A 115,343-nucleotide genomic window follows, 5' to 3' on the forward strand; every position below is an offset into this window, starting at 1 on the left:
TGATAAAAAGGGAAACCTCACTTAAAAAAAGCATTAAATCCAGACGGCTCAGGGCCGGATGGGATAACGATTACTTATTCAAGGTCCTGGCAGGATGATTTCCAAATGCGGTTACCCTGAATTGCTTGGCTTTATATATTGACACAGTGAAAAAAAACAGTATATAAACTTAAATTTTAGCATAGTTTGACGTGGACAAAAATATTGGTTTATAATTAATAGGGGAGACCTTCAAAAAGGGACGATTTGCAAAGGTTTTAAAGAGCCGGGGCTTTACTTCCCCGGCTCGTGCTTTTCTGCAAAGAGAAGGAGAGGAGGTTAATTATTTATGGCTGAAAAGGAAACAAAAGAAAAACCGTTGGATAAGATGACGGTAAAGGAACTGAGAGAAATCGCAAAAGAGATGCCGGAAATCACCGGCGTACACGGAATGAATAAAGCTGAATTGCTTGCCGCTGTAAAAAAGGCAAAAGGAATCATAGAGACTCCGAAAAAGAAAAAGGATAGATCCATTAAGGAGCTGAAAAACAAGATTCGAGCTTTTAAGGCGGAGAGAAAAGCGGCGCTTGAGGCAAAAGATAAAAAAATGGCTACCATTTACCGGCGGCGCATTTCCAGGTTGAAGAAGAAGACTCGAAGGGCGGCCTAGAATACATGATCGATCCGAAATCTTTGGCATTTGATATCGACGGTGTCTTTGCCGACACCATGAGGTTGTTTCTTGATATTGCTCACGACGAATATAATATAAACGGTATAAATTATGAAGATATTACCAACTATATTTTGGAAGAATGCATCGATATCGATACCAAAACGATCAATGAAATCATCATACGTATAATGGACGGGGACTATGCAGCAGAACTAAAACCTGTAGATGGTGCCGTGGAAGTTTTGTCCAGGATTGGCAGGAATTACGGCCCGCTACTGTTCGTTACCGCCAGGCCATACATTGGCCCCGTACATGACTGGATATTACAAATGCTGCCTTTCGGGCCGGAATCATTCGAAGTTGTTACCACCGGAAGCTTTGAGGATAAGGCGAAGGTGCTGTTAAACAAAGGTTATTCCTGTTTTGTGGACGACCGGCTTGAAACATGTTTTTTATTGAAGGATGCCGGAATTAATCCTGTTCTTTTTAAACAGCCCTGGAATCGGAAGAGTCATCCTTTCCTCGAGGTTGGGACATGGAGCGAACTGGAATCTATGATTGAGTTTTAGAGGGATGGGTTTTGCAAAACAAACCTTCAACAGAGAGTCTTATCCGCTCATTTATAGAATCCCTTTCCTCTGAAAAGGGATATTCACCGAATACCTGCCGTGCTTACAGACATGACATTAAGGAGTTTATATCCATAATTTCAAGCCATCAGCCGCCGGAGGGCAAGACTGAAAAGGTAACAGGTTATTTTAGGATAGATAAAGTAGATAGCCTTACCATAAGAGGGTATTTGGGGGCTTTACATAAAAGCAACAAGAAGACCACCATAGCGCGCAAACTTTCCGCCATCCGCTCTTTTTTCATCTATCTGGTAAAACATGGGTATCTGACCGACAGTCCGGCAGATTCGATTCTTTCACCCAAACAGGAAAAAGCAATTCCTGCTTATCTGACTGTTGATGACATGTTCAGGCTGCTTGATTCCATTAATGATGACAGCTTGCCGGGGCTGAGGAATCGAGCAATTTTTGAGACCATTTATTCCTGCGGGATCCGCGTTTCGGAACTCGCCGGCCTGAATCTTTTTGATGTTGATACTGATTCACGGGTGATTCGCGTTCTGGGAAAAGGAAACAAACAAAGGATTGTACCTATCGGCCAAAAAGCGATAGATGCGATAAAAGATTACAGAAATAGATTAGAAACTGAATCCGGTATACGCTGTGACAAAAATGGTCCGCTTTTTCTAAATAAGTATTCGGATCGTCTGACCACTCGGTCCATTGCCCGGATCCTTGATAAACTGGTTAGAGAATGCGGCATGCGGACACCTGTGTCCCCCCATGGGCTGCGACACTCTTTTGCGACCCACATGCTTGATGCAGGAGCCGATCTAAGGATAATTCAGGAGCTTTTGGGCCATAAAAGTCTGTCCACTACTCAGAAATACACGCATGTGAGTATAGACAAACTGATGGAAACATATGATAAGGCGCATCCGAGGAAGTAGCAACTAAAAAAGTAAAAGCGGCAAAGGAAGAAGGCAGAAGGGCATGCCTTTTGTTACGGGTTACGGGTTTTTAAAAAAAGAATTATTTTCGATTAATAACCTGCAACACGCAAACCGAAAAAATTGTCGATATAATATTTCTAAGCGCTTAACCAAAAAGAGCCTATTGCGGAGATCAATGCATTATGAAATTTCATGGGACTACAATACTGGCGGTAAGGCACAACGGCAAAGCAGCCGTAGCCGGTGACGGTCAGGTCACCCTGAATAACAACATAATAAAACATCAGGCCAAAAAGGTAAGAAGGATATATAACGATAAGATCATCGTAGGATTTGCCGGTGCCACAGCGGACGCGTTAAACCTTTCTGAACGCCTGGAAGCCAAGCTTGAGAGGTATAACGGCAATTTGACTCGCAGCGCTGTGGAGCTGGCCAGGGACTGGAGAACGGACAAGTATTTAAGGCGTCTTGAAGCCATTATGATTGCCATGGATGAGACCAGGATTTACCTTATCTCAGGAAATGGTGATGTGATTGAACCTGATGAGGGGGTGATCGGAATAGGCTCAGGCGGTATCAGCGCCCAGGCTGCTGCATCGGCTCTAATAAAACATACCGATATGGATGCAAAGAGTATTGTTCAGGAAGCGATGAAAATAGCCGCCTCTATTTGTGTGTTTACCAATACTGATGTAACTATAGAAGAGATGTAACTACCAGGGTTTGGAGTTCAAGGCTTTACGGTTCAATTCTGTCAGCCATCAATAGACATAATTAGACGGATGAAAATGGAATATTTTGAAAATATTGAAGCATGGCAATAGACAGGTGAATCGATAGAAAATAAAACTTAAAAAGGTTAGTAAAAATATGAGTAGTAATCTTAAACCAACAGAAATTGTAAGAGAGCTTGATAAGTATATAATCGGTCAGGACAAGGCAAAACGTTCAGTTGCCATTGCTTTAAGAAATCGTTGGCGCAGGCAACAGGTTCCAAAGGACCTTCGTGATGAGATCGCACCTAAAAATATAATACTTATAGGTCCCACGGGTGTGGGGAAAACGGAGATAGCCAGGCGCCTGTCAAACTTAACGGATTCTCCTTTCAGCAAGGTAGAGGCTTCCAAGTTCACTGAAGTGGGATATGTGGGGCGCGATGTGGAATCAATGATAAGGGATCTTCTTGAACTGACGGTCACCACAGGAAAAGTGAGAGAAGGTGAAGCAGTAAAGGATAAGGCTGCAAAGATTGCCGAAGAAAGGATGCTGGATCTTCTTCTGCCAAAATCAGGGAAACAGGAAACTAAAAAAGACGAAGATATCACTGACACCCAGCTTGAGATCGTACAACCTGAAGTCAGTGGAATATCATCAACAAGGGAAAAGCTTCGTAAAATGCTTCGAGAAGGGAAACTGGACAATCGATATGTTGACCTGGACGTTGAAGAACGGAGTATGCCCATGGTGGAAATCTTTTCCAACGTAGGCATGGAAGAGATGGGCATCAATTTTAAAGATATGTTGGGTGGTATTTTGCCAAAAGGGTCGAAAAGACGGAAAGTCAAAGTTACGGAAGGAATGGAAATCCTGGCTCAGGAGGAATCACAGAATCTCGTAGATATGGACAAGATTGTAAAAAATGCAATTAAAAAAGTTGAGCATACCGGTATTATTTTTCTTGATGAGATAGACAAGATCGCAGGAAGAAACAGCGGGCATGGGCCTGATGTTTCAAGGGAAGGGGTTCAAAGAGATCTTCTTCCAATAGTGGAAGGAAGTACTGTAACCACCAAATATGGACCGGTCAAGACGGATCATATACTTTTTATCGCTTCCGGTGCATTTCATACAGTCAAGCCTTCGGATTTAATTCCGGAACTTCAAGGCCGCTTTCCCATAAGGGTTGAGCTTGATTCTCTTGGATATAAAGAGTTCATCAAGATACTTACCGAACCTAAAAACGCTTTGCTCCTTCAGTATATTGAGCTTTTAAGGACAGAAGGAGTTGACGTTGTATTTGAAGATGATTCAGTTGAAGAGATTGCCAGGATTGCGGAAGAAGTGAATAATATGACCGAAAACATAGGAGCAAGGAGACTCCATACACTCATGGAGTGTCTTCTTGAAGATATTCTTTTTGATGCACCTGACATGGAAGAAAAAAGAAAGGCGATCAACAGGCAATTTGTAGAACAAAAATTAAAGGATATCAAAGATAATGAAGATTTAAGCAGATATATCCTGTAAAATGATTTTTACTGTATTCATCGGGGTGGTGGATTTACGGATTGCAAGTTAGAAAAAAGAAGTCTATCTGATTTTTTAAAGTTGATAAAAACATATTTAAAATGAATCCAAACGTCGCAGACATACTGATAGAAGCCCTTCCCTATATCAGGCGTTTTTCAGGTATGACTATAGTCATTAAATACGGTGGCCACGCCATGGTGGATGAGAAGTTAAAGCAAGATTTCGCCAGGGATGTGACGCTGCTAAAATTCATCGGGCTGAACCCGGTGGTTGTACATGGCGGTGGCCCCCAGATCAGCTCTGTCCTCGAGCAGATGGGGATAAGTACCAGATTTGTTAAAGGGATGCGATTTACCGATGAGCAGACAATGGACGTGGTGGAAATGGTCCTGGGCGGGAAAGTAAACAAGGCGATTGTGGCCCAGATTAACCAGCAGGGAGGTAAGGCTGTTGGGTTGTCAGGCAAAGACGGAAATCTAATCCAGGCAAAAAAGCTTCATATCGTAAACCATAAAGAGGCTGACAAACCGCCTGAGATCATTGACCCCGGACTGGTGGGTGAAGTCACCTATATTGATACGGATATTATTAATACCCTAACCGGTAAGGGTTTTATTCCCATTATCGCACCTGTAGGAACAGGGGCGTTGGGGGAAACCTATAATATCAATGCAGATCATGTGGCCGGAAGGGTTGCGATGGCACTTTCTGCAGGACGCCTGGTTTTTCTTACAGATGTGGATGGAGTACTTGACAGCAAAGGATCTTTGATATCTTCCATAAATGCGCAATCCATAAAAAAAATGATTGATGAAAAAAGTATTTCAGGGGGCATGATACCAAAAATAGAGTACGCACTGCATGCCTTGAAAAGCGGAGTAAAAAAAGTTCCCATCATAAACGGTACCAAACGACATGCCTTATTGCTGGAACTATTTACTGACAAAGGAATTGGTACGGAAGTCATCTTATGAGCAGCGAAATAATAAAAAAAGCAGATAAAAACATTGCAGGAACCTATCAAAGGTTTCCCATCGTAATTGAGAGAGGAAAAGGTTGCAAACTTTGGGACACCGAAGGACGCAGTTATACGGATTTTGTGGCGGGGATTGCGGTTTGCAATCTGGGCCATGCCCATCCGTCAGTTGCCAGAGCACTTTCAGCACAGGCGGATATTTTGTTTCATGTATCGAACCTGTATTATACCCTTCCACAAGTAGAGCTTGCATCCTGGCTGGTTGAAAACAGTTTTGCCGACAGGGTATTTTTTTGCAATAGTGGAGCTGAAGCAAATGAGGCGGCTATTAAATTAGCCAGGAAATATTTCAGTGATAAAGGAGAGGATGGACGGTATCGGATTATCGCCATGGAAAAATCTTTTCATGGCAGGACAATGGCCACCCTTTCAGCAACCGGCCAGGAAAAAATAAGAAAAGGTTTTAATCCTGTTCTCGGGGGGTTTGATTTTGTAGAGTTCAATGATGCAAGGGCACTGGAAAGCAAAATTGATTCATCCACGTGTGCTGTTTTGCTGGAACCTGTTCAGGGCGAAGGCGGGGTTCGCTGTCCTGATGCAGAATACCTCAAGACGGTAAGAAGAATATGCGATGACGCCGGCGTGCTTTTAATTTTTGATGAGATACAAACCGGAATCGGACGTACCGGCAAGCTGTTTGCCCATGAACATTTCGAAGTTGAGCCGGACATCATGACGCTTGCCAAAGCTCTTGCTAACGGGTTACCGATAGGGGCGATGCTTGCAAAAGAAAATATCGCTTCCGCATTCGGCCCAGGGGCTCATGCGACAACGTTCGGTGGCACTCCGGTTATTACCGCAGCATCACTTGAAGTGCTAAAGGTAATTGAAAGAGAAAAGATTGTTGAACATTGCCAAAAAGCAGGTGTTTATTTTAAGGAAAGGCTGTTTTGGCTGAAAGAAAGGCACGAAGTGATTGTGGATGTCAGGGGGATAGGACTTCTGTTGGGAATGAAGCTGAGAACAGATGGAGGAACGATTGTTAAACAATGCATGGAAAATGGTTTTTTGATCAACTGTATTCAGGACAAGATACTGCGGTTTGTTCCTCCCCTTATCATAGAGAATGATGATATAGATGCGCTGGTGGAATGTCTCGATCGAATATTGGATAAATCGAAATAAATTGAAACATAAATTGTACCACAAGATTGATAAAAACATAGGAGCAAAGCCGTGTCTGCTAAAGTAAATAAAGTCGTACTGGCCTATTCCGGAGGGCTTGATACATCTGTTATTTTAAAGTGGTTGATGGAAAAATATGAATGTGAGGTGGTCACTTTTTCCGCTGATATTGGTCAGGAAGATGATTTATCCCACATAGAAGGAAACGCAATAAAAACCGGGGCAACCAAAGTTTATATCGATGATCTTAAAGAAGAGTTTGTCAAAGATTATGTTTTTCCGGCATTTCGGGCAAATGCAATATACGAAGGTCAGTATCTTTTAGGCACCTCTCTTGCCCGGCCTCTTATCGCCAAGCGTCAGATTGAAATTGCGAAAATTGAAGGGGCAGACGCTGTCAGCCACGGGGCAACAGGCAAGGGCAACGATCAGGTGAGATTTGAACTGGGCTATCTTGCTCTGGACCCGCATATTCTAATTATTGCACCCTGGCGGCAGTGGAATCTGAATTCCCGTACCGCACTGATGGATTTTGCCAGGGATCATGGAATAGAAGTACCGACCACCCATAAAAAACCATACAGTACAGACGGAAATCTATTGCACATCAGTTATGAAGGCGGTGTTCTTGAAGATCCCTGGGTAGAACCACCGGATGATATATTTACTCTTTCCGTTTCCCCGAAGGAGGCACCGGATAAAGCTGAAATGATAGAGATCCGCTTTAACCAGGGTGATCCTGTGGCAATAAATGGCGAGGAGCTTTCACCGGCACATCTTTTAAAGCGGCTTAACGTGCTTGGCGGGCGAAACGGTATCGGTAGAATTGATATTGTAGAAAACCGTTTTGTAGGAATGAAATCTCGCGGAGTATATGAAACACCCGGGGGCACTATTTTGCGGATTGCGCATATGAACATGGAAACCATCACCATGGACAGAGAAGTGATGCACCTTCGGGATTCTATGATACCAAAATATTCCGAACTTGTGTATAATGGTTTCTGGTTTTCTCCAGAGATGAAAATACTTCAGGGCATGATTGATCTGACCCAGAAAAATGTCTCCGGTGCTGTTCGTCTTCAATTGTATAAGGGCAACTGCATTGTACTTGGCCGCAAATCAGAAGAATCACTTTACAGTAAGGATTATGCTACTTTTGAAGATGACGATGTTTACAGCCAGAAAGATGCCGAAGGCTTTATCAGGCTTAATGCCCTAAGACTGCGGATTCAGAAAATGATTAATAAATAAAGGCCGGAAGCTGGGATGATATCAAACCAGGAAATTCTAAAGGATATAATACTTCTTTAGCCGCCAATCCCCATCGTTTTACCGTCAAAAAGTTGAGGTTATGCATGTCTGACAAAACCTGGGACGGAAGATTTTCCGATAAGACAGATCCGAGTGTGGAAGCATTTACATCTTCGATTGATATAGATAAACGTCTGTATTTCTGTGATATTGAAGGAAGTATGGCCCACTGCAGAATGCTTGCGGAAAAATCCATTATCACCAAGGAAGAGGCATCGGTATTGATCAAAGGGCTTATTGATATAAGAGAGGAAATAGAAAAAGAAAAATTTACCTTTGACGATAGTATGGAAGATATCCATATGCATATCGAAACCGCCCTTGCCAGCAGAGTCGGAAAGGTCGCATTGAAGCTGCACACGGCAAGGAGCAGAAACGATCAGGTTGCGCTTGATGTCCGCCTATTTTTAAGACAGGAGACTTGCGATATAATAAAGCTCATTGCCAAGCTGTGCCAAGTAATCGTCAATCTTGCAGAAAAAAATATGGATACGATTTTGCCGGGATACACCCACATGCAGCGCGCACAGCCGGTGCTTTTCTCCCATCACCTGATGGCATACTACGAAATGTTTTCCCGAGATGCGCAACGATTGGATGACAGTTTGAAACGTATAAACGTGATGCCTTTGGGAAGTGCCGCCCTGGCAGGTACCACCTATCCCATTGACGGGGAATATACCGCCGAAATTCTTAATTTCCCAAAAGTGTCGGCAAACAGCATGGATGCAGTTTCAGACCGTGATTTTATTATTGAGTTTTTATCATCGGCAAGCATCTGCATGGTGCATTTCAGCCGCCTGTCGGAAGAGTTGATTCTATGGTCCTCATCCGAGTTTGCTTTTACTGAACTTCCCGACTCATTTGCCACAGGCAGCAGTATTATGCCCCAGAAGAAAAATCCAGACGTTCCTGAACTTGTTCGCGGTAAAACAGGCCGTGTTTTTGGAGACCTTATGGCCATGTTATCCATGATGAAATCTTTACCGCTTTCATATAACCGCGACATGCAGGAAGATAAAGCAATATTGTTCGACGCGGTGGATATTTTAAAATCCTGCATACATATTTATACCAAAATGCTCCCTAAAATAAAAATAAACAGCGAAATAATGGGAAAAGCCGCATCCAAAGGCTATTTGAATGCAACAGACCTGGCCGATTATCTCGCTGTCAGAGGCATACCCTTTAGAGAAGCACACGCCTGTGCGGGCCAGGCAGTCAGGTATGCGCTTGACAAGAAAAAGGAGCTTCATGAATTGTCACTAAAAGAGTTGCAATCCTTTTCCCCCGTAGTTGAAGAGGACATCTTTAAATTTCTGGGTACAAGGGAAATGGTTAACCGGAGAAAATCTGCCGGCGGAACAGCCACAGAAAACGTAAAGGCAGCAATAAAAAAAGCAAAAAAGGATTTGAAAAATAAGTTGCAAAGGTGATTAGTTTGAAGAGCCTGATATTCATTTTACTTGCCGTCGTCTTTGTTTTACCCGGATGTGGCAAAAAAGGTCCGCCTGTTCCTCCGCGGCAAAAGGCGATTCCGGCCGTCAATGATTTAACATACGGTATTGATGGTACCACACTTACCCTGACCTGGACGGTCCCCCCTAAAAAAGAGAAAGTAAAAACAGATCCGGATGGGTTCATGGTATACAGATATAAAAGGCCGCTGTCGGATTCTGCCTGTAAAAACTGCCCCAAGCTGTTTGAAAGGGTGTCGGATATTCCGCTAAATATGCAGATTGATAAGCCCGGTTATAAACATAAGAATATGGAATACCGTGAAGAAATCGAGAAAGGATTTTTATATACATATAAAGTAATTTTTTATACTAAAAACGGTGGGTCCAGCACGGATTCAAATTATGTGGAGTTCAGCTTTTAAACTCAAACAGCTTCCTCATTTACAACGGAACCTGCTTATGACAATTATTATAAGAACGACTTTTTTCCTGGAATTACCGGAAAGTCTTTTAGGCAAATTCCTGGGTGAAAAACCTGTCCATAAATTTATGAAAAGTTGAAATTATGCATCATTTTACCTATCGCCAAAATCAGCTGCACTGTGAAGATGTGCCGCTTAAAGAAATAGCTGAAAAGGTGGGAACTCCATTTTATATATACAGCTATGCGACTTTAAAACGACATTTTGTTGCTTTTGACCAGGCATTTGAAGGGGTAAAACGGCTGGTTTGTTACAGTGCAAAAGCAAATTCTAACCATGCCATTTTAACATTGTTAAAAAACCTTGGCAGCGGGCTGGACATTGTTTCCGGCGGTGAGCTGTACCGTGGACTCAAGGCCGGTATTTCACCTGACCGGATTGTCTATTCGGGGGTAGGAAAGCGTATTGACGAGATCGACTATGCCCTTAAGTCCGGTATTTTAATGTTTAACGTTGAATCTCTTGAAGAGCTTGACCTGATCGATAAGCGGGCCGCTAGGTTAAAAAAGAAAGCCCCGGTGGCCATTCGCGTGAATCCCGATGTTGACCCGCAGACCCATCCTTATATTTCAACGGGATTGAAAAAAAACAAGTTCGGGATTGATAGGAAGACTTCAGTGGAAGGATATAAAGCAGCAAAGGCGCTGGAAAATATACAGATAATAGGGATTGACTGTCACATCGGTTCACAGATTACACAGGTTCAACCTTTTAAAGAAGCGTTAAAAAGTTTGAAATCTCTGATTGCTGAGCTGAAAGAGATCGGGATCGAAATAAAATATCTTGATATGGGGGGAGGTCTCGGAATTACATATGATGATGAGTCTCCACCCCATCTTAATGAGTATGCCAAAGCGATTGTTGAATCATTGAAAAAGGACAACCTTAAACTTATTCTTGAGCCTGGCAGGGTGATAGTGGGAAATGCCGGAATTCTGGTTACCAAGGCGTTGTTCAGGAAATCGAGCAGTGTTAAAGAGTTTATTATTGTTGATGCAGGAATGAATGATCTTTTACGCCCAACCCTGTATAATGCATTTCATGCCATTTGGCCGGTGGTAAAAAACGGTGATGAACTGGTAAAAGCTGATATTGTCGGGCCTATTTGTGAAAGCAGTGATTTTCTTGCTGCCGACCGGAAGCTTCCTGATGTAAAAAACGGTGACCTTATAGCGGTGATGAGTGCCGGTGCATACGGATTTGCCATGGCATCAAATTATTGTTCCAGGCTGAAGGTGGCTGAAGTGATGGTAAGGGATAACCGATTTCACGTGGTCACCCAACGGCAGGATTACCAAGATCTGGTCAGAGGAGAGTCGGTGCCACCGTTTATAAGCATATGAAAAAAATCAAATTCTATAAAATGAGCGGCAGTGGCAATGATTTTATCATCATCGACAACCGGGAGCATGTCGTTGAAGAAAAGAATCTATCGAATTTTATTTCAAGTGTATGCCGCAGAAAAATGTCTGTGGGTGCGGACGGAATGATACTGATTGAAAATGCTGACAGTGTTGATTTTAAGTGGCGTTTTTTCAATTCCGACGGAAGCAGGGCTGAAATGTGCGGTAACGGGGCAAGGTGTGCGGCACGGTTTGCCTACTTAAATGAAATTGCCGGGCCCCGGATGTCCTTTGAAACCGATGTGGGGATTATCTCGGCCCAGGTTAAAGATGATCTGGTGAAAGTAAAAATGACGGATGCGCAGGATCTTAAGGTCGATTTAACTGTAAATACGGCCGATGGAGCTATAACAGTCAGCAGTATCAATACCGGTGTGCCCCATGTAGTCATGGCCGTGGATAATATAGATGATGTTGAGGTTGTTGAACTGGGCCGGAAGATCCGGTATCACAAAAAATTTGCTCCTGCTGGAACCAATGTCAATTTTTACTGTCCGGTGGAGAAAGATAAAATATCGATACGAACCTATGAACGAGGGGTGGAAGACGAGACTCTGGCATGCGGCACAGGCGCGGTTGCCAGTGCGCTGGTTTACGCAAATAAAACAAAGGTAAAATCACCCATAGCTGTCAGGACAAAAAGCGGTGGGTGGCTGTTGATTTTTTTTACAGAAGAAAAGGGGGTGTTTGGAAATATTTATCTCCAGGGAGATGCGCGTATCATTTACAGGGGTGAAATGTCAGAAGATGCTATAAACTATGTTCGTGCGGAAATTTTACCAAAGGAAACAAGACATGATGAGAATTGAAAAATCCAACAGGATAAGCAGTCTTCCGCCATACCTGTTCAAAGAAATTGACAGGCAAAAGGAAGAAGTAAAAAAACGCGGCATGGATATTATTGATCTGGGTGTGGGTGATCCGGATATGCCGACTCCGGGACACATTATTGAAGCCTTGAACAAGGCCGCGCAGGATCCGGCAAATCATAAATACCCGTCATATTCCGGTATGGGTGATTTTAATGATGCGGTTGCCCGATGGTATAAGCGAAGATTTAAGGTGACGGTCGATCCCGCCAAGGAAGTTGTGACACTTATCGGCTCAAAAGAGGGGATTGCTCATATTTCCCTTGCCTTTATCAATCCAGGGGACGCAGCCCTGGTGACAAATCCCGGTTATCCCGTGTATGACATTGGTGTTAAGTTTGCAGGCGGGGAGACATATTTCATGGATCTGTTAAAGGAAAATCGTTTTCTGCCGGATCTTGAAGCCGTGCCGGCGGATGTGGTTAAGAAAACAAAAATGATGTTTCTTAATTATCCCAACAACCCCACATCAGCAGTGGCCAACGGGGAGTTTTTCAAACAAGTTGTTTCCTTTGCACAGGCGAATAATATTATTATATGCCACGATGCCGCATACACGGAATTGGCTTTTGACGGATACCGCCCGGAAAGTTTTCTGGAAACAGATGGGGCCGCAGATGTGGGTATAGAATTTCATTCCCTTTCCAAGACATACAACATGACCGGTTGGCGTATCGGATTTGCGGTGGGCAGGGCAGAGGTGATTCAGGCCCTTGGCCAGATTAAAAGCAATATTGATTCCGGTGCTTTTCAGGCAGTGCAATTTGCTGGAATAGCTGCTCTTGAAGAGGATCAAACCTGTGTCCGTGAAATGAACGCAGAATATACCAAGCGTCGTGATATTCTGGTTGATGGGCTGCTGAGCGTGGGACTTTCGGTGGAAAAGCCAAAGGCAACTTTTTATACCTGGATTGAGGTTCCTCGAGGTTACACATCAGCAGAATTTGCCAGTCACCTGTTGCTAAAAGCAGGTATTGTTGCCACGCCGGGCAATGGATTCGGGAAAGCCGGTGAGGGGTATGTTCGAATGACGCTAACGGTCAGCCAGGATAGGCTTAAGGAAGCGGTTGACAGAATCCGTAATATCGGTTTTTAAATGAAAAGGCATGCGGTTTATATTTGTGTGGGTTCCAATATCGGAAATAAACTTGAAAACTGCAAAAAAGGTGTTGACGCACTGATAAGGTCGGGTGCAGTGATGCTCAAAGCCCAGTCTCCCTACTATAAAACCGATCCTGTGGATTATGTGGATCAGGACTGGTTTATTAATTACGCCATAAAGATTGAAACTTCATTAAATCCTTTTAAACTTTTAAGCAGGCTAAAGTCCATTCAGCAACATGCCGGTCGCACCAATGATACCATACGGTTTGGCCCCCGTATTCTTGATATGGATATCATTTTATTTGGCAGTGTGGTTATAAATTCAAAGGATTTGATCGTTCCGCATCCAAGGATGCATACAAGGCGCTTTGTATTAAAGCCTATTTGTGATATAGATGCGGATGTCGTTCATCCTGTTTTTAAAAAAAACATGAAATATCTTCTAGAGCATCTAAATGATGGAGAACAGGGGATAGAAGAGTATAAATGCGATTACTGATCATTATAGGGATTGCATACCTTGCATACCGGGCTTTGAAATCCTGGATGCTGAAAAATGTATCCACAGAGAAAACGGTAACCGGACAAAAAGCTGGTGAAATCGATGATGTAATGGTAAAGGATCCTTTTTGCCAGGTTTATTTTCCTAAAAGAAACGGGGTGCATCTGAAAGTTGATGGCAAAGATCTCTATTTTTGCAGCAGGGAGTGCAGAGACCGGTTTATTGAAATGAGGAAGAAAACATAAGGCAGAAGAAAAGTAAACAATCTACCTTCAGAGGATATGATTTTAAAAATGATACAGATTTTTAGAGAGCATATAATTTTGCCATAAATATATTCCGTTTTAAACGATGAGAAACTCGTATATAAGAGCTCGTAAAGAAAGAACAGACTGACCATATTATAATTGATTTCGTTATTAGAACTATCTTAATAAATTGACCATATTCTCTCAAAGTTCTTTCTTAACGATCTCTAATACACTCGGACAGTTTCCTCATTTAAAACGGAACATATTTATGGCAATTACTATAACCGAAAATATTGTCACAGGAGGTTTTTATAGATGAAATTTTTTATTGATACGGCAAACATAAACGAAATTAAAGAAGCCGCTAAAATGGGAATGGCTGACGGCGTGACCACCAACCCGTCTTTGATTTCTAAAGAAGGGCGTGATTTTGAAGAGGTGATTAAGGAAATTTGTCAAATTGTGGATGGGCCCATAAGCGCTGAAGTCATAAGCACAGATGCCGAGGGTATGGTTAAAGAGGCTCGTCATCTGGCCGGTATCCATAGCAATATAGTAGTAAAAATTCCCATGACCGTGGATGGATTGAAGGCAACACGCACCCTTACCGCCGAGGGAATAAAGACAAACGTTACCCTGGTTTTTTCACCCCTGCAGGCCCTTATGGCGGCTAAAGCCGGGGCGACCTATGTGAGTCCGTTTGTGGGACGTCTTGACGATTTGTCCCATGAGGGGCTGTTGCTAGTGGAACAGATTGTTGAAATATACAGCAACTATGGCTATGATACTGAAATTATTGTGGCCAGCGTGAGAAACCCGCTTCATGTACTTGATGCTGCAATGATGGGGGCGGACATTGCCACCATACCTTTTAATGTGCTTGGCAAGCTGGCTGCGCATCCTTTGACAGATAAAGGACTGAAAAGCTTTCTGGATGACTGGGACAAGATGAAAAAACAATAAGACCCTAAGGAAAAAAATGTTACCCAAAGGCGGTTTAAAAAAAATATTGAGTCATCCGAACAGCTTGACCCTTTTCAGGATTCTGGCTGTGCCGGTCATTGTCATCCTGTTGTTGTTTCCTAACAGATTGCTTACATTTGTCGCCGCCATCATATTCAGTGCAGCGGCAATTACCGATTATCTTGATGGATACCTTGCTCGGCGAAGGGGGCTGGTGACTGACCTTGGAAAGGTCATGGATCCGGTTGCCGACAAGCTTTTGGTTTCCTGTTCGTTTATTATGCTGGCATCACTTCACTGGATACCCGCATGGATCGTGTGTATCATCATCGGCAGGGAAATTGCCGTTACCGGACTAAGAAACATCATCGCTGAAAAGGGGGAGGATATTTCCGCCTCCTGGCTTGGAAAATATAAAACAGGGTTTCAAATCGCAGCCATTATACCGCTGATATTTCATTATCCGTATTTTGGAATTAACTTGAATGCGATTGGCTATTTTTTTTTGATAGGGGCTCTGGTGTTTACCGTATGGTCAGGTGTTGACTATTTTGTAAGATTTAGAAGGCTGCTTAAACTGTAAGGGCTTGGGAAGAAACAAGTTTATATCTGCCGCAACGATGCATCCCGCCCGGCGGAATGGCAAAAATTGGGAATATAATTGATATTCTTACAGTTTTACACCTTACTATACGGGCACCTCAACTGCAAAAATGCGGACTTATTTTCCCCCGAGCCTTACGCTTTTTTATTGACAAAAATTATTAAAGACTCTAAATAAAAATAATTGAGCGGGAATAACTCAGTGGTAGAGTGCGACCTTGCCAAGGTCGAAGTCGCGGGTTCAAATCCCGTTTCCCGCTCCATTTTTTGGCGGCATAGCCAAGTGGTAAGGCAGCGGTCTGCAAAACCGCTATTCACCAGTTCGAATCTGGTTGCCGCCTCCAATTGAAAATGAGAATTGGCGTCCACACGCCATGTTAAACAAGGTTATGTCAGGCAAAGCCATCCCGACCTTATATCGGGGTGGCTTTTGTATTTCTTGGATCTTGAAAGTGATATACTGTTTCTCAAAAATATATTTCGTTTTAAACGATGAAAAGCTCGTATATAAGAAATCGCAAAGAAAAAACTCACTGTCTTTATTATAATTAATTTCGGTATGACAACGGCTACAATAAATTAACCATATTGCATTTAAGTTCTTTCTTAACGATTTCTAATACACTCAGACAGTTTCCTCTTTTAAAACGGAACATATTTTTGAGAAATTACTATAGATAGCAAGGAGGCATCACTGTGTTCATCAAAGTATCTGTTTTGTGCGCCTATTTCCTGATTGTGCTTGGCATCGGTTTTATTGCCCGCACCCGCTGGAAATCATCTCCGGAAACCTACTTTCTGGCGGACAGAAAACTGGGCACCCTCATTCTGCTGGGAACCATGATTGCCACCAATTTTTCCGCCTTCACCGTTTTTGGCACTTCCGGTGCAGGCTATCGGGACGGGTATGCATTTTTTCCTATCATGGGTTTTGGTACGGGGTTTATGGCTCTGACTTTCTGGATAATTGGTCGGAAAATATGGCAGGTCGGTCGGAAATATGGATTGGTCACCCCACCGGAGTTGGTCAAAGAGTTGTATCAAAGCCCTTTTTTGTCCTTTTTATTCGCTCTGGTTATGATCATTTTTACCATTCCTTACCTGGCACTTCAGCCCATGGCCGCCGGTTATGCCCTGGAAGAGCTTTTAGGCCTTCCCTATTTTTATGGATGTATTCTGGTGACCGGTATTATTTTACTGTACACCCTGCGTGGAGGACTGCGGGCGGTGGCATGGACAGATTTGTTTCAAGGTATGGTCCTGTTCCTTTTGCTAATTGCGTCACTGATTATTGTGGCATGGCATCATGGGGGATTTATTGAAGCCAACCAAAAAGTCCTGGCTTCAAATCCGGAACTTTTTTCACGACCCGGTGGGCAGGGAAAATATACGCTGGGAATCTGGTTTAGTTTCATGGTGCTTTGGTTTCTTTGTGACCCCATGTTTCCGCAGCTGTTCCAGCGATTTTTTTCCGCCCGAAATGACCGCAGTATTTCTCGCATTATGATCTTTTATCCGATGGTTTGCAGTGTGGTTTTTTTAATGCCGATTGCTGTGGGAGTTCTCGGGCATCTTTCTTTCCCGGGACTGGTGGGCAAACAGGCTGACCGTATTTTACCTCTGGTGTTGATTTTAATCTCAGGCGATTTTATGGCCGCACTGATTATGGCAGCCGGACTGGCGGCCCTCATGTCCACTATGGATTCTCAACTGTTGACGTTAAGTTCTATTTTTACCAGAGACGTGGTTCCCTTGTTTCAGAAAGCAACTAAAGAAACCAGTGCATCCGGTCGTATCTTAGTGGTTTTGCTGAGCCTGGCCGGTCTCGCACTGGCCTATCGCCCGCCGGCTACCATTCTTCAGATTGCCACCCAAACCTTTACCGGTTTGGCGGTTTTGTTCCCCACGGTGATATTCGGCCTCTATTTTAAAAGAGTCTTTTCCCTTGCTGCCATTTTTTCAATTATCTGCGGCGAAAGTGCGCTGATATGCTTTTATTTCAAACTGTTTACCACCAAAACATTTCTGCCGGTGATATGGGTGATGATCATCACCTTTTTGGTTTACCTTTTTACCCATGTATTCTTGTTGTGGAGGGAAAAAACACTGCAAATTTGCCTGCCCGAATGGCTATATGACAGATATGTTTGGCTCCTGTTGGTAATCTTTCTGCTTGCCATGGACTTCTGGGCATGGGGCAAAGTTGAGCCGGTCTTTTTCGGGATTCCGCTATGGGTCGGGTATTTTGTTGGGCTGTCTGCATTGCAAACAGTTATAATGGGACACCTGATAAACCAAACAAGTGCAAAAAACAGTTAAAAATGATATTCAACAGCGGCAAAAATACCTTTCTGGCTGACAGCCTGTCCCTCAACTTTTGCCAAAATAGAAGGGGTCAGGAAAATTTCAACTCCGGCAAAAGCACCAAAACTATGTTCGTTTTCCAGCTCATCCTCGTATATTAATGAAGTTACAGATGGAGCAAGACCGGTAAGCTGTTCACGCCTGGTCTTTTCATCATATTTTAAAAAAACCCCTCCGAGATAAACGGCATACCTGGGGCGGGAAAAGCCAATTTCCCCCTTAATTGACAAGTCTTTAAATTCAGTCTCTTTATTTTAAAATATTAATAAACTTATCATGTTATTTTCTAATTTTTGAACAGTTTAGTATAATATTTGTTAATTTATCGGTTACAATCTCAAATTGTTCACAAAATCATACAGCCTCATTTACAAAAACATAACTATCTTACCAGAATATTCTTCGTTCATCATCAGCTAAAGCATAACCAAAAGATATTACAATATATTTAATTTTTAATTCTAAGTGGAATGCAACTTGCAATAGTCTAGTTTCACGTTCTCCGAACCATTTGTTTTAACCTATTTTCTAAATAAATATTGCTCCAAAGAGGTAAAGCTATGCGAAAAGAGTGGTACGACTTATCCGTCTGGAAAATCATGCTATTTTTCTGTTTCTTTTTTCTTTCTTTCCAGACCTTTTGTTTTGCGGCCGATGTGACGCTGCGATGGGACGCGAATACCGAGACTGATCTCGCCGGTTATAAACTGTATTATAAAACCGACACACCCGGTTCTCCTTATAATGGCACGGGGGCTGATCAGGGGGCTTCACCGGTAGATATTCCGCTGGGAAGCCTGAGCGATCCAAATAACCCTGAATTCACCATTACCGGGCTGGATGCCAGCCATATTTATTTTCTTGTTCTTACCGCATATGATACCGAAGAAAACGAAAGCGGCTATTCCAATGAGGTATCTACCTTTTATATTTCTTCGCCGCAAAACGGCTTTTCTGTCAACCACGCCGATCATACGTCTTTTAACGTGGCAGGGCGGGGAGCCGGTGGGGCCAATGTAGAAATTTATTCAGGCAGCACACTGGTAGGGTCAACCACAGTAAATGCGGATGGCAGCTGGTCAGCCAATGTAAATTTCACATCCGTAACTGAAGGTGCGGTCAGCTTAAGTGCAAAAATAAATTCGTTGACCTCTAATACCGTGAGTGGAACACTCGATATTTCCGCACCTCAGATCAGTTCAACTCCCACTGTAACTCAGCTGACTGAAAGCACAGCAGTGATTGAATGGACATCAAACGAACCGGGCAACAGTATGGTGCAGTATGGCACCTCCAGCAGTGGTTGGGGAAGCTATGCATTAAGCCAAAATAGTGACAATTTGATGTCAAATCATAGCATCTCCTTAACCGGGCTTTCGGAAAACACCACCTATTTTTTCCGTGTCGGCTCCACCGATGCTTGTGGTAACGGCCCAACTCAAATCCCAAATACCACCAACCCCTCTGACGAGTATACTTTTAGCACCCTTCAGTCATATCCTCCATCAATGGTAGAGTTTCCCGTTATTAATTTTGATAATCATACTATTGCTGTTACCTTCAGCAAGCCAAATATGCAAAATGCAACCGTTGAAGCAAATTACAGCTTTAGTCCTTCCCTTAATTTTATCACACCAGGGGGATCTGATGATATTATCCACACGGGAGGAAGTACATATCGTCTTTCAATGGCCTCAATATCCCGTAACGCGGTGTTTACATTGACGGTGAGCAGCGTTACAGACTCTAATGGAAACCCGGTGACTCCCAGCTCTATCAAAATAAACGATAATGACAATGATGACATGGCTGATGACTGGGAGGTTAATAATGGACTGAGCCCGTACATGGACGACAGCACCCTGGACTTAGACGGCGACGGATATACGAATTACCAGGAGTATCAGTGCGGTACTGATCCTGGTGACGGGGCCTCAATACCTTTTGATATCATTGAGGCGTTGCCACACCATAACTCCGGAATCACAGATTCCTGGCGCGTACCGAACAATTCCTCATTTGCTGTGTTTATAGAATCTGCCAACGGAATAAATATAAATCAAAACAGCATCAACTTTATTATTAACGATGGGAACCAGGTGTATGAGCGGAACTTAAGTTCCAACACCGTCCGTGTGGTCAAACTGTCGGATGATGACGATTCCCAGGTTACCCTACTCTGGGCTGTGTATGACCGTTCGCAGGATAGCCATGCAAATTATGAATTTGATGCCAACGTCAACATTACCATTGACGCCTATGACACTAATGGAAACGTAATGAACCAGGAAAGCTACGATTTTAATGTCGAATCTGAAGCAGAGCATGATGTGGCACACCACCCGAGCAATCTGCCGGACGTCAGTGCAGTTGATTCTGGAGATCCGGCCCTTGGAGGTGTTTATGATACCGGTATCCAGGTAAACAGCGGCGATCTGGAAGGTGCAATGATTGTTTATAACAGCGCCGAACCGGTTCCACCTGCATTTGCACCTGCCAATGAAATTCCAGTCATCGATTTGCCAGGGGTAAACCCGGTTGGAATCCCCATGCATTTCCAGCCGCCCACGGTGTATGATACGCCGGTCAAAGTTTTTATTCCGTGTCCGGGATATACCGATGTTAGCAGCCTCAGTATATATTACTATAATGGCACCAGCAGTGTATTGGCTTGCGACGCTGATGGCAATACCCTTCCGGCAGGTGAAGGCTGGATGGTTCCGGGATCAAGGATGGATCACAACAACGGAAGTCCATCCTGCATAGAAATTCAGGTATATCACTTCTCTGGGATTCAGCCAGGAACATCCTCAGCCTCGGTGACAGACGGTTCGTCAGGCGGCGGTGACAGTGCCGACGGCGGGGGTTGTTTTATCGGTAGTGCCACTTTTGACTCAAGAACCGAAAGACATGTTCAAATCTTAGCTGAATTTAGAGATAAGTATCTTTTAACCAACGGGATAGGCAGGAAAATGGTAAATTTTTACTACCAGAAATCTCCACCGATTGCCGATTATCTGCGCAGGCATCCAGGCCCGAGAAAATTTGCAGAATATGCGCTCATCCCGCTGACCATTTTGGCCTATCTTATGTTGTTTGACCGCACGCTTCTTTTATTGCTGTTTATTACTTTCATGCTCATTACCGTTTTGTACATCGCAAGATGCATTTTTATTCGTCTTGAGCCAATAGGCAGAAGACCCAATGAATTTTTCTTTCGATCAAAGGGATGCCATCAATGGCAATGATGTAACAAAATACACACGCAATTCAAATAGAAAAAAACCACAAGATTGTTGTCATTTCCAAGATGTTCTGGTTTGATAAAGGACAGTATTGTTAGTGCTGTCCTTTCCAGGCCCTTCTCTATTAACGCCCTGACTGTTGGATTGGTAACAAGTTGAATTTACCATAGGAGCCACTGGGTACACAGGGACAACTAGCTAAAAAAAGATACTTTTTTGGTGTTCTCTGCCGTATAAGCGGTTAATAATGACTTTTTACAATACCCACCCGGTAAATTTCACGCACAATTCATTTATAAACGGTTGGAAACATTCTGGCTTTTCACTGGGTCAAATGAATACAACGATTTATTTATGAATTGACAATCACCCTACCTGTGCATATACTTTAGCCTAATACATGTTTTTTTTCTTCACATTCAGTTGAATTTCATTGTTCTATAAATCCGGTTATCAGTTTATATTGATTATTTTTCCAGGAGCTTAACTGTTTTTGTATGTACTCAAAAAAATCAAATCCCGATACCCCAATTAATCGGTTAAAAGAGATATCCACATGGGTCTCTTCGGTACAAGACATTGATCAGCTCCTTGAGCTTATCATAGAAACCGCCACCCGGATGATGGATGCCAAGGCCAGTTCGTTACTGTTGGTTGATAAAAAAACAAACAAGCTTTTTTTTAAGGTGGCCACCGGGGAAAAGAAAGTAGATATCAAGAAATTTGAAATCGGTATGGGGCAGGGAATCGCAGGCTATGTTGCTGAAAAAGGAGAGCCTTTGCTTATACCCGATGTTAGCTCTGACCCGCGTTGGTACAGGGAGATAAGTGATTCAATAGGATTTAAAACACGCTCCATCGCCTGTGTACCGATGAAGATAAAAGGTGAAACCATAGGGGTGGTTGAAATCATTGACAAAATAACCGGAGACCCGATTCAGCATGAGGATTTAAAAACCCTGTCGGTATTTGCCGATCTGGCCGCACTGGCCATAGGTGACGCCCGAAAAATTGCAAACAATAAAAAAGAAATCAAAAGCCTTAAAGAAGAACTCGAGCATAAATATGAAATTATCGGAGAGAGCAATGCGTTAAAGAAGGTCATATTTGATGCCGTAAAGGTGGCAAATTCTAAAGCAAGCGCCCTTATTTTAGGAGAAAGCGGAACCGGCAAGGAATTGCTGGCCCGGTTAATTCATCGTTCAGGCTTAAGGAAAAGTCAGCCCATGATTGTTTTAAATTGTGCGGCTTTGCCGGAAACATTGCTCGAAGATGAGCTTTTCGGGCACGAAAAGGGAGCGTACACCGGTGCTTTGGGAAGAAAAATCGGAAAATTTGAACTGGCAGACGGAGGTACCATATTTCTCGATGAAATTGCAGAGATGAGCCCTGGAATGCAGGCAAAACTTCTTCGAATTCTTCAGGAGGGTGTTTTCTACCGGGTAGGTGGAAACAAATCGATTCCAGTTGATGTGAGAGTGATTTCTGCCACCAATAAAAATATATTGAATGAAATCTCCGAGGGTCGGTTTCGAGAAGATTTATACTACCGCCTGAACGTCGTTGAAATTCAGATGCCGCCATTGCGCGAAAGGATGGATGACATCCCTTTACTGGCCAAGCATTTCTTAAATATTTTCAAGCTGGAAAGAGGACTATCCCATCTTACAATTTCAAAAGGAGCCATGAAATACATGCTCGCTTATGACTGGCCCGGGAATGTCAGAGAATTGAAAAATGCCATAGAACGGGCAGTGGTGATGGGCAACGGTATAGAAATTTTGCAGGAAGATCTCCCCAACTTTGCTTCAAACACAAAATATCCCGGCATGGAGGTGGGATTGACTCTCAAAGAGGCCATAGACAGCTTCAAAAAGGAATTCATAGCTTTAAACCTCAAACATACCAACGGAAACAGAAGTCTTGCTGCACAAACCATGTGTATTCAGAGAACCTACCTGTCTCGCCTGATATCAAAATATGACCTGCATTAAAGCGCAGCCCCATTTTGATGAATTCGTAAAAAGTTATTTGATGTCACTCAGCGGTACGTTGCCTAAAAATAATTTGTTCATCATATCAGGCGATGATAATTTGATTGTTTGAAAGTTGAATTTATTCTGGCCGCATCAATAGAAATATTTATTTTTTGGATATTTATAAGAATGACCATAAAAACGAAATAGGGCATGTATTCCAATAAATATTAAAAATTGAGGAAGATGATTTCACTAAAAGTGGAATAAACCACGGGAACAACACCATAGAGGGGTTTGAAGGACCACGTCGTTGGCAAGAGACGGATAAGCGCAGACTTCTGAAGGAGGCGTTTTGAAACTGTTTCAGCTAGGTAGTATAACAATGATATCGGTTATAATTATTGTCGGATGTTCAGGTTTTGGGAAACTCGCAATTCAGCCAAAGCATGAAGCTAAGACGGCTATGGAGGAACTGATAAGAAATATTGATGATTATGATATTCACTATTTTGGGTATGGCAAAAAATTTGTATCGGGTATCATTTTTGACCCTAAAAGAGACAAAAAAAAGCTGCTGCCGGGTGATAAATGGGTGAAAATTGATAAACAGACGACAATCTCAGATATTGTCAAAAGAATGAAAGGTGGCAGCAATTTTCCGGGATTCATTCCAACCCTTTACAAAATTTTAGCACCTGATGATGCGTTTTATGGGTATCTGTTCACCGGATGGTCTCATATTGTGCTTAAAAAAATCGATAAGGATACTTTGTCTGTATATGGGTTAGATGACCCACCGGAATATCTAGATATAAGGGAAAATATCCTGTTGGATAATAACTTTTTTCTAAAAGTTGGATAAAACCAACTGGCTGAATAGTATGCTGCTTTTAAAAATGATTGTTGAGGTTTTACAGCTCAGGTGCCAAAGACAGTGTTTCATTTAACCTCGGTTGTTTCTGTTCGAGTGTCGTTGTTTTATCACTTACTACTAGAAATATTTTAGCTACTGCTGTACTTTTTTGACTTTTTTATGTTATTGATAAAGAGGGTGATATAAATAACTATAATCTATTCAGCGGGCATGATATCATCGCATACTTACGCTGAAACAGGATACGTTCCGCTCTATAGAATGTGTTGGGACTAATTTCTTTGAGGAGGTTTTCCCATTAAACCGGACCCACCTTATAACGCAGTTCTGGGGCTCAATAAGGCCCCGTTTTCAAATGAAGTTGACCACGCCTTTTTTTATGACTTTACGCCCTTTGTTCAAAGATTAAACGTTTTAAGACGTCTGGTTCAGGGCCGTGACTTTCTCATTCTGGTTATCGGGGAAAAAGGGAGCGGGAAAACCACCATGCTCAATGAGTTTCTTATTTCTGCCAAAGGAAACTGGCACACATGCCGAATCCGTGCGCAAGCGACAACCAATTCCGACAACTCGCCGTCTCTTGATAACCTCAATGCACACAGGGCGTTTATTCTGCCCGATGATGACCCTCCGATTGTTATGTTTGACGATGCGCATGAACTGACCGGGGTTGAATTGCAGTATCTGCTAAAGGATGCACTTGCGCCGGGAGGCAACCGGAAATTAAAGCGCCTGATTCTCTTTGGTGAGCCAACTATCAATGCAACCATGGCCTCTCTTGCTGCACCGTTTGCCAGAGAAACAGTGGTAAATAAGGTCCATGTGTCCCTGTTAAATGAAACCCAAACGCACGATTACCTTTTTCACCGACTCAAGGTTTCAGGACTCACCGGGAAAAATCCTTTTAAATCCGAAGATATCAAGTCTATACATAAGGCTGCAGGTGGACTTCCCGGTCGTATTAATGAAAAAGCGCATGCGTTTCTGTTAAACAGGCTTTCAGGTGAAAAACCCTCTTTCCGATCCAGCCGGCTTGTCGGCATGGTTAAAAAACCTTTTTTCATAATGGCAACTTGTATTGCAGTACTCGTCCTGGGTATGTTTCTTTTTTTCTTCAAAGGGAAAACCTCAAATATTCCCGCTGCAGATATCCTTGAGCCAAAAGCCCAGATTTCAACTAGCGTGAAAAAAACAGCTAAAAAACCTCACGGTCCTCCTGTTACTGACAGCTCTGCTGCTACTTTAAATGGCTCTGGAAAAGTTCGTCATTCGACTGCCAAGCAGGGGTATAAAATGAGCAAAGGCGATCCGATAGTATCGTTAAAAGCCAAAACCCGGGCCGGCAAAGAGAAAATAAAACCGTATGGTATTATTGGGGAAAAGAAAAAAAAAGAAAAGACTGTTGCTGAGAAATCAAAAAATGCCAAGACGATTCATCGTGAAAGTTGGCTCCTTGCTCAGAATTCGTCACATTTTACCATACAGCTTATCGGTTTGCACAATGAAAAATCTATTCATAAATTTATAGCGAAATACAAGCTGTTTAATCAGGCAGCATATTATAAAACGCTTTACCGCAAAAAAGACTGGTACCCTTTGCTTTATGGTGTTTATCCCAGTAGAAAGGAAGCTTCGTCCGCCATTAAAAAATTGCCGCAGGAACTCCGTAAATTATCACCCTGGATTCGTAGTTTTTCATCCATACAACAGATAATAAAAAGCCTTCGAGGGTGACCTCAGGTGGTTAAATATAGTTGCCATGAACAAAAGCCGAAAAATAATTCTCCTGATCGTAAGAGGCATGGGAGTCATTCTGATTGCCTTTCTTATCTTCATTCTTGTTTCACCAATGCTGATCAACCTGGAATCGGCCAAAGAGAAAATTATCTTTCATCTTTCCGCAAAAACGGGAGGCGATCTGCACTATGAAAAGATCGATCTTTATTATTTTCCCCGCCCCCATGCAGTTATTTATCAGCCCCGTTTTTCTATGCCGGGAAATATCTCAGGGACACTGGCAAATTTAAAAGTTTATCCTGCAATTTTTTCTTTATTTACCGGAGATGTAAGAGTTTCCAAGTTACAGCTGATCACCCCAACCTTTGATATTAAGCTTCCCATTAGCCAAAAGAAAAAAAACGCAGTGATCTCTGCTTCGTTTGCCCGGGAAATGTTAACCCGTGCTTTGACATATCCTGCATTAAATCAGTCCAGTTTTTTTATAGAGGTCAAAAGCGGCAGGTTGAATTTATATGATGAAAATAAGGTGGTATTTAATTTTATAAATATTAATGCAAATACAAGGCTCCTGTTAAACAGGCTTACCATTGACCTTGCCTGTCAATCAAACCTGTGGAAAAATATCTCTATGAAGGGGCGGATCGATCCACATCTATTTACCGTCAAAGGACAGGTTGATGTAACACTCTTTAATCCTAAAGTGTTGATTGACTATCTTTTCCCCGATACTGGATTGAAAGTTTCGACTGCAGGAATCAATCTGATTCTTGATTTTAAATCAGACAAACATCATGCGCTGCACGCAAAGGTGAAAAGCCATGAATCCCACCTGGCTGTGCTTCATCAAAATGAGAATGTTGCCATACAAGCCAAAAGCCTTATTTGTAAATTGAATATGGATGAGGAGAAGACAAAAGTCTCTCTTTCCAACCTTGTGCTGGATTACCCGAAACTCAGAGCATCCGGACAGTTTTTATTGAACCGGATGGTAAACCAAACCAGTCTTGATATAGACGTTAAAAAAGCAGATGTCGGGTCAACGCGCAAAGTTGCCCTGGCCCTGGCAGGAACTAACGGTATCACTAAAGACATCTTTGAGGTTGTCAAAGGGGGGAATATTCCCGAAATCACGTTTAAAACCTTTGGGAAATCTCCTGCGGACCTGGGGAAATTAGAAAATATTTTTTTGCGGGGGAGGCTGCGTGACGGCAATATTTTTGTTCCCGCAGCACTCCTTGACCTTAAAGATGTCAATGGCAGCGTGACCCTTTCCAATGGTATTCTGGCGGGGGAAAATATTAAAGTCCGTTTGGGAAATTCGGTGGGGACCAGTGGGATCTTGGAATTGGGATTTGAAAAGAACATCCCGTTTTACGTGGAAACATTCATTCAGGCTGATTTGGCACAGCTGCCTCCAATTCTTAAAAGACTGGTAAAAAACCAACCATTTTTACAGGAACTTTCACAAATAAAGAAGGTGGGTGGAAGTGCCCTGGGAAAAATGGTTTTAGACGGAAATACGGAGTCAGTCGACGTTGGGGTCTATGCTTCTCAAATTAATCTTAAGGCGCGTTACGGGCGTATCCCATATCCGTTGCAAATTGAAGGCAGACGTTTTGCTTATAAAGGAAGGCAAATTTCATTTGATAATTTAAACGCTGCAATTGGAACATCCTCATTTTCTCGACTTTCAGGTGGCATAACCTGGAAAGATGAACCTCAGCTTAAAATTGAATCCCGCTCATCCATACTGAAGATGGGAGAAATTTATCCATGGCTTCTCTCTGGTGAAAACATTGCCGCTGTTTTTAAGGATTTTAAAATTTCACAGGGAATAGCCGCACTTTCCGCTATTAATATAAGCGGTCCGGTTTTAAGGCCCATGAACTGGCACATTAATATGAGAGGCAGTCTGGAAAATATAGTTATAAATTCGCCGCTGTCTCCAGATCCCATATTGGTGACTGACGGAAAATTAGATGTGACGGAAAGCACTATTCCGGGGATCGTCAAAAACAACTTCACCTTAGAATCGTCAAATCTGGGGTGGGGAAACAGCCGTTTTACTGCTGAGGGGAGCATGATTGTTTCCCAGGAAGGGCTCTGGATTTATACAGAACTTTCGGCTGATAAGATCGGGTGGGTCAGAGTGGATCAAATCGTAGAGTATGTAAATAAAAGGAGGGATCCCGGGTATGATGAAAAACACTGGACCCTGCCGGTGGAGGGTGTCTTCAGAATCAAATCAAATGTATTCACCTGTGGAGACTTATCATTTAATCCCACTTATGCTGATATTTTCCTGAAAAATAACAAAGTCTTTATCGATTTTACCAAGGCAAATCTGTGCGGGATTTCAGTCCCAGGATCTATAAAAATATCTTCAGGGAATATGGAGCTTTATTTATACCCTGTTGCCGAAAATCAGCAGTTAGGTCAGACAGTAACGTGTCATTGGGGAAAAAACCAGCTGGTAACCGGTCCTTTTAATCTTTCAGGAAAACTGTTTGCCATATCAGACAGCAAAGAGATCGGCAAAGTTTTAAATGGAAATTTGAAGTTTTCTGCTCAAGACGGGCGTATCTATCGCTATGAAATACTGGCAAAAATACTCGCTCTCTTAAATCTCTCCGAAATTTTTAGGGGAAAGCTTCCGGATGTAATAGAAGAGGGATTTGCCTATGAATCTATTAGGGCTGATGGGAACTTAACGAACGGCAAATTTGTGTTTGAAGAATTTATCATTGACGGTTCTTCAATGGCCGTCGTTTGCAAAGGCTATATCGATCTCGTCCGCGATGAGATGGATCTCATGGTTTTGGTAGCCCCATTTAAAACAGTTGACTTCATCATCAAAAAAATTCCCCTGGTGAACCATATCCTTGGAGGCAAGTTGGTCTCCATTCCATTCAGGGTTAAAGGAAATCCCGCAGATCCTGACATTATACCACTTTCTCCAACAGCGATAGGAGCCGGTATATTCGGGCTTTTAAAAAGAACCTTTGCCCTTCCTGTGGTCATCATGCAGCCTTTATTTACTGACAAGGAATATAAAGACACGGAACCTGCTATGGAGCAAAGAGGTCCTTAAATTTTTTTACCAAGCGATGCTTTAATTCTGCAATTTCTTTTATTTTAAAAATATAACCTATCAGGAAGAAAAGGGCTAAAAACAACGTGCCTGTGAGTGCTAAAACGGACAGGCTGCCTGAAATTGTTCCGGAATCAATGCTTAACAGCACTTTTGATTTAAACCACTCCAGGACCACTCCGATTGCCATGCTGATCACAATAATTTTAACATAGAAAAAATAGACAGCGTGACTTTCTTTATTGCCACTTCTCTTATTCCATAGACCATATAACAATATCACTTGGAAAATGGCCGAAACCGAAACAGCTAGGGCGATTCCTCTGGCACCCATGATATGCATGGAAAAAAAATAAAGGGGCACACTTAACAACACAGCGACCGTTATGAAAACTGCAGGAAAAAGTGTGTTCCCCATGGCATAATAGCCCCTGACGACCACAGTCTGGGCTGAAAAAGCAAAGACACCAATCAAAAAGAAAATCAGCATCGAAGATGTCAGTTCCGTGGCGGCAGCATCGAATTTTCCATGCTGAAACAGGATAAGAATAATTTCATGCCTGAGCACCATCATCAAAACGGAAAAAGGAATGACCAGTGATATAAGTCGCAGGATATTGTTCAGCAGGTTGTTCGATTCAGACATTTTATGTTCTGCAATCAGTTTGGCCATAAATGGATACATGGCCATTCCAATTGCCTGGCCGAAAAAGCCGGCCAGAATCATCATCACCCTGAAACTGAAATTCAAACAGGCCAGGTCTCCTCGAGGCATAAACGATCCAAAAAATTTAAACAGGAATTCCGCTGAAAACATCATGGTCAGGCCGATCATAAGCGGCAGAGTCAACAAAACGTATTTTAACAAATCCGGATGCGTTAAATCAAATATCGGCCTGAGTCTCATCCCGACTTTGCTGGCACCCAGGTATTGGATGGCAAAATTTCCCCAAAATGCACCCACAAGAACTCCCCAGGAAAAACCCTCTATGCCCAACCAGGGGCTTAACAGTATGCCGCCGGCAATGATGCCCATATTATACAAAAGGGGGGCAAGGGCAGGAAGAAAAAATCGTTCTTTGGCAAACTGGACAGCCATGAACAGACCGCCGGCAAAAAAGAAAAATTGAGCAGGCATAATAATCCGTGTCATTCTAATGGCACGGCTTCGCAGCAAGGGTTCATTTATCCCGGGTGCGACGATGGTAATCAATTCAGGTGTAAAAATAAATGCGATAATAATAAGCAGTAATAAAAGGATTCCAAAGCATGTCATAATGACGGAAAAAGCCTCCCAGCCTTTCTCTTCGTCGTTGATTACCAGATAACGAGAAAAAATGGGAATGAAGGTGATGGAAAGAAAACCGCTTGCCACAATATGATTCAGAATATCCGGTATTAAAAAAGCGACCAGATAGGCGTCCACTTCACCAGTGGCTCCACCAATGTGCGCAATTACCATTTCCCGGAAAATTCCGATCACTCGGCTCAGGAAAACCGAAGACATCATGATCAGGGAGGCTAGGGAAACTTTTTTATATAAAGATGTGGAGGTAATAATTTTTTATGCCTGATTATCTTATTTATTCAACCAGTTAACATCTTGACTGCTCAATAATAACAGTATTACCAGAAACTGAACAAGTTAGAAAGTGGTTTATTGATAAAAAATGCTCATTTTTTATTAAAATTGATTTTCTATCTTAGTAAAAAATGTTAAGGGAATATTCTTGTTATTTAGGTTTACTCTGTCAGAGAAGAAAAATGATTCCGATTTTTAAAGAATGGAAAAACCGATACTTTTCTAATCCGCAGGTTGTTATTCTTGGCTTTTTGCTCCTGGTTGGATTCGTATTTATTTTTCTGCTCGGCAATATGCTGATCCCTGTATTTGCAAGTGTGGTGATCGCATATCTGCTGGAAGGAATTGTATCGATGCTTCAACGCTGCAAAATGCCTCGGATGGCTTCGGTGATATCCGTTTTTTTATTATTTATCGCCTTTCTGCTCATTTTAATAGTCGCTTTGCTCCCCATGCTGTCAAGGCAGATCGGACAATTTTTGCAGGAGTTGCCCTCCATGCTCGCCAGGGGACAAAATGCACTGATGCTTCTTCCGGAAAAGTATCCGGATTTGATTTCAGAACCCCAGATAAGACATATTCTAAATCTCATAGGAACAGAACTCACCAGTCTTGGCCAACGCATCCTTTCCATGTCTCTTGCCTCTGTGCGTGGTTTAATCACCATTTTAGTCTACCTTATTCTTGTTCCACTCCTGGTTTTCTTTTTTTTGAAAGACAAGGTAAAAATTCTCAACTGGTTTACCGGTTTCCTTCCCGAAGAACGCGGACTGGCCGTCGAGGTGTGGCGAGAAGCAAATGTTCAGGTGGCAAACTATGTGCGCGGCAAGGTTTGGGAAATTATAATCGTATGGGGGGTCAGTTACATCACCTTTGCTTTTCTTGGATTACGGTTTTCCATGCTTCTTTCGCTATTTATTGGGCTGTCGGTTCTCATTCCCTACATTGGTGCCACAGTCATGTTTCTTCCCGTAACCCTGATCGCTTATTTCCAGTGGAACATAGGCTCTACTTTTGTGTACACTATAATTGCTTATACCATCATTCAGATTTTAGACGGCAACCTGCTGGTTCCCCTGCTTCTTTCCGAAGTCGTCCATATCCATCCTGTCGCAATAATTGTCGCATTGCTTCTGTTCGGTGGCTTATGGGGTATCTGGGGTCTGTTTTTTGCCATTCCATTGGCAACACTGGTACATGCAGTGATTAAAGCCTGGTTTAATAGTGGTCTGGTAGAAAAAAAAGTTGAGGAAGGTATAAAAAACGAAACATAATGTATGATAACATCTTGGCTTTATAACAAAACTTCTGTTATTCAGGCACAAAACTGAAGGACTATTTTGGCCTGTTTTTAACCAGGTTAAATTATTATAATCTATTAAAAGAAAAAATGGAAAATTCACCAAAAATAAAAGTGCTGGGCCTGAATCTGGGGGCATCCACAGTATCCGTGGCCCAGATTGAACAGAATCGGAAAGGCGAAAATCCGCAGATTGTCAAGAGTACAGTTCAACTTCATGATGGAAATCCTAAAGATACTTTGCTTTCGGTTTTAAATCACTATGATCTTGAATCATTTGACAAGATAGTTGCCACCGGTCGCAAGTTTTGCAATTTCGTAAATTTATCAAGCATACCGGAGCCGCAGGCGGTGGAATATGCCTACCAGTTTGTCAAACCGGACGGTATTTCCTGCCCGGGAGTTGTTTCTGCCGGCGGAGAAACCTTCATGGTTTATCAGTTGGACTCTTCGGGTAAAATTTCGAATGTTTTAACCGGCAATAAGTGTGCGTCCGGGACCGGTGAATTTTTTCTTCAGCAATTGCGACGGATGAAGGTCTCCCTTAAAGATGCAGCCCAGTGGGCTGTTGAACAGGAACCGTATCATGTTTCAGGGCGATGCTCTGTTTTCTGCAAGTCCGACTGTACCCATGCCACCAATAAAGGTATCCCCAGATCAAAAGTGACCGCCGGGCTTTGTAAGATGATGGCGGACAAGGTTCTGGAATTGCTTAAAAAAGTTAAGCGGGAAAATATCATGCTTACCGGGGGAACCGCCCTTAATCAGATGATGGTTGAGTATCTGCGCCGCGACATTCCCGGGCTGATCGTTCCGCAACAGGCGCCCTATTTTGAAGCGCTGGGCGCAGCTCTATGGGCTCTGGAAAATGAAACAGCTCCATTTCCAGGATTATCCAATCTTTTTCTGACCGAAGTGGCGACTTTCGATACTCTTGCCCCCCTTGGGGATTTTAAGGGCAAGGTTGAGTTCAAAACCATGGAAACCGGTGAAGTTCGTGCAGGGGATAATTACATACTGGGACTTGACGTCGGTTCTACCACTACCAAGGCGGTTTTATTGAGAACGGATGATCATGCCATCTGTGCATCCGTATATCTGCGCACAAACGGAGATCCGGTAGGTGCCTCCCGTCAATGCTATGCTTCCATTCTCCAACAGGTAGAAAGTAAAACAGATCCAGGTGAAATATCTATCACCGGTCTTGGAGTTACCGGTTCCGGTCGTCAGATAGCCGGTCTCCATGCCCTTACAGATGGTGTGTTAAATGAAATTATTGCCCATGCCAGCGCCGCCATTTATTTTGACCCCGATGTTGACACCCTGTTTGAAATCGGTGGGCAGGACGCCAAATACACCTATATTACCAACAGCGTGCCTTCGGACTACGCCATGAACGAAGCATGCAGCGCAGGAACAGGATCATTTCTGGAAGAATCCGCATTGGAAACCCTCGGGGTAAAAATGGAAGACATTGCCCAAATAGCCTTGGTAGGGAAAAATCCGCCCAATTTCAATGATCAGTGTGCTGCCTTTATCGCTTCTGATATTAAAAACGCTATTCATGAGGGTGTCCGGCATGAAGATATTGTGGCCGGTTTGGTTTACTCAATATGCATGAACTATTCCAACCGGGTGAAAGGTAATCGCCCGGTTGGAGAAAAAGTTTTTATGCAAGGCGGAGTCTGCTATAATAAGGCCGTACCTCTTGCTATGGCAGCTCTGGTGGGCAAACCCATTATTGTGCCTCCCATGCCCGGGCTGATGGGTGCCTTTGGTGTTGCGCTGGAAGTGAAAAAGAGAATTGAAACCAGCCTTATGGAACAACAGAGCTTCGATTTAAAAGCACTTGCCGATCGAGAAGTCATATACAAAAAACCTTTTATCTGCAAAGGAGGAAAACAAAAATGTGACCGGCGATGTGAAATTGCTGTGATCGAGATCGAAGGCAAGAAGTATCCCTTTGGAGGCGCCTGCAACCGGTATTACAATTTGCGGCGGGATGTTAATTACAGCATTGAAAGACTCGATCTGGTAAGAATCAGGCAGCAGCTGATATTTGAAAAATACGCGGGTAAATTTATCCCCCAAAAGGAAACGCCCTGCAGGGGAAAAATTGGAATAAACCGGAGTTTTGTCGTTAACACTTATTATCCCCTCTACTCTACTTTTTTTGCAGAACTGGGTTTTGAAACGGTTGTTCCCGATCATCCCTCACAGGAAGGAATTGATCTAAGAAATGCAGCATTCTGTTACCCCGGTGAGCTTTCCCATGGCTTTTTTTACTCGCTTCTTACCATGAAACACCCGGTTGATTTTATCTTTCTACCCCATTTTAAATCAATTCCGGCTGAAAACGGTAACACCAGCTCCCAGGTCTGTCCTTTTGTTCAGGGAGAAGCTTTTTATCTCCAAACCACATTTTCCAGAGAACTTGAAGAACTGAAGGGGAAAGGAACAAAGATTTTAATGCCCCTTATTGATCTGCAAAATGGTCTGGAAAAAGCGGAAAAACCGCTGCTTGAAACTTCTGCTAAAATGGGCATCGGTCGAAAAACTGCCAAGATCGCCTTTGAAAAAGCACTGATGCAACAGACAAAATGTCTGGCTGAAATGAAGGAGATAGGAAATAAAGCTCTGGCTGAACTTGAAACCGATCCGGAAAAAATGGCAGTGGTGATATTCGGGCGCCCCTATAACGGGTTTGTTGAAGAAGCACATATGGGAATTCCTCGAAAGCTGGCCTCAAGAGGCATTCTTTGCATACCTTTAGACTTTCTTACATTTGAGGATGAAAAAGCAAAGCGACACATGTACTGGGGAATGGGCCAGATTATATTGAAAGCGGCCAGGTTGGTTAAAAGGCATCCCCAGCTTTTCGGAACTTATATCACCAACTTTTCCTGTGGTCCGGATTCGTTTGTTATCGGATATTTCAGAACTATTATGGGCCGAAAGCCTTCTCTGACTCTTGAGCTTGACAGCCATACGGCTGACGCCGGTCTGGAAACCAGGATCGAGGCATTCCTTGATATCATTTGTGCGTACCGACAACTTGAAATGCGCAAACTGATTCCTTTAACAAAACACAATTTTATACCTGCTCGGATTGTGCTCGATAATGGCACAGGAAAAGTAATGACATCTTCCGGTGAAGCACTGGAGATCAAAGATCCTCGTATCACCGTACTTCTTCCTTCCATGGGGAAAATTGCCACAGAGTTATTAACGTCGGTATTTCGCGGTATGGGAATTAATGCCAAAGGGCATGAGCCTTCCGACGAAAAAATTCTCAAGCTTGGCCGCGGCAATACTTCATGTAAAGAATGTCTTCCACTCATTCTTACCACAGGGATTTTTCTTAATTACATCCAGAATAAGCGGAAAAAAGATGAGATCCTTATTTATTTCATGGCCACGGGTTCCGGTCCCTGCCGGTTTGGACAATATTCTGTCTTTATGGAAGATCTGATCCAAAGGCTTGAAATTCCTGATGCCGCTTTGCTTTCGCTTACATCTGAAAACTCCTACATCGGAATGGAAAATGGGTTTGAACGAAAGGGATTCTGGGCGATCATTGTATCTGATGTGATGGAGGACATTCGCTCAATGATACTTGCAAACGCAACGGATATCGATGCGGCAATGCAGACATTCAATAATGAGCTGAATCTGATATCCAACGAACTTGAAAGATGTAATTTTTCGCAACTGGAAAAACAGCTTTTAAAAACAGCAGACATGCTTGGTCGCATCCCTATGAAGCGTCCTCCGTCAGAAGTGCCCGTTATCTCGTTAACAGGTGAGATTTTTGTCAGGAGAGATTCTCTATCTCGCCAATTCTTAACCGAACGACTGGCTGAAAAAGGATTTGCCTCCGTCTGTTCACCGGTAACCGAGTGGGTTCATTACTCCGATTACCTCGTTGGCAAAGAACTGACCGACTATCAAATGACCAAAATGGAAAAGCTCGGATTTTTCATCAGGAAGAAGTTTATGGGCAAAGATGAAAAACGCATCAAGTCTGCGTTGTCCCGATCGGGTCTTGTTCATTCCAAACCGATTGACATCGGGGCAATCATTAAGAATGGGAAGCGATATATATCAGAGAATTTAACCGGTGAAGCCATTCTGACAGTCGGGAGCTCCATATCGGAAATAGCCGTTGATTCCTGTGGTGTCATTGCCATCGGACCGTTTGGCTGTATGCCGAACCGCCTTTCTGAAGCTATTCTCAATGAAACCATGAACCGGGAAGAAAAGCTGAAAACCGATCCAAAAAATCAGCGGCTTCGCTCCGTTCTGGCGGAAACAGGCGCCCTGCCTTTTCTTGCGATTGAAAGTGACGGCTCACCTTTTCCGCAGCTGATAACCGCAAAACTGGAAGCATTCTGTCTACGCGCAGAACGCCTGCATCAAAGAATGCTTAACAATCACTGAGGTCGTCACAGGCGAATTGGACTATATTTTTTTCTTGATACACAGATCCTTTTATTTTATATTCAAAGCATAAAAAACAAACAATCAATATCCTGGAACCTAAGAAAGGAAAGTATGAAATCAAAATGTTTAACGTTTTTAGTCCTTCTTACTCTAAGCCTTTCACTCCTATCTGACGGTTGTATCAGTACGCCAAAACCTGAAAAAAAAAGTGCCCCCCAGTGGTTAAACTCAGTTCCCCTTGATGAAAAATACTTTTATGCGGTGGGAATCTCAGGCCCTACTCGAAATATCAAGGATGCATGGAACCAGGCAATTATGCGCGCCCGTGCAGAGCTTGGCAAAACCATTATTACCCATATAACCAGCCAGGATTATATTATCAGCACAACCGGTGGTGAATATTCATCACAACTTATTGAGGCTCTTTCTGATACGGAACTTAACTTCACTGAGGTGATCGAGCGATGGTACGACCAAAACGGTATCTATGGTCTTCCTGATTTCTACTATGTTCTGGTCAGGCTGGAAAAAAAGAGAGCTGAACAACTGTTAAAAAGCTTAAAATAAACGAGTTTCGTTTTATATATTTTTTGCCCATTTACTTTAAGGAGAAACTATGGATTTTACCCTTTCTACTGAACAGGAGATTTTACGTGAATCGGTTCGCAGCTTTGCAGAAAACGAGATTAAACCGGTGGCTCGGGAACTGGATGAAAAAGAAGAGTTTTCCTACGAGACGATGCAAAAGATGGCAGAACTCGGCCTCTTCGGAATTTTTGTGTCGGAAAAGTACGGCGGTCAGGGTATGGACTACGTTTCATACATCATTGCCGTTGAAGAGATAGCCAGGATTGATGGCTCGCATGCTGCCACTGTGGCTGCGGAAAATTCCCTTGGAATCGGACCCCTTTATTATTTTGGAAATGAAGAACAAAAGAAAAAATACCTTCCTAAACTTTGTAAGGGCGAGACACTTTGGGGTTTTGGCCTCACTGAACCCAATGCAGGCTCGGACGCCTCGAATTCAAAGACCACTGCAGTGTTAGATGGCAATGAGTGGGTGATTAACGGGAGCAAGATCTTCATTACCAATGGTGCGGCAAAAAATACTGCCGGAGCCACCGTCCTGTGCCGTACCGGCACCCGTGACGATGGTCGGCCGGAGCTTTCCTGTATCATTGTGGAGTCAGGGAATCCTGGCTTTACGGCAAAGGAAATGCACGGAAAAATGATGTGGCGGGCTTCCAATACCAGTGAACTATATTTTGAGGATTGTCGTGTACCAAAGGAAAATCTTCTTGGCCCGAGAGGAAATGGATTTCATCAGATGATGCAGACTTTGGATGGTGGCCGTCTGTCCATTGGGGCCATGGGTCTTGGTGGTGCCCAGGGTTGTCTTGATATGGCGCTAAAATACACCAACGAAAGGGAGCAGTTTGGAAGACCCATCGCAAAATTTCAGGTGAACGCATTTAAGATGGCCGATATGGCTATGGAAATCGAATGTGCACGTTTGCTTCTTTATAAGGCATGCTGGCTGCGTGATCACGACATGCCCTTTTCCAAAGAGGCGGCCATGGGAAAGCTTTACTGTTCTGAGGCTATGTATCGATGTGCAAACCATGCGGTCCAACTTCACGGTGGTTATGGCCTCATGAAGGAGTACGATGTGGAAAGATTTTACCGGGATCAGAAACTTCTGGACATCGGCGAAGGGACATCGGAAGTGCAGCGCATAGTTATCGCCAGGCACATCGGGGCTTTATAATGGTGACCGACTATCTGTCGATTAAATTTGAAATAAATATCTTATAAATATACTGTTGAGGAGATTAAATATGGAACAAAATGCCCAAAAACCTCAAATCGTGGTTGACTCTTTTGAAGAACTGACCGGTGAAATTACACCAACCGCAACCAAGGGTGTTGAAGAAATAGGCCAACGGGTCAAAACTTTACGAGAACAAAAAGGGCTTTCTCTTGATGAATTGTCAAAGCTGACCGGCTTTGGCGTCGAGCTGCTTTCCGAAATAGAGGAAGATAAAGTGCAGCCCCAGCTTGGAACGGTTATCAAGCTTTCAAAGGCTCTAGATAGTGCCTTTGGTCGTTTGGTGTCTGGTGTCGGCGATAAACTGTTTTCCATAACCAGAAAAAATGAACAGAAAGTGGTATTAAGATCCACGTCCCATGAAGGTCAAAAGCAGGTCTATACCTATAAAAGTCTTGCTCCGGAAGTCAAAGGTCGTCATATGGAGGCCATGATTGTGCAGCTGGAAGAAAATCCGGACCCGGATACTTCGGTCCATGAAGGCGAGGAATTCATTTATGTTCTAGATGGAGTGGTATCCCTGAAAATCGGGGAAGATTCATTTTCTCTTGAGCCGGGAGACAGTGTGTATTACCTTTCCACCACGCCACATCTGATTTCAGCAAAAAGAGGAAAAGCGACTATTCTGGCTGTGCTTTATGAAGGTTGATCTTTTATGGACCACAAAAGGGGTGGCTTTTGCAAGCCACCCCTGTAATCAGGATAGAAATGTTAATCAATGATGGATCATGGTTAGTGTATCGTGATCTGTTTCGGTTTTTCCTCTTCAGGTTTGGGGATATCAATTTTTAAAACGCCGTCCTTAAAATCAGCTTTGATCTTATCAGGGTTCAGGCCCACCGGCAATGTAAACGCCCGGTTAAATTTCCCAAAAGCTCTTTCCCTTTTGTAATAATTTTCCTCTTTAACCTCATTTTCAAAGGAGCGCTCACCCTTGAGAGTCAAAACTCTGTCCTTTAAATCGATCACGATATCCTTTTTGTCCATGCCTGGCAGTTCAGCTTTTATTATAATGTTGTTGTCATTGTCATAAATATCAACAACCGGGTTCCAGCTGGTCATTGCCAATTCATCATTTTCCCGGGTTGGTGCATAAAAGTCATCATCAAAAAACCGGTTAAAACGGTTTTGAAAAAATGCCATATCTCTTAGTGGTGTCCATCTTACAATATTCATGATATTTTCCTCCTTTTATTGATTTTTTTCCGTATCTGGTCCTAATTGCTTACTGACTCAGACCGATTTACATTTCCTTGAAAATATGTTAAGAATGAATTATTATATGTCAAGAAAAAATATAAATAATTTGTTGCATTACTTAAAATAATAAATAGTATATAGTAATGGAAGCTTAAAATTATGTATTATTTCTTGGAGATGCTCAACGCGCCTATTGATTTATCGAATAAACCCTTGACCGTTTGGTTTCCTGAGCACTCGAACCCTTTCCATAACAAAAGGCGGGAAAAATGAAAAAACATAAAAAAGACAATGAGATCGAAACAATATTCTTGCCGCAGCCCTCTTCTTCGGATTTAAGAGGCAAACAGTCCGTCAGGGCAACCTTCAAATTAACCGAAAAATCGATTCACGCCATAAATGTGGTATCCGTGCATCTGGGCATTAAACAAAAATCTCTTTTTGACCATTTGATTGAGGATAAGCAGTGTTTGAAATTAATTGCCGGTGAAATAAAAGAACAGGTATTTTCCCAACTTAGCCGAATTCAAAAAACATATGTTTTAAGCCGCCGGACCCTATCGTCCCTGGATCAGACAGCCAAAAAGTTCAATGCTCCTCGTGATGCCTTGGTGGAGTATTCCATTCAAAGACTTATTCCGGTAATTGCCGGAGAGAAAGAAAAACATCGAAAACGCAAATTCATTTTAACTGAAATGACCAAGCACCTGGAACATGGGGAAAAAATTTTACAAAAATCAGCAGAATTATTAGGCCAAGACGATCCCGTTTACCGCAAATTCAAATCAGTAATCACTGCCGGAGAAAGCGCTTATAAGCATATAGAATCATTTATTGAGAAGGGTGAAATAATTGAAGAGTTTTAACCGGTGCCTGGTAATAAACGATACACTTCAGCTGTGATCGAGCCATCACCACCACTTCAGGTTGACTCATCCCGCTACCTGCGATTGGGGTTTGCAGAACTTACCCTGCCCTGTCAGCGCTTGCCAACCGGGATGATGTATAAGGGCTCTTCGTGTTGCGGTAAGTTCAATATTTTGCTGACCTTTTCATCGTTAAACGCACCGATCGTTACCACGCCCAGATCCATCGCTGTCGACTGAAGGCAAACGTTGGCAGCCGCATGCCCGATTTCCATGTGAACATATTTTATGCCCCTGTTCCCGTATTTTCGGGTAATTCTTTGATACACCGCGGTGAATACCAGGTCGATGGCGGCATTTTTTACGCAGCTTTGCCCCAGCGCAGCACCGGCAAGCTGTGGTCTTACATCCCTATCTGAGATCATGACCAGTTCATGTTTGTCGGGTTTATACAGATATATGCCAACAGCAAGACCCTGCACATTGCCGACGATCAGATACACTTCGAGGGGATAAAGGGCTCCGGCCGACGGCGAGGTGCGGAAACCCCGGTTCGATGTAATTCCCTGTGCGGCCCACAAGAGTTGCGAGACCTCCTTTAGCGTAAGCGGTTCACCGGAGTAATTCCTGACCGACCGCCTTTTGAGTAGAGCCTCTTCCAGAGAAACATCACTGTTATATTTAGGTTCGGGCAGCTTTATCCTCATTTTTTTCACCCCCGATGCAGGAGTCAGTGGAGCACTGAGCGCAGGTTGGCTGTGGGCGAAGCCAGATAGAAGCACCAGTACCGAGACTCGCATAAAAAGTAGGCCGAATTTTTTACCCATAGTTAACCCATGATGATTATTTTCGGTTTTAGTAGCCACGCTTAACACTTCCTTTTTATACATCATTCAGCATTTTTCCACTTTCTAAAGATACTAAATGGCTGATGTATTCATCACCCGGTTTACCTGGAAGATTTTGTTGCCAGGCTACAGATGGTCGTCAGGTGCTAAAACTTTGGGTATGACCTGAACGGTTTCCGGGTATTTAAGCCCGCTTCCGGTATTGAGCAGCACAACCCTTTCGTTCGGCTGGATCCAACCCGTATCCCTAAGTTTCAATGCCGCAGCAAAGGTGGCCGCTCCTTCGGGGCAGGCAAAAGTACCCTCTCTGGATGCCAGCATATTCTCTGCTTCGATAATTTTCTCATCGAATACGGCGACGGCGCAGCCGTTGGTTTGATATATGGCTTCCAATACCAGAAAGTCTCCTATGGCTTTGGGAACGGTAATACCGAAAGCAAGTGTTTTGGCATTGTGCCAGAATTCGGATTCTGTCTTGCCTTCCTCCCAGGCCTTTATAATGGGCGCACAACCGGTCGATTGTACGGAAACAAGTCTGGGCATTTTGTCACCCACCCATCCCATCTCGTGAAGTTCCTGAAACGCCTTATAAATGCCGATAATACCCACACCGCCGCCAGTGGGATAAATGATGACATCCGGCAGTTTCCAATCAAACTGCTCTGCGATCTCAAGGCCCATGGTTTTTTTCCCTTCAATCCGATAGGGTTCCTTGAGCGTGGAAGCATCATACCAACCGTACTGTTTTATCGCCTTGGAAACGATTTTGCCTGCATCACTGATGAGCCCGTCCACCAGATATAAATCCGCTCCACTGATGGCGCATTCCCCGCGGGGTATGGGTGGTGCGTCTTCAGGCATCACAATAACCGATTTTATTCCCGCGGCAGCAGCGTACACGGCCCATGCAGCACCTGCATTCCCATTGGTCGGCATGGCCAATGTGCCCACACCCAGTTCTTTGGCACGGGAAACACCCACGGCAGCACCTCGTGCTTTAAAAGTTCCGGTGGGAAGAATGCCTTCGTCTTTAAGGTAGAGATTTTCAAGGCCCACTTCAGCTCCCAGTCGATTCAATTTCAATAGCGGCGTCATTCCTTCTCCAAGGTTGACCATATTTTCATGATGTTTGACAGGAAGCAGCTCAAGGTAACGCCAAAGATCCGGTTTCCTCTTGCTCAAATCCTCTTTTTTCAGAACCGTTGATACCTTGCTGAGGTCATATCGTACCAGCAGAGGGGACCCGCAGTCACACACCTGTATGATCTTTTCGCTTACATAGGTGTTATCGCATTTCGGGCATGCCAGATGAGATACATACATTTTCATTCTCCTTTGTTGGTCGACCCATCGATGACTTGGACACTGACACTAACGCTGCTAATCAGCTGCGCGGCTTTTTGCGACGGCTGAATTAACCTTTTTATGATTGCAAATTCCCTATTTTTTTATGGATACGATCAATAATCCTTTGACCGGGTTGCCCGACTGGTTCCTAATGTCGGTTTTGCTTATTTTTATTATTTTTAGTTCATGCCGCTTCAGGATCTCTTGAATATATTTCTGTGAATGTGCATAGCGGCCGCTGGGAAAAAGTTGGTAATTCTTTGTATTATCTTTTAGTTCTTCTACTGAAAATGCAATTTTCCCTCCGCTAACAAGATATGAAGATGCGGATTTAATAATCGCATCCAAATTCCCAAAATATACAAACACATCAGAGCTGTATATGAGGTCAAATTTTGTTGGAAAAGCCCAGTCCTGGAGGATGTCAAAAATCTCGAGTCGGTTGTAAATTTTCTTTTCAAAGGCTTTTTCGAGCATCTTTGCCGATACATCAACACCTATCAGGCTCTTCGCAAAAGGTCGGTATAGCTTAGCAGGCAGACCGGTACCGCATCCAAGGTCCAGAATAGCCATCTTGTCAGTCAAATAGGGATGCACAAGATTAAAGAGGAGTTCAGGAGTTTTATATCCCAGCTTTTCAACCAGGATAGTTTCAAAATTTTCAGCACACTGATCAAAAATACTTCGTACATGTTCCACTGGTGCAGCTTCAGGTGTTTCTTCCCCCCTTATGCTTTGGAGCATGAATTTTGCTATTTCATTATCCGGCTGTAGTTTAAGCACCTTGTTGTAGTGTTCTTCAGCTTCTCTGAACTGTTTGGACCGTTGAAGAAAAATTCCCAGATTCAAATGGGGGGATGCATAATCCGGTTGTATCTCAATGGCCTTTCTATATGAGTTCAAAGCGTTTTCAGCCAGATTAAGCTCATCCTGGGCCACACCAAGGTTATTCCATGCCTCTGCCATCTCAGGGGCAAACCGTACTGCCGACCGAAAGCTTGCAATAGCATCATCCTGTTTCCCGATTTCCCGGTACGCTACTCCCAGATTATTCCATACTATACCAACATCCGGTTGTTGATCTATCATAGACTTGTAAACCACTATGGCTCCTTGATGATCATTCTCCAGTTGTTTCAGCCTTCCCAGGTTATAGCATGATGATAAATCAGGCGGATTGAGATGGGCTGCTTTTTCAAATACTGGTTTTGCCTTCTCAGGTCGGTTCTGGTCCAGAAACAGATTTCCAAGCGCATTTAGCACCCGTCCCCAGTCAGGCCTTTTTTTTAATATTTCCCGGTAGCCTCTTTCTGCTTTAGAAAACTTACCATCCCTATGGGCTGCATAATATTTTTTAAATTTTTTTTCGAGATTGTCTATTCTATTCTTTTCCATATATGAATTCTTTTTTCAGGTAATACCCTCAGTTAAAAACATTTGGTTAAGTGACATCACTCTATCTGCATAACATGTAAAATGATATGATAGGCATAATCGCTTAATTCCTTACAGTGGCTTATGGTGTTTTTTTTTCGATTGTTAAACTGGTTTTTCTGAAACGATCTATTCAGCAGCATACCGGAAGGAATAGCAAAATTTGCTTGATGTCGATTTTCACTTAAATTTAAATACTATATTTATAATCGGTTGACAATAAATATTCGGATTTCTCGTTAAAAAAGGAATTACTCAAAAGCGCCACTCCTTTAAAGAAGCGAAAAGTCCGCTTGATTTTTAGAATGTCGGTTTTTAACTTTAAAAAGGTTTTCGTTGAGACGATATCTATCAAATATTGATATGCTTTTTACGATTTTTGGTGGTGGAAACTTATTTATAATCCGATGATTTCCATTGATTTCCACTTGACAAAAAATGTCTCTCAAGGTAAACAAGCTGACATTTAATTTAAAATTATAAACCCCAGCATGACGGAGTTTCAATGAGCACACTAGATGATCAAACCAAAGAGGTTACTGAAACGTCTTCTCCGGCAAAGGAAGAAAGCAGTGCGGAAAATGCTTCTGGTGGATTTATCATCCTGTTTTTTATCATAGGGCTTATTGCAAGCCTAATTGTCGGATGGATAATCTTTCCCAAACTCCTTTACTCCAAGAAAAATCAGCCCATCGATTTTAACCATGAGATTCACATGGACCTTGTGGAAGACGGTTGCGAAAGCTGCCATTTTTTCCGTGAGGATGGCAGTTATTCCGGTGTTCCGAAGCTTGCACAATGTATGGATTGCCACGAAGAGGTTCAGGGCGAAAGCGAAAATGAAGCTGTATTTGTCGCTGAGTATGTGGAAAAACAAAGGGAGGTTCCGTGGCTGATTTACTCCAAGCAGCCGGACTGCGTATTTTTTTCCCACGTGATACATGTGAAAACAGCAGCATTAGATTGTGTGCAATGTCATGGACATGTGGGTGAATCGACCAACCTGAAACCATATGAAGAGAATCGTATTACCGGTTACAGCCGGGACATATGGGGTAAGAATATGCTGGGTTATAAAAAGAATCCATGGGACAAGATGAAAATGAACGATTGCGCCGATTGCCATAAAGAGATGAATGTTAAACCATCGAGCGTTCAGACTAAGAAGGATGCATGTTTTGTGTGTCATAAATAATGGCTACTAATAAAAGACGATTGACTGAAGTTTAGGGGAAAATCCATGAAAATAGGCAGAAGAAGTTTTTTGTCGTTTGTAATTGGCGGTGCTGCGGGGACAGCCCTTTCACCATTGCCCTGGAAGCTGACGGATGATCTTTCAATATGGACACAGGCATGGCCATGGACACCTGTACCACCGGATGGTGAGGCAAGTTATGTGAATTCCACCTGCAATTTGTGCCCCGGCGGTTGCGGAATCACGGTTCGGAAAATTGACGACCGGGTGGTCAAAATTGAAGGCATGAACGGACATCCGGTAAATGAAGGTGGAATATGTGTCCTGGGTTTGTCAGGTGCGCAGCTTCTTTACGGGCCGATGCGAGTTAGGTCACCACTAAAAAAAGTGAACGGAAGGTTTAGGGAGGTTTCATGGGATTCCGCCATTGCTGAGATTTCCAGCAAACTTGGCGAGTTGAGATCTAAGGGCGCATCTCACAAACTTGCCTGTATTTCAGGAACGGATCGCGGGACAATGTCCGAGCTTTTAAGCCGGTTTCTCACTGTATACGGTTCAGCAAATTTTACCCGCACACCTTCCATTTTAGACTCTTATGAGCTGACCTTGCATATGATGCAGGGCGTGCAGGGCATACCCGGATTTGATGTTGAAAATGCCGACTTTGTGTTAAGTTTTGGCAGCGGTATCATTGAAGGATGGGGGTCACCTGTGCGCATGTTCAAGGCCAACAGCGGCTGGAAAAAGGCAGGCGGCAAGGTGGTTCAGATTGAACCCCGGCTTTCCAATACGGCTGCTAAATCAGATAAATGGATTCCCATTAATCCTGGCACGGAAGGGGCTCTGGCACTGGGACTTGCAAGTGTAATTATTAAAGAAACCCTTTATAATAAAAGTTTTGTGAATAATTTTTCAGCCGGGTTTGATAAATGGAAACGGCGCATCCTTGACGGATACAGCCCTGAAATTGTGACCAAGGTTACCGGAATTGATCAGGCAGTCATTGTATCTCTGGCAAGAGATTTTGCACGCAGCTCAAAACCTTTGGCGATTTGTGGCAGGGGCCAGGGGCGCACACCGGGTAGTGTGAAAGAATTTATGGCCGTCCATGCCTTAAATGCGCTGGTGGGAAATATAAATAAAAAGGGGGGTGTGTGGACCCTTCCCGAACCAAATTATATTAACTGGCCTGAACTGAAAATGGACGCTGTGGCTTCAACGGGCATTCAAAAAGGTCGAACAGATAGCGCCGGGACTGGGAAATACCTCCATGCCAGATACCTGCTTAACCGGTTACCGGAAATCATAAATTCTGTGGATGTGTCTCCTGTTGAAGTGCTGTTTGTTTCAGAATCCAATCCCGGCTATACCATGCCGGACACATCGTCGGTAAAGAAGGCGTTTGAAAAAATACCCTTTGTGGTGAGTTTCTCATCTTATATGGACGAGACCGCCCAAATGGCGGATTTTATCCTTCCGAACCATATGTATCTGGAGCGATACGAGGATGTGCCTGCGGCAGCCGGATTTAATAAGCCGATCATCGGCCTTTCAAGGCCGGTGGTAGACCCCCAGTTTAACACCAAATATACAGGCGATGTCATTATTCAACTTGCAAAGGCCATGGGCGGGTTTATTGCCGATGCATTTCCCTGGGAGAATTATGAAACCTGCCTTAAGGAAACGCTGGGCGACAGGTGGGACACGATGGTTGAAAACGGTTACTGGGTGGATTCCGCCTATACAGCTTCCGGGTGGGAGAAAGGATTTGAAACAGCTTCGACCCGGTTTGAGTTTACCAGTAATGACATAGATTCGCTGTCCCGTTATGCCCCGGTTAAGCCTCAAGGGGATGAGGCCTCCTTTCCCCTTGTACTTATACCGTATGATTCCATGAGACTTGCAGGCGGTTTTATCGGTGATCCGCCTTTTGTGATTAAGACCGTTGAAGATACGATTCTTAAAGGCAAAGATATTTTGGTGGAAATCAACCCGGCTACTGCCGGGAAACTCGGTTTATCCGAAGGACGATATGCAAAATTAACCACTCCGAAAGGAAGTGCGAAAGTAAAAGTGCATCTTTTTGATGGAATTATGCCTGGTCTAGTGGCCATGCCCAGCGGGCTGGGCCATACAGCCTATGATAAATTTCTGGCAGGCAAGGGTATAAATATTAACCAGCTGATGGGTTCGGTGGAAGATTCATCCACCGGTCATGATGCCGTTTGGGGAATTAATGCAAAGCTTGTCAAAGCCTGAAAATCGTCAATCCAAAGAGGTCCCGATGAAACAAGAAAAAGCTAAAAAGTATGGAATGGTCATTGATCTGGACAAATGTACAGGATGTGGCTCCTGCATGGTGGCGTGCATGGCGGAAAACAATGTACCGTTTCGTGAAGATGAATCAGATAAACTTCTTTCCATCGCATGGATGCGTGTTTATAAGTTAACAAACGGTAAACCTTTTCCTGATACTGAAATTTGTTATCTCCCCAGACCGTGCATGCACTGTGAAGGTGAACATGGTCACAGCCCCTGTGTTTCCGTCTGCCCAGCAACCGCAACGGATTACAGCACTGAAACAGGGATTGTCAGCCAGATTTATACCCGCTGTTTCGGTTGCCGGTATTGCATGGCTGCATGTCCGTACCATGTCCGGCTTTTTAACTGGTGGGATCCTGTCTGGCCTGATGGGATGGAAAAATCATTAAGCCCCAATGTTTCCGTTCGTATGCGTGGGGTGGTGGAAAAGTGCAGTTTCTGTTTCCATCGATATCAGCTGGCAATGGATAAGGCGCATTATGAAGGCCGAAAAGAGCTCGAAGAAGATGAATATCAAACCGCTTGTACCCAGGCGTGTCCGGCCGGTGCCATCACCTTCGGTGATTTGAATAATCCGAAGCATGCGGTGACTCAAATGGTTGAACCGGACCATAAAAAAGGCGGAAAACCAAGAAATCCCAAGGCGTTCAGGCTTCTTGAGCGACTGGGGACGAATCCCAAGGTCTATTATCTTTCAAGCCGGGAGTGGGTGAGACGATCCGGAGACAATTATATCAAGAACGAAGCAAAGTAAAACACAACCGTTGTTTGGTGAGTACAGAAAATAAAACATTAACCAAATTTATTCAGGAGCACCGATTTTATGGATTCTGCATTAATCCCAAAGGGAGTTAAACGCTGTCCCCCATGGCAATTTATTTTAGCGATCATCATCGTTGGGGTCGTATTGTTGTGGGGCGTTTTTGCCATGCTGCTTTGCTGGATGAAGGGCCTGAACCAGACCAATATGAATAATGCTTACGGGTTTGCCATATGGATCTGGGCGGATCTTGCGGTTATTGCGCTTGGCGGGGGTGCTTTCTTTACCGGGTTTTTAAGGTATATTGTGGGAAAAGATGAGTTGAAGAATATTATCAACTATGCCGTGCTGATCGGGTTCATCTGCTACAGTTCGGCTCTGTTAATTCTTGCCATCGACATCGGACAGCCTTTGCGGGGATGGTTTATTTTCTGGCATGCCAACGTCCATTCAATGTTGACCGAAGTGGCATTTTGCCTGACCTGTTATTTCGGAGTCCTGTGTATTGAATATCTTCCCCTGGTTCTGGAAAACCGCCAGATCGATAAGGTGCCTTTCTTTCACAATCTGACCCACAACATGCACGAAATTATGGCCGTATTTGCCGCCACCGGTGCATTTCTTTCCTTTTTTCATCAAGGGTCTTTGGGTGGGGTTGCCGGTGTGCTATTTGGACGTCCGTTTGGATTTCGGGAAGGGGTCCTGGTCTGGCCCTGGACGTTTTTCCTGTTCACCTGGTCTGCAGCGGCATGCGGTCCCTGCTTTACCATACTTATTACCAAAATTACCGAGGCTATTACCAAGAAAAAGCTGGTAAAAAATAATGTGATAGAGCTGTTGGCAAAGATCTCCGGCTGGATGCTCCTTACCTACAGCGTGGCAAAGATTGCAGATACCTGGTACTGGGCTGTTGTTACCGCCCCATCCAAGGGCTTTTCTTTAATGGATTTTTACTCCAACAATCCGTTATACGGAATTTGGATACTGATTCTTGAAGTCGGTATTTGCGGAGTGCTGCCTGCGCTTATTCTTATTACGGATAAGGGACGTAAGACTTCTTCTTTACTATGGGTTGCAGTTATTTTGGCTGTGATCGGAGTGAGTCTGAACCGCTGGGTAATGGTTCTGCAGGTGCTTGCTGTGCCGGTCATGCCGTTTGTTGGTTGGAACATGTATTTCCCAAGCTGGCAGGAAGTGGCAACCACACTTTTGCCGGTGGCATACGGAATTATTTTAATCATGATTTCTTATCGTTACCTGCCGATATTTCCGCAGGAAACTGAGCTTAATCCAATTGAACCGCCGCCGGCTGCTCAGGTAAAAGAACCTGAAGCTGAAGAGTCTGCAGGTGCTGAAGAAGAGGCTGCCGGAGCGCCGGAGCCGGAAATACAGCCTGCCCAGGCGTAATATTTTAGGAGGATGAACTATGTTTCCATATATTAGTTTTGAATGGGTATGGGATGCCGGCCATTTAGTGTTTCACGGTGGGCTGTGGTATGCGCTGAACATCATCGGAATTGGCATGACATATTGCATTATTAAGGCTGTCTGGGATACCTATAAAGGAAAAGGTGGTCATAGCCACTAGAATTTAGCAATTGAATACAACAAAAGCGCTTCCTTCATACTATCAAATATGGGGAAGCGTTTTTTTTTTGAATACTCATTTAAAACGGGTATGTTCATTAGAAACAAAATGTCGTTTTTCAATCTTAGCTCGGTTCGACCGGGGGATCGCCTATGGGCCCGTTACCAGACATAACAATCTTATTTAAAAATGAAGGTACGGCAGCTATCTCGCTTCAATTAGATTTGAGCCAGCCCCAGGGGACAGAATCCCACGGCGGCGTTGATCGTCTCTGCCTGTATCGATTTAACTGAGAAGATAGGGGGCGTGTCACATACCGATCTCATTTGTTACGTCCGGTAACGGGCCCATAGGCGATCCTCCGGTCGAACCTTAAGTTTCATGCTTCGTTGAACACAGTTGGACATGAAAATTTATGACAACTGCTATAATGCAAGAATAGACTGTCGCTGACTCGAGCCGGCAAATTGCATGACAACATGAATGCATTCATTCCCATGAGGTTAATATGGATAAAATAATCATAGAGGGCGGTCATTCTCTTAAAGGAGAAGTTGAAATCAGTGGTGCCAAAAATGCGGCACTTCCCATACTCGTGTCTTCGCTGCTTGCAGATGGATGGAACACCTATAGCAATATACCTGATCTGAAAGATATAGAAAGCACCCTGATGCTTCTGGAGAACCTTGGCGCAAAGGTGGAAAGAGAAAAAGATACTGTCAGAATAGATGCAAGCGGTCTTAATAATCCCGAGGCCTCGTACGACCTGGTAAGGAAGATGCGTGCCTCCATCCTGGTGCTGGGTCCGCTGCTTGCACGACTTAAACAGGCCAGGGTGTCTTTACCCGGAGGATGTGCCATCGGCGCAAGGCCAATTAATTTACACTTAAAGGCCTTGGCCCGATTGGGTGCCTCAGTTGAAGTGGAACATGGATACATTAAGGCTGAAGTCGATTCCCTTAAAGGGAATTCAATTTATTTTGATATATCGACGGTAACCGGGACGGAAAACCTTATGATGGCCGCTGTATTGGCAGACGGTGTTACAGTCCTTCGCAATGCCGCACGTGAACCTGAAATTATTGCACTTGCCGATGTTTTAAACAAAATGGGGGCGGATATTATGGGGGCAGGTACATCGGAAATGACCATACAGGGGGTTTCTTCACTTAAGCCTGTATCGGTTTCCATTATTCCGGACCGCATAGAAGCCGGAACATTCATGGTCGCATCGGCTTTAACCGGTGGCGATGTCACACTTACAGGTTGCCGGTATGATCACCTTGAAGCGGTTGTTCATAAATTAAGTCTTACGGGCGCAGAGGTGACTGTTGACGGCAATCACATACGGGTTAAGGGGCCGGATAAAATCAAAAGTGTGGATGTGAAAACCCTTCCATATCCGGGTTTTCCAACAGATATGCAGGCTCAGTTCATGGTACTCATGTCTGTTGCCCAGGGCTTTAGTATTATTTCTGAAACGATTTTTGAGAATCGTTTTATCCATGTAAGCGAACTCAGGCGTATGGGGGCTCAAATACAGGTGTCGGGAAACAGTGCAGTGGTGCAGGGAGTTAAAAAACTATCAGGTGCCCCGGTCATGGCTTCAGATCTTCGCGCCAGCGCTTCATTGATCCTGGCCGGCCTGGTTGCCCAGGGAAAAACAGAAGTGAACCGGGTGTATCACCTGGATCGTGGGTATCAGTCCATTGAAAAAAAATTTGCCCAACTGGGTGCAGCAGTTAAACGGGTTAAGGGATGATTGACAAGGTATACTCCCGTCCGATTATACCTCTTTTAATACCCATGATATCCGGCATCGTTTTGGGAGCCGCCATACCGGGTTACAAGGTGTGGGCATATCTGCTTGTTGCCATAACAGGTGGATTAATATTGGTCAGCATTATTTCAAAGTCGTTGGTTAAAAAAGACTTTGTATTACCCCTCATCTTTTTTTTTGTATTGGGATACCTTTTAATCCAACCCTGGACTTCACCCCGTTTCCCTTCAAATCATATCATTTATTTTACCGATTCAACCAAGTGGAAAATTGTCGGCACCATAAATCAACCTGTGGAAAAAATTAAGCACAGACAAAAATTTATTTTAAAAGCTGAAATCCTTGAGGGGAAAAATAAGAAGCTTTTTGTTACAGGGAAGATCCGCGTGACCGTGGCCGGAGATGAACCGGTGCTTTCTTGGGGAGACAGGATTTGTTTTACCGCAAAAATCAAATCGATCAGGAATTTTAATAATCCCGGAGGGTTTGATTATAAGAGATACATGGCATTTAAAAACGTATTTGGAAGTTCTTATGCCCGGGCAAAAAAGGTCACCGTGATAAGCCAAAGCCGGAACAAAGGGATTCGGCGGACAATAAGCGATGCGCGTTTGCGGATTTCAACCTTTATTGAAACAAAAGGGGGAGGAAATCATAATGGAATTTTAAAAGCACTGTTAGTCGGACAGAGACAGCAAATTCCTCCGGATCTTCGTGATGCATTTAATCGATCCGGAGTTGGGCACATCCTCGCTATTTCGGGGCTTCATATCGGGATTGTCGCAAGTGTGGCTTTTATCTTTTTCTCATGGGTGCTGTCGAATTTTAAGGTGCTACTGTTTAATGCCTGGATAAAAAAAGGGGCGGCCATTTTATCTTTTTTACCGGTACTTGCATATGGCCTTCTTTCCGGGATGGCCCCGTCCACGTCAAGGGCAGTTATCATGGTTGGGGTTTTCCTGATGACATTTTTATTTGAGAAGGAACATGACCTGATGAATACTCTGGCGTTGGCCGCCATGCTGATACTGATTATCCATCCACCCACTGTTTTCTCCATTTCCTTTCAACTTTCTTTTTGTGCTGTACTTTCAATCATATACGGTTTTTCAAAAGTGTATAAATGGCAGGGGCTGCTTTTAGATGGACAAACCAAAAGCCTGTTTACCAGGGCAATGAAAAGGTTGGTTTCATTTTTTCTGGTTTCTTTTTTTGCCATTATGGGTACGCTTCCTCTGGTGATGTTTTATTTTAACCAGGTGTCCTTAATCGGTGTGTTTACCAATTTTCTAATTGTCCCCCTGATTGGTTTTATTGTTGTTCCTGCGGGCTTGTTTTCCGTGTTTCTATATCCTGTCAGTGGCGCACTTGCATCGTGGGGTCTGTATATCAGCGGTGCAGTGCTGTCCAAGGCGGTAAGCCTGGTGAATTTATTTTCCCACCTGCCTTTTGCGTCAGTAAAGACGGTAACCCCATCGTATGTTGAGATATGCTGTTACTATATGATGATGTGGGCGTTGTTAAACTTAAAAACGCCGCGACCTGAAGCATCAGAAATCAAAACAAAAGATTTTACTGAAAAAACTGCCAGGGTTGTTATGGCGGTTGTTTTACTCGTAATGTTGGGAGATATCTGCTACTGGCTGAACCTGAGATTTTTAAACAGAGATCTTAAAGTCACCGTCATAGATGTGGGGCAGGGGAGTTCAAGCCTGATGGAATTACCTGGAGGGTATTGCATTCTTGCAGATGGCGGAGGATTTTATGATAACTCGGTTTTTGATATGGGAGCAAGAGTGATTGCACCGTTTTTATGGCGAAAAAAAATTAAAACCGTTGATACACTTGTTTTATCCCATCCAAACAGTGATCATTTGAACGGACTGATCTATATTGCCCGGCACTTTAAGGTAAAAAATATATGGACCAATGATGAGAAAAGAAACACCGTTGGATACAAGAAATTGATGAAGATTATTAAACAAGAGAACATCAATATGCCTGTGTTCAAAGATATGCCTCGAACCTGTAAAATAAATGATGCAACGATTGAAATTTTATATCCTGAAAGAAATTTTCTCGATAAGGTTAAACAAGATAAGTGGCGCGGATCGAATAATAATTCCCTGGTAATAAAGGCCAGTTTGAGAAATCATTCTTTTCTTATACCGGGTGACATAATGAAGAGAGCGGAAGGAGAACTTGTTGCCCTGGCCGGAGAAAAACTGGCCAGCACCGTATTGATTGCGCCCCACCATGGGAGCCGATCTTCAAGCAGCCGACTGTTTCTTGATCAAGTTGGCCCTGAATACATTATTATATCATCCGGCTGGAAAAACAGGTTTCATTTTCCCCACCCATCTGTGTTAAAAAGATATGCAGAGCTGGGGGCTAAAATATTTCAAACTGCTATCAATGGTGCGGTTACTATGGTAACCGACGGACACTCATTGCATATCAGGCCATATTTAGCAGAAGCTAAATGAGGATGGGGCTTATCCTGTTTACTGCATTCTGCTGTAGTAAGACTTTTAACGACACGATTAGTTACCCATGAGGTTATAAAGATGAAAGAAAGCAAAACATACATGCTTGCCACGGTTATTGTTTTATCAGTTTTATTGATTCTTGCCACGGCTCCTTCCATGGGTGTTGAGAAGGGAAATGAAAGTGAAAGCAAATGTATTGGCTGTCATACCCATTTAAAGAATCTGATGAGATTGTGTTGGAAGATTGAAAAGATGAGGCCAAAGCAGGATGAATCGGCGGAAACATCCGGTGAAGGGTGAGGTGGGGCGCTGGCTCCGTTGGAGCTATATGAAAAGGTTTACGTAAAGCCTTCCTTTTTAGAGACCGAGCACGGGCAGATAGCATGCGAGGAATGCCACGGAGGGGACCCTAAAGATTCCAACTGGCAAACGGCACACAAGGGAATCATAAAAGATCCGACACTTACTGATGCGGACAGGGTTTGTGGCGACTGCCACCAAGAAATCGTTGCTACGGCCAAAAACAGCCTCCATTATACCCTGGCGCCTTTTGGACGGGTGATTAAGGCCAGGGCCAACAAAAAGGAGAAAAAGGTGGTGGAGAAAGTTTGTCAGGCCAAAGAAAAACACTGCCAAAAATGCCATTCAAGTTGCGGACAGTGTCACGTCAGCCGTCCGGATTATACCAAAGGCGGTTTGCTGAACAGACATTATTTTGCAAAAAAGCCGCCCATGGACACTACCTGTGCAAGTTGTCACGGCGGACGTGTACACGGTGAATATACGGGGGCTAACGATGACTATGAGGCAGATGTTCATTATGACCAGGAGGAAATGACATGCATGGACTGCCATAAAGCAGAAGAGATGCATGCCGACGCCGGTAAGGTAAATACCAGACTCGATCTTCCGCAGCGGCCCAGTTGCCTGACGTGTCACCAGGAGGTTGCATCGGAAAAACCAAAGACAGCGTCACACCAGGTGCATAGGGAAAAGGTGGCCTGCCAGGTATGTCATTCTCAGGCATATAAAAATTGCTATGGTTGCCATGTGGGGACAGACAAAAAGGGACTGGCATATTTCAAAAATAAAAAGAGTGAAATGCTTCTGAAAATAGGACTAAATCCGAATAAAACAAAGGACAGGCCTTATAAATATGTGGTATTGCGTCATCCGCCGGTCATTCCAGGGCTGTTCGATTTTTATGTGAAAAACGGGCTGAGCGATTTTGACGCACTTCCCACGTGGAAACTGACTGCCCCGCATAATATTCAGCGTAAAACTCCCCAGAATGAAAAATGCAACAATTGTCATGGGAATGCTTTACTTTTTTTAGGTAAAAATGGTATGAAAAAATGGGAAATAAAGGCCAACTCAGGGGTCATCGTACCTGAAAGAAATATTCCAAAACCGGTAAAGGAGGTGGAGCAATAGCGCTAAAAGATGGTGACAAAAGGACACGGATTTTCACTTAAACTGAATGTCATTGATGGGGAATGTATCAGGTACAGCTGACAAACACATAGAGGGTTAGAAACTATTTTTTTGAATATAAGGAGGTAAAAAATGATAAAGATTAACAGAACACTTATTTTTTCTCTGGCAATGGTATTTGTTATCTCTTCCCTTGCATTTGCAGGATACAGTTACAAGGTCAAGAAGGATCACCTCGGCGGTGATATTACTCCTGCCGAAGCATTTGAAATGGTAAAGAAAAATCCAAAAAACACTTTCTTGGTTGATTGCAGAACCAGGCCTGAATATCAATTTATCGGGCACGCCAAGGGGGCTTATAATGTCCCGCTGCAATTTTTTTCCACCAAAATCGGGAAAAAAGGATATGTAAATGTAAAAAATCCAAATTTCGGCAAAGACCTTCTGTCCCGATTTAATCCAAAAACCGACACACTGATCATCTTTTGCCGGAGCGGAAGCAGAAGCTGTAGTGCATGCAATGAGGCGGTCAAGGCAGGGTTTTCCGAAAAGAAAGTATTTAACATAATGGGTGGTTTTGAAGGTGGAAAGAACAAGAACAAAGACAGCAGCTTTTATGGACAGCGCTGGGCAGGTGGCTGGCGTCTTGAGGGACTTCCCTGGACCTATAAGATGGATAAAAAGCTGATGTATAAATAAAGCTAAACCATTGTATACTAAATCCTCTCCGGCATAAGGAGAGGATTTTTTTATTTAAGACGAGATATTTTAAAGAGAATTGTTATAAACTCGTTATTGTTGACTTCCTTTTTTTAACCGTTTAAATTGCGGATAAAAGAATCCGGCAAACAAAAGGTGGAATCGAAAAATGAAAAGAGTCGCCATTATACGTTGTGAAAAAAACATGGATAGATGTCCTTTAACCAACTGCTTTAAATGCTTAACGGAAAAAAAACAAGGGTTTGCAATTTACCAGGATTGTGTGCCGGCGGGTGTTTTTACCTGCCGGTGTCCAGGTGATAATGCAATTGATTTATGTAAAATTTTAAAGGCCAAAGGGGCTGAGGCCATTCATTTTTGTACCTGTACCTTTGCTGAGAATACGGGCAATGGCTGGGTTTTAGAAAATGGTGGATTTTGTGAAAATATCGATGAAATCATTGATAAAGTAAATAAAGAGACCGGTATTCCATGTGTCAAAGGCACCGCCCATCTTCCCAAGGATTACAGTATCAAATCCTGGAGTTAAGATTGATGGCGTCGTAAAAAGTCCCATCTACTGCATTGCAGTGGTTTTTTAGACACTCGGTATACTGCATGTATTGCTGCCTCATCGCTGGAAAACCACTGGGCCTTGGTTATAGCTTTCTACTTAGCCATCGATGAAGTTTTCTGCAAGCTCATCAAGGTTGCCCTCAGAGAATACTAAAAATTTGAAATAGGAGAAAATAAATGGAATGCAATAAAGAACAGAATCTTATGTCGTGTAACTGCAGCTATGAGCCGTGTTCACGCAAAGGAATCTGCTGTGAATGCATCAGCTATCACCTGAAGATGAGAGAACTTCCGGCCTGCTGTTTTCCCGACGATGCCGAACGGTCCTATGACCGATCTTTCGAACATTTTTCCCGGCTGGTTACGGACAAAAAGGTATAAAATAACTTGAAAATTAAAATTATTACAACCGGCGGAACGATTGACAAGATTTACTTTGATGATAAGAGTGAATTTCAGGTCGGAGATCCTCAAATCGTCGAAGTCTTGCAACAGGCGAATCTCACCCTCGATTACCAAGTCACGCCTCTCATGCGAAAAGACAGCCTGGATATGACGGACGAGGATCGCGAACTGATTTATGAAAAAATCAGATCAGATCCGCATAAGCATTTCATCGTCACCCATGGCACTGATACCATGATTTTGACGGCAAAAACCCTTTGTAATATATCCGATAAAGTCATCGTCCTTACTGGGGCCATGCAGCCGGCAAAGTTCAGGATGACGGATGCCGTGTTTAACATTGCATGTGCCATTACCGCTGTTCAACTGCTACCTGATGGGGTTTATATTGCAATGAATGGAAGGATTTTTAACCCGAAAAAAGCAAGAAAAAATATTAAGCTCAATCAGTTTGAAGTGATATAACCCGGCTTGGTTGTACATAAATATATCCGTTATTTGCACTAAATGAGACATTTTTTAATCCAATAAACAACAAAACTCTATAACAAATTGAAATCATAAAATATTAACAGGTTTTATTATCTGGAACGTTTTTTGCTAAGGTTACCTTCCTAATATTCGGCTCAAAAAAATGAATGCGTCTGAAATACCATTAAAAAAACAGCACAAATTTAGTGATTATATTTACTGGAATCTGGTTTTGTTAGTGCCCATTATTACGGCCTGCATAGCGATGTTCAAAGTCTCGATTGTGCTGTTCGGATGTTATATCGCTTTATTGGTCTTTATCATGATGATTATATATCGATTTTTTTGCAGTCATTGCCCGCATTATATTCATAGTGAAAAGGCTGTTAAGTGTATGTTTTTTTGGGGAGTCACAAAATATTTCAAGGAAAGGCCGGGTCCTCTAAATCTGTTTGAAAAGGGGGTATCGATCATGGCGCCTTTATTTTTAATATTTTTTCCTATCTACTGGATGTGGTTCTACCCTGATTTGCTGGTGATCTATTTATTGTCCTTTTCAGTATTTGGAATGACCATTAAAAGAAATGAATGTGTAAGATGCATTTATTCTGATTGCCCTGCGAATTCCGTATCAGACCGTACTAAAAATCAATCATGATACGTTCAATCCGCACTTTATCCATGGACTGAAAGGGGAAAACAGGATAGTGCGGTTTTTTTCACTTATTTAGTATAGAATATCAAAATGTCAATTAAGGAGGTAAACCAATGAATGTCAGGAAAATAGCACTTGCAGTCATTCTATCAGTTTTTATTTTTCCCGGAATAATTCAGGCGGCAAATACAAGTATCGGGGTTAATATTGGGGAGTCGGAATTAGAGGGATGGGTGGATACCCAGCTTAATCCATACAACACTCCTTTAGTATTAGGTGCAGGGTTTTTATACAGTGATGATGACTACTGGTTCACCAATGCACACATGGCGGTAAAGGATGAGGTTTTTGTACCCGGATTGAGCCTGGGTTTAGGTTTCAGGGGGGTATTAGGCGAAGTAGAAATAAATATCAATCGCAGGGATAGAGATTTTGAAGTCGGCGCTTTTTGTTTGCAGTTTCTTGCGGATTATGACTTTCGCAAAAATACAACCCGTTTGCCAATCAGTATATCCGCAAGTATTTCGGGAGCACCGGAGATACTCTCTTTCCGTGAGACTGAAAGATATGTTGAATTTAGCACCACATTTAATTTTCATATTAATAACTGGGCGACCGCTTTTGCCGGATACCGTAAAATAGATATCGAGTTTGATGAACCGGTAGATGTAGATTGGGATGATGACGGCGTCTATGGTGGAATAAGGCTTTCGTTTTAGTTGTATCTTGCCGTGTGATTGGTGATTTAGTTTATTAACTATTTTTGTTGTATAAAACGCCCTGCTTCAGCGGGGCGTTTTTTTTGCCCATGTTTAAAAAGATCTGTTTCAAGTTTCGCACCCTTTTGTTTAGCCAAAGCCATAGACGGCAAGGGAAAAACATAAATTAGTACAGCGAAATATACTATCGACGTTTCGGAAGGCGGCGCTAATCAATAAATATAGGGTTGATGCTTTATCCTTTACTCAATTCAATAAGTTATACCTTGTCTACGCCTGATCATATTGTATGAGCCACCGGGTGCCGGTTACAATTAAAAGAATATAATTTTGCTTTAAAAATGTTATTTTTACCCCTTAGCGTATTGACAGTGACAGGCATCAGGGGTGCAAAACTTGATTTACAACTTAATGATGGATTAAGCAACTGCCTGAAAATATTATTGACTTATGGAATAAACCGGTTATACAAAATAGGAAATATACTTTTTTTGTTGCCCCTTTGGAGCCCGAAGCAGGGAATAAAACGATGTTTAGAAAAATAGGATACGCGATAACATCCAAACCGGTATTGGCCTTGCTTTACAGGTTGATACGTATTTATAGCTGGACATTTAAACTCAAGATTGTAAACGAAAAAGACTGGATTGAATACCTTGAAAACGGTGGCAAAGTTTTAATTTGTACATGGCATCAGCAGTTTTTCTCCGCTATTCGTTATTTTAAAAAGTATCAAAAATACCATCCCAGCCTGATGATAAGCAGAAGCAAAGATGGAGAAATTATTGCCGGAGTTGCCCAAAGAACCGGTTGGTATCCTGTTAGGGGTTCTTCTTCAAAGGGTGGCAGCGAAGCACTGCATGATATGATAAGCAGATTGAAAAAGTTCGGACTTGCAGCCCATATCGTTGATGGGCCAAGAGGGCCTGCAGGAAAAGTAAAACCAGGAGCAATTCGCCTTGCTCATGGAACGGGTGCGGTGGTTGTTCCTTTTTATGCTTCTGCCAACAGAGCTTGGTATTTGAACAGTTGGGATAAATTTTTTCTTCCCAAGCCTTTTGCAAAAGTGACCCTTTGTTTTGGAGAAATGCTTAAATTTGATCCATCGGAAAATAGTGACAATTTTGAGAAGCAAAGACTTCACCTTGAAAAAATCATGCGTTCTGAATTAAGAGCGTAATGTCAAACAGTTAGGTATCTTCGTAGCAAAAATTCATAACCATTGACCCATAAAGGCCGAAGGGCGAAATGATATGACCGGACAGATCACCATATCAATATGGATATTTCTATTACTGATTGCAATTACAATTTTGGCGATTCTGGACAGAGTGCTAATTCCCAGCACTCGCTGGTTTTTACGACGGCGGGTCAATCGTGTAATAGATGAAATAAGCAAGCGCCTTGAAATAGATATCAAGCCCTTCCAGCTGACCAAAAGACGGGTTTTAATCGATCGTCTGATTTACGACCCCATGGTGATTGAAGCCATACAAATAAAAGCACAGGAACAAGGTATACCTCGTGAAGTTATACAGGCTAAAGTAATGAGGTATGCAAAGGAGATCGTACCGTCGTTTAACGCATACCTGTACTTTCGAATCGGCTACTGGCTGGCAAAAAAAATTGCGCACCTGCTTTACCATGTCCATATAGGGCTTATCGATAATGAACAATTTGCCAATATTGATCCGGATTCAACCGTTGTGTTTGTGATGAATCATCGCAGCAATATGGATTATATACTGGTGGCATTTCTGGCTGCTGAGAAAACGACACTTTCCTATGCAGTGGGGGAGTGGGCAAAGGTCTGGCCGTTGCAAGCCTTGATCAGGTCTATGGGTGCGTTTTTTGTTCGCCGAAAATCCGGCAACCGCTTGTATCGCCTGGTATTGGAGCGGTATATCCATATGGCCACTAAAGAAGGGGTTTGCCAGGCGGTTTTTCTCGAAGGCGGGCTGAGTCGTGACGGGCGACTGCGACCGGCAAAGCTCGGTTTTATTGACTATATGCTGCGAAGCTTTCAACCCGGAACCGATCGTGATATCATTTTCATTCCTGTTGGGATTAACTACGACAGAACCCTTGAGGACAGGAGTCTGTTGCGCATGCTAAATCCCGATGCCCAGAAACGCAGCAGATGGTTTATCATAAAAACAACTTTTCGCTTTGTCTGGCGGAGCATTGTTTTTATTTCCCTCAGCAGGTGGCAGCGTTTTGGATACGCCAGCGTGAACTTCAGTAAACGTATTTCAGCGCGGGAATATTGTCGTATCAATGATATCGATTTCAGCAAAATGAAACGGAAAGAACGTTTTTTGGAAGTTGAAAAAATATCCGGGCACATCATGACTTCCGTTAAAAACGTTATACCGGTGGTACCGGTGGCTTTGGTAGCGGCAGTGTTTGTCAAATTCCCCGATAAGTTATTAAGTGCATTTGATGTGGAAGCACAGGCAAATCGTATCATTGATGGAATGCAAGCCAAAAACGCGCCGGTTTTCCTTTCCACCACCAGCCGGGTTCAAACCATAGTGACTGCGTTAAACATGTTGAGAATAAGACATGTTATTATGGAAACTGACGGATTGTATAAGGCTGATCCCGACATGCTGGACATTTTATCATACTATGCAAATTCAATTGATCATTATTTATAATATGGATAAAAATGTCATATTGTTTAATGGCCGACATCGTTGTTCTCCTTCACCTTATTTTTATCTTATTTGTATTGATGGGGGGAATCCTGGCAATTTGGTGGCGCAAGGTCGTTTGGGTCCATATCCCGGCCGCCGGTTGGGGCGTACTCATAGAATTTGCCGGATGGATCTGTCCATTGACACCACTGGAAAACTGGTTTCGGCTAAAAGGAGGAGAGGCAGGCTATCCGGGAGGGTTTGTTGAGAAATATATCATACCTGTGATTTACCCTGCAGGACTTACAAGAGAGATACAGATCATCTTAGGTATTTTCGTGATCACGGTCAATCTGGTCATATACTGGAAGGTTTTTAGTAAGCCTTTTTTAAAAAAGTAATTAACGGGTAATATTTTAAGCGGTTTGAGATCACGGCATTTCAAAAAGAGAAGATATGGTTAAGGTGCTGGTAAGCGCATGTCTGGTTGGAGAGCGCGTCAGATATGACGGTGCGAGTGTGCCTGGCAAAAGCAAAATAATAAATAAATGGAAGGATGATGGCCTGATCGTGCCTATTTGTCCTGAAGTTGCAGGGAATCTTCCTGTGCCCAGACCACCGGCTGAAATTATTAAAGGGACAGGAACGGATGTCTTAATAAATGCCAGCCAGGTGTTTAATATCAATGGTCAAGATATAACAGAAAATTTTATTAAGGGAGCAAGGGAAGCATTAAAGATTGTAAAGAAGATGAAAATAAAGCTGGCCGTTATGAAGGACGGAAGCCCTTCGTGCGGAAAAACCCGCATCTATGACGGAAGTTTTTCAGGATCGCAAAGACCGGGTCCGGGTGTGACAACCGCATTGCTGGAGAAAAATGATATCGTCGTGTTCAGCGAGAATGAGATAAAAAAAGCTGCAACTTATCTTAAGAAGTTAATGTATTAAAAGCCACATTTGATTGCTTGGGGCTTACAAGAACTGCTAAAAAATGCCTCCTATACCCCTATCTATTTTTCCTTCCAAACCGGTGTTCGCTTATTGAGGAAAGCATCTATGCCTTCTTTGGCATCTTCGGTAATACAGAGAGACGCAAACATTTCATTGGAATATTGCAGCGCTTTGTCGAACTCCATATCTGCGGTCTGGTAAAACGCCTGTTTTCCCATCTGCAGTGCCAGGGGACTTTTTTGAACCAGTTTGTTTGCCAAAGACATGGTTGCTTGTTCAAGTTGGTTTGCAGGTACCACTTTATTAACCAGGCCCCATTTTTCTGCATCATCTGAATCTATCAGGTCTCCGGTAAGGAGCATTTCAAGGGCCCGTTTCCTGCCAAGAGATCTGGAAAGCGGAACGGCCGGCCCCATGCAAAACAGTCCAACGTTAATTGCGGTGGTTCCAATTTTTGTCCCTTCGGCAATCACAGCAAGATCGCTGGCTGCGATCACACCGGCGCCATTGGCGACTGCAAATCCATGGGCAGATGCAATGACGGGTTTTTTCATGCTGGAAATAGTAGAGGCCATTTGTTCCATAAGTCCCACCCAATACTTGTATTCCCCATGGGATTTTCCAAAAAATTCAGATACATCAATGCCTGCACAAAAAGCCTTGCCCGCACCTTTAATGATAACGACTCTGATATTTTTATCGTTATCAAGCTGGATTAACGCCTGATTCAACTCATTAGCCATTTCAGAACTGAATGTGTTTAGTTCATCCGGACGATTGAAAGTGATGATTCCGATGTATTTTTCCTGGTTGACAAGAATGGTATGGTACGACATCTATTACCTCCTTATAGAGCCTTAAAATTAAACCAGTTGTGAAAATATAAGTGAAGCGCCAAATAAGATCTTTGATTTTCGTTTGGCTCCAGCAGACCCGTTTGGGAAATAAGGGTCTGTCTGGAAATTAGAAGTAATACAAATATATAGTATAGCTGTGACAGGCTAGTTGCAAGCATAATTTGGTATTTATATTAATTTCTTGACAAGGTAACAGATCGTATTTATTTTACGTGTTCTGAGCATATTCTCATAAAGGAGTTTTTAAATGGCCCGTCCTCAGAAAAGCCGGATGGTGGCTTATAATCCTGATATCAGCTATTTCAAGCCCAGAGGCATACCCATGGTCGATCTTTCCGAGGTTCAGATCACCATAGACGAATACGAAGCGCTGCGGCTTTCAGATCTAATGGACATGCCTTATGAAGAGGCGGCCAATAACATGGGAGTGTCAAGGGCCACCTTTGGCAGGATCGTTCGAAGAGCAAGGAAAACAGTGGCAGATGCCTTGATTAATGGAAAAGCGATTCGTATTCAAGGCGGAAAGTACCGAATCATAGATGAAACTAGAATTTTCATATGCAAACACTGCAATAACAAATGGGAAGAACCACGGGGAACAGGAAGACCTGAAAATTGTCCCTTGTGCAATCATAAGGATTTTTACCGTATTATAAAGAAAAAATAGCATGTAATTTATATTAAATGTTTTCTATAGGAGGTTAAAGAAATGAGAATAGCGGTTACATCAACAGGCAAAGACCTGGATGCAAATATGGATCCTCGTTTTGGAAGGGCGGCGTATTTTATTATTGTTAATTCTGAAACAATGAAGTATGAGACGGTTGAAAACAGCCAGAACCTCAATCTTCCGCAGGGCGCCGGGATACAGGCTGGTAAAACAATAATCGACAATAAGGCCGATGTGCTCGTTACCGGCAATTGCGGCCCAAAGGCGTTTAAGGTACTGCAAAGCGCCGGTGTAAAAATTTTTACCGGTGCACAGGGAAGTGTTTCCGATGCTGTTTTGCAATATAAAAACGGGGAGTTAGAGGCTACAGGGGAAGCCAATGTTGAAGGACACTGGGTATAGTTATATTTGCCCATGGGTTTGAGACCCAAAAGCTCACGGTTAGAAATTAAAGGGGCTCATTTTTCAACAACATGGGCCGTAATGTTTCAAAATATTAATCCCTATATTTCAACGCGATTCAATCGCTAAACATAAATAGCCGTCAGGCAATAATAAATCAGGAGATAATTATAATGACAGAAATTCATGATAGTGTAGATGCTGCAACCAAGCAGAAAAATGCGCAGGCAGCCCAGGATGCTGCGGTAAACGATTCATTAAAAAAAATTAAAAATAAATTCATTGTGCTGAGCGGGAAAGGAGGTGTAGGCAAGACAAGCACTTCGGTAAACCTCGCCATCGCGCTTTCCAAAAAGGGGAAAAAAGTCGGCATTATGGATGTTGATTTGCATGGCCCTGATGTACCCAGGATGCTGGGACTGCAAGGTATGCTGGATCTTAATCAGAACCGGAAGTTAAATCCGATGAGTTACTCGGAAAATTTAAAGGCGGTGTCCATTGAATCTCTTACCGCCAGCAAAGACGATGCCATCATCTGGCGCGGTCCGATTAAGTATTCTGCAATCAAACAGTTTATCGGTGATGTGGAGTGGGGCGAACTTGATTTTTTAATTATTGATTCACCCCCGGGAACAGGTGATGAACCATTGACAATCGCCCAGACAATTAAAGATGCCAGAGCAATTATTGTTACCACCCCACAGGAAGTTTCCTTGGCCGACGTCAGAAAATCGATTAATTTCTGTAAAACAGTTAAAATGGAGATTTTTGGTTTAATAGAGAATATGAGCGGTTTTGAGTGCCCACACTGCGGCAAAACAATAAACCTGTACGGGTCAGGCGGCGGAGAGAACACCGCCCAGGCGATGGGTGTACAGTTTCTCGGTAGAATTCCATTTGACCCGCATGTGGTACAGTGCGGGGATTCCGGCACCTCTATTCTGGATACACATAAAGACTCCATGGTAACCAAAGCGTTTGAAAAGGTGGCTACAAAAATGTCCGAACTGGTGTAATATGACATTTTTTAGGTGAAGGTAATCGTTTGGTTTCCAAGGTAGGGTACAGATTTTCATAAATGAACACGGATTTTCCAAATTCTTGTTCTATTGTTGACATTTTAAAAATGAAAATTAATATATCCATGTAATCCGTGTTCATCCGTGTCCCTTTATTGAAAACGACAAAGTATAAAAAAATTTTTGGAGGAAATTTATAATGAAATTTGCAATACCATTGGCTGAAGGAAAATTGACGGCTCATTTTGGGCATTGTCAGGAGTTTGCACTTGTTGAAGTTGAACAAAACGAAGTAAAAAATAAAGAAATTCTTGTGCCCCCGCCACATGAACCCGGAGTGCTTCCGAAATGGCTCCATGATATGGGTGCAAATGTGATTATTGCGGGAGGAATGGGTGCCATGGCGGTCAACCTGTTTAACCAGAATGGGATAGAAGTGGTCACCGGAGCGCCGTCGTTAGAACCCGAAGTTCTGGTAAAGAGCTATCTGGAAAATAATCTCGAAACCGGTGATAATGCCTGCGATCATTAATTAAAAAAAAATGGCTAAAATGGAAAAAGTTGCCATAGTCGGTTGTGGTGCTTATATGGAAAGTGATTACGGTTGTGCAGGAGAATAAAACCGGGGTAAAGTTAGTTTCAGGTACACACGATTATGTGTAACAGCTGAGTTTGACAGATTCGTAGAAAGCTAGAAAACACCCTCTCCTCTAGTGGGAGAGGGTCGGTGCAAAAGGAAAGGGAAAGTATTATTTTTAAGGAGTTTAGAGACCTTTGAAAAATGATAATTTTTGTTCGAGTTTAAGGAAGGTGAAAATTTCAACCACAGGAATATATTGAATATTTCGAGAATTGAAATTTGAACCTGACGCAGAAATCGGACAAAAAGTGCCTTTTTGCAAAGGTCTCGTTTATTAATCTCAGCAGGCACCTATTCTGTAGGCTTTTTGCCCAACTCTTTTATTCGTTTATGGATGGCATCCAATGAGGTTTTGATATAATCTGCTTGGGTCTTTAGCATGCTCATTTCATCTTCCGCTGTCATTTGATAAAATGTGCCGCCAACAGGTGGATAAAACCCAAAGCCTCTGCCATATCCCGGGCCTACACCCATTCCCTGGCCGGCTCCGCCCCTGAAGCCGCGTCTTAAACCCATACCTCTGCCATAACCCCTTCCAAATTGCAGGTTGAATCCGGCATTTGCCGGATTGCAAACACCTCTTGCGCCACCGGTCATCGGACCGGCGCCCATTGGTCCACTTCCGTCAAATCCTGGCATGATAAGTTCCTCCTTTTTTAGCGTGATTGTAAGGGGATGGTTTCATCAAAAGCTACAAACTGTTTTTATGAAACCATCCATTTTGTGTGTTAGATTTATCAAATATTATCGGTTGCCACGGCCCCGGCCGATACCTCCGCCACGACCCTGACCTCTGCCGACACCTCTGCCTTGGCCTTGGCCTCTGCCGCCGCCCCGTCCTGATCCCATGCCTCCCTGACCTCCCTGGGAAGGATTATTCCGGGTGCCTTTGCCGCATTTTCCTAAGCCTCTTCCAGTTTTAGGCCCCTGACCATCCGGTCCTGTTGCGTCACCTCTTGGCATATGATTCACCTCCTTAACACTATTTATTTTCAAAACCTTCTGCCGCCTCTTCGCCGCTGACGTCGGTGCATCCCTCGAAATTTGTATGTTCCACCACTTACCTTTAAGGCTTTTCCAGTCACCAGAGCTTCTCCAACCGTACTTCGCGCTTTTGCTAAAATCCTGCCATACGTTTGACGTGATACTTTCATCATGCTGGCAGCAGCTTCCTGATCAAGATGCTCAAAATCGGTCAGTCTGATCGCTTCCAGTTCTTCTACAGAGAGAAAAACTTCACCTGTTACCGGCACTCCCTGAGGTATAAAAGCGATGATGGTGGGATATCCGGAAACAAATCTCGGTTTTATCGGTCTGGGCATAAAGAAAACCTCATATTATGATCATTTGACCATAATATAAATACTGTAAAACATTTTGTCAAGGACTATTATGGGCATAGGCTCAAATAAAATTGTTTGATATTTTGTCTGAAGAATCTATAGCGGTTGTTTGAGACTTGGGGGTGAATAAGCAGTTGTATTAATACTCAGTTAGTTGAGGGATTGGGGAATTTTTCATCAATGCCTTTTTTGTGAACCATTTGCGCTTTAATGATTGTTAGAGGCTCATCCGGGGAAGCGACCCTATGCCGGTACAAGCCTTAACCAATGAGTATAGCGCTTTGTACACGCCCCCTATCTTTTACGTTAAACCGATACAGGCAGTGATGATCATTGCCGCCGTGAAAATCTGTTTGATGGGGCTGGTTCAAATCCTATCTCAGCGAGATAGCTGCCGTACGTCAGTTTCTCGGTAATATTGTTAAGGCTTGTACCGGCATAGGGTCGCTTCCCCGGATGAGCTGAGTAGAGATGGAAAAACGGCCCGAACCCTCAGTTAGTTATGGGAAAAGGAGGGATCTTCCTGGATTTGATAAAAAAACCCTCGATTTTGTTTCACCACTTTGATTTTTTTGTCTGCCTCAAGTACATCAAGATATTTATTCACCTCATTCATATGCATACCCAGCAATTCGGTGAGATCCTGCAAGGTACAGGGGCGTCTTGCAATGGTTTCCAGAATGGCTGATTCGGCGTCTTTTCGATAGGAGAGAAGTTCTTTCCGTTTGGGTGGTTTGGCGATTATTTCGGCATAATCAAGGTGCCAGAAATCAATAATGCTTTTAAGCTCGTTGCTGGTGGCTGAGCGAATATTCTGGACGGTTCCCGGCCTGTCCAATGTATTGAGTTGCACCCGGTCCGGTTTTATTTTTTCTATCGCGTCTTTAAGTGCAGTTAATTCCTCCTTTGTATTATTAATGCTGGGGACGATGAAAATTTCCAGCCAGATTTGTCCGGAATATTCTTTTCTAAATTGGATCAAGCCCTCGATAACGGTATCGATATTAAGCTTTGGATTGGGCCGAACGATTTTGGCAAAAGATATTTCACTAGCCGCGTCTAAAGAAGGTATGACCACGGTGGCATCTTTGATATCGTCACGGACATTTTTCTGGAAAAGGAGTGTGCCGTTGGTAAGCACAGCCACAGGAATATTAAAAGCCTGTGTTTTGATGAAACGAATCACATCCCCAATGGCCGAATTTAAGGTGGGCTCACCAGAACCTGAGAATGTGATATAGTCCGGCTTCGGATGGTGAGACAAAAAATGAGAAAGTTCTTTCTTGATCTCTTCGAAGGGCACATATTCTCTACGATTTAAAGTAAGGTGAGTGGTTCGTCCGCATTCACAGTAGATACAGTTTAAGGTACATGTTTTCATGGGAACCAGATCGAGTCCCAATGATATTCCCAATCGTCTTGAAGGTACCGGACCGAATAGATGGTTGTACATAGATACGTCCTTTTTTATCGGTTAACAATTTTAATCATGGCGAGGTTATTGCTAAGCTTTTTTGAGTTTTTCGATGAACTGCATTTTTTGGTTTTTAGCTTTTATTCTTTAAGGGAATTTTATGCCTAATAAATCATATGTCAAGATTAATAGTAACTAGTTGCTTTAGGTGTTCACAGCTTGGTGTTTGAAGCAGCCTAACTGCATAAAAAATGATATTTCATTTTAAATGGCAGTTATCTTTTACCCATTGGATGAAAGCGATCAGTTTGAGTATTGGCAATAAAGTGTGATATGTCAATATATTATGAGCACTGAACGCTAAATTTTGTACCTTTGGACTATTCCATTCAGTTTTTTCTTGCTAATTTATCCTTACCAATATATATTTACACCGTTTACTCCATTTACACCAATTTCACCATTTTCACCATTTACACCATTTACACCATTTATACTAATTATATCGTTATGGCCAGGCGACAAAGGAGAAATATGAATAAAGAAAACGATGAGATATTTAGTATTCCACAGGCGGCAAAACGCTGCGCCATAAGCAGATGGACGCTGATGAAGTGCGTGACTTCCGGTGAACTGAAGGCATCGCGCACACCCGGCGGACATTACAGAATTCTAAAAGGAGATCTGGAAGATTTTATTATTAAAAAGAAGATGTATCCTTTGGTACACAACCATTCTTCCCATAAAAAGATCCTAATTGTAGACGATGATCCCCAGATTCAGAAATTTCTTACCGTAATGCTTTCAGCTAAAAGATACGAAACAGAAACGGCATCCAGTGGTTTTGAAGCCGGGGCCAAGGTGGTAAAATTTAATCCAGGCCTGATTGTCCTTGATTTGTTTATGCCGGAGATGAGCGGGTTTGAGGTCTGCAGACAGATAAAGAAAGATCCGGAAACCTCACATATAAAAATACTGGCCCTAACTGGCCATGACAGCAAACAAAACAGGGACCGCATAATAGAAGCCGGGGCAGATGGCTATATGGTAAAACCGGTGGAAAAAGCAGACCTGTTTCGGTATGTCGAAGAGCTTTTGAATTTTTAGGACTCGCTTAAAGATATCTTCAAAAAGGAAAATAAATTTTAATGAAACCGCTTGAGACGAAACCCGGTTACTTTCAGAAATTTCGAAATTCAACCCTGAACAGGATGGCTCCAGGAGTTGTAATAGAGAAAGAAAACCTGATTTACTGGCGGGTGCGTATCCTGTTTGCGATTATTGTAACTGGGTTGTTGATAGGCATTTTTGTGTTAGTGCCCTCAATCACTTTGGTAATCAAGAAAAAATTATGGGGCCTGTTTCTCTTTGACATAGTGGTTTGGTCAGTTAGCATGAGCCTCCTGCTTTCAAGCCGCCTAAGGTATGAAATGCGTGCGGCAATAGCTTTGATACTATTTTATACCTTGGGGTTGGTTATAACCATTTCGGTAGGACCATTGAGTGGTGGTCCCATATGGCTGTTTACTTTTGCAGTTCTTGTCGGGGTTCTCCTTGGAGCACGAGCAGCAATCGTTGCACTATGCGTTAACGCAATTACACTAATGATCATCGGCTGGCTGATCAGCGCAGGCATTTTTGGCCATATATTTCCATTTTTCGACACCATAGAAACCATGATATCTGCCATGGCAAATTTTGTGCTTTTAAACACAATTGCCGCCATATCTGTAGCAGTATTGGTAAAAGGCCTTGTATCGACCCATGAGAGGCAAAAGTCTTTGTATCGTAATTTGGAAACAGAGCGGTTAAATTTACTACAAGCAAAGAAAAAGCTGGAGCATGAAGTTGAGGAACGGTTGCATACTGAGAAAGTTCTTCAGGAGAGTGAAAGACTTTACCGACTTCTTGCTGATAACGTGGATGACAATATCTGGACTATGAATATGGAAATGAAGTTTACCTACATCAGTCCTTCCATCACCCGATTGCGAGGTTATACGGTCGAAGAGGCTATGGCCCAATCTTTTGAGGAAGTTATAACTCCTGCCTCTGTGGATATTGCCCTGAAAGCATTTACTGAAGAGCTGGAGGAGCATAACAAAGGACAAAAACCCCGACACAGATCCAGAAAAGTGGAGCTTGAACTTAACTGTAAAGATGGTTCTACGGTATGGACTGAGACTGAAGCGAATTTTATATACGGTGCTGATGGCCAACCCCAAAGTATTATTGGGGTAACACGCGATATTACCGAGCGCAGGCAGGCGGAGTCGGTCCTGAGGGAGAGCGAAGAAAAGCTCGCAAGATCGAAAAAAATGGAGTCCCTGGGACTTCTGGCAGGTGGTGTGGCTCACGATTTGAATAACGTCCTGTCGGGGATTGTAAGCTATCCGGAATTGATTTTATTGGATTTACCTGAAGACAGCAAATTTCGAAAACCTATTGAGACCATTCAGGAGTCCGGGCACCGGGCGGTCGCCATCGTTCAAGACCTGTTAACCGTGGCAAGAGGGGTGGCTACTACCAAAGAAGTTCTGAACTTAAATGATCTTATTGATGATTACTTAAGTTCTCCAGAGCATAATAAACTGAAACAGTTTCATCCAACAGTTAGGATCAAGACCAAGCTTGATACGGACTTGTTTAACATAAGCGGTTCTCATATTCATATCGAAAAGGTGGTAATGAATCTAGTGTCAAACGCCTCGGAAGCCATTGAGGGTGGCGGCAATGTTACCATATCAACCCTGAACCGTTATATTGACAGACCTTTAAGGGGGTATGATGATGTAAACATCGGTGAATACGTTGTTCTTTCTGTATCAGACGATGGTTCAGGAATATCATCGGTTGACCTTGAGAGGATATTCGAACCATTCTATACCAAGAAGGTCATGGGCAGAAGCGGTACCGGTTTAGGCCTGGCGGTGGTATGGAATACGATGCAAGATCACCAAGGCTATATAGATGTGACAAGTGACGAAAACGGTACAACCTTTGAGCTGTTTTTCCCCATAACCAGAGATGGAATATCGGATAAAGCCTTGTCCATACCCATCAAAGATTACCAAGGAAGCCAGGAAACGGTGCTGGTTGTTGATGATATGGAAAGCCAACGTGAAATATCTTGTAAAATGTTGGATACATTAGGCTATAAAACGAAAGCAGTATCCAGGGGCGAAGAGGCCGTTGAGTATTTAAAAGATAACACAGTGGATTTAGTCTTGCTTGATATGATTATGGACCCGGGCATAAATGGTCGGGAAACATACGAAAGGATCATTAAGATTCATCCCAAACAAAAGGCCATTATAGTCAGTGGGTTTTCTCAAACAGATGAAGTAAAGGAAGCTCAAAAATTAGGCGCCGGTCAATACATAAAGAAGCCGGTTACGTTAGAAAAAATAGGCATTGCGGTTCAACAGGAACTGGGGAAATAGAGATTTTTGAAGCATCAAGAAAATCCCATAAACGATGAGTGAATTGGCAGGTTTAAAAAGGATACGGCCATGACCCTTTTGCAAAAGAGGTGTAAAAAGAGACTATTTTGCTTCCTTTACCAACACTTTAAGAGAAGCATCTTATGCTTTATTTTATCTATCATTTTATTCTGGTTTGTTCCGTGGTCAGGGGCACAGAACCCAAATGAAATAATTTCAGTTCAGCTAACCGACCATGAGAGGAAATGGCTTTCCCAACACAGGACTATTAAGATTGCTCCCGACCCGTTTTTTCCTCCCATCGATTGGATAGATGATAAGGGCCACTACGGGGGAATTTCGGCTGACTTTATACAGATTGTGAAAAAGAAAACCGGAATTAATTTTAAAGTGATCAAGTGCAAAAACTGGGATGAGGTCCTTGAAAAAGCCAAATCCAGAGAGGTGGATGCCATTCCCGCGGCAGCGCAAACGCCGGAACGATCCAAATACCTCACCTTTTCCGAGCCCCATATCATACTACCGGGGGTAATCATAACCAGAACAAAAGTATCCGGCGATATTACACTTGAGGATCTCTCCACCATGAAAGTTTCCGTGGTCAAGGCCTATCTCTGGCAGGAGTTTTTGGAAAACGATTTTCCCACCATGAAACTCGATTTAGTCAATGACTTGCAGGAAGGCCTGAGAAAAGTGGCCTTAGGTATATCGGACGCCCTGGTGGCAACCCTTCCGGTGGCACTTTATTATATTGAAAAGGAAGGGATCACCAATCTTCGTGTCGCAGGTGAGACCGGCTATTATACCAGACTTTCCTTTGCCTCACGCAAGGACTGGCCGGAGCTCAATGTGATAGTGAAGAAGGCGTTGGATCAAATCTCACCTAGCAGGAAGGAAGAAATTTTAGGTAAGTGGATCCATTTGGAGGAAAAATCGCTATTTAAGCAGAAAGAATTCTGGCTTACAATTCTGGTGATCGTCGGTGGTTGTGGCTTAATAGTTGTTGGCATTGCGCTGTGGAACAGATCCTTAAGAAGAAGGGTTGATCAAAGAACAGGGGAATTAAAAAAAGAATTGATTCAGCGCGTACAGGCAGAGGAGGCACTGCGGGAGAGTGAAGAGAAATATCGATTGCTAATAGAAAATCAAACGGATCTTATTGTCAAGGTTGATTCCGATGGAAGGTTCGAATTTGTAAGCCCATCTTACTGTGAGATGTTTAACAAGACAGAGGAAGAGTTGATCGGCCAGAGGTTCATGCCCCTCGTTCATAAGGATGATCAGCAAAACACGGAAAAAGCAATGGAAGCTCTTTATCAACCACCCTATACCGCCTATATGGAACAGCGTGCCGCCACAAAGGATGGATGGAAATGGCTGGCGTGGGTGGATACTGCCATGCTCGATGAAAACGAAAATGTGGTGAGTATCATTGGAGTTGGAAGGGACATCAACAATAGGAAGCAGATTGAGGAGGCACTGCAGGAGAGTGAAGATAAATTCAGAACTTTTTTTAATTTATCTCCTCAGTGTATTGCCATTACAGAGGCGGATACAGGCAAGTTGGTGAATGTCAACGATATGTTTTGTGAGCTGACCCAATATCCGCGTGATGAAATTATTGGAAAAAGTACAATAGAAATAGGTTTATATTCTGTCAATGACAGAGACAGATTGATAAATGAGGTGTATAGGTCAGGGGAAAGCAGGGGATTGAAGATGGATTTTAAGACTAAGGACGGCTCCATTCTCAATACGTTGATGTTTGCCAAATTGCTTCGGGTAAAAGAGGAAAAGTTTATTTTTACAATATTTGTTGACATAACCAGACAACAAAAACTCGAAGCGCAACTTCAGCAAGCCGAAAAGATGGAGTCCATCGGTACCCTAGCAGGTGGCATCGCCCACGATTTTAACAATATTCTTTTTCCCATGTTCGGTTATCTGGAAATGATGCTGGGAGACGTTCCCCAAGACAGCCCATTGCATGAAAGCCTTGAAAAGGTTTTTAACGGAGCGAAGCGTGCCAGGGACTTGGCCAAACAGATACTCACCTTCAGCCGGCAAAAGGATCATGAGATGAAACCCTTGAAGGTGCATCTGGTTATCAAAGAGGCCCTGCATCTGGTCGAGTCATTTTTACCGAGCACAATTGAGATCAGTCAAAGCATAAAGACCGATTGCGGGCCGGTCATGGCCGATCCCACCCGGATTCATCAGATCGTCATGAACCTGTGTACCAATGCCTTCCATGCAATGGAAGATACCGGTGGAAAACTGACTATAAACCTGAAGGAAGTTGAGTTAGTCTCTAAGGACATCAAAGACCCGGCCATAACTCCGGGTCCACATATTTGCCTGACGGTGGCCGACACCGGCCCGGGTATGGCGCAAAGCACCATAGGAAGGATATTCGATCCCTATTTTACCACCAAAAAAGAAGGGAAAGGCACCGGTTTGGGACTTTCGGTAGTTCATGGGATTGTTAAAAGCCATGGCGGTCAGATTAGCGTTGTCAGCGAGCCCGGTAAGGGGAGTGAGTTTCATGTTTATCTGCCGTTAATAAAACCCGGGAGAGAAGCAGCAAAGGGCGAAACCGATACACCCGTTCAAAAAGGGGATGAACGGATTCTACTGATCGATGACCAGGGCACCATTATTCAGATGGAAAAAAAGATGCTGGAACGACTGGGGTATCATGTGGTCCCATATACCAGTAGCGTGGATGCTTTAGAAGCATTCAAGAAAAATTCCCAACGGTATGATTTGGTCATTACCGACATGACCATGCCGAAAATGACTGGTGAGCAACTGGCAGAGGAGATAAGCAAAATTCGTGCGGATATACCGGTGATTCTCTGTACCGGATTCAGCAAAATGATGTCTGAGGAAAAGGCGGAGTCTTTGGGGATAAAGGGATTCCTCATGAAACCGGTGGTGATGAAAGACCTTTCCAATATGATTCGCCGCGTGTTGGATGAGTGATTATTCAGCTGGATAGGTTGAAGGCCGAAGACTGTTAGGGAAAATCAATTTTTCAGCCATGTTTGGTACAGGAATTAAATTCCAGCAAAATTGGGCAATCGTATTCTTCTGCTCCCTTCAGCCTTCGGTCTAAACAGCTCCAGCCTGACGACGTGAGTAGTTGTGCAGGAACCTTAAAAAAGGAAAAATAGGTTTAATGAAACCAATTGAGAAGAAATCGGGTTATTTTCAAAGATTTAAGGCGTTTGCGATAAGCAGGATGGCCCCAGGTGTTGTAGTAGAGAAAGACAGCCTCACCTACTGGCGGGTGTATATCCTGTTTGCTATTATTCTGACCGGGGTGATCATCGGTATTTTTGCCTTAGTGCCGGTAGCTGTGATGTTGATCAAGGAAAAAATGTGGGCCTTGTTGGCCTTTGATTGGTTTGTGTGGCTAATGGGTATGTATCTGTTGCTTTCAAACCGTTTAAGATATGAAATTCGGGCAGCTATTGCTTTAATGCTGGTCTATGGCCTGGGATTGGTCATTATTATTAATGTGGGCCCTTTGAGCGGTGGCCCCGCCTGGCTGTTTGCCTTTGCGGTGTTGATGGGGATTCTTCTGGGAGCCAGAGCCGCCATGGCGGGCTTGGCCATCAATGCCATTACACTTACAATTTTATACTGGCTGATTAGTGCGGGTTTCTTTGGCCAGACCTTTCCATTTTTTAATACCATGATAGCAATGATCGTTGCGGGTGCAAATTTTGTGCTTCTGAACGCGATTGCCGCCATATCTGTAGCTGTACTGGTAAAAGGCCTGGCCTCCACCCACGATGCGGAAAAGTCTTTGAATCGCACTTTGAAAACAGAGCGTTTGTATTTAATGGAAGCAAAAAAAAAGCTGGAGCATGAGGTTGAAGAGCGTTTGCGTGTTGAGAATGTACTGCGGGAGAGTGAGGAGAAAGAAAAATTAAGAAATCGGATTGCCAACATTTTCCTCACTAAAACGGATGAACAAATGTACTGGGAAGTATTGACGATTGTTTTACATATAATGAAAAGCAAATTTGGCGTGTTTGGTTATATTAATCAACAGGGTGCATTGGTTTGTCCATCAATGACCAGAGACATCTGGGATCAATGTCAAATGACAGAAAAAGATATTGTCTTTCCCAGAGACACTTGGGGAAACAGTATCTGGGGGAAAGGATTAAGAACGAAAAAATCAGCATACGCCAACAAACCGTTCAAAGTTCCCCAAGGACATATTCCGATTGACCGATGTTTGACTGTACCCATCGTGTTTAAGGATAGATCAATAGGCGTGCTCACCGTTGCCAATAAAACAGAAGATTATGTTAAATCAGATAAAATCGTTCTTGAATCGGTCGCTGAATATATCGCTCCGGTATTGCATGCCATATTGGAAAGAAAACAGGCAGAAAAAGAGTTGCAGGAAAGCAATGAAAAGCTTGCCCGGTCAAAGAAGATGGAATCCCTGGGACTGATGGCAGGAGGGATCGCCCACGATTTGAATAATATTCTCTCTGGAATTGTAAGCTATCCTGATTTGCTTTTAATGGATTTACCGGCAGACAGCCCGATTAGAGAACCTGTTGAGGTCATAAAAGAGTCCGGCGAGAGAGCTGCTGATGTGGTTTCGGATTTGTTAACAGTGGCCAGAGGGGTTGCTACCGGTAAAGAGGTTATCAACTTAAATGCCTTGGTGGAAGAATACCTGAATTCTGCTGAATACCAACAGATCAATAAAACACATCCATCTGTGTATGTAGAAGCAAAGCTTGATGAGGATTTATTGAATATACACTGTTCTCCAACCCATATTAAAAAATCATTGATGAATTTGGTTGCCAACGCTTCCGAGTCTATTGAAGATGGGGGAACAATCACTATATCCACCATTAACAGGTATTTAGACGAGCCTTTAAAAGGATATGAGGATGTTCGTACCGGTGAATATGCCATGCTGACCGTATCGGACGATGGCTCGGGTATATCTTCCCAAGATCTAGAGAGAATTTTTGAGCCATTCTATACCAAAAAAATAATGGGCAGGAGCGGCACCGGTTTAGGTTTGGCCGTGGTATGGAATACAGTACAGGATTGCGATGGATATATAAATATAAGGAGCAATGAGAACGGCACGGTATTTGAACTATATTTTCCGGTAACCAGAGATGAATCTAGACTGGTTAAACAGGATATACCCTTTGAGGATTATGTCGGCCATGGAGAAAAAATTCTTGTGGTTGATGATGAGGAGAATCAAAGAGAAATCGCATCAAGATTATTGATCAAGCTGGGTTATACTACGGAAGCGGTGCTAAGTGGAGAAAAAGCGGTTGAATATTTAAAAGAGAATTCCGTGGACTTGATCGTGCTGGACATGATTATGCCGAATGGAATGAACGGACATGAGACATACCGGGAAATAATCAAAATTCATCCTGGTCAAAAGGCGATTATAGCCAGCGGGTTTGCCGAAACGGAGGACGTAAAGGCCGCCCAGAAATTGGGGGCGGGAAAATACATCAAAAAACCCTATACCATAGAAAAAATTGGACTGGCGGTAAAAGAAGAATTGGAAGCCGGCAGTCGTTTACGGTCTGAAACTTGAGATTAGAAAGGAGAAATTCGAGAAAAAGGGAGGTTATTCATGAAATTCCCCAGATTAAATAATTTTCCATTCTTGCTGACAGCAGTTTTTGCACTTACTGTCTTTATCTCAACCTATTCTCACGGAGAGAGTGAAAAAAAACATAGGTTTACCATAGGCTTTGCTGCAATGAATGTGGAGATGACATGGATGAAGTTTGCCTACTATGCCATACGTAAAAAGGCTGCCGAGTTGGGTGTAGATTTGATTACCTATGATGCGGGGAATAATGTGGCCAAACAGGCTATTAATATCGAGAATTTAGTCAAAAGAGGCGTGGATGCGATCATTACGGATCCCGTAAATGTAAAAGGGTTGATTCCGACACTTGAGTTTGCCTCTGGAAAAAAAATCCCCGTAGTGGCCTTTGACCGCTCTGCAACTGGAGCACCGTACCTTTTCTTTGTAGGTTCAGATGATGTAGAGGCAGGCCGCCTTGCATGCCGGTTCCTTGCAGACAGGCTGAAAGGTGTTGGCGATATCATCGTTTTGGAAGGAGCTGTCGGCTCTTCACCTGCAATCAATCGTTCAAAGGGCTTTTATGATGAAATTAAAAAATACCCTTCCATGAAGGTCGTGTTCAACAAGAGCGGTGGGTTTTTTCATGATGAGGGTTATTGGGTTATGGAAGAGGCTCTGGCTACGGTTGCTGGTTTCAACGCAGTGTATTCGCAGAATGACGATATGCTATTGGGAGCCATAGAGGCAATGGAAAACGCAGGTATACCTCCTAAAAAGATATTAACCATTGGGACTGATGCCATTCCGAAGGCGTTGATAGCCATACGTGAAGGCCGATTGGATGCGACCATCCAATACCCCATCAGCCAGGTAGAGATCGCATTGGAGAGGCTCGTTCACTACTTGAAAACCGGCAATCTCCCGGAATGGAAAGAGCATCTGGTGAAGCCTTGGGTCATTACAAGTGAGAATATATCTACCGGTGATTTTTATTCATCTATTGAGGATTAAACTCCTGGTAACCATCAGGGAAGTATTCGGGTGCAATTATGTTTAAGAAAAATTACATGCTGTTTTTGGGGGGTGTACTCATATTTTTCGGTTTTTGCCTAGGTATTTTGAGCGTTACGTTCAACTACGTAAAATTAAACCGGGAAGCCGCTGTGGGCGAATTTGAAGAGCAGGTGAAAGCCGGTGCGAAACAGCTTCAATTTTACTCTGAATCCTTACGTTCCGATCTTCTCAGGATTGAAAAATATCTGTCCAACAGCGACATGAAGGTGAGCAGAGAGCTCTATGGTTACCTGGATTTTGTATTGGGCCATCACCCAAATGCCATTGCTGAAATTTTGATTTTGGATGTCAATGGAAAGGGTGTTGCCGGAACAAACCCGGTATCAGTGAAATCAAGTTTTCACGAATCCAAATATTTTATAAAAACGCAGCACCGGCCAAATAGAGTCTATTTTTCAGAGGCAATTATTGCAGGGGATTTATCCAGACTCTCTGAAGTCGGCACTAATGGTTTCATGGATCCCCTGGATTTGGGATTTGTGCTTTACTCAGGCGTTTATTCAAGAGGAGTATTTAAAGGAGCTGTTTTGTTTATCGTCAGGGCGGAACCGTTTTTCAAACGATACTCGGAGGCACTTACTAAACTTACCTCGGGATATGGATTTATATTACAGGAAGATGGCCGCATTCTGTTTCATCGTGATGTTGAACTTCGTGGTAAATTTATTTCGGATTTGCCCGAATCTTCCGATTTATCAAACGATTTACTGAAAAAAAATGAAGGAAAGATTTCAGGGTATGGTTTGACCGGACAGCATATGAATATTATTTCTGAAGTATTTCTTCAGAACCGAAAATGGATTTTAGGTGTTTCAACCAATACATCAAAGCTGGCTCAAAAAACCCTAATCACCCTTTACACCCTCAGCGGTATCTTGCTGCTTCTCGGTATTATTGTATTCGGGCTTGTATTTTCTTTGATCCGTCTGGGTAAGGCCAAAGAAAGGCTGAGCGCCGGTGAAAAGCGGCTTTCTTTGATTCTTAAGCAGGTCGGTGCTGTCCTGTGGACCACAGATACCGATCTTCGCTTTACCTCATCACATGGCAGTGGGCTTGCAGTATTAAAGCTCAAGCCCGGGCAAGTCACAGGGCAAACGCTTTACCAATACTTCCAGACCGACGACCCGATGTTTCTACCCATTGCATCTCACCTCTGCGCCCTCGACGGTGAATCGGTAAACTATGAGCAAACCTGGGGTGGCATAACCTTTCAAACACACGTTGAACCGCTCCGAGACACGGAAGGAAATATCTCAGGCTTAATCGGGGTTTCGCTGGAAATTACCGAGCGCAAGCGGATGGAGATGGCATTGAAGGCGAGCGAGGAGAAGTATCGCAGCCTGGTGGAAACCATTACCGATCTTGTTTTCATCATCGATCCGGATGGAAGGTTTACCTATCTTAACCCTGAATTTGAAAAAGTGACCGGCTTTGTCGTCGTAGACTACATTGGGCGTTCTTTTACTGAAATTCTTGTCCCTGAATATATTGAACCGACGGTTGACCGATTTAAACGCGGGCTTTCCGGCGAGGTCATTCCCATTTATGAGGTAGAGATTAAACATAAGGATGGAAAGACGGTCCCGGTGGAATTAAAGGTGGCATCACTCCTGGATGATGATGGTCATGCCATGGGCAGAATCGGTGTAGCCCGTGACATTTCTAAACGCAAGCAGAACGAAGAAGCGCTGCGGGAAAGCGAGGAGCGAATTAAGGCGATCCTTAAAGCTTCTCCAGTGGGGATCGGTTTGGTTATCAACCGCACAATGGACTGGGCGAACGAGACCATGTACCGCATGGTCGGCTATAAATCAGGCTCACTTTTGGGAAAAAGCGCCAGAATTTTCTACCCGGACGATGAAGAGTTTCATCGGGTAGGCCGAGAGCTTTACGCCGGCATTGAGGAATCAGGCAATGCCCAGGTAGAAACAAAATGGGTGCGAAAGGATGGATCGGTTTTTGATTGTATCCTTCGGTTGAGCGCCCTTGACCCATCCGACCCTGCCAAGGGCCAAATCGTAGCATTAACCGATGTTTCTGAACTTAAACGTGCCCATGAAGAAATGAGAAAAAGTGAAGCGGAAAAAAAGGCGATACTGGACGGCATCACCACCAGCATCAGATTCGTTAATACAAACCTGGAAATACTATGGGCAAACAAGGCTGCCGCTGATTCGGTTAGTAAATCTCCCCAAGAAATGGTGACGCATAAATGCTATAGTTTTTGGGGGGATGGCTCGAAAAGGCACTGTGAAAGTTGCCCGGTAGTGAAAACCTTCAAAACAAAAAAGACAGAACATGTCATCCAACATACTTCGGATAAGAAAATGTTCGATCTAAAAGCTGAGCCGGTTTTTGACATTAATGGAAACTTGATCGGTGTTATTGAAATTGCCCATGATATTACTGACAAGTACCGGCTTGAAGACCAGCTTCAACAGGCTCAGAGGATGGAATCCATCGGCACCCTAGCCGGGGGGATCGCTCATGATTTTAATAACATTCTTTTTCCCATATTCGGCTATCTGGAGATGCTGCTGGCAGACATTCCGCAAGACGACCGGTTCCACGGCTACCTTGTGGAGGTTTTTAACGGTGCCAAACGGGCACGGGATTTGATTAAACAGATCCTGGCGTTCAGCCGCCAATCGGATCACGAGCGTAAACCTATAGAAATTCAGCGCATAATCAAAGAAGCCTTGAAGCTGCTCAAGTCTTCATTGCCGAGCACCATTAAGATCAGGCGAAATATAAAAAGCGATTGCGGGCTGGTGATGGCGGATCCGACTCAGGTTCACCAGGTTGTCATGAACCTGTGCACCAATGCCTTTCATGCCATGGAGGGAACCGGCGGGAAACTGTCAATATCCTTAAAGGAAGTCTGGTTGGAGACCGAAGACTTAAAAGACCCGGCCATGATTCCGGGGGAATATGTCTGCCTGACTGTGGCAGACAACGGCCCGGGGATGGAACAGAGCATAGTCAACCGAATATTTGATCCCTATTTTACCACCAAGAAAGAAGGCAAGGGAACGGGTTTGGGCCTTGCCGTGGTTCATGGGATTGTTAAAAGTCATAACGGACATATTGATGTTAACAGCAAGCCTGGTGAGGGAGCACTATTTCATGTTTATCTACCTTCAATAAAAACCGAGGAGGTAAGTCAGAAAGAGGAAACCGATATACCCGTTCAAAAAGGGAATGAGCGAATTCTACTGATTGATGACCAGGATATGATTGTTCAGATGGAAATGCAAATGCTTGAGCGGTTGGGGTATCATGTGACAACTCGTACCAGCAGCACTGATGCCTTGGAGGCATTCAGGGCCAACCCCCAGGTGTTTGATCTGGTCATTACCGATTTGACCATGCCGAATATGACCGGAGATAAACTGGCAGGTGAGTTGATAAAAATTCGACCTGAAATTCCGATTATTCTGTGCACCGGATTCAGCGAAATGATGTCCAAAGAAAAAGCGGAGTCTATAGGGATAAAGGGATTTCTGATGAAACCGGTGGTGATGAAAGATCTTTCCCATGTCATTCGTCAAGCACTGGATAAGTAGCGGCTCAGGTATAAACAGCTTCAGCCTGGATATATGGGCAGCTTAAAAAAATTAATCAGCGAACGTCGAATTAAGGAAGAAAGTGCTGATGAAATCTTCAGAAAAGAAACCACGGGACCCTTGAAATTCTTATACCCTCTTTTCCATCTAAATTCTACAAGGACCAATATTTTTTAACAGACCGCCACTTTGTAAAATACACCATTTTCTGGGTAAATTAAAAAAGAGCGACTGCAAACCTAAAATAAAATATATGAGGTCCCGTACAAATAAGCCCAAAACCGAATATCCATATCCCCGTTCACCAAATGAAAAACAGCCGCAGTCGAAGTTATAACCCCGTATCAAATTGATAAGCAAAGCCACCATAAAAACCGACAGCATTGTCTGTAAAATAAGCATGGCGGATCGAGGGTATATTCCCAGTATCAGGGCAATACCGGATGAAAGTTCCAGGTAGGGTAAAATAATGGCGGTCAGATTTATGATACATTCAGGGAAAAGATAATACCCGTAAATGATTTTTGCAAAATGGGCAGGCGCAACGATTTTGTGATAGCTGGCATATATAAATGTAATACCAATCAGCCATCGAATAAGTAATTCCATCCAGTGGCTGTAAAATAGTATTTTTAGGTTATGGTTCAACCGGATAGCCTCTTTTTTTCCATTCTTGGTAGCCATCTATAAAAACGTTTACATTTTCATATCCCTCTTCCATAAGATATTGAGCCAGTTCATGGCTGTCATTGCACTCTCTTCCGGAACAGTAGACAATGACGGGTGTAGTAGAGGGGTATTTTGTTTTAAAGTGATCGATAAACTCAAAAAACTGATTTGCCGGAATCGATACCGCATTTTTAATATGACCATTAATAAACACTTCAAAACTTCGGGCATCGACAAAAACAGCTTTTCCCGCGTCATAAATTTTTTTGGCTGTATTTGCATCGTTTATTTGCAAAAAATCGCCGGAAACAGGATCGTTTTTTGGTTTTGCAGTAATCACTCCCTGAGATGTATCCCACTGCCCAAACAGAGCGATGCCGTTGGGGGAAAAATAATTAACGGTAAATGCAGCAATAACCGTAACACTTAGAATGATGATAAGTTCTTTGGCAATGTCTTTATATGGCATAGCAATACATTCTCAATTAGGCGGAGTTGACGGTTCAATAAATACATTGCCTTATCCATCATTGCTAATAAATTGTCAATATGACATGCATTTTAATATTCACAAGATGACCATACTTTGATATGAATGGTTAAAAATATGGAGAGTGTTCGCAAAGCGTTGAAATCGGAAATTTTATCTTCAACCCGTAAATCCGTTTCATCTCTCCCGAATTTCTAATTTTTATTTCAAGTTTAAAGTCGTTAACGGTTGCACCAAATGATTATTAATAAAACAGGTCCAATCATTGAAAATTTTTACTCTATCGGACATGCGGCCATACCGGTTTATGTTATGGACGGGGTTCATCCCCTCATTTTTGACGCAGGATTTACTTTTTTAGGTGAAATATATGCGGGAGAGATTAAAAAAATTCTTGGCAATAGACAACCCGAGTATCTTTTTTTAACCCATGCCCATTTTGACCATTGTGGATCTGTATCCATCCTTAAAAAGCATTTTCCGTTAATGAAAGTCATTGCATCCCAAAAAGCAAAAGAGATCCTTGGCCGTCCCCATGCAATCAAATTAATAAGAACATTGAATCAGGCTTCAAAGGAAATGGCCGGGGAGATGGAAATAGACTTTGCTTCATCTGTGATGTTTCAGCCGTTTGAGATAGACCAAACCGTTAAGGATGGTGATATTGTTGAAATTTCAAACGGGTTGAATATTCGGGTGATAGAGACGCCAGGTCATACTTCAGACTGTCTGAGTTATTATATACGGGAAAAAAGGATCTTAATGTCATCTGAAGCCGCAGGACAGCCGGATCGAACCGGATATATCGTTTCAGATTGTCTTCTTGATTATGATCAGTATTTCAACTCGTTAAAAGGGCTTGCTTCAATAGATATTGAAATATTATGCCCCGGCCACCTTTTTGTATATACCGGTGATGATGCTAAAAAATATCTGAAAGAGTCAATGCAGGAGTGTGAACGGTTTCGACAACGGGTAGAGCTTTGCCTGGTTGAAGAGGGCGGAGATCTTGATAGGGTAAAGATGCGGATTAAAGAAATCGAATACGACAATAACGACGGACCCAAGCAGCCGGAGCCCGCCTATTTGCTTAATCTGGAGGCCCGAATCAAAGCGGTGGCGAAAAAAATGAATAAAACTTGCAACAGGGAAGGGTCTGTTTTATAAGTTACACGATGGCAACAAAACCTGATTTAACCACAGACATTGGAGGGATAGAGCTTAAAAATCCTGTAATGACGGCATCCGGTACATTCGGCTATGCCGCGGAGTTTGAGGCGCTGGTTGATTTAAACCGGCTGGGTGGTATTATTGTGAAGGGGTTGTCACTTGAACCTTCGATGGGAAACAAGCCACCCAGAATTGTGGAAACCGCCTGTGGGATGCTAAATGCCATCGGTCTTGAAAATGTGGGGATTGAAGCATTTGTAAAGGAAAAGCTACCCTATTTAAAAAAGCTCACCACACCGGTTTTTACCAATATTTACGGAGAAAATATCGGCGACTATGCACGCCTTGCCGCACGCATAGATGAGCTATATGAAATTGCCGGTATTGAGGTCAATATTTCGTGTCCCAATGTAAAGGCCGGGGGAATCGCTTTTGGAGTGGTTCCGGAAACTGCGGCAGAGGTGGTCGGTGCTGTCAGAAAAAATACTTCCAAGCCACTTATCGTCAAACTGTCTCCCAATGTGACGGACATAACCCAAATAGCCAAAGCCGTTGAAGGTGCCGGCGCAGATTCTCTGTCACTGGTAAACACAATTACCGGTATGTCCATTGACATTGAGACCCGAAGGTCAAAACTTGCAAATATTACCGGGGGACTTTCCGGTCCGGCAATCAAGCCTGTTGCATTGCGCATGGTATGGCAGGTGGTTCAGGGTGTAAAAATTCCTGTGATTGGAGTGGGTGGTATCGCATGTGCTGAAGATGCACTTGAATTTTTGATTGCTGGCGCTGTCGCTGTACAAGTCGGCACAGCAAATTTTGTAAATCCACATGCGACCGTTGATATAATAGAAGGCATAGAAGGGTTTCTCATAGAAAGAAAAATTAAATCTATAAAAGATATTATCGGGACTATAGAGACCTGATCGATTTACCATGGAAACTAAGTGAAAAGCTGGGAGGCAGGAGGCTATGAGGTTGGGAAGTGATTAACCGGTCAGGCCGGTCATCCTGGCTTGACAGGTTTCCCACATATGTATTTTTACTGACTGGTGGGTGTTAATTTTTAAGTTCCGGCTTGTTCCAATGAATTTGGGACATTTTCGGGTAAGGGGGATGAATGAAAAAGATGGTTTTACTATGGGTGGCTTCTATGTTTTTGCTGGGGACACCTGTATTCGCAGGTGAACTTGAAGTGGGACAGAAGGCGTCTGACTGGTCGTTTAAAGACAGTGATAAAAAAGATTTCACCATGGAGTCATGGGCCGGAAAGGTTCTTATGATAAACTATGTTGATCCGGATGAGTCGGATTTGAATGAGCCTTTCACTGATGCCATGAAAAAGGCAAAAGACGATGGGCGTTTGACCGATGCAGGTTATAAAGGGATGGGGATTGCAGATTGCGCGGCCACCTGGAAGCCTGATTTTGCCATCCGGCTCATTGCCGGGAAAAAGGCGAAAAAGTATAAAACAGTTATCCTTTTCGACTACGATGCTGTCTTACGCGAAGCCTGGGGACTTAAAAAAGATACTTCCAATATAATCATCCTTGACAAAAACAGGGTGTGTCGGGCACTTGTGCGCGGAAAAGTTCCTGATGATCAGGTGGAAAAGCTGATTCAGCTATGTGTTGATTTGCAAAGCAAGTAAAGAGACTTCGAGCTAAAGAATACTTTTAGCCGATTTTAAAAACCACGTCCTTCAGCGCTTAAGGGGATTTTTAATGAACGCAGTCTATGATAATCGACTTTACCTGGGCAAAATTTAAAGTGAGCCTGAAGAGCAAAAAGTCTCTTTTATAGTGGTTGTTAAAAAAAAACGTTCCGTTATCGAAACGTTTTTTTTACAACCGCTTATACCGCAATTCCATATTTCGGAACATATTTATGGCAAGCGGTATAAACATCGAACGTTGAACATCGAATGATGAAATCGATTCGTTCCATCGGTTTTTAAATGGGTATAATACCTTATTCAAAATTCGACGTTGGGTGTTCGATGTTGAATGTTTGTTTATTTGCTTCAAATCGCTACCACCACCGGGTTGGCTTTAAGATATTCCAGCCTGTTCAGTCCGTTGACGTAAGCCTTGGCGCTGGCGGTGATAATGTCCGGGTCTGCCCCCTTACCGAGTGCGACCAGACCATTTTCTCTCAGACGTACCGTCACTTCGCCTTGAGCATCCGTTCCACCGGTCAGGGCACTTACGGAAAATCGTAAAAGTTCTGATTCCGTGCCTGTAAGTTTGGCAATCGCATTAAAAGCACTGTCAATAGGGCCGTTTCCGTAATCGGCACCCTTAACCGACCTTCCGCTTATGTTGAGCTTTACACTGGCCATGGGAAGAACGGTTGTTCCACTGGTCACATGGAGGTATTCAAGACGGAAGATATCTTTGGTACGCAAGATTCCTTCCGTTACAATCACTTCCAGGTCTTCATCCACCACATGCTTCTTCTTGTCAGCCAGCTCTTTAAATTTCTTAAAAACCAGTTTTAATTCCTCATCGGAAAGGTCATACCCCAACTCTTTTAAACGAGAGCGTAAGGCATGTCTTCCGGAATGTTTTCCCAGCACAAGCGTATTTGTGTTTAGCCCGATTGTTTCCGGCCTCATAATTTCGTATGTCATGGGATTTTTTAGCACCCCGTCCTGGTGAATTCCGGATTCGTGCGCAAAAGCGTTTGCGCCTACAATCGCTTTATTCGGTTGAACAATGATCCCGGTAATCATACTGACAAGCCTGCTGGTGGGATAGATCAGGTTTGTTTGAATTCCTGTTGATAGGGGGAGGAAATTTGGCCTGGTGTGAAGCGCCATGATCACTTCTTCCAGAGAGGTGTTCCCCGCCCTTTCTCCTATTCCGTTTATGGTTACCTCAGCCTGTCTTGCACCGGCGTTAACTGCGGCCAGAGTATTTGCGGTGGCAAGGCCAAGATCGTTATGGCAATGAATACTCAATATCGCTTGGTGGATATTGGGAGTGTGGGTCATGACGTATTTTACCAGTTCTGAAAATTCTTCAGGGATTGCATATCCCACTGTATCCGGCAGGTTGACTGTTGTTGCCCCGGCTGCTATTGCCGCTTCGAAAACCTTGCACAGAAAATCCCGGTCGCTCCGGGACCCGTCTTCGGCGGAAAATTCCACGTTATCGGTAAGCGACCGGGCATATTTGACCGATTCCACTGCAGTCTTTACTAGCTCATCCCGTGTCATTTTAAGCTTGTAGTCCATATGGATGTCGGAAGTGGCGATAAAGGTGTGTATTCTTGGTTTTGCTGCATGGTTAATAGCTTCCCAGGCACAGTCGATATCTTCTTTTGATGTCCGTGCAAGGGCGGTAACCTCGGTCTTTTCAAGTTTTTGCGCTATCTGTGAAACCGCATCAAGATCTCCCTGTGAGGCCGCCGGAAAACCGGCTTCAAGAATATCCACCCCAAGTTTTTCCAATTGAACTGCAAGTCGCAATTTTTCAGCCGTATTCATGCTTGCACCCGGAGACTGTTCGCCGTCTCTTAAAGTGGTGTCAAAAATGTATACTCGATCTTTCATGGTTTTTCTCCTTTTTTAAATAAATTATTCTATAGTTTATAAGCCCCTTATTTTGACAATTTATATTGAAAACTATCTGCCAGGGCCTGCCAGCTTGCTTCTATGACATCAGAGGAGACGCCTATGGTACTCCAGATGTCATCCTGATCGCGCGACTCTATAAAAACGCGTACCTTTGCGGCGGTTCCGTCACGTCCGTCAATCACTCTTACTTTGAAATCGACCAGGCGCATGGCATCAATATCCGGAAAAAATTTATCGAGAGCCTTTCGCAAGGCATTGTCCAACGCGCTGACAGGGCCGTTGCCTTCTGCAGCCGTTATCTCTTGAAATCCATCCACAGCTATCTTAATGGTTGCATAGGATGAACAGGGTCGATTTTTATCCTTTTCAATCGTTACCCTGAACGATTCCAGTTCAAACAGTGGTTTAAACTGTTCAGTAAACTTTTCCACCAGAATTTTAAAAGAACCGTCGGCCACATCAAACTGGTACCCCTCCTGTTCCATATTTTTTATTTTAGATACGATTTTATTGCTGTCATGCCCGTTTCCACCCAGCTTAATTCCAAGCTCTTTGGCTTTGTATTCCACGTTGCTTCTGCCTGAAAGATCGGAGATAAGCACCCGTCTCATGTTTCCCACAAGCTGAGGATCTATATGTTCATATGCCTTGGGCACTTTCGTAATCGCACTTACATGAATACCCCCCTTATGGGCAAAAGCGCTTTTACCGACAAATGGCCGGCTGTTTAAAGGAATCATATTGGCGGTTTCACTGACAAACCTGGAGAGTTTTCTTATTTTTTCAAGATTTTCCATGGAAACACAAGGCAGATTCATTTTTAAACTGAGAATGGGAATGATTGAGGTGAGGTCGGCATTTCCGCATCTTTCTCCATAACCATTGATGGTGCCCTGTACCATTACAGCTCCGGCCTTTATTGCAGTGATGGAATTTGCCACAGCCAGCCCGCTGTCGTTATGGGTATGAATTCCGATTTTAACCGGAAAAGCACTTGCTGTGCCGGCGTATTTTTCATTTAGAGAATTTTTTACATGGTTAGTCACAGATTCAATATCAAAGGGGAGGGTGCCGCCATTGGTATCACAGAGCACAATGACATCCGCACCGGAGTCAATAGCGGAAAACAGGGTTCGCATGGCATAATCCTTATCATCCTTGAACCCGTCGAAGAAGTGCTCTGCGTCGTAAATGACTTCTTTATTATTTGCTTTGAGGTACTCAACGGAATCACCTATCATTGCAAGATTTTCTTCCAGGGAGTTGTCCATGATCTTTTTAACATGAAGTCCCCAGCTTTTTCCGAATATGGTAACAGCAGGCGTGCTGCTTTCAAGGAGTGCAGCGATATTATGATCTTTTTTCACATCAATGCCTGGTTTGCGCGTTGAACCAAACGCAGTTAGTCTGGCATTTTTAAATACGGTGTCTTTGGCAAGGTCAAAAAACTTCTTGTCCCTTGGGTTGGAATCCGGCCAGCCGCCCTCGATATAATGCATCCCTGCATCATCAAGTCTTTTTGCAACCTTGATTTTCTCTTCAGCAGTGAAACTGACATTTTCACCTTGGGTTCCGTCTCTTAGGGTGGTATCATATAGCATGATAGGGTCCATCACTTTTTCTCCCTTGAATAAATGAATCCTTACTTTCTGTTTTCAGGTCTTAAAGAACGTACCGTCGCACCTGTTTTCCACATTTCTGAATTCTTTATTTCATCCAGTTCTTTTTGCAACTTTTCTCTGTAATCAGGCGCACTGTTTGCTTCAAGAACCCGTTTGGTCTCTTTCCCTGATACAACATTTTGATACAGCATATCAAAGACCGGAGCCACGGCATCCCTGAATTTTGGCGCCCAGTCAAGGGCGCCCCTTTGCGCGGTGGTGCTGCAGTTTGCAAACATCCAGTCCATGCCGTTTTGCGCCACGAGTCTGATAAGACTCTGAGTCAGTTCTTCAACTGTTTCGTTAAAGGCCTCACTGGGACTGTGACCGTTTTTTCGTAAAACCTTATACTGGGCTTCCATAACTCCTGCCAGGCAGCCCATCAGAACACCACGCTCGCCGGTAAGGTCGCTGTATACTTCATTTTCAAAAGTCGTGGAGAAAAGATAACCGGAACCGATAGCAATTCCCAGGGCAATTGTTCTTTGTTTAGCTTTCCCTGTAAAGTCCTGATGCACCGCAAAACTGGAATTGATTCCACTGCCGTCTAAAAAGTTTGTGCGCACCGTTCGTCCGGAACCTTTGGGCGCAACCAGTATCACGTCAATATTTTCCGGAGGGATCACATTCGTCTGATCTTTATATACAATGGAAAAACCATGGGAAAAGTAAAGGGCATCTCCTTCATTGAGACATTTTTTAATCTCCGGCCATGTTGCAACCTGGCCTGCATCTGAAAGGAGAAATTGAATAACCGTTCCTTTTTGCGCTGCTTCTACAAGTGGATAAAGTGTTTTGCCGGGAATGAATCCATCTGCGACGGCCCTGTCCCATGAATCGCTTCCTTCTCTTTGACCGACAATGACGTTGACACCGTTGTCTTTCATATTTAAAGCCTGTCCCGGTCCCTGAACACCGTAACCGAGCACCGCAACAGTTTCATCCTTTAAAAGTTGCTTTGCTTGCCGAATAGAAAATTCATCAGCTGTAACCACCTCTTCCAAAACACCGGCGAAATTAATTTGTGTCATGTTAGGCCCCTTTTTGTTTATTGATTAGTAAATTGGTGTATTTATCCTTTGAAAACTAATTTAATCGTTCTCAGTTCTCAGTTGTCAGTTCACAGTTCACATTTCACAGTTTTTTTAAAGAGTCAGGCAATGACTGAAGCATTTTTCATATCGATTTCAATGCTCGAATGAGCTGTTTTAAATCTAAGTCATCAAAACAGGATTCCATAATTGGCTTACGTTTTTTGTCTTTTTCAACCGGGCATCGTATAACCGGCACCCGTAAACCAATACAAAATTCTTTGTGCCTTTTTGGCCCATGTGTTTTTAATCACTTTTCGTTCGGATACTAACTGGGTTCACGAAACAGTGCCATGATTCCTGTTCTTGCGATTTTTTTAATTCCCATGGGCTTTAAAAGGTTCAATATTGCCTGCATTTTGCCTTCATCACCGGTCACCTCAATGGTGTAATGATTAAGTCCCACGTCGATGACCTTGCATCGGAAAATATCAACAATTCTTAATAATTCAGCGCGGTGTTCTGATTTGGCTCTAACACATATGAGAGCCATTTCACGTTTAACAGCATTGGGACCTGTAAGATCTCGTATTTTAATCACATTCACCAGCTTGTTCAGCTGCTTTTCGATCTGCTCAATCACCGGCCGGTTTGCCTTGGTGACAATGGTAATGCGGGAAATATCGGGATCAGTGGTTTCGGCCACGCACAGGCTTTCGATATTAAACCCTTTTCCACTGAAAAGGCCAACAACCCTTGACAATACTCCCGGCTGGTTGTCCACCAGCATGGAAAATATGTGTTTTTCTTCTGTCATTATATCCTTTTCCTCCTATACCAGCAGCATCTCTGTGATGGGAGCACCGGCCGGCACCATGGGGTACACGCTTTCTTCTTTTTCAACCATAAAATCCATGATGACTGTTTCGGAAGAAGAGAGGCCTTTGGCAAGAATAGGTTCTACTTCGTCAGGTTGGGTTGCTCTCAATCCGAGGGCACCATAAGCGTGTGCCAGCTTTACGAAGTCGGGTGTGTGCTCCATCCGTGTTGAGGCATATCTCTTTTCATAAAAAAGTTCTTGCCATTGTCTTACCATTCCGAGGTAGCCGTTATTTAATATAACGATTTTAATCGGCAGAGAGTATTGGACGGCAGTTGCCATTTCCTGAATGTTCATTTGAATGCTTCCATCACCTGCAATATCCACCACCAGCTTATCCGGGCAGGCGATTTGTGCTCCGATTGCTGCGGGAAGTCCGAAACCCATACAGCCCAGACCCCCGGATGTGATGAAATGGCCGGGTTGATCAAAATGATAATACTGGGCTGCCCACATTTGGTTCTGTCCCACTTCGGTGGTTATGATGGCTTGGCCTTTGGTCAGTTTATATAGTTTTTCAATGACGTATTGCGGTTTTATAATATCTTTCTGCTTATACGCCAGGGGTTTGGTGTTTTTCCATTGATTGATTCGTGCAAACCATTTTGTTCTTTGGTTACTGATATTACTCAAATCAACATTATCAATGAGTTGATTGAGGTGACCAAGGCTTATTTTGCAGTCGCCGACAATCGGGATGAAGACCGGGATGTTTTTGCGTATTGATGTGGGGTCGATATCAATATGCACTATTTTAGCTTGGGCGGCAAAAGCGTCCGTTTTTCCGGTCACCCGGTCATCAAACCTGACACCGATGGAAATAAGAAGGTCACAGTCTCCCGTGCACATGTTCGCCCTGTAAGTCCCATGCATGCCGATCATGCCGAGCCATAAAGGATCAGTCGCAGGAAAGGCGCCCAGACCCATAAGGGAAGTTGTGACAGGAATTTGAGTTTTCCGGGCAAATTCCGTGAGTTCATTGGAAGCTTTTGAAAGGATAACACCCCCTCCGGCAAAGATAAGCGGTCTTTTTGCTTTTTTTATAAGCGATACTGTTTTCTTAAGCTGCTTGATATTGGGGTCATATGTTGGATTATAGGATTTAAGATTTACTTGCGTTGTCCCATTATAATCTGTACGCTGATTGGTAAGATTTTTAGGGATATCAATCAGGACAGGTCCGGGACGGCCGGAACGGGCAATATAAAATGCTTCTTTAATGATCTTGGAAAGATCCTCTGTTTTGCTGACTAAATAGCTATGCTTGGTACAGGGCCTGGTTATTCCCACAATGTCCACCTCTTGAAAAGCATCATTTCCAATCAGATGGGTGGGGACCTGCCCGCTGATTACAACCATGGGGATGGAATCCATATAGGCGGATGCAATGCCGGTTACAGTATTTGTGGCACCGGGGCCGGAAGTCACCAGACAAACGCCTACTTTTCCACTGGCTCTGGCATATCCATCTGCGGCATGTACAGCGCCCTGCTCATGGCGGACCAATATATGGCGTATATCCGTCCTTTCAAGTTCATTGTATATGTCTATAACCGCACCACCGGGGAAACCGAAGATTCTGTCAACCCCTTCTTCTTTTAATACTTCCATCATAATCTGTGCGCCGGTTAATTTCATAGCATAGTCCTTTTTTACTTTTACCACGGATTTTCACGGAATCACCACAGAGACTAATAATCAATCTTCAAGCCGTGAACGACTGCTTTTATTAAGCAAAAAAAAACCGTTATCAGTATTGGGCTGATAACGGTTTTGAATTTTTTATATATTATAAATTAAGTCATTATCAACCCGGATGCTCGTAGTAGACTAGTATATCTACTACGAGTAGAATAATGATGTTAATTAGGTTGTTAATGACTTTAGTTGTTTTCATGGTATGTTGCAAATTCCTGTTGTATTTTCCCAATTAACAGCCTGAAAATATGTTGTCAAGCTTTTTTATTTCGTTTCTTGGTAGCCACACCCTTTTTTAATGCATGAATGAACAGTTCCATGTTTCTTAGTTGTTTTTTCCAGTAGAAACGGTGCACCGCAGTCCGGGCATTTTTTATCTATGGGTTTATCCCATGTAGCGAATGTACATTTAGGAAAGTGACTGCAGCCGTAAAAGATTTTTCCTCTTTTGGATTTTCTTTCCACCAGATCGCCGGTGCAGTCCTTTTCGGGGCATTTAAGGCCAATCTTTTTACCGTTTCCGGCTGAATTGATGGATTCGGTATGTTTGCACTCCGGATACCCGCTGCATGCAAGAAATTTTCCATAGCGTCCGGTTTTCAACACCATGGGTTTGCCGCATTTTTTACATACCTTTTCAGATAGTTGTTCCTTGGAAGGTTCCACCGGTTTTATCTTACCTTTCTCATCACGGATGTAATCCCTCGAATAGGTGCACTCCGGATACCCGCTGCATGCAAGAAAATGTCCGTTTTTCCCGACTTTGATATTAAGTTCATTGCTGCATTGAGGACACCTCAGGCCTGTCGGAAGGCCAACGCCTTTCATGCTGAGCATGGCCTTTGAAGCTTTATCCAGTTTCTTTTTAAACGGGTCGTAAAAGCGGGTAAGAATGTCGAGGGAATTAATTTCAGCAGATTCCACCCGATCCAAATCTTCTTCCATCCTGGCAGTGAATTCCACATCGAATACTTCCGGAAAGTTTTCTACCAGAAGGTCATTTACGATAAAACCGAGTTCGTTGGGTATGAAGTGTCCTTTTATGAGTTCGACATATCCTTTCCCTCTAATTGTTGACAGAATTGCCGTATAAGTACTTGGACGGCCTATTCCGTTTTCTTCAAGCTCTTTTACTAAAGAGGCTTCGGAAAACCTGGGGGGCGGCAGGGTAAAGTGTTGTTTGGGTTCTAACTGCAAAAGCTTTAATACCATACCCGGTGAAAGTTCAGGAAGCTGTTTGCTTTTCTTCTCACTTTCAATTTCTTCATCCACCGACATGTAAAGGGCCATAAAGCCTGGAAATTTAACGGAAGATCCGTTGGCGGAAAATAAATACTCACCGGACACAATTGAAACCGAAACCTGATTAATAATAGCAGGTTGCATCTGAGAGGCAACGAATCTCTGCCATATCAGACGATATAACGCGAGCTGCTCTGTTGAAATGTGGGACGCCACTTTTTCAGGGGTGTTAAAAACGGATGTGGGCCGAATCGCCTCATGTGCATCCTGAACTTTTTTTCTATTTTTGAAAAATCTTGGCTTATCAGGGGCATATTCTTTCCCAAAACGCCGACTTATCAGCTCAAGTGCTTCCGTGGCGGATTCTTTTGATATCCGGGTGGAATCGGTTCGCATATAAGTGATCAGTCCGACAGGTTCACCGGAACCAAGGGTGACCCCTTCATACAACTGCTGGGCGATAATCATGGTTTTTCTTGCAGAAAATCTGAGTTTCCGTATGGCTTCCTGCTGAAGTTTGCTGGTGATGAAAGGGGGCAGAGGGTTTCTTTTTCTGGTTTTTTTTAGCACCTTTTGTATGACAAAATCTTTTCCGGACAGCTCATCTACGATAGCAGAGGATTTCCTTTCGTCCGGGATTTTAATTTTCTTTCCTTTTTGTTTAACCAGTTTTGCGGTGAAAGGGGGAGGAGAGTCACCTTCAAGATGAGCGGTAATCGACCAGTATTCTTCAGATTCAAAGGCCCAGATTGCGCGTTCTCTTTCACAGATGATTCGCAGCGCAACGGATTGAACCCTTCCTGCGCTGAGGCCACCTTTTACTTTGCGCCACAGCAGGGGAGACGTCTGGTATCCAACGAGCCGGTCGAGTATTCGTCGCGCCTGCTGGGCTTCATACTTATTTTTATGAAGTTCCTGAGGTGAGGAGATTGCTTCTATTATGGCGTTTTTGGTAAGTTCATGAAAAAGGACCCGGTAAAACTTTCTCCCCTTTTTTTTCAAAACCTCAGCGGCATGCCATGCAATGGCTTCTCCTTCCCTGTCCGGATCAGGTGCCAGATAGATGTTTGTTGCACTGCCTGCCGCCTGTTTGAGTGCTCGTATAACCTTTTGCTTTCCAGGAATATTGATGTATTTTGGTTTGAAGCCATTTTCAACATCGATACCCATTTCCTTTGCGGGAAGGTCCTTTATATGGCCAACAGTAGCGGCCACATTGTACTTATTGTCGAGGTACTGTTTTATGGTTCGAATTTTAGTGGGTGATTCAACAATGATTAAAGGCTTGCTCACTTTTGTTCCTCATAACAGTTAATTTTTTACCACGGATTATCAACAAAATTTTACAGATTTTAAAAGGAGAAAAAATCAGTGATTTTCCCTGCAACTTCGTGGCGGATTTTTTTTTAATACTATTTTTCCAATTTGGTAAAATATTTTCCAGGGGATTGCTGGATAATCCCCTTTAATTCAAGTCTTAAAAGTACACTGGAAATTTTTCCAGGCTCCAAAGGAACCTTTCGTATGAGATCATCTATATGGGTTGGGTATGGCCCCAGTGAATCAAAAACAATCGATTCATCCGTTGAAAGCGGATCAACCGTTTTGGGTGGCTTATTTTTAACTGCGTTGGTTTCACCGGTGTAAGCCGTTATTACCGGGGAAAGCTCTTCAATAATATCCTGGGCGTGTTCAACAAGCTTGGCCCCCTGTTTAATAAGGGTATGTGTTCCGGTACTTTTAAACGACCGGATACTGCCCGGTACGGCAAAAACTTCTCTGTTTTGTTCTGCCGCCAGGCGCGCGGTTATGAGTGAACCACTTTTTTTAGTGGCTTCAACGATCACCGTTCCCAGACAAATACCGCTGATGACCCTGTTTCGTAGAGGAAAGTTATGTGCCTCCGGTTCAGTGTTAAGGGGAAATTCGGTAATAACCGCTCCGTTTTCTGCGATTTTATGAAAAAGTTTCAAATTTTGTGCCGGATAGACTTTGTCAAGCCCGCTTCCGAGAACCGCAATGGTCTTACCTTTGCCTGTCAGTGCGCCCTCGTGGGCAGCGGTATCAATACCGATTGCCATTCCGCTGACCACGGTGATTTGGCGGGAAGCCAAGTCGGCACAAAGACGGACTGTAGCGGAAACGCCATAGTCAGTTGCATTTCGTGATCCTACCACAGCCACACACCCGGTTGAAGTGTCCAGTGAACCATAAACATATAAAAAAGGCGGAGGATCAGGGATTTGAAGCAACAGCGGAGGATACTCGGAGTCAGACATGGTTATAATCCGGTAGCCTCTTTGGATGGTATCATCAAGTTCCTTTCTGATCCGGTCAGGGGGTTTATGTTTTTTGATGGCAGAGGCAAGACGCCGGGTCATGCCGTCAACCTGCAGAAGTTCATCATAGGATGACTGCAACACATTGGCAGGTGAACTGAAATGGTCAAAAAGCCTCTTAAAAGTATGGTTTCCGATTCCAGGAACACTTTTAAGGAAAAACCATGGCAAAATTTTTTCCATAAAAAGTTGACGACCTTTGAATAAATCATTTGGTAATTTAGTAGCTCATGTATTGGTTCCTAGCTCAAAGCGGATAGCTCATAGTAACATAATTGAATCTTTCATGTTATGAGCTATGAGCCTTTTTGTTTCTGCCTTGTTTACTTTTTCTTTCCGCGCCCCTGCCAGGCGAGCAAAATTGGACTTGCCACATATATGGAGGAATACGTTCCCACCAGAACACCGATAATCATCGCAAATGCAAAGTCATGAATAATTCCTCCACCCAGAACAAACAGGGTAATAAGCACAATAAGGGTGGTTAAAGAGGTAAGCAGTGTGCGTGAGAGGGTTTCGTTTATACTTCTGTTCAATATGAATGCAAGAGATTTTTTGTGGTGTTTTTTCAGGTTTTCGCGAATCCGATCAAAAACGATGATGGTATCGTTTAATGAATATCCGATAATAGTAAGGAGTGCCGCGATAATGGGCAGGGTGAACTCTTTGTCAAAGATGGAAAACAGACCCACGGTGATAGTCACGTCATGAATGAGTGCCACGATGGCACCCATGGCATATTTAAGCTCAAGAAACCAGAAAAGAATAAGGGTGACAACCAGGGCTGTGGTAATCAGAAAAGGGATACTCACGTTAAAAAGATTAAAAAAGTAAATGGCGCCAATAAGTGCTGCTGCCATCACTCCACTTAACATCCATTTTAATTCAAAACGGCCGGAGATATATATGGTTATAAATAAAAGGGCATAGAACATCGCAAATAACGCCTTTTCCCTGAGATCCTTGCCGACCTGAGGGCCAACCATTTCAACCCGGCGGATTTCAACTTTGGCACCAGTGGATGATTTGAGAGCCTGCTCCACTTTCTGGGAAAAACCTTCGGAAGTCATCACCGCCACATCGGTACGGATAAGGAATTCATTTTCTTTCTTTTCACCAAACATCTGTACCGATGATTTTCCCAGTCCAATGGCATGGAGTCCGGATTTAATATCGTCCAGTATGACAGAATCAAAAAACTTTACCTGTACAAGTGTCCCACCGGCAAAATCCACTCCGTATTTAGGGCCTTTGTGTATGGTGAGGGAGGAGATGCTTACTATGATCATGGCAACCGATATTAAGAAAGCGATTTTTCGTTTACCGGTAAAATTGATGTTAATGTCAGGTTTTAAAAATTGCATTCATGTGACCTCTTGGTTTAATATGTTTTATCATATGCTTATATGCTTAATCTTACGCTTCATCAAAATGTAATCAAATATCATCCGGGTCATGATAAGGGCGGTAAAAAGGCTTGCCAGTACGCCAAGGCTTAAAGTAACGGCAAAACCCTTGACAGGACCTGTTCCAAACTGAAAAAGAACAAGCGCCGCAATAAGGGTGGTGACGTTGGCATCAAGGATGGTAAGAGTTGCCCTGTCGTAGCCGGCATCCACAGCGGCCCTGGGGGTTCTTCCAATATTTATTTCTTCCCGGATACGTTCAAATATTAAAACATTGGCATCAACCGCCATTCCTATGGTAAGGATGATACCTGCAATTCCGGGAAGTGTCAGGGTGGCCTGGAAGCCTGCCAGACCTGCTGCAATCAGAATGATATTAAACACCAGAGCGAGATCGGCGATTATGCCGGAAAATCTATAATAAACAACCATAAAAAGAACCACCAGGATGCCGCCGATGCACATGGATATAAGTCCTTTTCTAATTGAGTCAGCGCCAAGGGAAGGCCCGACGGTCCTTTCTTCAAGAATTTTTACCGGTGCCGGCAAAGCACCTGCCCTGAGTGCTATGGCAAGATCGTTGGCTTCTTCAGTGGTGAAACTGCCGGTAATTCGGGCCTGGCCGCCGGATATTTTTTCCTGAATGACCGGTGCCGAATAAACCTTGTTGTCCAGGACGATGGCGAGTCGCTTTTTAACATTTTCCCCGGTTATCTTGGCAAAAGTTCGCCCACCTTTTTTATCAAAAGATATGGAGACATAAGGTTCATTATACTGTGAATCAATCTGAACCCTTGCATCGGTGAGATTTGCTCCGGTTAGCAGGGTTCTCTTTTTTACCAGAAAGGGTGTTTTTACCGAACGATTGGTTTCGGAATTCTGGGTAATCTGATACAGAATCTCACTCCCGCGAGGGACGGAACCTTTAAGTGCAGAGTCAATATCGTTGATTTCATCCAACAGCTTGAATTCAAGAAGCGCTGTTTTTCCGATAAGGTCCTTTGCCCTTTGTGTATCCTTTATGCCCGGCAGTTGAATGAGAATCCGTTTTTCACCCTGGAGCCGTATGTCTGGTTCACTGACACCAAACTGGTCGATACGGTTTCTGATCGTTTCAAGGGCCTGCCGGGTAGCCATTTCTTTGATATGATCCGTTTCTTTTTCCGGAAGATCCAGGGTAAGGGAAAACTCTCCGTCTTTGGTTGATTTTGAGACGATGCGAAGACCTCTGAATTCTTTGTCCAAAAACGTCTCAAATTTCTTAATGCTTCCTTCATCCTTGATAGTGACCAGTATTTTTGCATCCTGAATTCGTTCTATGTGTATTCGTCTGATGCGTTCTTTTTTGCAAAGACTGCGAATTTCCTGACTAATTCGTTCAATATTACTTTCCACGGCCTTTTGAGTGTCCACTTCAAGGACAAGATGCATCCCCCCTTGAAGGTCAAGGCCCAAATTAATTTGTTTATGCGGCCATAAAGTCGGTTTTATGGTCGGAACAAGATAGATCACAGCGGTAACAATCACAATAAGAACAAATACCGGTTTCCAAGAAATATTCTTCAATGGTTTTTTCCCTTAAATATTTATCTAATCATAATGATGGTTGTAATAAAAACCACCTGTTACGAAAGGTTGATTCAGGTTTTAACAAGTCTGAAATTATTTTGATTTTTTTGAATCAGGTTTGGATTTTTTTTCAGGCGGGGGTTGAGATGCCGTTTCTATTCTTGCTCCGACATTACCCCTGGCGACTTTAACCCGAACCCGGTCGGATATTTCAACCGTTAATGTTGTTTCGTCAAGACCTGTGATACGTCCATGAATACCGCCGCTGGTAATGATACGGTCTCCTTTTTTAAGAGCGGATATCATTTCGCGGTGTTGTTTTGTCTTTTTCTGTTGAGGCCGAATAAGCAGGAAATAAAAAATAACAAACATCAGGATAAGTGGGATAAACCCTGAAAATCCGCCTGCTCCTTGTCCGGCAGCTTCTCCTCCCTGGCCCATTGCGTATGCGATGCTAATCAAGATAAACCTCCTTTAATTATTGATAAATGAATAAAGTTGCGCTGATATACTTTAAAAATCAAAATAGGTCAAACCTATTTTTCACAAATAATATTGCTTTCCCCGGGAATCATTGAACGGTCAGCTTCGATGACGATATTAATGTTGCGGCTTAATTCAAGATCCAGAATTTCTTTGCGCTTTTTGTTCAGAATATAATCCGCAACATCCACCGGTACAATACCTTTTACCTTGGAAATATCATTTCCCAGACTTTCTAGACGAAGTTTTCTAATAAAACGTAGCACTAAGGTTTCGGTGGAAGGGGTAACACCTTTTCCACGGCAGAGTTTGCATGGCTCAAAACTGCCAAATTCAATGGATGGTCGGATTCGCTGCCTTGACATTTCCATGAGTCCGAATCGGGAAATTTTACCGACTTTAGTTCTGGCTTTATCATTTTTGACCTGTGTCTTCACCGCCCTTTCTACTTCAAGCCGGTGCTTTTGATCTTTCATATCTATAAAATCAATGATGATTAAACCGCCTAAATCTCTTAGCCGAAGCTGGCGGGTGATTTCTTCGGCCGCTTCGATATTTGTCTGCAGGGCGGTTTGTTCGATTGATTTTTTACGGGTTGCTTTTCCCGAATTAACATCGATTGATACCAGGGCTTCAGTCGGCTCTATCACAATACTGCCCCCGGATTTCAGCGGAACACGACTTTCAAATATGGATGCAATCTGATTTTCAAGCTGATATTTGGTAAATATCGGTTTATCCCCTTTGTAGTGCTTAACAATTTTAGCATGCCTGGATGAGATGATTTTAATAAATTTTTTTACTTCCTGGAAAACCAGACCATCGTCTATAAGAATTTCAGTGATGTCAGGGGTAAAATAGTCACGAATGGATCTTAACACAAGATTTCTTTCTTTGTACAGGAGACAAGGCGCCTTTTCCTTCATCACATTTTTTTTAATGGTTTTCCACAGTCGCATCAGATACTTCAAGTCTTTGGTTAAAAGGGTTTTGGTACAGGTCATCCCTGCTGTTCGGACAATGATACCAAAACCTGGCGGCAGCTTTAACTTTGCGATAATTTCTTTTAGCCGGTTGCGTTCATCTTCATCCTCGATTTTCCGCGAAATACCGCGGTTTTCACTTCCGGGCATCAGCACCAAATACCTGCCCGGCAAAGATATGAATGTGGTGAGCATGGCTCCTTTCTTCATGAACGGATCTTTGGTGACCTGAACCAAAAGCTCCTGGCCGCGCTTGGCTATGTGATTTATAGAACGGTCACCTGAAGTATTGTCCTGGAAATAGTCGCTGTGAATTTCATGCTTTTGCAGGAATCCATGTCGCTGTGCCCCGTAATCGACAAACACGGCCTGAAGGCTGGGTTCTACGCGGGTGATGACGGCTTTGTAAATGTTTCCGTGGGTAATTTCTTTTGAAGCACTTTCGATATGAAATTCTTCCAGTTTGCTTTCCTTGACTTTTGCTATCCTGCATTCTTCGGGATCCACCGCATTGATTAGGATTTTATTGCTCATATATTATATGTCCTTGGGCCCAGGTAAATTATTAAAAAGGTCTTCAAGCACTCATGTCCGAGTCCCTGATCGCTTTAATGTTCATTGGGGAATATTTAAATCAGTTAAATTAGTCCGTCTTATTTTTATTGCATCACGGTTGCTTGCATTGCCTGCATATGAAATTGTAGAATACAAGTCAAACTATTTTTACATAAGGGCTTTTTAAAAGCCTAATAACAAATAAAATTTGCCTTGTTGCTATTTATTTAATATTATGGCATGTGAAATCACAGTTTGGGCAAGGCCGTCACATGCATGGCAAAATGAATTTCAGGAGGTAAAGCGGGTAATGGATGAACGGTACAATCCAGTCAGCGTAGAAAAAAAATGGCAAAGCGTCTGGGAGGCAACAGACCTGTTCAAGGCGTATGAGGATCCTGACAGAAAAAAATACTATCTACTTGAGATGTTTCCATATCCGTCCGGAAAAATACATATGGGGCATGTGAGAAATTATACCATTGGCGATGTGGTCGCAAGGTATAAAAGGATGCGGGGATTTAATGTCCTGCATCCAATGGGATGGGATGCATTTGGGATGCCCGCGGAAAATGCGGCCATAGCCAACAACACTCATCCGGCTAAATGGACCTACGATAATATTACTGCCATGCGCACACAGTTAAAGCGCATGGGATTCAGTTACGACTGGGACAGAGAAATCGCTACATGTAAACCCGAATATTACCGGTGGGAACAATGGTTGTTTTTAAAAATGTATGAAAAGGATATGGCATACCGAAAGAAGTCTTTTGTAAACTGGTGTGATAAATGCCGGACGGTTCTTGCCAACGAACAGGTGGAGGCCGGAATGTGTTGGAGATGCGGAGAGGCGGTTCGTCAGAAGAAGCTGTGGCAGTGGTTTTTTCGGGTGACCGACTACGCCGAGGATCTGCTTGTATATTCCGATAAACTGTCCGGCTGGCCTGATAAAGTAATTACCATGCAGAAAAACTGGATCGGCAAGAGTGTGGGGGCTGAAATCCGGTTTTCCATTGAAAACCCTGTGGATAGCACAGATGAATACATCAATGTTTTTACCACCAGGCAGGATACGGTTTTTGGCGCAACTTTCATGGTTCTTGCGCCGGAGCATCCCCTGGTACTTAAGCTTTCCAGAGGAACCGTTCAGGAGAAAGAGACCGCAGATTTTGTGGATCGTATGTCCAGGCAGGACAGATCCGGAAAGGCCATAGAAAACCATGAAAAGGAAGGGGTTTTTACCGGGGCCTGGTGTATAAATCCCATGCACGGCAAACGTATGCCGATTTATACGGCCAATTTTGCCCTTATGGAATATGGAACGGGTGCGGTGATGTCTGTACCCGCACATGACCAGCGTGATTTTGAGTTTGCCAAAAAATATGGGTTGGATATTGTACCGGTGGTAAAGCCCTATGATGAAGACCTTAGCCCGGTTTCCATGACCGAGGCATATACCGGTGAAGGCGTGATGATCAACTCGGGCCAATTTGACGGGATGGATAGTAATAAAGCCCGAAATGAAATTACCGCATATCTCGAAAAAAATGATATCGGTCAAAGAACCGTCAGTTTCAGACTGAGAGACTGGGGAATTTCCAGGCAGCGGTACTGGGGTGCTCCGATCCCCATGATTCACTGTAAAAAATGTGGGATTGTTCCGGTCGCTAAAGAACAGCTTCCCATAGTACTTCCGGAAGACGCAGATATTCTTGAAGGCGGCAAATCTCCGCTTCCCGAACTGGATCATTTTACCAAGACGGAGTGTCCCCAGTGCCATAGTCTTGATGCAAAAAGAGAAACCGATACCATGGATACCTTCGTAGAATCTTCCTGGTATTTTGAAAGGTACTGCAGTCCGGACTGCAACACCGGTATGTTTGACCGGGTGGCTGTGGATTATTGGATGCCGGTGGATCAATATATTGGCGGAGTGGAGCATGCTATTTTGCATCTTTTGTATTCAAGGTACTATACCAGAGTGCTCAAAGAAATGGGACTGGTTAATTTTAAGGAGCCGTTTACGCGGCTTTTAACCCAGGGAATGGTTTGCAAGGAAACATCCTTTTGTACGGAACACGGCTTTCTTAGCCCTGAAGAAGAGGATGTGCGCGGCAAAAAGCGATTGTGCCGTATTTGTGGCCGGGAAACTGAGGTGGGTCGCATAGAAAAAATGTCTAAATCGAAAAAAAATGTGGTTGATCCGAACATATTGCTGGAAAAATACGGTGCGGATACCACCAGACTTTTTTGTCTTTTTGCCGCACCCCCTGAAAGGGACTTGGAATGGAGCGAGCAGGGAGTTGAGGGGGGTTACCGTTTCCTCAATCGTGTCTGGCGACTTGCGGCGAATCTCATGGATTCAATAAAAGGCGTTCAAACTTTTGAAGGCAAGGTGGAAGATCTTGATGGCGGGTTAAGACATCTTTACCGGAAAACCCATCAGACCATAAGCAAAGTGACCAGAGATATAGAAGACAGGTTTCACTTTAATACCGCCATAAGTGCCGTCATGGAGCTTTATAATACCATGAACGGTATGAAACTTGAAGAAAACAGCCCGGTTTCGGCGGGTGTAATGAGATTTGCCATGGAATCCGTTGTACTCCTCCTGGCGCCCATAGTACCTCATTTTGCCGATGAAATATGGGAAGCGATGGGGCATGAATCGAGTGTTCTGTTGGAATCTTGGCCGACCTATAATAAAGATATTCTGTATGAGGATGAATGGCTGATTGTGGTCCAGGTCAATGGCAAACTCAGGAGCAGGTTTTCAGTCGGTGCTGGTACGGATGAAGATACCATAAAGCAAATGGCTCTTTCGGATGAACGGGCAAAAAAATTCATAAACGATCAGCCTGTTAAAAAGGTTATTGTGGTAAAGAATAAGCTGGTTAATATTGTGGTATAGCCAATGGTCGAGCCATACCGATCAGTTGCTGCCGGTCTTGTCGCGCATGTTGTTTTTCTGTTGACCGTTCATCAACTGAGGTCAAATTATGTTTGTAAAAAAAAGAAATAATTTTTTTATCCTTATATTACTGATACTTGTTTCAGGTTGTGGGTACAGGTTTGCAGGAACCGGTGATTTTCCGGAAAACACCAAAAACATTTTCATACCGATACTTGAAAACCGCACCTCCGAAAGCAGGCTGGAAAAGCTGGTAACAGATGATATCATCTATGAATTTACCAGTAACAGAAAAGATATCTTGGCAAAGAGCATGGAAGATGCGGATGCCGTTCTTTATGGAAACATCCATTCTATAAGCATTGCAACTATTTCCCGGGACGATCCGAACACTTCCACAGAAAGAAGTGTAAAACTGTTCGTCGACATGAAACTGGTTGCTCCTGACGGCAGAGTCATCTGGCGGGTAGAACAAATTATGGCAGACGAAGCTTACAACGTCGTACTGGGGGATAAGTACAGGACGTTACAAAACAGGCGAGAGGCGATTTCAAAGGTTTCTCAAAGGCTGGCAGAAAAAATTTTTACACGCATGACGGATAATTTTTAATGAACGGCATTGTTGGCAAATTTTGCCAGGCGGGATATTTTTCTGGCAGCCGTTTTTTTATGGATGACCCCCTTTTTGGCTGCGATATCTATCACAGACTTTGCCATGTTAAGATTGGCGGTCATTGTTTCGCCTGACGATTCACCTTCGGCAAGTCGAACTTGCTTGGTCACGTTATTTATTTTTGTTCGGTAAGACTTGTTACGCATGCGTCTTATTTCATTCTGACGGGCGCGTTTTAAAGCGGATTTGTGATTGGCCAAAGTAGTAAGCTCCTTTTCTGAAATTTGATAAAAATGAATTACCTATAAAATAAAAAAAAGGATGTCAAGGTATTTATTCTGATTTTAGCAGAACTTAATATAAAATGTCTGAAAATACCCGTGTGACAAAGGCTGCAGGTGTTGTAAGCTCAGCCACTTTGTTAAGCCGCATTTTTGGTTATATAAGGGATATGGTTATCGCCGCAATTTTTGGCGCGGGCTTTTATTCCGATGCATTTGTTGCCGCTTTCAGGATTCCCAACCTTATCAGGAGGCTTTTTGGCGAAGGTTCCTTAAGCATTTCATTTGTTCCTGTTTTTACCCAATACATCACAGAAAAAGGAAAAGACGAAGCCTTTGAGATGGCAAGATCTGCCATAAAACTGCTTTCGGTTCTACTGGTTATTATAACTGTTGCGGGTATTGCCCTCTCGCCCTGGATCGTTCATATTTTTGCCCCGGGGTTTACCGGGTCGCCTGAAAAGTATGCGCTTACCGTCGTGCTGACGCGCATCATGTTTCCTTATATCTTTTTTATATGCCTGGTTGCGCTGAGCATGGGTATTTTAAATGTCTTGGGGCATTTTGCCGCACCTGCGCTTGCACCGGTATTTTTAAATATAGCGATGATTGTCTCGGTAACCGCAGTATCTATAGCGTCAACCGATCCAGCAAACCGTGTATATGGACTTGCATTTGGCGTGGTGGTTGGAGGGTGTTTGCAGCTTGCACTTCAGGTACCGTTTTTGATTAAAAACGGTTTTTATTTCTGGCAAAAAACCGCAATATGGCATTCGGGGTTAAAAAGAATCGTTAAGCTGTTTTTCCCCGCCATATTCGGTTCAGCCGTGTATCAGATTAACACTCTGGTGATCACCCTTCTTGCCTCGATACAATCTGAAGGTAGTGTTTCGTATCTTTACTATGCAGACCGGCTGGTTCAGTTTCCTTTGGGGATTTTTGCTATTGCTGCTGCAACCGCACTGCTGCCCAGCATTTCCAGGCAGGCAGCAGCAAAAGACATGCAGGCGGTAAGGGATTCTTTTGCATATACATTGAAACTTGTTTTTTTTATAACCATTCCTGCCATGGTGGGGCTTATTGTATTGCGGCAGCCGGTGGTGGCCCTGCTATTTCAAAGAGGGGCCTTTGGAGGTGAAGCCACCCTGTTGACTGCCAAGGCTGTTTTGTATTATAGCATCGGCCTGTGGGCTGTTTCAGGTGTAAGGATTATTGTATTTACCCTTTATGCACTAAAAGATACAAAAACACCTGTTTATACTGCAGCTATATCCATCATGGCCAATATAATACTTGGAGTTGTTTTAATGGAGCCCATGGGACATGCCGGCCTTGCATTGGCTTTATCCCTTGCTTCAATGCTTAACTTCGGACTTCTGATGCGGTCATTAAATATAAAGCTGGGTCCATTGAAGCAGCCGGGTCTAGCTGAATTTGTTTGCAAAAATATAATATGTTCTGTATTAATGGGGACGGTGGTGTGGACGGTGGCCCTATATATTATTCCGCCGGGAACGGAAAGCCTGTCTGGTCTAATTATAGGGCTTTTGGGAAGTATTTTAACCGGTCTTGTCATTTACGGTGGTTTTTCCATAATTTTTAAAACCCTGGATATTAAAACGGTTTTAAATCTGGGTTTATTTAAGCGACAATAATATGCTGAACAAAGTTAAGCTAAAATTATCCATGGCCATATTGATATTGTTTTCCATGCTTTTTCTTATTTTGTTTGCTGAAAACGGCCTTGTTGATCTTAATTCGCTTAGAAAGGAAAGAGACAGGCTGATTGAAAAAAATGAAAATCTTGCCAGGGATAATCTTGATTTGTATAATGAAATAGAACGGTTAAAAAATGATGATAAATATATTGAAAATATTGCAAGGCAGGAACTCGGTATGATCGGGAAAGACGAAATAATATTAAAACCAACCCATGGTTCAGCAAAACGGTTGAAACAGAAATGATACCGGATAACGATTTTAAAACAGTCACCATGGCCAAGGTTTATGCCGGTCAGGGCCATTATGAAAAAGCAGCAGAAATTTATAAGCACCTTTTAAAAAATGAACCCGACAATCCGGATCTTGCCAGAGCACTTGCAGGAGTTGAAAACAAATTACACCCAAAAATAAGAGGGGGGAGTGAGGATCTTGGAGACCTGTTCAGCACATGGATCGATCTTATTCTCAGGTATAAAAAGATGAGGTATTTAAGGAAGATAAAAGGAACGTTTAAGGGGTGAGATCTTGGTATATTAAAATGTTATTGATTTTATTTTATATTGAAGGTAATATTTAAACAATGTAATAACTGAACATTTTAATACATTAAGGAGAAAAGGAAAAACCAACACATTCTTATCTATGAGAAAGGGAGGAAAACGTTATGAAAAAGTTTTTGTATATAAGCCTGGTACTTTTGATTGGACTTTCTTTTACTGTTGGATGTGCAAACATGCCCTTGGTGGGAGGTTCTAAGAAGAAGACGAAAACGGTTTCTGAACAAACCCTCTATTCACAGGTGCCGGAATCTATGCGAGCTGATGTGAAAGAGGCGGAGTTTGACCTACAGGAGGCAAAAAGAAACCTGAAACTGGCCCAGCAAAAAGTAAAGGTCGGAAAACTTAAAAAAGAACTGGGCAGTTTGCAGAAAGATGGTGCGGATTCTGAATTGGAAGCAGCAGAAAAGAAAGTGGAAGAAAAAGAACTTGCAGTGGAAGTTGCAAAATTAGAGGCGATTGACAATGCAAATCTGGGTGATAAAATCGATAACATCAAAAAAATTGCAAAAGTAAAGTCTAAAAAACTCAATGCCGAGGCGGATGCAGTAGAAGCCAAGGCTGAATATACCACCACCAACCTTGAGGTAAAAAAGCTGAAGAAAAAAATAGAAAAAATGGAGGCAAAAATAAAAGATTAAAACCAATATGTTGTAACAGGAAAGGCGGGGCTAAAACCCCCGCCTTTTAATTTTTTGGCGGTTTTGTTTTTTTTGTTGGGTCCAAAACAGGAGTATCCGGATCGGGCTTAGATGACAAATCTTTTGTAGAGTAGAACAGCGCTTTTACACGATTTTCCGTACCGCTTTCAACCTTAACCGTGTTTTCTGACCGGTTAAGGGTTATTTTTGAACCGGAAACATAATTTTTATTGCTGAATACAGTTGAATTTTCTCCGGTTAATACCAGCACCATGGTCTTTGTTGTGTAGACTGCCTGCTGTGTGGTCGCTTCCTTGCCATCTGCCCATATCTTCACGTTGCCGGTGGCAATAATTTTATCTATGGATTCTTCACCTGCCTTTGACTTTTCTTTTTTCCCCGGATCATGTTTATAAAAAATTTTCAGTCGATCCGATTTTATAATGAAATCTCCATACACCGCTTCAACACTACCGGTAAACTCAGCATAATTTCTATCATAGCTGCCCACCAGCCTGTCTGCAGTAATCCGTATTTTATCTGCTTTATTTTTTATATTTTTTGCCAAAGGCTCAGCCGAAGTCTGGGGCAGCGATATAAAAAAATAGGCGCTGAGTACTGTGGCTGCCGATAAAAAGAAAGATAATCTAATATGTAGCAGCATATTCAGAAACAAAGCTTTCACAGGATGGTTCCCCAAAGAAACGCGATTCAAGGTGTATTTTTTAAATTTTGGTAAAAAAAGTTAAAAAATTTAACTTTTTTGTATTTACATATTTTTATAATGTATATCATATAGATCAAATATGTAAAGTTTATTGAAATGATGCAGCAAAAAGCCCCTGGAGTGGACTATTCTCCAGGGGCAGGTTAAGGAGGTAGCTCTCAGGGGAATCGTTTTAAACCTAAGAGCCAAAGCACTTATAAGCTATATCGGCAGTTACGCTACAGAACTTTAGCTATTTTTTTTATTCAATAGAAGAGACCTTTGAAAAATGGTAATTTTCGAAGTCTACGCTTATCTGTCCGAGTTCAAGAAAGGCAAAGATTTCAACCACAGGAATATATTGAATATTTCGAGGATTGAAATTTGAGACTGACGTAGAAATCGGACAAAAAGTGCCGTTTTGCAAAGGTCTCTAGAAGATGGGCCCATGGTCTGTGTCAGAGACAAACAGTATAACATTGAAGGGTAAGCGTTCACTGGAGGTTGAAACAGGGAATTTGGCCCTCTCCCGGATTTCTAATTTCCCATTTCATGTTTATAGCTGTAAATTGCTGAACACATCGAATGCAGAGTGTGTGAAAAACCGCTACAACACAGTAAATAGGACTTTTTCCAACGCCATCAATTGTTGACCATGCTTTTAAACTTCACCCCGACGCCTTCCTGAACAGCCCGGACCACTTCACCGTTGACGATTGTATTTTTATTTTTATTGGAAAATGGGATAGCCAGCATAAGCATCTGTCCGGAAGGGAAGGAATCCTTGGTTGCAATAAAAATTCCAGTTTTGCTTATATCTTTGATCAGGCCGGTGTAAAAACGATTGTTGGTAGTGAAATTTATGGGTTTGGAAGATTTTTTTCTTTGATGTTTTCTGATGATTATTCCGTTTATTAAATCTTTGCGTCGTTCATCAAAATTTCTCATAAATTTAACGCCATAGCCAAAATAAAATCTGGAAAAATCATCAGGCAATTTGTCACGTCGGATCACTTTGGCGCAGTAACATTGATAAGCATTGGAATTGGAAGAGTAAGGGGAATTAATGATGCCAAGGTCCAGTTCGTTTCCCGGGTGAAGCTCAAGATCCGTTTCAAAATACAAGCCTTCACTGCTATAATTGTACATTATCGCGTCATCAGTCCTGCCGGTTTTTAAATCCTTGCATTTAACCGGGGATTCATACTCAAAGCGTGTATTATTTCTGCTTTCAAGATTTGAGTCCAGTGTCTGTACCTCCTTATTGGTTTTTACGGGAAGCAGCAAAATCATACAGGACTTAAAGAACTTTAAGCGGAAAACTTAAACAGTATTGTTTTGTAACAAATAAATTATCATAAAAAAGAGCAGATGTAAAGGCCCTGTACGCCGGACATCCAAAAAAGGAGGGCATTTTAAGAGTTACGGTTCAACGACTCAAGATTTTTTAACAAAAATCATGCCTTGAGGTGACCAGAGCTGATGTGTATATTGATTTGTTGTATTGTGAATCCTTGAAAAATGTTATATATATAACTGAAGTTTCGCATCCATGGTTAAAAAACAGCTAATAAAGCGAATTGACCCCGGAGGCCATTGAACGAACAGAGATAACGAATCAAAGTACATTTTATGGGTTCCCGGTGAGCGCCAGGGTGAAGAATGACTTTAATAAAACCATCATTATTCATTCATATATAAAACATATGGAGGCTGACGGATGTTAAAAGAGTTAAAAGCCAATGCGAAATCCCTGATCATACCGCTAAGCCTTTGTGGCCTAGCTCTATTTTTATCCGGTGGTGTATCGGCAGAAGATGGGGTCACGCAAAGCAGCATTACTATCGGCCAGTCTTGCGCACTTAAAGGACCGGCACAGGCACTCGGGCAAGGTATGAGAGACGGCGCGCTGGCTTATTTTAGACATATTAATGCCGAAGGAGGCATTAAAGGAAAAAAAATAAAGCTGATTACCTTAAATGACGGATATGAGCCCACAGCCTGTGTTGCAAATACCAGGCAACTTTTGGAAAAAGACAAGGTTTTTTTATTGTTTGGCTATGTCGGTACTCCTGCTTCAAAAGCTGTATTCGACCATATTAAAAAATCAAAGGTTCCGTATTTTGCCCCACTCTCAGGAGCAGAATTTCTAAGAAATCCTTTGACACCCGGGATATTCAATATCCGTGCTTCCTTTTATCAGGAAACCGAAGCCATGATAAAGATTCTTTTGATGAACAACTTAACACGTATAGCTGTTTTTTATCAGAACGATTCATACGGTAAGGCTGGACTTAAAGGGGTGCAAATCGCCCTTAAAGAAAGAGGCAGGCAGATTACAAGCAAGGCTTCATATGAAAGGAACACACTTGACGTGGAAAATGCAGTCAGTGAAATTGCGATCAGCAATCCTGATGCAGTGATTATGATCGGTGCGTATAAGGCCTGTGCCATGTTTGTCCGGCTGACGAGAGATGGTACCAGGAGCAGACCGGTATTCCTCAACGTGTCCTTGGTGGGTTCAGAGCCACTTGCAACCACGCTGTCAAATAAGGGTCTTGGAGTGGTTATTACACAGGTTGTGCCGTTTCCTTTTGACAAAAGGAAACCTGTGGTTGATCAATATCATCAGATGACGCGAGAATATATGAAGGGGGCAACCATCAGTTTTACGGGTATGGAGGGCTTTATTGCAGCAAAGACCCTTTGCAGCATTCTGGAAAAAATGAGTCATTTTACCCACGCCGAGTTTGTTCGCACTGCAGAATCGATTTCCGAGTCTCTGGGGGGCTTTAACGTTCAGTTTAGTCCTAAAAGCCGTCAAGGGTCTGAACTGGTTCATTTTACCCAGATCGGACCGGGGGGGTCTATATCTAATATAGACAATCTCAGTCAGCTTTATAAATACTGGGATTAGCCTTTAACCCCATAACGCAACTTACCAGCTTTGTTTAGCAACAGCTTCTTTTTGTGTCATGCGATATTGTTGCAGGTTACGGGTTGCGGGATACGGGTTATAAAAAAGGATTATTTCCTATTAATAACTCGTAACACGCAACTCGTAACCCGGAATACTTACGTGATAGGCAAAAAAAAGCAAGTTAATTAGTATTATGGATATCGACAAATGTCGTTGTGGGGTTAAACAACAAGAATAATTCGCAGATCCATCACGTTGGTGTTGGTAGGCCCGGTAATCAGCAGGTCGTTCAACTTGTTAAAGAATGGATAGGAGTCATTATTTAAAAGATAGTGATAAGGGTTTAGGCCCATATTTTCTGCCCGTTTAAAGGTGTGGTTATCCGCTATTGCACCGGCGGCATCAGTGGGGCCGTCGCCACCATCTGTTCCGCCGCTGAGTACAACAATATCATTTTTTTCTGCAATATCTATTGCTGCTGCCAGAACAAACTCCTGATTTCGCCCCCCAAGCCCGCTGCCGGTTATATTTACAGTGGTTTCCCCTCCTGAGAGGATACAGGCAGGCGGCGGTATGGGGTTGCCGGTTTTCAGTATCTCTTTTGCTATTGCGGTGTGAACCTTAGCCGCGTGCCTTGTCTCGCCTTCTACCATGGAAGAAAGCACCAGAGTTTTATAACCCATTGTTTTCGCTTCCCGTCTGGCAGCGTTTATTGCGTCCATATTGCTTGCAACAATCAGATTGTATGTATCTTTAAAAATTCGATTACCTGCTTTGGGGGTTTCAGGCACTTTCCCCGAGGCCCCTTGCCGGATGTATGATACAACCGCTTTTGGCAACCTCTTGGTTAGTTTGTATTTTTTAAAAATTTGAATGCATTCTTCAAAGGTACTTGGGTCAGGGACACCCGGACCTGATGCAATAACGTCCAGATCATCTCCGACCACATCTGAAAGTATCAAAGAAATCATACCGGCAGGATAAGCCGCTCTGGCGAGTCTTCCTCCTTTTATTTTTGACATATGCTTTCTGATTGTATTTATTTCGTGAATGGTGGCCCCGCATGAAAGAAGAATCTTGATGGTATCCTGTTTGTCTTTTAAGGAGATTCCTGCTGCAGGCAGCGCCAGGAGGGCGGACCCGCCTCCTGAAAGAAGGCAAAGCACCAGATCGTCTTTTTTTGCCTCCTCAGCAAGCCCTAAAATTTCGTCAGCGCCCTGCATTCCATTGTGATCGGGCACCGGATGACCGGCCTCTATGAGTCGGATACGATCAAGCTTGGCAGTATGGTCATATTTTACATTGATAATGCCACGGGTAATATTTTCACCGAGAATATCTTCTATTGCCGCTGCCATGGGTGCTGTCGCCTTTCCTGCCCCAATGACAAAGATGTTGTTAATGTGGGAAAGGTTATAGTTTCTGTTTCCGATAAAAAGATGATCACCGTCGCGTTTGCAGGATCTCTTTATTGCAGAGCCGGGCTCCACAGCCTGTACACCTTGGTGAAAAATTTTAATCGCATTGCTGCGCATTTTTTCAATACTATTCGACTTGGTGTTCATGATTTCTAAGCACGTTTATCTTTATATACGGTTTTTGTTCGTTTAAACGGAATATATTTATTAAAAACAAACATACGTTTTTCCATTTTAGCTCGGTTCGATCGGGGCATCACCTATGGGCCTGTTCCCATACTTAACAAATAATATCAGTATCTTACACGCCCCCTATCTTCTCAGTTAAACCCATACAGGCAGAGACGATCAACGCCACCGTGGGATTCTGTCCCCTGGGGCTGGCTCAAAATTAATTGAAGCGAGATAGCTGCCGTATGTTCATTTCCAGATAGGATTGTTAAGTATGGGAACAGGCCCATAGGCGATGCCCCGGTCGAACTGAAAAGAGATTGAACCCCCCCCGACCCTTTAGATAATTATTCACAGTATAAGGTCAATCCTCCTTACCGATTGTATGAATCTTGATCAGGTTTGTGGAACCGGTTTTTAGTGCCAGACCGGTGACAATGATCATCAGATCATTTTTTTTTGCAAATTTATGACTGAGTAAAATTTTTTCGCCCGCCTCTATGATGCGTTTGGTGTCATTAATAGGGGGGACCAGCAACGGAGTAACTCCCCAGACCAAAGATAATCTGTTATAAATTTTTTTTAAAGGTGAAAAAGCGTAAACCGGGCTGGAGGGACGTTGTTTTGAGATCAGCTTTGAAGTTTTTCCGCTTATGGAAAAGGTCACAATTGCCCTGGCATTTACCTCGTGAAGAATGTTCACACAGGCTTGTGCCACGGCATGGGTGACCGGTTTATGTCGGTCTTTTTTATACTGGATATTATATTTCATAAAAGGTGAGCGCTCTGTTTCAGAGGCAATTCGGCTCATCATTTTGACAGCCTGCACAGGATATCTTCCTGTTGCAGTTTCAGCGGAAAGCATGATCGCATCCGTGCCATCATAAATGGCATTGGCCACGTCGGAGGCTTCCGCTCTGGTCGGGATCGGGTGGTCAGTCATTGTTTCAAGCATCTGGGTGGCTGTGATTACAGGCTTATTTGCCATGATTGATTTAGCTATGATTTCCTTTTGAGTCTGAGGCACCATTTCCGGTTTCATTTCCACGCCTAAATCTCCACGCGCAACCATCACAGCGTCTGCGATCTCTAATATTTCATCCAACTTGCCGATTGCCTCCGGCTTTTCAATTTTTGCAACGACCGGGATATCGGATTTATGTTTTTTTAATATGGATTTGATACGCTTCAGATCCTTTGCATGCCTCACAAAAGAAAGTGCAAAAAAATCCACGCCTGTTTTAATGC

At 43.2% G+C, this 115,343-nt stretch carries 96 protein-coding genes and 2 tRNA genes (1 of these 98 running past the window's edge); 69 read left to right on the forward strand and 29 right to left on the reverse strand.

Going from position 1 to position 115,343, the window contains the following annotated elements; genetic code table 11:
* Window positions 1–328 precede the first annotated feature (328 nt).
* The 20 genes from SWH54_03185 (at window position 329) to SWH54_03280 (ending at window position 17,858) form a co-directional block, all read left to right on the forward strand.
* Window positions 329–649, forward strand: coding sequence for a Rho termination factor N-terminal domain-containing protein (locus SWH54_03185; GenBank protein MDY6790253.1), 321 nt, complete (start codon window positions 329–331; stop codon window positions 647–649).
* 5 nt (window positions 650–654) lie between these two features.
* A complete protein-coding gene (locus SWH54_03190) occupies window positions 655–1,224 on the forward strand; it encodes a haloacid dehalogenase (protein MDY6790254.1) in 570 nt (189 codons plus the stop codon).
* Between the two features lie 11 nt (window positions 1,225–1,235).
* Window positions 1,236–2,174 carry a site-specific tyrosine recombinase/integron integrase gene (xerA, locus tag SWH54_03195; protein ID MDY6790255.1) on the forward strand — a complete coding sequence of 313 codons (939 nt, stop codon included), beginning with the start codon at window positions 1,236–1,238 and terminating at the stop codon, window positions 2,172–2,174.
* Between the two features lie 185 nt (window positions 2,175–2,359).
* Window positions 2,360–2,890 (forward strand): ATP-dependent protease subunit HslV, encoded by a 531-nt coding sequence (hslV, locus tag SWH54_03200; GenBank protein ID MDY6790256.1) that lies wholly within the window; start codon window positions 2,360–2,362, stop codon window positions 2,888–2,890.
* Window positions 2,891–3,047: 157 nt separating this feature from the next.
* On the forward strand, window positions 3,048–4,424 hold the full coding sequence (gene hslU / locus SWH54_03205) for an ATP-dependent protease ATPase subunit HslU (protein ID MDY6790257.1): 1,377 nt from the start codon (window positions 3,048–3,050) through the stop codon (window positions 4,422–4,424).
* Window positions 4,425–4,525: 101 nt separating this feature from the next.
* Complete coding sequence (argB, locus tag SWH54_03210) at window positions 4,526–5,401, forward strand: acetylglutamate kinase (protein MDY6790258.1); 876 nt, start codon at window positions 4,526–4,528, stop codon at window positions 5,399–5,401.
* Window positions 5,398–6,588 (forward strand): acetylornithine transaminase, encoded by a 1,191-nt coding sequence (locus SWH54_03215; protein ID MDY6790259.1) that lies wholly within the window; start codon window positions 5,398–5,400, stop codon window positions 6,586–6,588. Before argB ends, SWH54_03215 begins: the two co-directional genes overlap by 4 nt.
* 51 nt (window positions 6,589–6,639) lie before the next feature.
* Window positions 6,640–7,842: an argininosuccinate synthase gene (locus SWH54_03220; protein MDY6790260.1), complete on the forward strand. Its 1,203-nt coding sequence runs from the start codon at window positions 6,640–6,642 to the stop codon at window positions 7,840–7,842.
* Between the two features lie 104 nt (window positions 7,843–7,946).
* On the forward strand, window positions 7,947–9,338 hold the full coding sequence (gene argH / locus SWH54_03225; protein MDY6790261.1) for an argininosuccinate lyase: 1,392 nt from the start codon (window positions 7,947–7,949) through the stop codon (window positions 9,336–9,338).
* Window positions 9,339–9,343: 5 nt separating this feature from the next.
* The gene (locus SWH54_03230; GenBank protein MDY6790262.1) at window positions 9,344–9,784 is read left to right on the forward strand and encodes a hypothetical protein; all 441 of its coding nucleotides are present in this window, start codon (window positions 9,344–9,346) and stop codon (window positions 9,782–9,784) included.
* A gap of 143 nt (window positions 9,785–9,927) precedes the next feature.
* On the forward strand, window positions 9,928–11,187 hold the full coding sequence (gene lysA / locus SWH54_03235) for a diaminopimelate decarboxylase (GenBank protein MDY6790263.1): 1,260 nt from the start codon (window positions 9,928–9,930) through the stop codon (window positions 11,185–11,187).
* On the forward strand, window positions 11,184–12,056 hold the full coding sequence (dapF, locus tag SWH54_03240) for a diaminopimelate epimerase (GenBank protein MDY6790264.1): 873 nt from the start codon (window positions 11,184–11,186) through the stop codon (window positions 12,054–12,056). Before lysA ends, dapF begins: the two co-directional genes overlap by 4 nt.
* The gene (locus SWH54_03245; protein MDY6790265.1) at window positions 12,043–13,212 is read left to right on the forward strand and encodes an LL-diaminopimelate aminotransferase; all 1,170 of its coding nucleotides are present in this window, start codon (window positions 12,043–12,045) and stop codon (window positions 13,210–13,212) included. Before dapF ends, SWH54_03245 begins: the two co-directional genes overlap by 14 nt.
* Complete coding sequence (gene folK / locus SWH54_03250) at window positions 13,213–13,719, forward strand: 2-amino-4-hydroxy-6-hydroxymethyldihydropteridine diphosphokinase (protein ID MDY6790266.1); 507 nt, start codon at window positions 13,213–13,215, stop codon at window positions 13,717–13,719.
* Window positions 13,707–13,967, forward strand: a complete 261-nt coding sequence (locus SWH54_03255) for a hypothetical protein (GenBank protein MDY6790267.1) — start codon at window positions 13,707–13,709, stop codon at window positions 13,965–13,967. The genes folK and SWH54_03255 overlap by 13 nt, the downstream gene beginning before the upstream one ends.
* 321 nt (window positions 13,968–14,288) lie before the next feature.
* Complete coding sequence (gene fsa / locus SWH54_03260) at window positions 14,289–14,936, forward strand: fructose-6-phosphate aldolase (protein ID MDY6790268.1); 648 nt, start codon at window positions 14,289–14,291, stop codon at window positions 14,934–14,936.
* Window positions 14,937–14,952: 16 nt separating this feature from the next.
* Window positions 14,953–15,519 carry a CDP-diacylglycerol--glycerol-3-phosphate 3-phosphatidyltransferase gene (gene pgsA / locus SWH54_03265; protein ID MDY6790269.1) on the forward strand — a complete coding sequence of 189 codons (567 nt, stop codon included), beginning with the start codon at window positions 14,953–14,955 and terminating at the stop codon, window positions 15,517–15,519.
* Window positions 15,520–15,727: 208 nt separating this feature from the next.
* A tRNA-Gly gene (locus SWH54_03270) sits at window positions 15,728–15,802 on the forward strand.
* A 6-nt stretch (window positions 15,803–15,808) separates the two neighbouring features.
* Window positions 15,809–15,883, forward strand: a tRNA-Cys gene (locus tag SWH54_03275).
* Between the two features lie 352 nt (window positions 15,884–16,235).
* Window positions 16,236–17,858 (forward strand): sodium:solute symporter family protein, encoded by a 1,623-nt coding sequence (locus SWH54_03280; protein MDY6790270.1) that lies wholly within the window; start codon window positions 16,236–16,238, stop codon window positions 17,856–17,858.
* On the opposite strand, the gene SWH54_03285 is transcribed toward SWH54_03280, so the two are convergent.
* Window positions 17,855–18,133: a hypothetical protein gene (locus tag SWH54_03285; GenBank protein ID MDY6790271.1), complete on the reverse strand. Its 279-nt coding sequence runs from the start codon at window positions 18,131–18,133 to the stop codon at window positions 17,855–17,857. The genes SWH54_03280 and SWH54_03285 overlap by 4 nt on opposite strands.
* Window positions 18,134–18,463: 330 nt before the next feature.
* Between SWH54_03285 and SWH54_03290 the strand changes: the two genes are divergently transcribed.
* The 5 genes from SWH54_03290 (at window position 18,464) to SWH54_03310 (ending at window position 28,832) form a co-directional block, all read left to right on the forward strand.
* Window positions 18,464–21,151 carry a fibronectin type III domain-containing protein gene (locus tag SWH54_03290; protein MDY6790272.1) on the forward strand — a complete coding sequence of 896 codons (2,688 nt, stop codon included), beginning with the start codon at window positions 18,464–18,466 and terminating at the stop codon, window positions 21,149–21,151.
* A 494-nt stretch (window positions 21,152–21,645) separates the two neighbouring features.
* Complete coding sequence (locus SWH54_03295; GenBank protein ID MDY6790273.1) at window positions 21,646–23,142, forward strand: sigma 54-interacting transcriptional regulator; 1,497 nt, start codon at window positions 21,646–21,648, stop codon at window positions 23,140–23,142.
* A gap of 367 nt (window positions 23,143–23,509) precedes the next feature.
* Window positions 23,510–23,989: a hypothetical protein gene (locus tag SWH54_03300; protein MDY6790274.1), complete on the forward strand. Its 480-nt coding sequence runs from the start codon at window positions 23,510–23,512 to the stop codon at window positions 23,987–23,989.
* A 498-nt stretch (window positions 23,990–24,487) separates the two neighbouring features.
* The gene (locus SWH54_03305) at window positions 24,488–25,735 is read left to right on the forward strand and encodes an SPOR domain-containing protein (GenBank protein ID MDY6790275.1); all 1,248 of its coding nucleotides are present in this window, start codon (window positions 24,488–24,490) and stop codon (window positions 25,733–25,735) included.
* A 25-nt stretch (window positions 25,736–25,760) separates the two neighbouring features.
* Window positions 25,761–28,832 carry an AsmA-like C-terminal domain-containing protein gene (locus SWH54_03310; GenBank protein ID MDY6790276.1) on the forward strand — a complete coding sequence of 1,024 codons (3,072 nt, stop codon included), beginning with the start codon at window positions 25,761–25,763 and terminating at the stop codon, window positions 28,830–28,832.
* On the opposite strand, the gene murJ (SWH54_03315) is transcribed toward SWH54_03310, so the two are convergent.
* A complete protein-coding gene (gene murJ / locus SWH54_03315) occupies window positions 28,810–30,342 on the reverse strand; it encodes a murein biosynthesis integral membrane protein MurJ (protein MDY6790277.1) in 1,533 nt (510 codons plus the stop codon). The genes SWH54_03310 and murJ (SWH54_03315) overlap by 23 nt on opposite strands.
* Window positions 30,343–30,596: 254 nt before the next feature.
* On the opposite strand from murJ (SWH54_03315), the gene SWH54_03320 reads away from it, so the two are divergent.
* The 5 genes from SWH54_03320 (at window position 30,597) to SWH54_03340 (ending at window position 38,634) form a co-directional block, all read left to right on the forward strand.
* Window positions 30,597–31,688: an AI-2E family transporter gene (locus SWH54_03320; protein MDY6790278.1), complete on the forward strand. Its 1,092-nt coding sequence runs from the start codon at window positions 30,597–30,599 to the stop codon at window positions 31,686–31,688.
* A 116-nt stretch (window positions 31,689–31,804) separates the two neighbouring features.
* Window positions 31,805–36,154 (forward strand): acyl-CoA dehydratase activase, encoded by a 4,350-nt coding sequence (locus SWH54_03325; GenBank protein ID MDY6790279.1) that lies wholly within the window; start codon window positions 31,805–31,807, stop codon window positions 36,152–36,154.
* Between the two features lie 114 nt (window positions 36,155–36,268).
* Window positions 36,269–36,724, forward strand: a complete 456-nt coding sequence (locus SWH54_03330; GenBank protein MDY6790280.1) for an LPP20 family lipoprotein — start codon at window positions 36,269–36,271, stop codon at window positions 36,722–36,724.
* Window positions 36,725–36,773: 49 nt separating this feature from the next.
* Complete coding sequence (locus SWH54_03335) at window positions 36,774–37,925, forward strand: acyl-CoA dehydrogenase family protein (protein ID MDY6790281.1); 1,152 nt, start codon at window positions 36,774–36,776, stop codon at window positions 37,923–37,925.
* 70 nt (window positions 37,926–37,995) lie between these two features.
* Complete coding sequence (locus SWH54_03340; GenBank protein MDY6790282.1) at window positions 37,996–38,634, forward strand: XRE family transcriptional regulator; 639 nt, start codon at window positions 37,996–37,998, stop codon at window positions 38,632–38,634.
* Between the two features lie 83 nt (window positions 38,635–38,717).
* On the opposite strand, the gene SWH54_03345 is transcribed toward SWH54_03340, so the two are convergent.
* Window positions 38,718–39,161 (reverse strand): Hsp20/alpha crystallin family protein, encoded by a 444-nt coding sequence (locus SWH54_03345; GenBank protein MDY6790283.1) that lies wholly within the window; start codon window positions 39,159–39,161, stop codon window positions 38,718–38,720.
* Between the two features lie 293 nt (window positions 39,162–39,454).
* On the opposite strand from SWH54_03345, the gene SWH54_03350 reads away from it, so the two are divergent.
* Window positions 39,455–40,051 carry a hypothetical protein gene (locus tag SWH54_03350; GenBank protein ID MDY6790284.1) on the forward strand — a complete coding sequence of 199 codons (597 nt, stop codon included), beginning with the start codon at window positions 39,455–39,457 and terminating at the stop codon, window positions 40,049–40,051.
* Window positions 40,052–40,164: 113 nt separating this feature from the next.
* Here SWH54_03350 and SWH54_03355 read toward each other — a convergent pair whose 3' ends face one another.
* The 3 genes from SWH54_03355 to SWH54_03365 all read right to left on the reverse strand — a co-directional run bounded on the left by SWH54_03355 (window position 40,165) and on the right by SWH54_03365 (window position 43,641).
* A complete protein-coding gene (locus SWH54_03355) occupies window positions 40,165–40,944 on the reverse strand; it encodes a SagB/ThcOx family dehydrogenase (protein MDY6790285.1) in 780 nt (259 codons plus the stop codon).
* A gap of 81 nt (window positions 40,945–41,025) precedes the next feature.
* A complete protein-coding gene (locus SWH54_03360) occupies window positions 41,026–42,228 on the reverse strand; it encodes a threonine synthase (GenBank protein ID MDY6790286.1) in 1,203 nt (400 codons plus the stop codon).
* A gap of 111 nt (window positions 42,229–42,339) precedes the next feature.
* The gene (locus SWH54_03365; protein ID MDY6790287.1) at window positions 42,340–43,641 is read right to left on the reverse strand and encodes a tetratricopeptide repeat protein; all 1,302 of its coding nucleotides are present in this window, start codon (window positions 43,639–43,641) and stop codon (window positions 42,340–42,342) included.
* 544 nt (window positions 43,642–44,185) lie between these two features.
* Between SWH54_03365 and qrcA the strand changes: the two genes are divergently transcribed.
* From qrcA to SWH54_03455, 18 genes are all read left to right on the forward strand, one after another.
* Entirely contained in the window at window positions 44,186–44,875 is a 690-nt protein-coding gene (gene qrcA / locus SWH54_03370) for a menaquinone reductase multiheme cytochrome c subunit QrcA (GenBank protein MDY6790288.1), read from the forward strand.
* A 45-nt stretch (window positions 44,876–44,920) separates the two neighbouring features.
* Window positions 44,921–47,134, forward strand: a complete 2,214-nt coding sequence (gene qrcB / locus SWH54_03375; protein ID MDY6790289.1) for a menaquinone reductase molybdopterin-binding-like subunit QrcB — start codon at window positions 44,921–44,923, stop codon at window positions 47,132–47,134.
* Between the two features lie 25 nt (window positions 47,135–47,159).
* Window positions 47,160–47,951: a menaquinone reductase iron-sulfur cluster-binding subunit QrcC gene (qrcC, locus tag SWH54_03380; protein MDY6790290.1), complete on the forward strand. Its 792-nt coding sequence runs from the start codon at window positions 47,160–47,162 to the stop codon at window positions 47,949–47,951.
* A gap of 69 nt (window positions 47,952–48,020) precedes the next feature.
* Window positions 48,021–49,364, forward strand: a complete 1,344-nt coding sequence (gene qrcD, locus SWH54_03385; protein MDY6790291.1) for a menaquinone reductase integral membrane subunit QrcD — start codon at window positions 48,021–48,023, stop codon at window positions 49,362–49,364.
* A 19-nt stretch (window positions 49,365–49,383) separates the two neighbouring features.
* Window positions 49,384–49,545, forward strand: a complete 162-nt coding sequence (locus tag SWH54_03390; protein ID MDY6790292.1) for a hypothetical protein — start codon at window positions 49,384–49,386, stop codon at window positions 49,543–49,545.
* 508 nt (window positions 49,546–50,053) lie between these two features.
* A complete protein-coding gene (gene murA, locus SWH54_03395) occupies window positions 50,054–51,307 on the forward strand; it encodes a UDP-N-acetylglucosamine 1-carboxyvinyltransferase (protein MDY6790293.1) in 1,254 nt (417 codons plus the stop codon).
* On the forward strand, window positions 51,304–53,811 hold the full coding sequence (locus SWH54_03400; GenBank protein MDY6790294.1) for a DNA internalization-related competence protein ComEC/Rec2: 2,508 nt from the start codon (window positions 51,304–51,306) through the stop codon (window positions 53,809–53,811). The genes murA and SWH54_03400 overlap by 4 nt, the downstream gene beginning before the upstream one ends.
* An 81-nt stretch (window positions 53,812–53,892) precedes the next feature.
* Complete coding sequence (locus SWH54_03405; GenBank protein ID MDY6790295.1) at window positions 53,893–54,114, forward strand: hypothetical protein; 222 nt, start codon at window positions 53,893–53,895, stop codon at window positions 54,112–54,114.
* 18 nt (window positions 54,115–54,132) lie between these two features.
* Window positions 54,133–55,248, forward strand: a complete 1,116-nt coding sequence (locus SWH54_03410; GenBank protein MDY6790296.1) for a hypothetical protein — start codon at window positions 54,133–54,135, stop codon at window positions 55,246–55,248.
* Window positions 55,249–55,380: 132 nt separating this feature from the next.
* Entirely contained in the window at window positions 55,381–55,947 is a 567-nt protein-coding gene (locus tag SWH54_03415) for a rhodanese-like domain-containing protein (protein ID MDY6790297.1), read from the forward strand.
* A 169-nt stretch (window positions 55,948–56,116) separates the two neighbouring features.
* The gene (locus tag SWH54_03420) at window positions 56,117–56,497 is read left to right on the forward strand and encodes a CGGC domain-containing protein (protein MDY6790298.1); all 381 of its coding nucleotides are present in this window, start codon (window positions 56,117–56,119) and stop codon (window positions 56,495–56,497) included.
* Window positions 56,498–56,700: 203 nt separating this feature from the next.
* On the forward strand, window positions 56,701–56,904 hold the full coding sequence (locus tag SWH54_03425; GenBank protein MDY6790299.1) for a DUF6485 family protein: 204 nt from the start codon (window positions 56,701–56,703) through the stop codon (window positions 56,902–56,904).
* 6 nt (window positions 56,905–56,910) lie between these two features.
* On the forward strand, window positions 56,911–57,393 hold the full coding sequence (locus SWH54_03430; protein ID MDY6790300.1) for an asparaginase domain-containing protein: 483 nt from the start codon (window positions 56,911–56,913) through the stop codon (window positions 57,391–57,393).
* Between the two features lie 774 nt (window positions 57,394–58,167).
* Entirely contained in the window at window positions 58,168–58,773 is a 606-nt protein-coding gene (locus SWH54_03435; protein ID MDY6790301.1) for a YfaZ family outer membrane protein, read from the forward strand.
* Between the two features lie 529 nt (window positions 58,774–59,302).
* Window positions 59,303–59,953 carry a lysophospholipid acyltransferase family protein gene (locus tag SWH54_03440; protein MDY6790302.1) on the forward strand — a complete coding sequence of 217 codons (651 nt, stop codon included), beginning with the start codon at window positions 59,303–59,305 and terminating at the stop codon, window positions 59,951–59,953.
* Between the two features lie 73 nt (window positions 59,954–60,026).
* Entirely contained in the window at window positions 60,027–61,433 is a 1,407-nt protein-coding gene (locus tag SWH54_03445) for a 1-acyl-sn-glycerol-3-phosphate acyltransferase (GenBank protein ID MDY6790303.1), read from the forward strand.
* An 11-nt stretch (window positions 61,434–61,444) separates the two neighbouring features.
* Complete coding sequence (locus SWH54_03450) at window positions 61,445–61,813, forward strand: DUF2784 domain-containing protein (GenBank protein ID MDY6790304.1); 369 nt, start codon at window positions 61,445–61,447, stop codon at window positions 61,811–61,813.
* Between the two features lie 55 nt (window positions 61,814–61,868).
* Window positions 61,869–62,360, forward strand: coding sequence for a DUF523 domain-containing protein (locus SWH54_03455; GenBank protein MDY6790305.1), 492 nt, complete (start codon window positions 61,869–61,871; stop codon window positions 62,358–62,360).
* A 62-nt stretch (window positions 62,361–62,422) separates the two neighbouring features.
* On the opposite strand, the gene SWH54_03460 is transcribed toward SWH54_03455, so the two are convergent.
* Entirely contained in the window at window positions 62,423–63,199 is a 777-nt protein-coding gene (locus SWH54_03460; GenBank protein ID MDY6790306.1) for an enoyl-CoA hydratase-related protein, read from the reverse strand.
* Window positions 63,200–63,467: 268 nt separating this feature from the next.
* Between SWH54_03460 and SWH54_03465 the strand changes: the two genes are divergently transcribed.
* The 4 genes from SWH54_03465 (at window position 63,468) to SWH54_03480 (ending at window position 65,843) form a co-directional block, all read left to right on the forward strand.
* Window positions 63,468–63,887, forward strand: a complete 420-nt coding sequence (locus SWH54_03465) for a DUF134 domain-containing protein (GenBank protein MDY6790307.1) — start codon at window positions 63,468–63,470, stop codon at window positions 63,885–63,887.
* A gap of 42 nt (window positions 63,888–63,929) precedes the next feature.
* The gene (locus tag SWH54_03470; protein ID MDY6790308.1) at window positions 63,930–64,292 is read left to right on the forward strand and encodes a NifB/NifX family molybdenum-iron cluster-binding protein; all 363 of its coding nucleotides are present in this window, start codon (window positions 63,930–63,932) and stop codon (window positions 64,290–64,292) included.
* 173 nt (window positions 64,293–64,465) lie between these two features.
* Window positions 64,466–65,308, forward strand: coding sequence for an Mrp/NBP35 family ATP-binding protein (locus SWH54_03475; GenBank protein ID MDY6790309.1), 843 nt, complete (start codon window positions 64,466–64,468; stop codon window positions 65,306–65,308).
* Between the two features lie 202 nt (window positions 65,309–65,510).
* Complete coding sequence (locus SWH54_03480; protein ID MDY6790310.1) at window positions 65,511–65,843, forward strand: NifB/NifX family molybdenum-iron cluster-binding protein; 333 nt, start codon at window positions 65,511–65,513, stop codon at window positions 65,841–65,843.
* Window positions 65,844–66,242: 399 nt separating this feature from the next.
* On the opposite strand, the gene SWH54_03485 is transcribed toward SWH54_03480, so the two are convergent.
* The 4 genes from SWH54_03485 to SWH54_03500 all read right to left on the reverse strand — a co-directional run bounded on the left by SWH54_03485 (window position 66,243) and on the right by SWH54_03500 (window position 68,747).
* A complete protein-coding gene (locus SWH54_03485; protein ID MDY6790311.1) occupies window positions 66,243–66,590 on the reverse strand; it encodes a DUF5320 domain-containing protein in 348 nt (115 codons plus the stop codon).
* Window positions 66,591–66,695: 105 nt separating this feature from the next.
* Complete coding sequence (locus SWH54_03490; protein MDY6790312.1) at window positions 66,696–66,914, reverse strand: DUF5320 domain-containing protein; 219 nt, start codon at window positions 66,912–66,914, stop codon at window positions 66,696–66,698.
* A 29-nt stretch (window positions 66,915–66,943) separates the two neighbouring features.
* Complete coding sequence (locus tag SWH54_03495) at window positions 66,944–67,273, reverse strand: DUF134 domain-containing protein (GenBank protein MDY6790313.1); 330 nt, start codon at window positions 67,271–67,273, stop codon at window positions 66,944–66,946.
* A 517-nt stretch (window positions 67,274–67,790) separates the two neighbouring features.
* Window positions 67,791–68,747 (reverse strand): radical SAM protein, encoded by a 957-nt coding sequence (locus SWH54_03500; protein ID MDY6790314.1) that lies wholly within the window; start codon window positions 68,745–68,747, stop codon window positions 67,791–67,793.
* Window positions 68,748–69,242: 495 nt separating this feature from the next.
* Here SWH54_03500 and SWH54_03505 point away from each other — a divergent pair, with 495 nt between their 5' ends.
* The 6 genes from SWH54_03505 to SWH54_03530 all read left to right on the forward strand — a co-directional run bounded on the left by SWH54_03505 (window position 69,243) and on the right by SWH54_03530 (window position 82,396).
* Entirely contained in the window at window positions 69,243–69,815 is a 573-nt protein-coding gene (locus SWH54_03505; protein ID MDY6790315.1) for a response regulator, read from the forward strand.
* Between the two features lie 41 nt (window positions 69,816–69,856).
* Window positions 69,857–72,151: a response regulator gene (locus SWH54_03510; GenBank protein ID MDY6790316.1), complete on the forward strand. Its 2,295-nt coding sequence runs from the start codon at window positions 69,857–69,859 to the stop codon at window positions 72,149–72,151.
* A 69-nt stretch (window positions 72,152–72,220) separates the two neighbouring features.
* Window positions 72,221–75,136, forward strand: coding sequence for a PAS domain S-box protein (locus SWH54_03515; GenBank protein MDY6790317.1), 2,916 nt, complete (start codon window positions 72,221–72,223; stop codon window positions 75,134–75,136).
* A 196-nt stretch (window positions 75,137–75,332) separates the two neighbouring features.
* Window positions 75,333–77,756: a response regulator gene (locus SWH54_03520; protein ID MDY6790318.1), complete on the forward strand. Its 2,424-nt coding sequence runs from the start codon at window positions 75,333–75,335 to the stop codon at window positions 77,754–77,756.
* A 39-nt stretch (window positions 77,757–77,795) separates the two neighbouring features.
* Window positions 77,796–78,767, forward strand: coding sequence for a substrate-binding domain-containing protein (locus tag SWH54_03525; protein MDY6790319.1), 972 nt, complete (start codon window positions 77,796–77,798; stop codon window positions 78,765–78,767).
* Window positions 78,768–78,805: 38 nt separating this feature from the next.
* The gene (locus SWH54_03530; protein ID MDY6790320.1) at window positions 78,806–82,396 is read left to right on the forward strand and encodes a PAS domain S-box protein; all 3,591 of its coding nucleotides are present in this window, start codon (window positions 78,806–78,808) and stop codon (window positions 82,394–82,396) included.
* A gap of 147 nt (window positions 82,397–82,543) precedes the next feature.
* Here the strand turns inward: SWH54_03530 and SWH54_03535 are convergent, their stop codons facing one another.
* Together SWH54_03535 and SWH54_03540 are read right to left on the reverse strand one after the other, a co-directional pair.
* Window positions 82,544–83,044 carry a MauE/DoxX family redox-associated membrane protein gene (locus SWH54_03535; GenBank protein ID MDY6790321.1) on the reverse strand — a complete coding sequence of 167 codons (501 nt, stop codon included), beginning with the start codon at window positions 83,042–83,044 and terminating at the stop codon, window positions 82,544–82,546.
* A complete protein-coding gene (locus SWH54_03540) occupies window positions 83,034–83,534 on the reverse strand; it encodes a rhodanese-like domain-containing protein (GenBank protein ID MDY6790322.1) in 501 nt (166 codons plus the stop codon). Before SWH54_03540 ends, SWH54_03535 begins: the two co-directional genes overlap by 11 nt.
* 258 nt (window positions 83,535–83,792) lie before the next feature.
* On the opposite strand from SWH54_03540, the gene SWH54_03545 reads away from it, so the two are divergent.
* The 3 genes from SWH54_03545 (at window position 83,793) to SWH54_03555 (ending at window position 86,376) form a co-directional block, all read left to right on the forward strand.
* Window positions 83,793–84,722, forward strand: coding sequence for an MBL fold metallo-hydrolase (locus SWH54_03545; GenBank protein MDY6790323.1), 930 nt, complete (start codon window positions 83,793–83,795; stop codon window positions 84,720–84,722).
* An 8-nt stretch (window positions 84,723–84,730) separates the two neighbouring features.
* Window positions 84,731–85,651, forward strand: a complete 921-nt coding sequence (locus SWH54_03550) for a dihydroorotate dehydrogenase (GenBank protein MDY6790324.1) — start codon at window positions 84,731–84,733, stop codon at window positions 85,649–85,651.
* A 194-nt stretch (window positions 85,652–85,845) separates the two neighbouring features.
* Window positions 85,846–86,376 (forward strand): YtfJ family protein, encoded by a 531-nt coding sequence (locus tag SWH54_03555; protein MDY6790325.1) that lies wholly within the window; start codon window positions 85,846–85,848, stop codon window positions 86,374–86,376.
* Window positions 86,377–86,748: 372 nt separating this feature from the next.
* On the opposite strand, the gene SWH54_03560 is transcribed toward SWH54_03555, so the two are convergent.
* From SWH54_03560 to SWH54_03610, 11 genes are all read right to left on the reverse strand, one after another.
* Complete coding sequence (locus SWH54_03560; GenBank protein MDY6790326.1) at window positions 86,749–88,281, reverse strand: 2-isopropylmalate synthase; 1,533 nt, start codon at window positions 88,279–88,281, stop codon at window positions 86,749–86,751.
* A gap of 47 nt (window positions 88,282–88,328) precedes the next feature.
* Window positions 88,329–89,918 carry a citramalate synthase gene (gene cimA / locus SWH54_03565; protein ID MDY6790327.1) on the reverse strand — a complete coding sequence of 530 codons (1,590 nt, stop codon included), beginning with the start codon at window positions 89,916–89,918 and terminating at the stop codon, window positions 88,329–88,331.
* A gap of 29 nt (window positions 89,919–89,947) precedes the next feature.
* Window positions 89,948–90,997 carry a ketol-acid reductoisomerase gene (gene ilvC / locus SWH54_03570; protein MDY6790328.1) on the reverse strand — a complete coding sequence of 350 codons (1,050 nt, stop codon included), beginning with the start codon at window positions 90,995–90,997 and terminating at the stop codon, window positions 89,948–89,950.
* A gap of 328 nt (window positions 90,998–91,325) precedes the next feature.
* Window positions 91,326–91,814, reverse strand: coding sequence for an acetolactate synthase small subunit (gene ilvN, locus SWH54_03575; protein MDY6790329.1), 489 nt, complete (start codon window positions 91,812–91,814; stop codon window positions 91,326–91,328).
* Between the two features lie 15 nt (window positions 91,815–91,829).
* Window positions 91,830–93,515, reverse strand: coding sequence for a biosynthetic-type acetolactate synthase large subunit (ilvB, locus tag SWH54_03580; protein MDY6790330.1), 1,686 nt, complete (start codon window positions 93,513–93,515; stop codon window positions 91,830–91,832).
* 324 nt (window positions 93,516–93,839) lie between these two features.
* Window positions 93,840–96,110 carry a type I DNA topoisomerase gene (topA, locus tag SWH54_03585; GenBank protein MDY6790331.1) on the reverse strand — a complete coding sequence of 757 codons (2,271 nt, stop codon included), beginning with the start codon at window positions 96,108–96,110 and terminating at the stop codon, window positions 93,840–93,842.
* Window positions 96,111–96,229: 119 nt separating this feature from the next.
* Window positions 96,230–97,339, reverse strand: a complete 1,110-nt coding sequence (gene dprA, locus SWH54_03590; protein MDY6790332.1) for a DNA-processing protein DprA — start codon at window positions 97,337–97,339, stop codon at window positions 96,230–96,232.
* A 140-nt stretch (window positions 97,340–97,479) separates the two neighbouring features.
* Window positions 97,480–98,520 carry a protein translocase subunit SecF gene (gene secF, locus SWH54_03595; protein MDY6790333.1) on the reverse strand — a complete coding sequence of 347 codons (1,041 nt, stop codon included), beginning with the start codon at window positions 98,518–98,520 and terminating at the stop codon, window positions 97,480–97,482.
* A gap of 30 nt (window positions 98,521–98,550) precedes the next feature.
* A complete protein-coding gene (gene secD, locus SWH54_03600) occupies window positions 98,551–100,128 on the reverse strand; it encodes a protein translocase subunit SecD (protein MDY6790334.1) in 1,578 nt (525 codons plus the stop codon).
* 96 nt (window positions 100,129–100,224) lie between these two features.
* Window positions 100,225–100,593 carry a preprotein translocase subunit YajC gene (yajC, locus tag SWH54_03605; protein ID MDY6790335.1) on the reverse strand — a complete coding sequence of 123 codons (369 nt, stop codon included), beginning with the start codon at window positions 100,591–100,593 and terminating at the stop codon, window positions 100,225–100,227.
* 74 nt (window positions 100,594–100,667) lie between these two features.
* The gene (locus tag SWH54_03610) at window positions 100,668–102,131 is read right to left on the reverse strand and encodes an Rne/Rng family ribonuclease (GenBank protein MDY6790336.1); all 1,464 of its coding nucleotides are present in this window, start codon (window positions 102,129–102,131) and stop codon (window positions 100,668–100,670) included.
* Between the two features lie 331 nt (window positions 102,132–102,462).
* Between SWH54_03610 and leuS the strand changes: the two genes are divergently transcribed.
* Window positions 102,463–105,066: a leucine--tRNA ligase gene (gene leuS, locus SWH54_03615; GenBank protein ID MDY6790337.1), complete on the forward strand. Its 2,604-nt coding sequence runs from the start codon at window positions 102,463–102,465 to the stop codon at window positions 105,064–105,066.
* A gap of 88 nt (window positions 105,067–105,154) precedes the next feature.
* A complete protein-coding gene (gene lptE / locus SWH54_03620; GenBank protein MDY6790338.1) occupies window positions 105,155–105,676 on the forward strand; it encodes an LPS assembly lipoprotein LptE in 522 nt (173 codons plus the stop codon).
* On the opposite strand, the gene rpsT is transcribed toward lptE, so the two are convergent.
* A complete protein-coding gene (rpsT, locus tag SWH54_03625) occupies window positions 105,673–105,939 on the reverse strand; it encodes a 30S ribosomal protein S20 (GenBank protein MDY6790339.1) in 267 nt (88 codons plus the stop codon). The genes lptE and rpsT overlap by 4 nt on opposite strands.
* Window positions 105,940–106,043: 104 nt before the next feature.
* On the opposite strand from rpsT, the gene murJ (SWH54_03630) reads away from it, so the two are divergent.
* The 4 genes from murJ (SWH54_03630) (at window position 106,044) to SWH54_03645 (ending at window position 108,880) form a co-directional block, all read left to right on the forward strand.
* Window positions 106,044–107,615, forward strand: coding sequence for a murein biosynthesis integral membrane protein MurJ (gene murJ / locus SWH54_03630; protein MDY6790340.1), 1,572 nt, complete (start codon window positions 106,044–106,046; stop codon window positions 107,613–107,615).
* Window position 107,616: 1 nt separating this feature from the next.
* Window positions 107,617–107,925: a septum formation initiator family protein gene (locus SWH54_03635; GenBank protein ID MDY6790341.1), complete on the forward strand. Its 309-nt coding sequence runs from the start codon at window positions 107,617–107,619 to the stop codon at window positions 107,923–107,925.
* Window positions 107,922–108,203 (forward strand): hypothetical protein, encoded by a 282-nt coding sequence (locus SWH54_03640; protein MDY6790342.1) that lies wholly within the window; start codon window positions 107,922–107,924, stop codon window positions 108,201–108,203. The genes SWH54_03635 and SWH54_03640 overlap by 4 nt, the downstream gene beginning before the upstream one ends.
* A gap of 143 nt (window positions 108,204–108,346) precedes the next feature.
* Complete coding sequence (locus SWH54_03645) at window positions 108,347–108,880, forward strand: hypothetical protein (GenBank protein MDY6790343.1); 534 nt, start codon at window positions 108,347–108,349, stop codon at window positions 108,878–108,880.
* Between the two features lie 46 nt (window positions 108,881–108,926).
* On the opposite strand, the gene SWH54_03650 is transcribed toward SWH54_03645, so the two are convergent.
* Both SWH54_03650 and SWH54_03655 read right to left on the reverse strand, forming a co-directional pair.
* On the reverse strand, window positions 108,927–109,565 hold the full coding sequence (locus tag SWH54_03650) for an LptA/OstA family protein (protein ID MDY6790344.1): 639 nt from the start codon (window positions 109,563–109,565) through the stop codon (window positions 108,927–108,929).
* A gap of 663 nt (window positions 109,566–110,228) precedes the next feature.
* Complete coding sequence (locus tag SWH54_03655) at window positions 110,229–110,879, reverse strand: PilZ domain-containing protein (GenBank protein ID MDY6790345.1); 651 nt, start codon at window positions 110,877–110,879, stop codon at window positions 110,229–110,231.
* Window positions 110,880–111,306: 427 nt separating this feature from the next.
* Here SWH54_03655 and SWH54_03660 point away from each other — a divergent pair, with 427 nt between their 5' ends.
* Complete coding sequence (locus tag SWH54_03660) at window positions 111,307–112,503, forward strand: ABC transporter substrate-binding protein (GenBank protein ID MDY6790346.1); 1,197 nt, start codon at window positions 111,307–111,309, stop codon at window positions 112,501–112,503.
* Window positions 112,504–112,727: 224 nt separating this feature from the next.
* Here SWH54_03660 and SWH54_03665 read toward each other — a convergent pair whose 3' ends face one another.
* Both SWH54_03665 and pyk read right to left on the reverse strand, forming a co-directional pair.
* A complete protein-coding gene (locus tag SWH54_03665) occupies window positions 112,728–114,071 on the reverse strand; it encodes a glycerate kinase (GenBank protein ID MDY6790347.1) in 1,344 nt (447 codons plus the stop codon).
* A 388-nt stretch (window positions 114,072–114,459) separates the two neighbouring features.
* Window positions 114,460–115,343, reverse strand: the 3' portion of a protein-coding gene (gene pyk / locus SWH54_03670; GenBank protein ID MDY6790348.1) for a pyruvate kinase. The gene runs 541 nt beyond the window's last position; only the last 884 of its 1,425 coding nucleotides appear in the window; the start codon falls outside the window, past its right edge; it ends in the stop codon at window positions 114,460–114,462.

The organism is Thermodesulfobacteriota bacterium (assembly GCA_034189135.1).
Lineage (GTDB): Bacteria > Desulfobacterota > Desulfobacteria > Desulfobacterales > JAUWMJ01 > JAUWMJ01.

What these genes read in the sequence shown, in the direction of transcription:
- SWH54_03505 (MDY6790315.1), top strand. Translation starts at nt 69,243, where the DNA reads ATGAATAAAGAAAACGATGAGATATTTAGTATTCCACAGGCGGCAAAA.
- SWH54_03525 (MDY6790319.1), top strand. Translation starts at nt 77,796, where the DNA reads ATGAAATTCCCCAGATTAAATAATTTTCCATTCTTGCTGACAGCAGTT.
- ilvC (MDY6790328.1), bottom strand. Translation starts at nt 90,997, where the DNA reads ATGACACAAATTAATTTCGCCGGTGTTTTGGAAGAGGTGGTTACAGCT.
- dprA (MDY6790332.1), bottom strand. Translation starts at nt 97,339, where the DNA reads ATGGAAAAAATTTTGCCATGGTTTTTCCTTAAAAGTGTTCCTGGAATC.
- SWH54_03190 (MDY6790254.1), top strand. Translation starts at nt 655, where the DNA reads ATGATCGATCCGAAATCTTTGGCATTTGATATCGACGGTGTCTTTGCC.
- argH (MDY6790261.1), top strand. Translation starts at nt 7,947, where the DNA reads ATGTCTGACAAAACCTGGGACGGAAGATTTTCCGATAAGACAGATCCG.
- SWH54_03560 (MDY6790326.1), bottom strand. Translation starts at nt 88,281, where the DNA reads ATGAAAGATCGAGTATACATTTTTGACACCACTTTAAGAGACGGCGAA.
- SWH54_03475 (MDY6790309.1), top strand. Translation starts at nt 64,466, where the DNA reads ATGACAGAAATTCATGATAGTGTAGATGCTGCAACCAAGCAGAAAAAT.
- argB (MDY6790258.1), top strand. Translation starts at nt 4,526, where the DNA reads ATGAATCCAAACGTCGCAGACATACTGATAGAAGCCCTTCCCTATATC.
- SWH54_03545 (MDY6790323.1), top strand. Translation starts at nt 83,793, where the DNA reads ATGATTATTAATAAAACAGGTCCAATCATTGAAAATTTTTACTCTATC.
- SWH54_03490 (MDY6790312.1), bottom strand. Translation starts at nt 66,914, where the DNA reads ATGCCAAGAGGTGACGCAACAGGACCGGATGGTCAGGGGCCTAAAACT.
- SWH54_03345 (MDY6790283.1), bottom strand. Translation starts at nt 39,161, where the DNA reads ATGAATATTGTAAGATGGACACCACTAAGAGATATGGCATTTTTTCAA.
- SWH54_03365 (MDY6790287.1), bottom strand. Translation starts at nt 43,641, where the DNA reads ATGGAAAAGAATAGAATAGACAATCTCGAAAAAAAATTTAAAAAATAT.
- dapF (MDY6790264.1), top strand. Translation starts at nt 11,184, where the DNA reads ATGAAAAAAATCAAATTCTATAAAATGAGCGGCAGTGGCAATGATTTT.
- murJ (MDY6790277.1), bottom strand. Translation starts at nt 30,342, where the DNA reads ATGATGTCTTCGGTTTTCCTGAGCCGAGTGATCGGAATTTTCCGGGAA.
- leuS (MDY6790337.1), top strand. Translation starts at nt 102,463, where the DNA reads ATGGATGAACGGTACAATCCAGTCAGCGTAGAAAAAAAATGGCAAAGC.
- SWH54_03485 (MDY6790311.1), bottom strand. Translation starts at nt 66,590, where the DNA reads ATGCCAGGATTTGACGGAAGTGGACCAATGGGCGCCGGTCCGATGACC.
- fsa (MDY6790268.1), top strand. Translation starts at nt 14,289, where the DNA reads ATGAAATTTTTTATTGATACGGCAAACATAAACGAAATTAAAGAAGCC.
- SWH54_03415 (MDY6790297.1), top strand. Translation starts at nt 55,381, where the DNA reads ATGATAAAGATTAACAGAACACTTATTTTTTCTCTGGCAATGGTATTT.
- SWH54_03460 (MDY6790306.1), bottom strand. Translation starts at nt 63,199, where the DNA reads ATGTCGTACCATACCATTCTTGTCAACCAGGAAAAATACATCGGAATC.
- qrcC (MDY6790290.1), top strand. Translation starts at nt 47,160, where the DNA reads ATGAAACAAGAAAAAGCTAAAAAGTATGGAATGGTCATTGATCTGGAC.
- SWH54_03610 (MDY6790336.1), bottom strand. Translation starts at nt 102,131, where the DNA reads ATGAGCAATAAAATCCTAATCAATGCGGTGGATCCCGAAGAATGCAGG.
- SWH54_03660 (MDY6790346.1), top strand. Translation starts at nt 111,307, where the DNA reads ATGTTAAAAGAGTTAAAAGCCAATGCGAAATCCCTGATCATACCGCTA.
- SWH54_03480 (MDY6790310.1), top strand. Translation starts at nt 65,511, where the DNA reads ATGAAATTTGCAATACCATTGGCTGAAGGAAAATTGACGGCTCATTTT.
- SWH54_03255 (MDY6790267.1), top strand. Translation starts at nt 13,707, where the DNA reads ATGCGATTACTGATCATTATAGGGATTGCATACCTTGCATACCGGGCT.
- murJ (MDY6790340.1), top strand. Translation starts at nt 106,044, where the DNA reads ATGTCTGAAAATACCCGTGTGACAAAGGCTGCAGGTGTTGTAAGCTCA.
- SWH54_03645 (MDY6790343.1), top strand. Translation starts at nt 108,347, where the DNA reads ATGAAAAAGTTTTTGTATATAAGCCTGGTACTTTTGATTGGACTTTCT.
- SWH54_03445 (MDY6790303.1), top strand. Translation starts at nt 60,027, where the DNA reads ATGACCGGACAGATCACCATATCAATATGGATATTTCTATTACTGATT.
- SWH54_03455 (MDY6790305.1), top strand. Translation starts at nt 61,869, where the DNA reads ATGGTTAAGGTGCTGGTAAGCGCATGTCTGGTTGGAGAGCGCGTCAGA.
- SWH54_03185 (MDY6790253.1), top strand. Translation starts at nt 329, where the DNA reads ATGGCTGAAAAGGAAACAAAAGAAAAACCGTTGGATAAGATGACGGTA.
- SWH54_03320 (MDY6790278.1), top strand. Translation starts at nt 30,597, where the DNA reads ATGATTCCGATTTTTAAAGAATGGAAAAACCGATACTTTTCTAATCCG.
- qrcA (MDY6790288.1), top strand. Translation starts at nt 44,186, where the DNA reads ATGAGCACACTAGATGATCAAACCAAAGAGGTTACTGAAACGTCTTCT.
- SWH54_03425 (MDY6790299.1), top strand. Translation starts at nt 56,701, where the DNA reads ATGGAATGCAATAAAGAACAGAATCTTATGTCGTGTAACTGCAGCTAT.
- lysA (MDY6790263.1), top strand. Translation starts at nt 9,928, where the DNA reads ATGCATCATTTTACCTATCGCCAAAATCAGCTGCACTGTGAAGATGTG.
- SWH54_03665 (MDY6790347.1), bottom strand. Translation starts at nt 114,071, where the DNA reads ATGAACACCAAGTCGAATAGTATTGAAAAAATGCGCAGCAATGCGATT.
- SWH54_03310 (MDY6790276.1), top strand. Translation starts at nt 25,761, where the DNA reads ATGAACAAAAGCCGAAAAATAATTCTCCTGATCGTAAGAGGCATGGGA.
- qrcD (MDY6790291.1), top strand. Translation starts at nt 48,021, where the DNA reads ATGGATTCTGCATTAATCCCAAAGGGAGTTAAACGCTGTCCCCCATGG.
- SWH54_03360 (MDY6790286.1), bottom strand. Translation starts at nt 42,228, where the DNA reads ATGAAAATGTATGTATCTCATCTGGCATGCCCGAAATGCGATAACACC.
- pgsA (MDY6790269.1), top strand. Translation starts at nt 14,953, where the DNA reads ATGTTACCCAAAGGCGGTTTAAAAAAAATATTGAGTCATCCGAACAGC.
- SWH54_03215 (MDY6790259.1), top strand. Translation starts at nt 5,398, where the DNA reads ATGAGCAGCGAAATAATAAAAAAAGCAGATAAAAACATTGCAGGAACC.
- SWH54_03325 (MDY6790279.1), top strand. Translation starts at nt 31,805, where the DNA reads ATGGAAAATTCACCAAAAATAAAAGTGCTGGGCCTGAATCTGGGGGCA.
- secF (MDY6790333.1), bottom strand. Translation starts at nt 98,520, where the DNA reads ATGCAATTTTTAAAACCTGACATTAACATCAATTTTACCGGTAAACGA.
- SWH54_03420 (MDY6790298.1), top strand. Translation starts at nt 56,117, where the DNA reads ATGAAAAGAGTCGCCATTATACGTTGTGAAAAAAACATGGATAGATGT.
- SWH54_03515 (MDY6790317.1), top strand. Translation starts at nt 72,221, where the DNA reads ATGACCCTTTTGCAAAAGAGGTGTAAAAAGAGACTATTTTGCTTCCTT.
- murA (MDY6790293.1), top strand. Translation starts at nt 50,054, where the DNA reads ATGGATAAAATAATCATAGAGGGCGGTCATTCTCTTAAAGGAGAAGTT.
- ilvB (MDY6790330.1), bottom strand. Translation starts at nt 93,515, where the DNA reads ATGAAATTAACCGGCGCACAGATTATGATGGAAGTATTAAAAGAAGAA.
- SWH54_03435 (MDY6790301.1), top strand. Translation starts at nt 58,168, where the DNA reads ATGAATGTCAGGAAAATAGCACTTGCAGTCATTCTATCAGTTTTTATT.
- SWH54_03400 (MDY6790294.1), top strand. Translation starts at nt 51,304, where the DNA reads ATGATTGACAAGGTATACTCCCGTCCGATTATACCTCTTTTAATACCC.
- SWH54_03465 (MDY6790307.1), top strand. Translation starts at nt 63,468, where the DNA reads ATGGCCCGTCCTCAGAAAAGCCGGATGGTGGCTTATAATCCTGATATC.
- SWH54_03405 (MDY6790295.1), top strand. Translation starts at nt 53,893, where the DNA reads ATGAAAGAAAGCAAAACATACATGCTTGCCACGGTTATTGTTTTATCA.
- SWH54_03390 (MDY6790292.1), top strand. Translation starts at nt 49,384, where the DNA reads ATGTTTCCATATATTAGTTTTGAATGGGTATGGGATGCCGGCCATTTA.
- hslV (MDY6790256.1), top strand. Translation starts at nt 2,360, where the DNA reads ATGAAATTTCATGGGACTACAATACTGGCGGTAAGGCACAACGGCAAA.
- cimA (MDY6790327.1), bottom strand. Translation starts at nt 89,918, where the DNA reads ATGGACCCTATCATGCTATATGATACCACCCTAAGAGACGGAACCCAA.
- folK (MDY6790266.1), top strand. Translation starts at nt 13,213, where the DNA reads ATGAAAAGGCATGCGGTTTATATTTGTGTGGGTTCCAATATCGGAAAT.
- hslU (MDY6790257.1), top strand. Translation starts at nt 3,048, where the DNA reads ATGAGTAGTAATCTTAAACCAACAGAAATTGTAAGAGAGCTTGATAAG.
- SWH54_03470 (MDY6790308.1), top strand. Translation starts at nt 63,930, where the DNA reads ATGAGAATAGCGGTTACATCAACAGGCAAAGACCTGGATGCAAATATG.
- SWH54_03340 (MDY6790282.1), top strand. Translation starts at nt 37,996, where the DNA reads ATGGAACAAAATGCCCAAAAACCTCAAATCGTGGTTGACTCTTTTGAA.
- SWH54_03305 (MDY6790275.1), top strand. Translation starts at nt 24,488, where the DNA reads ATGCTCAATGAGTTTCTTATTTCTGCCAAAGGAAACTGGCACACATGC.
- SWH54_03655 (MDY6790345.1), bottom strand. Translation starts at nt 110,879, where the DNA reads ATGATTTTGCTGCTTCCCGTAAAAACCAATAAGGAGGTACAGACACTG.
- SWH54_03295 (MDY6790273.1), top strand. Translation starts at nt 21,646, where the DNA reads ATGTACTCAAAAAAATCAAATCCCGATACCCCAATTAATCGGTTAAAA.
- SWH54_03540 (MDY6790322.1), bottom strand. Translation starts at nt 83,534, where the DNA reads ATGCCATATAAAGACATTGCCAAAGAACTTATCATCATTCTAAGTGTT.
- SWH54_03330 (MDY6790280.1), top strand. Translation starts at nt 36,269, where the DNA reads ATGAAATCAAAATGTTTAACGTTTTTAGTCCTTCTTACTCTAAGCCTT.
- SWH54_03550 (MDY6790324.1), top strand. Translation starts at nt 84,731, where the DNA reads ATGGCAACAAAACCTGATTTAACCACAGACATTGGAGGGATAGAGCTT.
- SWH54_03355 (MDY6790285.1), bottom strand. Translation starts at nt 40,944, where the DNA reads ATGATGTATAAAAAGGAAGTGTTAAGCGTGGCTACTAAAACCGAAAAT.
- SWH54_03450 (MDY6790304.1), top strand. Translation starts at nt 61,445, where the DNA reads ATGTCATATTGTTTAATGGCCGACATCGTTGTTCTCCTTCACCTTATT.
- SWH54_03300 (MDY6790274.1), top strand. Translation starts at nt 23,510, where the DNA reads ATGATATCGGTTATAATTATTGTCGGATGTTCAGGTTTTGGGAAACTC.
- SWH54_03495 (MDY6790313.1), bottom strand. Translation starts at nt 67,273, where the DNA reads ATGCCCAGACCGATAAAACCGAGATTTGTTTCCGGATATCCCACCATC.
- SWH54_03520 (MDY6790318.1), top strand. Translation starts at nt 75,333, where the DNA reads ATGAAACCAATTGAGAAGAAATCGGGTTATTTTCAAAGATTTAAGGCG.
- SWH54_03335 (MDY6790281.1), top strand. Translation starts at nt 36,774, where the DNA reads ATGGATTTTACCCTTTCTACTGAACAGGAGATTTTACGTGAATCGGTT.
- SWH54_03640 (MDY6790342.1), top strand. Translation starts at nt 107,922, where the DNA reads ATGATACCGGATAACGATTTTAAAACAGTCACCATGGCCAAGGTTTAT.
- SWH54_03635 (MDY6790341.1), top strand. Translation starts at nt 107,617, where the DNA reads ATGCTGAACAAAGTTAAGCTAAAATTATCCATGGCCATATTGATATTG.
- SWH54_03555 (MDY6790325.1), top strand. Translation starts at nt 85,846, where the DNA reads ATGAAAAAGATGGTTTTACTATGGGTGGCTTCTATGTTTTTGCTGGGG.
- lptE (MDY6790338.1), top strand. Translation starts at nt 105,155, where the DNA reads ATGTTTGTAAAAAAAAGAAATAATTTTTTTATCCTTATATTACTGATA.
- SWH54_03500 (MDY6790314.1), bottom strand. Translation starts at nt 68,747, where the DNA reads ATGTACAACCATCTATTCGGTCCGGTACCTTCAAGACGATTGGGAATA.
- ilvN (MDY6790329.1), bottom strand. Translation starts at nt 91,814, where the DNA reads ATGACAGAAGAAAAACACATATTTTCCATGCTGGTGGACAACCAGCCG.
- SWH54_03530 (MDY6790320.1), top strand. Translation starts at nt 78,806, where the DNA reads ATGTTTAAGAAAAATTACATGCTGTTTTTGGGGGGTGTACTCATATTT.
- SWH54_03510 (MDY6790316.1), top strand. Translation starts at nt 69,857, where the DNA reads ATGAAACCGCTTGAGACGAAACCCGGTTACTTTCAGAAATTTCGAAAT.
- SWH54_03245 (MDY6790265.1), top strand. Translation starts at nt 12,043, where the DNA reads ATGATGAGAATTGAAAAATCCAACAGGATAAGCAGTCTTCCGCCATAC.
- SWH54_03290 (MDY6790272.1), top strand. Translation starts at nt 18,464, where the DNA reads ATGCGAAAAGAGTGGTACGACTTATCCGTCTGGAAAATCATGCTATTT.
- SWH54_03440 (MDY6790302.1), top strand. Translation starts at nt 59,303, where the DNA reads ATGTTTAGAAAAATAGGATACGCGATAACATCCAAACCGGTATTGGCC.
- qrcB (MDY6790289.1), top strand. Translation starts at nt 44,921, where the DNA reads ATGAAAATAGGCAGAAGAAGTTTTTTGTCGTTTGTAATTGGCGGTGCT.
- SWH54_03350 (MDY6790284.1), top strand. Translation starts at nt 39,455, where the DNA reads ATGAAAAAACATAAAAAAGACAATGAGATCGAAACAATATTCTTGCCG.